This is a genomic window from Paenibacillus sp. JT31N11 (assembly GCF_056269285.1).
In genome coordinates, this window is record NZ_JBWDNQ010000006.1 from 115,344 (window position 1) to 230,686 (window position 115,343).

Here is a 115,343-nt window from a genome sequence, read left to right on the forward strand (position 1 = left end):
ACAATGGGACCGGCTTGCAATACCGATGAGCTTCTGGAAGAGATGATTCAAGCGGGCATGAACGTTGCCAGGCTGAATTTGGCGCATGGCGAGCTGAACGATCACCGCGAACGTATTGAGAGAGTGCGCTCGGTTGCCCGGAAATTGAATATGCCGATCGCCACGATGCTGGATATCAAAGGACCGGAAATCCGCACAGGCTTGCTGCAGGAGCCTTCCTATCTGCTGAAGACCGGAGAAACGCTGACCTTGACGACAGAACAGATCACCGGCACGGACAAACGGATCTCCGTCTCGTATGATTTGACGCAGGATGTGACGCCGGGCTCGCGCATTATGATTGACGATGGTCTGATTGAGCTGCGGGTTGTCTCCGTTGAAGGCTCCGATGTCGAATGCGTCATCAAGAATGGCGGCATCATCAAATCCCGCAAAGGCGTCAACTTGCCGGGTATCCGCACAAGTCTGCCGGGCGTAACGGAACGTGACAAGCTGCATATCCGGTTCGGCGTTGAAATGAATGTGGAAATGATCGCCATGTCCTTCGTGCGCCGCGCCGAGGATGTTCTTGAGGTGAAGCGGATGCTGGCAGAGCAGGGCGCCGGACATATTCAGATCGTCTCCAAAATCGAAAACCAGGAAGGGCTTGAGGAGCTGCAGGCTATTATCGAGGCTTCCGACGGGATTATGGTGGCGCGCGGCGATCTGGGCGTGGAGATTCCGCTCGAGGATGTTCCGGTTGCCCAGAAGCTGATGATCAGCGCTTGCAACAAAGCGGGCAAGTTTGTCATTACGGCGACGCAAATGCTGGAATCCATGCAAAGCCAACCGCGTCCGACACGCGCTGAGGCTTGCGACGTAGCCAATGCGGTATGGGACGGAACCGATGCGGTGATGCTCTCCGGGGAGACGGCTTCAGGCATTTATCCGGTGGAAGCGGTGCGTACGATGGCCGCGATTGCCTTCAAGGCGGAGCAGTCTGCAGCCGCCTATTCAAAGAAAGATTTGATTGAAGCTTAGCTTATCGTTTAAAGTGGATAGAGGACAGGGAATGCACATGCGTGAATTCTTTGCGATCGACTCCATGTTAGGCGGGATTAAGGTATGCATGTATTAACGATTGATCACATTGCCAAAAGCTATGGTGAGAAAATATTGTTTGATGATGTGTCGTTTGGCGTTGAGACAGGCGACAAGATCGGGATTATCGGTGTGAACGGCACCGGCAAGTCGACTTTTCTGAATGTTGTTGCAGGAATAGAGCCCCCTGATTCGGGCTCTATTCTTGTTGCCGGCGGGGCTACTGTGCAGATGCTCTCGCAAAACCCGGTATTCGATCCGGAGCTTACCGTGCTGGAGCATGTGTTGAGCGGCGATTCGGAGCAGATGCGCGCCGTCCGCGCTTCGATCCAGGCGCTTCATGCGCTGGAGCAGATGCCCGGAGACAGCGGCCTGCAGGAGCAGCTGGTACGGGCCAACCAGCGGATGGATGAGCTGGATGCATGGACGCTGGAGAGCGAAGCGAAGACTGCGCTGACGAAGCTTGGCATTGCGAGGTTCGATGTGCGGCTAGGCACCTTGTCCGGCGGTCAGCGCAAACGCGTCGCCATGGCGGCCGCTCTTGTGCAGCCTGCCGATGTGCTGCTGCTGGATGAGCCGACCAACCACATTGACAACGAATCCGTTGCCTGGCTGGAGGGCATGCTTCAGAAGCGCAAGGGCGCTCTCTTGATGATTACCCATGACCGGTATTTCCTTGACCGTGTCAGCAACCGGACGCTGGAGCTGGACCGGGGCAAGGCGTACTTCTACACGGCCAATTACAGCCAATTTCTGGAGCTGAAGCTCGACCGCGAGGAGCGGGAGGCGGCGACGGAATCCAAACGGAAAAATCTGCTGCGCAATGAGCTGGCATGGATGCGCCGGGGTGCCAAGGCCCGCTCGACCAAGCAGCAGGCGCGTATTCAGCGCTTCGAAGCACTGCAGGATGCTGCGCCGGAGAAAGCGAATGGCAAGCTTGAGGTGTCCGTCGCGTCCTCGCGGCTGGGCAAGAAAATTATCGAGCTGGAGAAGCTGAACAAATCGTTCGAAGGCAGGACAGTGATTCGCGACTTCAGTTATATTGCCGTTCCGGAGGACCGGGTGGGAATTGTGGGCCGCAACGGGCTCGGCAAATCGACGCTGCTGAAGCTGATTGCCGGCAAGCTTGAGCCGGATAGCGGAGAGGTATCGCTGGGAGCCACGGTTCGGCTCGGCGTATTCTCGCAGGAGCGGGAGGAGATGAACGATCAGCTGCGCGTCATCGAGTATATCCGCGAAAGCGCGGAACGCGTGACGACAGGGGATGGTTCAACCGTAAGCGCGTCGCAGATGCTGGAGCGGTTTCTCTTTCCTCCCACCCAGCAGTGGACGCCGATCGCCAAGCTCTCGGGCGGAGAGAAGCGGAGGCTGCAGCTGCTGCGCGTGCTGATGGAAGCGCCCAATGTGCTGCTGCTTGATGAGCCGACCAATGATCTGGATATCAGTACTTTAACCGTGCTGGAGGATTATCTGGATGACTTTCCCGGTGTTGTGTTCGTGGTCTCCCATGACCGGTATTTCCTGGACCGCACCGTCGACCGCATCTTTGCCTTTGAGGGTGACGGCGTCATTACCCAGCATGTCGGCAATTTCTCCGATTACGAGCAGGTCGCAGCGGCGGCTGGCGGAACGGGGACTGGCCGCAGCGGCGGAGTATCCGCAGAGGGAAGCGCAAGACGCGGCAGCGATTCGGATGGAGAGGACGCGAAGAGCGTCGGGCAGCCGGTGCCTGACAAGGGCGGCAGCCCGGCAAGTGAATCCTCCCAGGAGGGAGGTTCCGGACGGCCGCTCAAGATGTCGTTCAAGGAGCAGCGGGAATTCGAAACAATCGACGGGGATATCGCGAAAGCGGAGCTGGAGCTGGAAGCTACAACGGACAAGATGGAAGCGGCATCCAGCGATTCGGCCCAGCTGCAGCTGCTGATTGCCCAGCGGCAGGAGCTGGAAGCCAAGCTGGAGCACTTGATGGATCGTTGGACATATTTGAATGAGCTGGATGAGCGGATCGCGCAGAGCAAGAAAAAATAAACCCAAAAGGTTTATTGGAGTATATGCCGTTAACGATAAAAAAACTTGCTTCGATATTTCTATCGGGGCAAGTTTTTTTTGTTTGGAACTTATTGTCCTATATTCTGCGAGTTCTGCACATGTACGATTTGCTCCGTAAGGACCCCGGACCGGGACAGTCGCTGCTGATCACCGCCATGCCCGAAGGCTGCTTGCTCGCTGCCCGTTTGTCCGAGGTTAGTGTGAGCATGCTTCCTGCCGATCAGGAGCGCCCGACCGCTCAATGATCGTTAAGGTGATAAATCATTCACATCATTTCATTTGTTTGTTCCCAAGGGGTATGGTCAAAAAGTAGTCAATATGCTTGTACAGCCGGGAGACAAGATCAAGCTTGTCCTCATATTCCAGCCACTCCCCTATGGCGACACGCAATGAAGCCATATAGATGGCCACCAGGAAGCGCATCTCATTGCGGTCTGCCGCAGGTTCGAGGCGGGAGCAAAGCGCGTCACAGATGGCAGGCTCTGTTTCCAGCAGGGCATAAAGAAACAAGGATGCGATCGACGGGGTCTGCATTGCGATCTGATATCGGATTAAAAGACCGGAACGCTGCTGCTGATACCGGCTGGCCAGAAAGCCAAAGAGCTCCCGCAGCGCATTATGCGGCGATGCCGTTGACTCAACGTGATAGAGGGAGCGGATACCATCACGCTGTATTGTACGAATGAGCCCGGAGAGAATCTCCTCTTTGGACGCAAAATAGCGAAAGAAGGTGCGTGGAGACATCGTGACCGCATCGGCAATATCCTGGATAGAGGTTTGTTCGTAACCCTTTTGCTGAAAGAGCCGGAGTGCTGCTTCTTCAATTGCTGCCTGAGCCTGACGCTTCTTACGCTCCCGCAAGCCCGCTTGCTGTGTTTCCTCGTATTGTAAAGATTCTATGTTATCCATATCATTTCTTCCTTCATTGACATTTGTCACTCAGTGACATTATACTTTGTGCAGAGGCAATTGACAATGTAAGAAAGTGAAAACGCTGTATTGATTCCGCCGTTGAGGTTGTTTCTGGACGGGCTGCGTGGTTCTCTATCTTGAATTCGGCATCCAGACATGTGACTTTGAAAGCTCAATCCCCGTTTTTTTTTAAAAGCAAAGGGTTCTTGAGAAAGGATGGTTATCATGAATAATTCGGATCAAAGCGTATCCAAAAAGGCAGCACTCAGCCTGTTTAGCGGTGAAAGCGATGAAAACCCGTTTTCGGTATTCGCGCAGATGCGGGCTATGGGACCCATTATTTCTATCCCGTTTCCGATGGGTGGAACCGACCGCCAAGCCTGGATGGTCACGCGTATGGAAGAGGCGGCGCAGATACTCAAGGATCATGCCCGCTTTACTGTAGATGCGAGCACCATCGACGGCCACAGCGACATCAGGCAATCAATTGGCGTCAATGCGGATCCATCCGCTCCCCCTACCTTTTTTACAGGAAAATCCATGCTCTCTGTCGATGAACCCGATCACCGCCGGCTGCGCAGGTTGGTGTCCAGAGTCTTCACGCCCAAATATATGGAAAGCTTGCGCCCTCGCGTACAGGAGATTGCTGACGAATTGCTTGATCGGGTGCAGGCTCAAGGCGAGATGGACCTCGTCAAGGACTATGCCTATCCATTGCCGATCAACGTCATTTCCGACATGCTCGGGGTACCTGAAGCAGACCGGGAACAGATCCATGCCTGGTCCGCGACGATCGCGCACGGCCTGGGCCTCGGAAGGAGAGAGCCGGGGGTCGAGGAGCAAATGCGCGCCTTCGGCGAATATACCGCGCAGCTTGTGGCCGACAAGCGCCGCCATCCTGATGGTCACTTGATCAGCCAGTTGGTCGCGATCGAAGAGGAGGGGGATCGGCTCAGCGAAGCAGAACTGATCTCGATGATCACCTTATTGATCTTTGCCGGCCACGAGACAACCTCGAACCTGATCGCAACAGGCACCTTCACGTTGCTGGATCATCCCGAGCAGCTGGAGAAGCTCAAAGCCAACCTCAGTCTGGTTCCTTCGGCCGTCGAAGAACTGCTGCGCTTCAATGGGCCTGCCACCATCGCGGGACCGCGTTACGCCACTGAAGATATCGAGTTCGCCGGGCAGCAGATCAAGAAGGGTGATGTCGTCATTCCCGTTTTGAAATCAGCGAACCGGGATGAGCACCAGTTTACGCAGTCGGAGGATCTGGATATTACGCGCACCATCAATCGTCATCTCGCCTTTGGACAAGGCATCCATATGTGTTTGGGGGCGCCGCTGGCCCGCTTGGAGGGAGATATTGCGTTTACCACCCTGCTGAAGCGGATGCCTGACCTGCGGCTCAATATCTCTCGAGAAAGTGTGGTCTGGAGCTTCACGCTGAGCTCGCAGGGGTTAGCCACCCTTCCTGTCGCTTTTTAGCGGAGGAAGAAGGGGAAGTGCCGCAGCAGCGGAGCCGTTTCTGAACGTTCATAAAAGGCAAATCATGAGAAAGCGCCTGTCTCCCCGGTTCTGGAGATCGGGCGCTTCATTTATTTATAACGCAGAATGCAATTAATATTGGTCGGAGTACCGCTTATATTTAATAAGGCGGGACTTCATAGCTCCGCTGCTCAATCCCCCGTGGCGGTTCTGTGTAATCTTGTATAAATGCTCAAACCGGACTCATTGGAGAACCGCGGTTTGAGCATTTGATGTTCTATGGCAGAAAAAAGGTCTATTGGCTTATGCTCATCGCCTGCTTCCAATAATCGGCGACGCTAGCGGAGTCGGTGGTTTGGCCGAATACCATATTAATCATATCTAGCGTATTCTGATGGGCGGCCGGACTTGATCCGGCGCAGGCGTCGGAGACGAGGGTTATGTTGTAATCCATCATGAAGCCGTCTCTTGCCGTCGATTCCACGCAGACGTTCGTCAGAACGCCGGTCAGGACAATGGATTTACGCCCAAGGGAGCGCAGAATCAGATCCAGATTGGTGCCGATGAAGGCGCTGAAGCGGTGCTTCTCCACAATGTAGTCGCCTTTCTGCGGCTGAAGCTTGTAAAACTCCGTTCCCCACGTGTCCTTGACGACAATGGAGCCTCCGGGAAACTTGTTGGACCATGCTTCGGAAATCGTGCTCTCATTAAGCGTCATCATGACGAAAATCACGGGTACAGAGGCTTCGCGCGCCTGATCGATCAGCGCGTTAATCGAGGGCACAGTGGCCTGGAAGGCCTTGATGTCCCCGGTCCCCATCTTCGCGGAAGCGCCCTCCTCATGGCAGAAATCATTCTGCATATCAATAATGACCAAAGCGGTATCCTGTGGATTCAAGTAATGTTTCATAGTGAATCACTCCTTTTTATAGTTTCTCATGTGAGGAAATTGGATGCTGACCAGCCAAATAAAAGCATATCCGCTTTCTTATTTCATAATCATGTAATAGAATATGACATATAGTTCTCGGAATTATCAGACTTCCACTTATGATAACGAAGGGATGTGAGGAATGATGGATATGGAAGGCCTGCATTCATTCATTGTCGTTGCCCGTGAGAAAAGCATTTCCAAAGCGGCTCAGCTGCTGCATGTGACCCAGCCCACATTGAGCGCCCGTCTGCGCAAGCTGGAGGACGGTCTTGGCGTCACTTTGCTGGAGCGCAACTGGGACGGCATCCGCCTGACGAAGGAGGGGCGCTTCTTCCTGGCTTACTCCGTTCAGCTGTTTCAGGAGCTGGAGGAAGCTTCGGCTCTGCTTCGCAAGCAGGAGAACAGGGAGCTGGAGGGCCCCTTCGAAGCGGTCACGGATGCCAGGAGGCTGAGGATCGGCGTCGAGTCCTTCTTCCATCCCGCTTTCATGTCTCCGATCATCGAAGGGATTCAGCAGATTGCGCCGGAGATCGAATGCAAGTTTATTCATAAGCATTCCGAAGTGCTGCAGCATCTGCTGGATTGCGGAAGCCTTGATATTTGCATCCATACGCCGACGGACAGCTTTGCCCGTCAGGACTCTCTTTTTGTGATGAGAGATAAAGTGGTCGTGCTTACGCCCAAGGAGAATTATCCGGTCATCGCGCCCGACTTGAGCAATCTGCCGCTGCTGCGCAGCATGCCGTTCGTACTGTTCGAGAATTCGCCCTTGCTGAGTTACCATGAGATGACAGAGCGCATGCTGATCAGTATGTTTGGCGGCGTTCCGGAGCGTTTCCATATCGTCAATGATGTGGGGGCGGCGCTGGATATTGTCATAAGCGGCTTCGGGCACACCTTCCTGCCGGCGACCAGCATCGCGCATTTGATCGGAAAACCGCTCCCCTTCAATATGGTTCTGGTCGAATACGATTTCGTCAATCTGCCGGTTCTGGTCACCTACTCCGCTTCCCCCACATCCGCACATCCCACCGAACAAATCGCCCGTCGCATTCACAGCAGCCTGGTCGAACGCGTCAGCTGCTTGTTCCCCAATGCCTATCAGATAAAGGGATGACGGCGCTTAATCCCTGGAATAGCGCTCTGCCTTCCAGGTGGGGGGCAGGAGCGGCTCGATGCCGGTCAGATCCAGCTCCTTCAATCGCTTTATCTGCGAGGCGAAGGCGTCGATAGCCGAATCCTCCTTGGTGGTCTGAATATCAACGGTTGTTTCCAGGGCTTCCGTGCCGGAAGTCTTTTTTTGTTCTGTCATGGTTTTTATCCTCCTTATGAATGGAATGCTGCTGTCCGTATCAGGAAAGCTCGGGATGACGGCTGTGCCAGGGCGTATTTTGCTCGTACACATAGCCTGCGGCGAGTACGCCGGCATCATCGAAGGGCTTGCCGATGATCTGCATATTGATAGGCAATCCTTCGCTGGAGAAACCGCATGGCATGGACAGGCTCGGGAGTCCGGTGAGATTGGTGGGAGCGGTGAGCCTGGCAAGTCTCATTCCTCCCGCAATATCATCCGCACGCGGTGCAGTGAGGGGAGTGGCAGGGGTTAGCAGCACATCCACTTTGCTAAAGGCATTCAGAAAATCCTGCACGATCAGATGGCGGGCGCGCTGTCCCTGCAGATAGGTGGATGCGGGAAGATTGCGTCCTCTCTCCAGCATAAGCCGGACATCCGTGCCGTAATCCTCTATGCGCGAATCCATCCATTGTTCGTGGATGGCTGTAATTTCCCCTAACAGAACAGCGGATAAGGCGGAGGCCGCGTACTCGATTTTCGGCAGCTCCACATCGATGATTTCTGCGCCAAGCTCCTTGTAAGTGGCGATAGCGGCGTGAAGCGCGGCTTCCACTTCCGGGTCCAGCTCTTCGTAATAGTAGGTAGCAGGGATGCCGATCTTTAGGCCCTTAAGCGAGGGGAGCAAGGAATCGGCATAGCGTGGAACGGGGATATCCACGGTGGATTCATCCTTGGGATCGAACCCGGCCATCGCCTCCAGACACAGGGCGGCATCCTTGACGCTGCGGGTTAACGGGCCTGCATGGTCAAGCGACCAGGCCATCGGAAAGATGCCGTAACGGCTGACCCGGCCATAGGTCGGCTTCATCCCGACGACTCCGCAGCAGGCCGCCGGTATCCGGATGGAACCGCCCGTATCCGAACCCGTTCCCATATAGGCGAGTCCTGCCGCAACAGCCGCACCGGAGCCGCCGCTTGAGCCTCCTGGCACGCGCTCGAGATCCCACGGATTTTTGCATGGGCCAAAATGCGGACTTTGCGTCGTTGCGCCAGAGGCGAATTCATGGGTTTGAACCTTGCCCAGCAGAATGGTGCCCGCTTCATGCAGCTTGGCAACGGTCGTGGCATCATAATCCGGGACAAAGTCCCTCAAGATCTTGGAGCTGGCTGTGGTGCGGATATCCTTCGTATAATAAAGATCCTTGTGTACAATCGGAATGCCGTGAAGCGGTCCCTTGTATCCGCCGTTCATAATGTCGTTCTCGGCTTGACGGGCTTCATCCATTGCGAGCTCGGCGGTTAAGGTGACGAAGGCATTCAGCTGCGGATTGAGCTGTTCGATCCGCTGGAGCAGCTGCTCCGTAATCTCCACGGGAGAGACTGCGCGCGTGCGGATCTGATCGCCAAGCTCGTGGATGGTGGAGAAGGAGAGCTGAGGGTTGATGGTTTTCATTTCTTACTTCCTCCTTGACTTGGATTGTCATAAAACATAACGCAAAGAACATTTTGATAGATAAGAAGAAACGGCTTCGCCGTCCTTTGGCGGCAAAGTTAGCTTCTTCCCTCACAAAATATCAGAAAAGGACAACGAATTTTGCACTTTCTGATAGTTCAAAAAGACTGTTCAAGGCGTGATGATGTTTTATTGGTAAGAAATATAACACAGAATTCTTTGAAAACGACGGGAAGGAGGGTATAGAATGTTTTGATAGCCTGTTAGGATAATTTTTGTGTTAGTATTTATGACATCAAGAGTTCCGCACCTAATCGCAAGGAGGGAGCACATATGTCAGAGATGCTGAAAATGAGCCAATTGGTTACGGAATTTTCCATTCGGGGTAACAAGGTGGCTGCTGTCAGAGGCGTGTCATTAGAGGTACGGAAGGGCAGGACGCTTGTTGTTCTTGGGGAATCGGGATCGGGGAAAAGCGTGATGCTTCGTTCGATTCTTGGCCTCAAGCCGTCGGGGGCTGCGATATCGGGCTCCATCAAGCTGGGTGATGAAGAGCTTCTGACCAAATCGCAGAAGGAAATGAACCGCATTCGCGGCAACCGGATCTCCATGATTTTCCAGGATGCCTTGTCGGCTCTGGACCCGCTGTACCGGGTAGGCGACCAGATAGCAGAGACTCTTCTTACGCATCAATCCATCAAAAAGGATGAAGCCAGACGGCAGGTCGTCGAGCTGCTCGGAAAAGTGGGAATCCCTTCGCCGGAGGAGAGAATGCGGGCTTTCCCGCATGAAATGAGTGGAGGCATGCGGCAGAGAGCCGTCATCGCTATGGCGCTCGCCTGCAAGCCGGATTTGCTGCTTGCGGACGAACCGACTACGGCTCTTGATGTGACGATACAGGCGCAAATCCTCCGGCTGTTCAAAGAGATCCAGGCGGAATATGGTATGTCGGTCGTACTTGTCACTCACGATATCGGGGTAGCGGCTGAAATGGCGGATGATATTGCGGTGATGTACGGAGGCAGAATTGTGGAGTACGGCAGAGCCCGCCAGATTCTCTCGGCTCCGGCACATCCCTACACGGTCGGGCTTATCGCTGCGACACCGAGACGGGGCCAGCAGGGCAAGCTTTCGACTATTCCGGGGCAGCCGCCGCTGATTACCGCCATGCCTGAAGGCTGCTCGTTCGCGGACCGCTGCCCGCTTGCCCGAAGCTCATGCCGTGAGCAAGCCCCTTCGTTTACTTACTACGGCGAAGCCCATGGCGCTGCATGCTTCCTGCTGGATCAGGAGCAGCCGATCGCTCAATAATCGATAAGGTGATGAGAATAGGGTTGCTGGAGCTAAAATAGACAGAATAATCAGAAAATAAAGAGGCGCAAGAAGCGCCAAATCATGGAGGGGTTATGAGATGAGAAGCATACTGGGATTTATGTCGGCACGAAAATTAGCAGGATTTCTCCTGATTGCTGCAATGGTGATGATCACCGCATGCGGGGATGGCGGCAGTGGAGGAAGCAATGCCGCTGCAAGCGGCGGAACCGACTCGGGCTCCGGATCATCCAAGGAGCAGACGCTCATCATCGGCATGTCAGCGGCCAATATTCCGGTTCCCGACACGTACCCGACGGAGGGCTACGAGGGTATGCGGTTTGTCGGCTATCAATTATATGATGCGCTGGTCAATTGGGATCTGAAGCAGGGCGATAAACCGGCCGAGCTGGTTCCCGGGCTTGCGGAATCATGGGAAACCTCAACAACGGACCCCACGATGTGGACCTTTCATCTCCGCCAGAATGTGACCTTCCATAATGGAACTCCTTTTAACGCGGATGCGCTCATCTTTGCTTTTGACCGGATTATGAATCCGAAATCGGAATATTACAACGCACAGCTGGCAGGAACCAGCGCCAGCGCATTCCGGTATATCGAATCGTACACCAAGGTTGATGACAGTACGGTCACGATCAAGACCAAGGGGCCTTACAGCTTCCTGCTGTATGACCTGTCCGGTTTATTGATCGGCAGTCCCGATGCCATTAAGAAAAGCGGAGCCGACTATGTCAATCACCCTGTGGGTACCGGCCCGTTCAAGTTTGACAGCATGAAGCAGGGACAGGAGCTGACCATGGTCAAGAATGAGAACTACTGGAACGGCGCGCCGAAGCTGGATAAAATCGTGCTTCGTCCGATCAGCGATCCGTCTGCCCGTCTGGCGGCTCTGCAATCCGGCGAGGTCGATTGGGCGGAAGTGCCGCCGACCGAATCCATTGAGCTGCTGAAGAGCTCGGGCTTCCAGGTATTGACGAATCCTTACCCGCATATCTGGCCGTATGTGCTCAATCTGCAGGATGGTCCATGGAAAGAGAAGCTGGTCCGCCAGGCGGCCAACTATGCGATCGACCGTGACGGCTTAAGTACGGCTCTGCTCGGTGGCGCAGCGGCTCCGGCTACACAGCCGATGTATAAAGGCCATGCCTGGTTCAGCGATAAAGGCGAGCCCTACACCTACGATCCGGAGAAAGCCAAACAGCTTTTGGCGGAAGCGGGTTATCCGGACGGCTTCACGACGACCTTCGTCGTTCCCACCAGCGGATCAGGGAATATGTGGCCGATGCAGATGAATGAATATATTCAGAAGAATCTCAAGGATGTCGGCATCAACGTCAAGCTCGAATCGATTGAATGGCAGACGCTGCTAACGCAATTCCTGTCCGGGTTTCCCAAGGATAAAGAGGTGGGAGCTTACAATATCTCGCTTCCGACGATCTCGCCATCCTTCTATTCTCAGTTTTTCGCAACGTCTTCGATCTTTCCGAACGGGATCAATCTGGGCGGCTACTCCAACCCTGCTTACGACGAATTAATCAACAAAGCGACTGCGAGCTTCGATCCCGCGGAGCAAACGGCCCTGCTTAACCAGGCTTCCGCCATCATTGCCGACGACGCGCCCTGGATCTTTGTGGTCCATGACATGAACCTTCGCGCATTGGCGCCGAAAGTGAAAGGCTTTGTGCAGCCGCAATCCTGGTTCGCCGATTTGACCACGATTTCCATTGAATAGATAAGGGGGCACGCGCCATGGGTTCATTCATCTCGAAAAGACTGCTGCTCATGATTCCGACACTGCTTGGCGTTTCCGTCGTCGTCTTCCTGATGCTCAAAATTGTTCCGGGAGATCCCGTCAATTCCATCCTTCCGCCGGACGCCTCCGAAGCGGAGCGCGCGGTCATCAGAGCCGAGCTCGGCCTCGATAAATCGATTGCCATTCAGTATGTGGATTGGCTGGGACGTATTCTGCAGGGCAATCTGGGCGACTCCATTGTCAGAAGGCTGCCGGTGACGGATCTGCTCCTGCCGGCACTGAAGAATACATTGATTCTCGCCCTTGCATCAGCAGTCATATCCTTCATTATTTCATTGGCAATCGGTGTCTTCAGCGCCTATTATCCCAAATCCAGGCTCGCTTCCATCGTGAATGGACTCAGCCTTGCGGGTATCGGACTGCCGAATTTCTGGGCCGGGCTGATCCTGATCGGAGTCTTCTCCGTCACGCTGGGGTGGCTGCCCTCCTCGGGGATGACCTCCGTTGGGCAGGGAGGGGCGGCGGACCTGTTTCGCCACCTCATTCTTCCGACCATTGCAACGGTATTGTCGACAGTCGGCGTCATGACCAGAATGATACGGAGCACAGTATCCGGTCTGCTGCAGCAGGATTTTGTGTTTGCCCTGCAGGCCAAGGGAAGCGGCTCGCTGACAGTGCTGCGCCATGTTCTCCGCAATGGCATGCCGACCATTCTTAACGTAACGGGACTTCAGTTTGGTTATCTGCTCGGCGGTTCCGTGCTGGTAGAGACGGTATTCTCCTGGCCGGGCGTCGGTCAGGTTATCTATCAGGCGATCGGGCAGCGCGACTTCCCGGTTGTGCAGGCTGGCGTATTGATCATCGCGATTGCATTCGTCATGATCAATATGATCGTGGACGCCATTCATGCGACGATGGATCCCCGTGTTCGTCAGGTGTAAGCAAACTCAAGGCCTATGCTTCCGAAGTGGGTTTTCAGCTTATAGGACTATGAAGCAGCGCTAAAAACTAAGCCTATACTTCCGAAGCGAATATTTGCTTACCAGGGAGCAGTTACAAGAAGCAGCGCAAAATCTCTTAAGGAGGCGGTAACAATGTCCACCAATGTTCAGACGGTACGTGATGCGGTATTGGTGCCGGGTGCGAGCCGGGAACCTTCCCGGCTTGCCAATATATGGCGTGCTTTCACGAAGAGGAAAGTGGCCGTTGGTGCGCTGGTGCTGCTTATGATCATTATTCTCGCCTGTCTGCTGGCGCCCGTTGTTTCTCCCTATGATCCCGTTAACGGAAATGTCCAGGACCGTCTGCTCAAGGTTGGCTCTGCCGGACACTTGTTGGGTACGGATGAACAGGGGCGGGATCTGCTGTCCCGGATCCTGTATGGCGGAAGGCTCAGCCTGTTATCCGGGATTCTGCCTGTGATTCTCGCAGTCGTAATCGGAGGCGGGCTTGGAGTTATCGCCGGTTATTTTGGTAGGTGGATCAATACGATTATTATGCGCTCGCTGGATATCGTATTTTCATTCCCCGCGATTCTGCTGGCCATCGGGATATCCGCAGCGCTTGGGCCGGGAATTAGCAATATTATCATTTCCGCGACGGTCGTCTTTATTCCGCCGATCGCCCGGATTGCCGAAAGCGCAGTGAAGGAGGTCCGCAAGGAGGAGTTTATCGAAGCGGCCCAATCCAGCGGAGCCGGTAATCTGCTCATTATCCGCTCGCATATTTTAAGCAATATATTCAGCAAAGTCTTCGTATTCAGCACATCGCAGATCGGTGTATGCCTCATGCTGGCTTCGGGCCTTAGCTTCCTGGGACTGGGCGTTTCGCCGCCAACCCCGGAGTGGGGCTTCATGCTCAATAATTTGAAGCAGCTGATCTTTATCAACCCGCTTGTCACCGTCGTGCCCGGGATTTTCATTTTCCTTACCTCACTGTCGCTCAATCTGGTATCGGATGCGCTCAGTGACGCACTAGAAATCAAGCGATAAACGGAGGGATCGGTATGGAGCATATACTTGAGGTTAATGAACTGGGCAAAACTTTCCCGATCCGCAATTTCTTCGGGCGTACGAAGGGCGGCGTGTCTGCCTTGGACCGGGTATCCTTCAAGCTGGGCGAACGGGGAACGCTGGGCATCGTCGGCGAATCCGGATGCGGCAAATCCACGCTTGCCCGTCTGCTGATGCGGTTGATCGAACCGGACCAGGGTGAAGTGAAATATCGCGAGCAGAACATTCTGGATCTGAAGGGCCTTCCGCTCAAAAATATGCGCCAGCGCATCCAGATGGTGTTCCAGAATCCTTATTCCTCGATTAATCCGCAAATGCCGGTGATCGATAACATTGCTTTCCCGCTGTGGGCGAGCGGTGAGAGCAAAGCGGCTTCCCGGGCGAAGGCCCATCATTTTATGGAATCGGTCGGCTTGTCCCGTACGCATGCAGGGCGGCTTCCGGCCAGTCTCAGCGGCGGACAGAGGCAGCGTGTAGCGATTGCCCGCGCGCTCATTCTGGCCCCGGATATCGTCATTGCCGATGAAGCGGTCTCCGCCTTGGACAAATCCGTTCAGGCTCAGGTGCTGAATCTGTTCCAGGATTTGAAGCAGGACCTGTCGCTGTCGATGATCTTCATATCTCATGACCTGCATGTGGTCGAGTATATGAGCGATGAAGTCATGGTCATGTATCTCGGGCGTGTGGTGGAGAAAGGGCCAACCTCGCAGATTTTCGGCCGTGCCGCCCACCCGTATACCCAGGCGCTGCTTGCCTCTGCCCCCTCTCTGGAAACGGCGTTTGAGCATCACAAAGGAAACGGGGAACCAGTGCTGAAAGGGGAGCTGCCAAGTCCCTTGAATCCGCCATCCGGCTGTCGGTTTCGTACGCGCTGCCCGTTGGCGACGGATCGCTGCGCAGTAGAGACACCGGTTCTGCAGGAGGTATCGCCCGGGCATGAAGCGGCTTGTCTGCTGCTTCAGGAGAGTATGCCGGCTTAATAGAGGTATCACGTTTTCTCATAAACTCAAATATGGAAGGGTTGGATGAACAATGGGGTATGAAAATATCGTTACGGTCGCAAGTGTGAACTTTAATGCGGAATGGGGCAATAAAGCAGGCAATCTGGAGCGGATCAAAGGGTATATTCAGGCGGCGGCAGACCGCGGGGCGAAGATCGTCCTGTTTCCCGAGACGGCGCTTACCGGGTACGATGTGAAGGGCGATTCCATCGAGATGCAGATTGGAATCGCGGAGACTATTCCCGGACCAGCCTCAGACGGGTTGGCAGCATTGACGAAATCGCTTGGCCTCTATGTTGTACTCGGTATGATAGAGAAGGATGCGGAAGATCCTGCCCTTATCTACAATTCCGCCCTGGTATTGGGTCCTGAGGGAGTGATCGGCTCCTACCGCAAAATTCATCCGGCCGGCAAAGAGTCGATGTGGGCGAAGAAAGGCAGCGAGCCGCTGATGTTCGATACGCCATGGGGTCCGGTGGGTGTGGGCATATGCTATGATTCCTACTGTTTCCCCGAGCTCACCCGGCATTATTCGGCGCTCGGCTCGCGGCTCTATCTGAATCCGACAGCAGTCTCGGAGATAGAGGGCTGGCAGGAATTCTATTATACGACACTGAAATCGCGGGTGATCGAGAACGCAACCTTCCTCGTCAGCTCCAATCTGGTCGGACCGGATCTGGACAGACTGAAATTTCCCGGAGGCAGCATGATCATCGGCCCATCTGTGAATATGCTGTCCACCCGATACTATGCAGAGCCGGTTGAGCAGCACGAAGAACTGCTGGTGGCAACGCTTGATCTGTCCCTCGCCGACAAAGCGCGCAAGCTGCTGACACTGTTCAACGACAATCCGATTACGGGCCTGCCGGACTGGAGACCGGATATTTATGTGAGAATGCTGGAGGAAATCAAGCGCCACAAAAAATGGGGAGGGAAGGAAGAGGCGCAGCCGGAGCCGGCTCTGAGCGTACATTAAAGAGTAAGAATGAAAAAGCGCCCGTCTCCCCGATTTCGGGAAACAGGCGCTTCATTCCTATATATAATAGAAGAAAGTTTTTTTGGTCTTTGCATGGCTTGTATTCCATAAGGTGAAGAAGCTTTCTTCTCGCCATAATCGGGTAATAGCGCTTCTTCTTATTGTTAAGAAGAACAAGGAGATCAAGCCTTCTTCGCGAAGGGCTGAAAGGTTTAACGGCCGTTGAAAGCCTTCAGCATCCACAGATGCTTTTCCAGCGATTTATGAACGGCAAGCAGCATATCGGCTGTCGTTTCGTCGCCTTTTTTCTCGGCTTCCTCCATGCCTTCCTTCAGCTCGCCGGCGACTACGGTAAAGTCATCAATGAGTGAATCGACCATCTGGGTCGCTTCTTCTTTGCCGGTAGCCTCCTTTACGCTGGAGAGCTTCAGATGTTCCGTCATCGTAGCTACAGGTTTGCCCTCCAACGCCAACAGGCGCTCGGCAAAATCATCCACGACCAATGTCGCTTCCTCGTAAAGCTCCTGGAATTTCACGTGCAAGGTGAAGAACTGGTTGCCCTTCACATACCAGTGGAAATTATGCAGCTTCACATAAAGAACGCTCCAGGTGGAAATTTGCTTGTTTAAAATATCATGCAGCTTCGTCATTGAAAACACGCTCCTTAAAAGTTGATTTCTCTTATCTATTTGATGAACCTCCGGCCTTGCCGGAAAATTATCAACGCTTATGTTAAGGGGCATTATGCTAAAGCTGCTCAGTCTCCGAAGGCGATTTCCTGTGTAACGAGCTCCAGATCCGAGCTCATTAAAGCTGCATCCGCATCTTCCAGGAACCGTTCGGCATCCAGCGCAGCCATACATCCGCTGCCCGCGGCGGTAATGGCTTGGCGGTAATGGCGGTCCTGAACATCCCCGCAGGCGAATACGCCCGGCAGATTGGTTTTCGACGTTCCTGGCTGAACTACGATATAGCCTTGATCATCGGTCGTGACCTGCCCGCCCAGAAAAGCGGTGTTCGGCGTATGGCCAATCGCTACAAATACGCCGTCTGCTTCAAGCAGCACGTCTTCACCGGTTGCATTATCATGAACGCGAAGGCCGCTCAGCCCCTGATCCCCAGCAACTACCTCCTGCGGAGTTACATTCAGGCTCCATACAATTTTATCATTGGCTCTGGCCCGGTCCTGCATGATTTTCGAAGCGCGAAGCTCGTCGCGTCTGTGAACCAGTCTGACCTCGGATGCGAATCGGGTCAGGAAGGAAGCTTCCTCCATAGCGGAATCGCCGCCGCCGACAACAATAATTTTTTTGCCGCGGAAGAAAAATCCGTCACAAGTCGCACAGGTGCTGACTCCTCGGCCAACGTTGTCGCGTTCCCCGGGCACTCCCATATATTTTGCCGAAGCGCCGGTGGAAATAACCACAGATTTCGTAAAAATTTCACTGCCGTTCTCCAGCTTCAATTTATAGGGTCTCTCGGAGAGATTCGCCTCATCCACCCAGCCGGTCTGAAAACGGGCCCCGAAGCGCTGCGCCTGTTTGCGCATATTGGACATCAGCTCGGAACCGAGGATGCCGTCCTGGAAACCGGGATAATTCTCGACCTCAGTAGTTGTCGTCAGCTGTCCCCCCGGCTGCGGTCCTTCCAGAACCAACGGGCTGAAGCCGGCGCGTGCAAGATAGATGGCAGCCGTTAATCCGGCTGGCCCGGTACCTACTATTGTGATGTTTTCCATATCGTTTCTCTCCTCTCATTAACCAAGCCGATTCACCTTGAACCATATCGATAATTATTTCTACATTAAAATTATTATAAATAAGGAAAGTTGTCAATAGCAATTTGAAATAATGAAAAACACGCAATTTGCAGGCGGTCATTTCCAGCTCTTGTGAGATGGAGGAATGCCGTCAGCGCTGCGTGTTTAGGGTTGTTATGGCCTTGTTTCATGGATCTCGTGCATCAAATATAGCTGGCCGGCTTGCGGTCTGGCACTGCAAGAAGGCAGGCATTTTCTGCCGCTGGGGCAGTCGAGTTCCTGGTGGTTGGGCACTATCAGTCTGCAATCAGCTTCACATAATATTCGCGTGAGCGGGGCCCGTCGAATTCGCAGAAATAAATCCCCTGCCATCTGCCCAGAAGCAGCCGGCCCTCCGCGATAATGACCGTTTGCGAGGTGCCGGTCGTCATGGCTTTCAGATGGGAGGCGGTATTGCCTTCGGCATGCCGGTATTTCGGGTGCTCCCACGGGTACACCTCATCCAGACGCATCAGCACATCATGCTTCACATCGGGATCGGCATTCTCCTGAATCGTAATTCCGGCGGTCGTATGCGGGCAATAAATGACGGCGAGGCCGGATTTTATCCCTTTTTGACTGACAATGGCTGTGATTTCGCGGGTAATATCCATCATCTCATCGTGCCGGGACGTGCGCAGCGATCGGGTAATCAGCATAATTAGTCCTCCTTTATACGAGTAATACGCGGAAGTATCCATCGTTTTCAAGTGTGTCATGAGGCAGAAAGGATGTCAAACCGGGACCTGATGCCTATTTTACCATGGTGCGATTGTCCGAATGGGAGTATTATGGAAGTAGTATAAATAACGCTTATGGGGGATATGAAAATGATGATGGGAAAACGCGTACGCAAGGCCATTATTCCGGCGGGGGGACTGGGTACCCGGTTTCTGCCCGCTACCAAGGCACAGCCTAAGGAAATGCTGCCGCTTATTGATAAGCCTGCCATACAATATATTGTAGAGGAAGCAGTCGCCTCCGGAATCGAGAGCATCATGATTGTGACGGGCCGCAACAAACGGGCGATTGAAGACCATTTTGACAAGTCGGTGGAGCTGGAGGCTGAGCTTGAGGCGCACGGCAAAGCCGAAATGCTGGATCTGGTGAGAGGCATCTCGCATATGGCGGATATCTGTTACACACGCCAGCGCGAGCCGCTCGGACTCGGACATGCCGTATTATGTGCGCGCAGCTTTGTGGGGGACGAGCCCTTTGCGGTGCTGCTCGGGGATGACATTCTGCTGTCGGAGCCGCCTTGCCTGAAGCAAATGATCGATGTTTACGAAACGAACGGTTCCTCAGTCGTGGCCGTTATGGAAGTGCCGTGGGACCAGACGCATAAGTACGGTATTGTCGAGCTGGACCGTGAAGCGGAGCAGGGCCGTATCAGGGGACTCGTGGAAAAACCGCTGCCCGGCGAAGCGCCGTCCAATCTTGCAGTAGTTGGCCGATATATCCTTGATCCGGCAATCTTCGCGCTGCTGGAGAGGGCCGAACCCGGCAAAGGCGGCGAGATTCAGCTCACCGACAGCCTGCAGCGTCTGAACTGGGAATCGCCGCTCACCGCATTCCGCTTCCAGGGCCGGAGACATGACGTCGGCGATAAGCTGGGATTTGTACAGGCTACGATTGATATGGCATTGGAAAGAGAAGATCTCTCGGAAGAGGTAAGGGCATTTATGATCGAGCGCCTTGGGACAGGTGTACGCTAAGCGAGGTTTATAATTAATGAAGTAAATAATGAACTGCTTTAAAAGAAGATTATCTGCGGGCAGGCGGAAAGCAGTCTGCCGAAGTGCCAGTCGATCGACCTTGTAACCTGCAACTAACATAAGAACGATTCCGCATGCGCAGCCTGACTTACTCGCCCCGCCGTAAGCAGATTCTCTCCTTGCCAGCATGTGGACCCAACACCGTCATAACGTCTTGAGACGTATGATGCTTTGGGTCGACAAAGTAAAGGAACGCTTTAGTTCAAGCCGTTTGCCCAGGGCACGATCCTTGGCAGACGGCTTTTTTGTATTTCTTTAGCTGCCAGGCTGGAGACAACTGGAAATTGAATCAGACCCGCCCGCTCCTCCAGGCGCTGAAGGCGCGTTTTACTGCGATCATTGAGATCCAGAACAACAGCAAAGCGAGCACAGGATGAAGCGCGGCCAGCTCGGGAATCCGGTCTCCCATATGAGCCGTTAGGTACTGCATGATGATCAGAATGACCATTCCAAATCCCAAAAACCGGATGGCGCGGCCGGTTGGGCCAATAAAGGTTAATACCAGCATAGCCAGTGGGATCATTTCGAAATAGTGAACGAACGACCGGTGATCCTGCCAATGCGACGAATTGACGAATGAAGCCATTCCTGCCAGGAATACCTGCATGACGACACATACGGCGAAGACCGCTGCAAGCAAAAACAGCGCCAGCCGGATATAACTTGCTCCCGTTTGCTTGGCCTTGATCTCGGCGTCAGTCTGATTCTCCATGTCAGCCTGGTTTGTGGGCATCGTCCATACCTCCCTTATGTTGTATATCTCAATTCTATATATCTGTGATCCATATGTTAGGGATAATCCGGTTTGTTGTCAAAACAATCTTGCAGGCTGAAAATAATGGGGCAACCCGGCGAGTATGTACGTACAAGTTAAGCGCATGATATAATATGAAGCATACAAGCTGAATGCAGGAATCGAGGTGCAGCGTGAAGGAACAGCTTCCGCCCAAGTATATGCAACTAAAGGAAGAGATTTTGACCTGGATCACGGCGGAACAATTCAAGCCGCATGACAAGCTTCCTTCGGAGAACGAGATTGCCGCAACATTCAGCCTGAGCCGCCAGACTGTGAGGCAGGCGCTTGGGGAACTGGAAGCGGAGGGCTGGCTTTATCGCTCACAGGGAAAAGGAACATTCGTAGCTGACGCGGCTTCTGCGGCTGCTGGCAAGCATCCGGCCCAGCAGGGGCTGACCATCGGATTGATGACGACGCATATCTCCGATTATATATTCCCGACGATTGTACGCGGGGTGGAATCGGCGCTTCGCCTGCATGGGGCCAGGCTGCTGCTGGCCAGCACGGACAATGAGAAGAACAAGGAACGGGAGAGTCTGGAATCCATGCTGCAGCAGCAGCCAAGCGGACTGATCATCGAGCCGACCAAGAGTGCGGAGGGAAACCCTAATCTCGACTATTATCTGTCGCTGGAATCCAGAGGAATTCCGTTTGTTATGCTTAACGAGCGATACAGCGATCTGGATGCGCCGTGTCTGAAGGTTGACGACGAGCTTGGCGGATTCCGCGCGGCAGAGCACTTGATCAGGCTCAGACACCGGCGGATTGCCGGATTTTTTAAGACCGACGATTTTCAGGGGATCTACCGGATGCGCGGTTTCCTGCGTGCTCTGCGCGAGCATCATCTGACGGTGCGTTCCGAGCACCTTATCCGGTATACTACCGAGGAGAAGCTGATCAGGCCTGCTGCGGAGCTGTCGGCGCTGCTTGGCCAGGCAGCCGGGGAGCGTCCGACGGCGATTGTTTGCTATAACGACGAGCTGGCTGTGAAGCTGCTTGATGTGGTGCGGGGAAAGGGCTTGACGGTGCCGGAGGATCTATCCATGGTGGGATTTGATGATGCCACACTGGCTACAGCAACGGAAGTGAAGCTGACAACACTGGAGCATCCCAAGACACGAATGGGTGAGGATGCCGTGAAGCTGCTTATTCGTCTGTTGGGACAAGGCCGCAGCCGCAAGCCGGAGGCGGATATTGTATATGAACCGCGCTTGATTGTAAGGGAGTCTACCGCCCCGGCCGGAGAAGAAGTAAAAAATTAATCGTGACACACTTGTACGTACAAGTTATAATAATAGCGAATGAAACACCATTATATTTGGCACCATATTTTCGGGTATTTGAATAAATAGCCAAGCTGCCGCAGCGACTATGGATGAATGCGGCGAAAGGAGAACTATTTTATGCTGGATGCTTTAAAACAAGCCGTATGGGAAGCCAATATGGAGCTGCCCCAGTATGGCCTTGTCACCTTTACCTGGGGGAATGTAAGCGGCATTGACCGGGAGAGAGGTCTTGTGGCCATCAAGCCGAGCGGTGTTCCTTATGATGAGCTGAAGCCTGAGCAAATCGTCATAGTGGACCTGGAAGGGAATGTTGTCGAAGGGAATCTTCGGCCCTCTTCGGATACGCCGACGCATGTCGCTTTGTATCGCGCTTTTGATGGCATTGGAGGGATCGTGCATACCCATTCTCCATGGGCCACGAGCTGGGCGCAGGCCGGACGGCCGATTCCCGCGCTTGGAACGACGCATGCGGATTATTTTTACGGTGAAATCCCTTGTACACGTCCAATGACAGAAGCCGAAATTCAAGGCGCTTATGAGCTGGAGACAGGCAACGTCATTATTGAGACCTTCACTCAAGGCGGCATCGATCCCAATCAGGTGCCGGCTGCGCTCGTATACAGCCATGCGCCCTTCTGCTGGGGGAAGGATCCGCATAATGCGGTGCATAATGCGGTTGTCGTCGAGGAAGCGGCCAAGATGGCACTGCATACCTTCCAATTAAATCCGAATATACAGCCAATGGATCAACATTTGCTGGATCGCCACTACTTGCGCAAGCACGGTAAAAATGCTTATTATGGACAAAAGTAATCGTTTACAAGGACTACATTTCAAAGGGGGATCCCTGAATCATGAGCAGCAAATATGCAATTGGCGTGGACTATGGAACGGAATCCGGCCGCGCGGTATTGGTGCGTCTGAGCGATGGTGCGGAAATCGCCGAGCATGTGACGCCCTACCGTCACAACGTTATTGATGAGAAATTGCCGGAGTCTGGTCTCAAGCTGGAGCATGACTGGGCGCTGCAGCATCCGGCCGACTATATTGAGGTGCTGACGACGTCGGTGCCTGCCGTTATGAAGGAATCCGGTATTGCGGCAAGCGAGGTCATCGGTCTTGGCATCGACTTTACCGCATGTACCATGCTGCCGATCGATGGGGCGGGGCAGCCGCTCTGCTTCAATGAGGCGTACAAAGCCAATCCGCACAGCTGGGTGAAGCTGTGGAAGCATCATGCGGCACAGGATGAGGCGAACCTCATTAATGAAATCGCGGCAAGCCGCGGCGAGTCGTTCCTCCCCCGTTACGGCGGCAAAATATCCTCCGAATGGATGCTGGCCAAGTCATGGCAGATTCTGAACGAAGCTCCGGAGATGTATGAGGCTGCGGATAAATTCGTGGAAGCAACCGACTGGGTTGTCGGCCAGATGACGGGAAACATTGTGCGCAACAGCTGCACGGCCGGATACAAGTCCATTTGGCACAAGCGGGATGGATATCCAAGCAGCGAGTTCTATAAAGCGCTTGATCCAAGGCTGGAAAATCTTGCGGATACGAAGCTCCGCGGCGATGTTCTGCCGCTTGGCTCCAAAGCGGGCGAGTTGACGGCGGATATGGCTGCGCGCATGGGCCTAACCGCAGGTATCGCAATTGCGGTCGGCAATGTCGATGCGCATGCTGCGGTTCCCGCAGTAGGTGTTGTCACCCCCGGCAAGCTGGTAATGGCCATGGGGACCTCGATCTGTCATATGCTGCTCGGCTCGGAAGAGAAGCAGGTTGAAGGCATGTGCGGCGTTGTCGAGGATGGCATCATTCCGGGCTATTACGGTTATGAAGCCGGTCAATCGGCCGTTGGCGATATTTTCGCCTGGTATGTGGATGAAGCGGTTCCGGCCTATGCCGTTGAGGCAGCCAAGCAGGAAGGCATCAGCATCCATGAGTGGCTGGAAAAGAAAGCGTCAGAGCTCAATGTCGGCGAATCCGGCGTGCTCGCGCTCGACTGGTGGAACGGCAATCGTTCCGTGCTTGTCGATACGGATCTGACCGGGATGATGGTTGGTCTTACCCTGCTGACCAAGCCTTATGAAGTCTATCGCGCGCTGCTGGAAGCGACTGCTTTCGGCACTCGTAAAATCGTGGAGGCCTTCCACAGCAACGGTGTGGCTGTGGATGAGCTGTACGCCTGCGGGGGCCTCCCGCAAAAGAACCGTCTGCTTATGCAAATCTACGCAGATGTGACCAACCGCGAGATCAAAATCGCGGCCTCCCGGCAGACGCCCGCGCTGGGGGCGGCCATGTTCGGCGCTGTGGCGGCCGGTGCGGAAGCAGGCGGCTACGACAATGTTGTCGACGCGGCGGCCGCAATGGCCCGCGTGAGGGAGGAGACGTTCAAGCCGATTCCAGCTAACGTCGCGGTATATGACAAGCTGTACGCGGAGTACAATCAGCTTCACGACTACTTCGGCCGTGGCGCCAATGATGTGATGAAACGGCTAAAGGCCATTAAAGAAGAAGCCAGCGCCCACTAAGCGCTGGGAGAAAATAGAAGGCCCGATCAGGCGTCAATGGTGACGCTGTAATCGGGCCTTCTTCATTTAAATACAAGAAAGTTTAAAATTCTACACTTTTCTTAAAGGTGAAGTTAGTCTTTTGCTTCGCCGTCAACGGGACGGCGAAGCCAATTCTTGATGGCATCTCATAAGGCATGATCAACGCAGGATATTTGAAGTAATGAGACCAATCAATCATCCTTCGTCTTGTTTAAAGGTCATCTTCTGAATCGTCGGTGATGAGATCATAATTATTTTCCAGCTGCAAATTGTAAGGCAATGCAGTCCCCGTATCCTGGATGCTCCTCGGTATCACTGCGCCAGCACCTGTCAGAATGAGCTCGAGTCCGACTGTATCCCCTGACTGTATGGGCAGATAGAGCTGGGATTCCGCAATCAGTCGTCCATTCAGACGCAGAATCGTTCCAATATCTCCAGCTATAGCTACGCCGCTGACATAGATGATCTGGCCAAAGTTATTGAAACGAACAACACCTGTTCCGGCCAGAGCCTGATAAACAGTCATCCCCGGAAAATGGCGCACGGTATAGGCCTGAGTAACCTGCGGAAAGAAACGTCCTCCATTAATGACCACTGTCACGAAACCAGGGAATATTGGTGGCCCGGGAATCGGGATAGGGATAGGGATCGGAATTGGCCACGGACCCGGCGGAAACGGTCCTGGTCCAGGTGGAAACGGTCCTGGTCCAGGAGGGAATGGACCAGGCGGGAACGGTCCCGGTCCGGGTGGAAATGGACCTGGTCCCGGCGGGAATGGCCCCGGTCCAGGTGGAAACGGTCCCGGAGGAAACGGCCCAGGCCCCGGCGGGAATGGTCCTGGGCCGGGTGGAAACGGCCCAGGGCCCGGTGGGAATAGTCCCGGTCCGGGTTGCAGGCCGCCACCGGGGCTACCCATCATTCCACGCGGTCCGCCGCCACAACCGCAATCCCGGCCTGCCGGAGCAGGGGGGATATAGGCGACACTATATCCATCCTGAACGTGGACGGGGGTGTAAAAGTTATACCACATGCATATTCGTCTCCTTCATCAGAGCGTATAGGTCGATATCATGATAAAGCTTATGCGGCAATCGCCTATTCGGTGAGAAGGAATTACAATCAGACTATAGAGCAGCTAAGCTTGAAAAGCATAAAAAAACAGGACGAAGGCAGATTTGCCTTCGTCCTGTTTTTAACTGTTCCAAAGCTTATTTCGCAGCTTCGTAACGTTTGCCAACTTCCGACCAGTTCACAACATTCCAGAACGCTGCGATATAATCAGGGCGTTTGTTTTGGTAGTTCAGATAGTAAGCATGCTCCCAAACATCAAGGCCAAGGAGCGGCGTATCGCCTTCCATGATCGGGCTGTCTTGGTTAGGCAAGCTGTACACTTTCAATTTGCCAGCTTTATCAGCTGCAAGCCAGGCCCAGCCGCTTCCGAAACGGGTTGTAGCTGCTTTAGCAAAATCCTCTTTGAATTTATCGAATCCGCCAAGCTCGCTTGCGATCGCTTCGGCAAGTGCTCCGCTTGGAGTGCCGCCAGCGTTTGGTCCAATGGTTTCCCAGAAGAGGGAGTGGTTAGCATGTCCGCCGCCATTGTTGCGAACGGCAGTGCGGATGGCTTCAGGTACACTGTTAAGATCAGCAATAAGGTCTTCGACCGATTTGCTTTGCAGATCAGGAGCGGACTCCAGAGCAGCATTCAAATTCGTTACATAAGCATTATGATGACGGTCGTGGTGGATCATCATCGTTGTTTCATCAATGTGGGGCTCCAGTGCGTTGTTCGGATACGGTAAAGCTGGTAGTTGATGTGCCATGTTCAAAAAACCTCCTATTATATGTAATGTCTCTATCCATTACCCATTATCCATCTTCTCTAATAATAAATCAACAAAAATGTTTAGAAAGTCTGTATTCATGGATATATTTGCATCAACTATAGGATGATCAATAATGAAATATCTATACATTCCGGATAACAAAAAAACGACCCCGAAGGATCGTTTTTAAGTCACTGGATTAGTTGTTGATAAAACCAGCGTTACCGAGCAAACGAATTACCATTGTAGCAGCTTCAGCACGGCTTGCGCTAGCGTCACCTACCACTTTCGTAGTAGTTTGGCCAAGAACAATACCGGATTTAACTGCTGCAGCGACTTCAGCTTTTGCCCAGCCGAGACTGCTTGCATCAGTGAAGGCAGCCAACGCAGCAGATGCTTCCGCATCAGTAAGCGTTACTTCCTTACCAGCATAACCAAGGGCGCGAACGACCATGGCCGACAGCTCTTTACGGGTGATGTTAGCGTTCGGGTTGAATTTACCTTTGTCATCACCTTGTACGATACCAGCTTCTGCAGCCGTAGCTACAACGCCAGCGTACCATTGGCTCGAACTTACGTCCGAGAATTTAGATGTGGTTCCAGTAGCATCAAGACCGAGTGAACGAACGATCAGAGCCGCAAACTCAGCGCGAGTAATGTTGCGTTTTGGTTCGAACTTGTTAGCGCCCGTACCTTCTACAACCAACTTCGCAGCAAGAGTTTCAATATCTTCTTTCGCCCAGTGGTTAGCGAGATCCGCGAAGGATACGTTATCCAGTTGGATGACAGTGTAGATACTTGTGCTGTTGCGGAGCAAAGTAGCGATTGTTTTGTCTCCCTCAGTTCCGAATGTAGCTGGGACGAAGCTCAGCTCTTTCGTATCCGGGTTATACACAACACCAGTTACTTTGTCGGAGTCAACAGAACCTATTACCGGAAGCGTACGTTTGAAGTAAACATCCAGTTTAGTGTACTGTTCCTCTTTACCGCCACCAACAGCAATGATTTTGAAATCAACTGGAGTTGCCAGTGGTTTCGCATCAATTCCGTATACAGCATCAGATACCGCTTTAGCTGCGTCGCCAGTAAGCTTCTTAAGTTCTACTTTGATATCCAGAGCGCTCAGTTCAATCCCAAGGGATTTTGCCTTCTCTTCCAGTTTCAGAGCAGCGATCGGCAGGGTGATGGACGTGCCATCTTCCAGTTTGATCGTAAGAGTTTCACCTTTGATCAATGCATCAGCAGGAATTGTTACTACATCGGAAGTTGATGTAATAGTAGGGTTCTTATCGGTTGCAAAGAGATTAGTCAGTTGCGCACCATTTACATTACCATTGCTATCAACAATGCCACCACTTGGGAATCCAGGGAATCCACCACCACCATAATACGGATTATAGTATACGGCTTGAGTTACATTGTGGTAGTTCAAGTAGAAGTAGGTAGAGTAAGTTACAGAAGGTACATCGAAGTCGATATCATAACGGCCATTGCTTGCGTATGTAGCGTAAACCACATCGACAACCGTTTTATTATCTTCTCCATATACATAAACAGGAATTGTTTTACCTGTTGTGTATACACTATCCGTAACATAAACTTGACCTTTAACATTAGTCGTTCCAGTCAATGAAGTAGGAACACCCTCGAACGAGTTAGCAAAAGCAAGTACAGGCACTAACGCTGACACGATCATCAATGAAGCGATAAGAGCTGAAATTTTGCTTGCGAAAATCTTTTTCATTTTTTGTTTTCACCTCCTTTCATTGAAAAGGTGGGTAACCTATCGGAGAACAATTATATATCATGATTGATAGGAAAGATAGCATCATTTTTGGAAAAAGTATTTAGTTAGTATTTAAATATAAGTGAAATACTGGGTTATGATATCAAGTTATTTATTGGCTGTCAATAAGCTGCTGTACAGCTGTCTTTTCATTTTCGTCAGATTCTATCAATTTGTTTAGTAATTCCTCATCATTCTGGCCTATTGCATGCAATGAGGCGAGGTAAAATCTAACATTAATACGTATCGTTTCGTTGCTCAAATCTCCAGCAATATCTTCTTTCAAAAGGTTATACGCATCTTCATAGCTTTTGTTGCGGTAAAAAATTTGACCAATTGCTTGTCGGATTAAAGGAGTAACGGTAAAGTCGTGTCCTTGCAGTTGTCCCGCGGGAAGAGACTTGAGATGTTCGATATGATCAAGCACCTCTTTATACAAATCCAGGGAGTGATTCCAGTTGATATTTGAGTCCTCTGAATCGGCTGCCCCCTGCTGCTGGCCAGCTATAAAATACTCCATAATACCAGCTTCGTAGAAGTTCATATCCCAAGGGGATTTAGAAATAGCTTCATCGAGCACTTGAAGAACCTTTGCAGAATCACCAACATTTTTGTAGTACTTATACTCCTCTAACAATAACGAACGATTATAAGGGGCAAAAGGTTTCAGTTGATCCATCAATCTTTTGAATTCCTGCCGATAAGCGGGATCCTGGGAAGAATTAAAAGCTTGATCCATCCAGTTCATTTTTCTTAATGTATATTCAGGATTATCGGGAGCAATGGAAATAGCGTGATCAATGGTTGGCAGCAATTCATTGAGTGGTTTCTTTTCTTCAATGGCCATGGTCAAAGCACGTTGATAACTAAGATTGGCGTCGTACTCTCTGTACACCATAGTGAAAAGCACGATAGCCAATAAAGAAATGGAAATGGGATAAATAATGCGCCACTTCATATCTTTATAATTTTCAAATGCCGGAATAAGAAGTTCTTTATGCAAAGGTGCAAGCATACAGCCCAGGCAAAGGAATACCAGTACAGATAAATAGCCGTAGCTCATATCAAAATCAACAATACTATGTGCCAGTATAGATAAAGAAATGATAAAGAATAGAAGATTGGTGCCTCTTAGTTCCGGATTTCGAAGGTAAGCTCTAATAAATAGATAATAGACCCAAATAATAAAGCCAAAAAGGATTACAACCCCGATCCAGCCAATTTCAATCAAGGTCTGGAAAAAAAAGCTGTGTTCCTGATTACTGCTGTATGGATTATTCTGGTACTTTTCATAAAGTGCGGACCAGGCGCCACCACCTGCACCTATAAGAGGATGATCTGCGGATATTTTCAATGCGTCTCTATAGAAGGTCTCGCGTTCCAGAACGCTATGCTGTTCGAGATTGATGCTTTCGATTCGGTCGGCAATACTTTGGGGTAAGATACTTCTTACTCCACTGCTGGAGAATACTAATACCGCTGCTAATGCTCCAACTACAATGAAAAGGATTGGAACGGCAAAAAATGACCATTTGGTTTGTCCGAATTTAATTGTTCTGGTATCTAACAAGTGGGAGAGTTTGTGGTGAAAAAAGGAGATAAGTAACATAAGAACTACAGATACACCCAAAAGCAGACCCCAACCCTCGAGAGGAATGGAATTCCATAAAGATAATGTTTTACCGGATTGGGATGCCGGATCCAACAGCTTGGAGATTTTATCAGCTGCTACTGTAATCTTACTCAGAATGGCGAAAGATGAAACAATGGCCAGAAACATGTATATTAAGAAAGATAATTGTTTGCCAATCTTCATGAAGGGAAGAATAATCAGGACCAATATAGGAATGAAGACAAGTGCTGCTCTCGAATAAGTTAACATGAGTGAAATCCAGATGGGAACCAGCATAAAGCTATGAATGGCACGCCAATACCATTGTTTTGTATGCGTTGCTGAGAATAAAGCACCTAGAAAAATAGCAACAAGGAATGCCGCATAGGAATTAGAATATTGAAAAACTGAAGTCAGCCGGTAACCATTATCTGCAAGCCATAAAGCATTGTTGAAATAGGTTTGGCCGAACAAGTTCATGAATCCAAAAATAACGATAGCATAAGAGGATATTTGAATAGATAACTCAACTATTCCTTGATGAAGTTTACTTGAGGCAATGTATAAGCCAATTATGAAAAAGGCGGCATACATAAACTCGAGCTGCAGCATTATTTTGGCATTATAAGAGGATGCTGCATTAATGGATGATATTAAATACATGATCGGAAGAAGCATTACAGTAATGGACAGAATAGATCTGTAGTCATTCAACTGCCACGTTCGCAAGTAGCGAATTCCAACAATCACCAAAAGAATAAAAGCGTAAATCATGGATTCTAGCAGCGGGCCTTCGAAGGTTAACTGAAATCCATTAAATAATGCGATTTGAAAGGGGAAGATGAAGAGAAACAAACATGTGCCAATTAATATTGTCCATTGAAGTAATGAAATGTCGGAGTTAAGATTTTTGTTGGATTTTGACGTGCCTTTCTTTTCCATTGTGCTGCTCCTTTGTGTAGACATGCTGGATTCTTTACTAATGCAGATCTTATTTTATCAAATCGTAATATGTAAATCTACTTGAGGCAGTAAATGATTGGAATACCTCATATATAGAAGAACTTTTTTACAGAATTGAAGTCTATATAAACTGGACTGACAAGAAGTTGAAATTACTGTCTTTAAGTTGCCATTTTAGGATAGTGTATACTTATTACAATTCTGATCATTCTTTGGTAAGATAGCAATAGAAATTTGGCGAAATATCGGAGGATATAGGGATTAATGAAAATAAGGAAAGCAATTATACCCGCGGCGGGCTTAGGTACTCGCTTCTTACCTGCCACAAAAGCGATGCCTAAAGAAATGCTGCCTATCGTTGACAAACCTACTATTCAATACATTGTTGAAGAGGCAATTGCTTCTGGTATTGAAGATATCATTATAGTTACTGGAAAAGGGAAACGGGCGATTGAAGATCATTTCGATAGTAGTTTTGAGTTAGAATATAGTCTCCGTGAGAAAGGCAAGTTAGATTTGCTCAATGAGGTTCAAAAATCATCCACTATGGCAGATATTCATTATATTCGACAAAAAGAACCAAAGGGCCTAGGTCATGCTGTGTGGTGTGCTCGTAAATTTATCGGTAACGAGCCTTTTGCGGTGTTACTCGGAGACGATATTGTTCAAGCAGAAAAACCCTGTTTGAAACAGCTCATTGAGATTTACGATCAAACTGGAAATGCGGTAATAGGAGTTCAGGCTGTTCCTGAACAAGAAGTATCACGTTATGGCATTGTAAATATTGGTTCGAAGGAAGGTAAAGTGTATAAGGTAGCCGGATTAGTTGAGAAACCCAGTGTGAGTAGAGCACCTACAAACTTAGCAATAATGGGAAGATATATTTTAAAACCTGAAATCTTTGAGCTGTTAGCCCAGCAAAAAGAGGGAAGTGGCGGAGAAATTCAGCTAACTGATGCTATTAATGCACTTAATGTTCTACAACCAGTATTAGCATATGAATTTGATGGGGTCCGTTACGATATTGGTGAAAAAATGGGATATATTAAATCTATAATTGAAATGGCTTTAGTTAGGGACGAGTTGAAGGATGAACTTTACTTTTATTTATCAAAATTGATTAAAGAAAAGGGAAGTGCAGTAAACCATGATAGGGCAAAAAGTGAACTTATTAAAGCAATTGGTGAAAAGGGACGTCAGCATCAGATATAAAGGTTCATATCTAGGGATTTTGTGGTCTTTCGTAATTCCGCTACTGATGATGGTTGTATACACATTTGTTTTTAGTGTGGTGTTTGAAGCGCGTTGGGACACGGAATCATCTAATAAATTAGAGTTTGCATTCATCATTTTTTCCGGCACAACAGTATTTAATTTTGTCTCAGAGGTGCTTAATAGATCGTCTGGAATTATAATTGGGAACGCTAATTATGTGAAGAAAGTAATTTTTCCTCTCGAAGTACTTCCTGTAACCATAGTGATCTCAGCATTAGTTCAAGCTGGAATAAGTCTTGTTGTATTATTTATAGGGCTTATCCTTTTTAATGGAGGTTTAGATTTTTCAGTTTTATATCTACCAATTGTACTCTTGCCAGTTATTTTGCTAAGTTTGGGAGTCAGTTGGTTTTTGGCATCAATCGGTACGTATATTCGTGATGTGGGTTATGTGGTAAACGTATTAACAAGTGCACTAATGTTTTTAAGCCCAATTTTTTATCCAGTGTCATCTGTTCCTGCTTCCCTAAAAATTATTTATTATTTAAATCCACTTAGTTACACTGTCGAAGACATACGAAAGATTTTGCTTTGGAATCAAGCTCCGGATTTTGGTTTTCTCCTTATGGGAACTGTTATGGGAGTCATTGTTTCTCTAGCTGGATATTTTTGGTTTAAAAAAACACGTGGGGGGTTTGCAGATGTCTTATGAGCCGGCTATTGCCCTTCGAAATGTCAGTAAGGAATATCGGATATATAATAACCCCAAAGATCGTTTAAAACAGTTTTTTTATCGAAATTCAAAAAAGTTTTATAAAGAGTTCTGGGCCCTACATGGTGTTTCATTTAATGTTGATAGTGGACGAACAATTGGAGTTATAGGTAAAAATGGATCCGGGAAAAGCACGCTATTACAAATAGTTACCCAAACGCTTCAACCATCTGCAGGGGAAGTGGTAATAAATGGTCGTATAGCAGCTCTCCTAGAGTTGGGGAGTGGGTTTAATCCGGAATATACTGGCAGAGAAAATGTTTACTTGAACGGAAGTATCATGGGCCTTAGTCAGAAGGAAATGGAAGAAAGATTTCCGCAAATTGAAGCATTTGCAGAAATTGGTGATTTTATTGATCAGCCTGTGAAATTTTACTCTTCAGGAATGTTTGTGCGATTAGCTTTTGCATGCGCCGTAAATGTGAATCCAGACATACTTATTATTGATGAAGCATTATCTGTGGGTGATATGCAATTTCAATTGAAGTGTATGGATAAGATGAAAGCTTTTAAAAAAGAAGGTAAGACTATATTATTTGTAAGTCATGATACGTATTCAATTAAAAATTTCTGCGATGAAGTAATCTGGATGAAAGATGGACAAATCTATATGCGCGGTGATGTACAACATGTCACAGATATGTATGAGGACTATATGAAAGGTGATAGTAATCCAACTGGAGCAGACTTGGAATCGACAACATCATCAGACCCAGATGCAGTTGTATCAATTAAGTCTATAAGCTTTGTTGATGAAAATGATAAATTACAGAAGAACTTTAAATTCGGAGAACCTTTTTCAGTACGAGTGAATTATATCCTTCACAAGTCGATTATTGGATTAGTGGGAGGGGTTGCAGTAATTGATAAGAGAGATACTTATATCTGTGGACTGAACACTAAATTGGACCAATTTGTACTTCCAAGCGAACCAGGGGAATATAGTCTTTATTGCAACTACAATAATTTGAATTTGCTTCCAGGAACATTTCATGTGGATGTAGGATTTTTTGAAAGCTCTGCCCTTGTTCGTCTTGACTATAAAACCAAAGCTAATTCTTTTACTATTAGTTCTGATAAGTACATTGCTGAGGGGATTTCACTTCTTCGACATGAATGGACATGTAAAGGGATGATATAAAATGAAGTATGATATTAAAGTTGATCTTTCTACAGGAACATCACATTCGTTGATATTAAATCGTATAAAGCCAAATACCAAGGTGCTTGAATTCGGTCCAGCATCCGGGTACATGACTCAATACATGCGTGATCAACTTAGATGCAGAGTAACCTGTGTGGAAATTAACGAGCAGGCGGCTACTATTGCCAAGAAATTTGCTGAACGGATGATTGTTGCAGACATTGACCAAATGGAGTGGTTTGACAAACTTTCTGGTGAGAGCTTTGACTATATCATTTTCGCAGATGTGCTAGAGCACCTTCGAAATCCAGTGGGTGTATTAAAAGCTGCCTCGTCCTTGCTTAATAAAACAGGTTCGTTTGCGATTTCCGTTCCGAACATTACTCATAATGCTATAACTATGGAGTTGCTTCAAGAAAGATTCGACTACCGAACGGATGGTCTATTGGATGAGACGCATATTCATTTCTTTTCACGTAAGCATCTATTAGAAGTCCTGGAATCGGCTAAGTTAATACCATCAGAATGGTTGGTAACACAAAGGAGACCAGAAACGACTGAATTCAAACAGGATTACCGCCGTTTCCCAATTGAACTTCAGAATTACCTGAGGTCAAAACCAGATGGACATGTCTATCAGTTTGTTGTGTTTGCTCAGCACGGCAGTCAGGATATGGTGAGGAACGAAACATTTGATTCAAACCATGAAAACTATTTGGATGCAGAATACTTACAAGTCTATTGGGGAGTAGAAGGGCTATTTTCTGAAATTCAGTCTGTACGAACTGCAGTCAAATCTTCCTCGTCCCGTGAGAGAAGTGTGTATAAAATAAACATTCCAGAGGGAGCCTATGGTAAAGTTAGAATTGATCTGGCTAGTACTATTGTTTCAGGTACAATAGATACAATTGAAATTTTTGATGGCATTGAAGGCCAAAAGAAAAGTATTTATAAATGGCATGGATCAGCTGAACCTCTTCCTTTCAAATTTAAAGACTTACTTACGGTTCATAATTCGAATTCTATTGAGTTCGTAAGTATCAGCAATGATCCTTTCATAGTACTTGAGAATTTTGAATTAAAAGAAGTCAGTGGTCCCTTTCTCCTCGAAATTGGTTTGGTTTTGGACGATAATATCTCAAGGGTTGTGTCATTTCTCCATCTCTTATTAATTGAGGAGAGAGAAGAAAAGGACCGGGTGATAATTGAACATAATTTAAATAACACAAAATTGAAAAATGAAGAAATTAAAATTCTAAATGAAAAGTTAGCTAGCCTTGAGCAAGAACGGGAGCAACTTGCTATTGACAATTCTAAATTAGCAGAAAAAGCGAAAAACTATGAACTTTTGTATGAGACTAAAAAATCAGAAGTAGAAATACAAAATCGGGTTGAGCAGCAGTTGAATGCAATTACACAAAGAGTCAATCGAAGAGGATTATTAGAGCGACTGTGGCATAGCTTGCGCAAAAACCAACCGTAATGAGAGGAATGGACATGATACAGTCTGACTTGATTGAAATCATTATACCGGTCTATAATGCTCCAGGAGAGCTGAAAGAGTGTGTTGAATCTATTCTTAAACATACTGATGATTTTCCGTATCAGCTCATAATTATTAACGACTGTAGTCCTGACCCTCAGGTTAATGAATACCTGCAAACATTAGATAAATATTCTCAAATTACTATTTTGCAGAATGAAGAAAATCTAGGGTTTGTTGGAACAGTAAATAAGGGGATGTCACTGGCAGAGCATGATGTGATTCTGTTGAATAGTGATACTATAGTAACCGAAGCTTGGTTATCGAAGCTGAGAGAAGCTGCATACTCACACCCTTCAGTTGCGACTGTAACACCCTTTACAAATAACGGAACCATATGCTCAATTCCCAATTTTTGCGAGGATAATGAATTGCCTGAAGGATTCACTATTGACACGTTTGCAGAATTTGTGGATAAAGTATCCGAGAGGACTTTCCCAGAGTTGCCGACTGCGGTCGGTTTTTGCATGTATATTAAACAGACTGTAATCTCAGAAATTGGTTTATTTGACGTTGAAACATTCGGTAAAGGGTACGCCGAAGAGAACGATTTTTGTTGTCGCGTCATGGAGCATGGATATAAAAATATATTGGCTGACCATGTTTTTATCTATCATAAGGGATCGATGTCGTTTCAAGGAGCAAAAGCAAAGCTGATTGAGGAAAATTTAAAAAAATTAAATAAAAGGTACCCATACTACGATCAAATGGTACATGATTTTATCCACACACACAATCCTTTACGTGTATTACATGATGCTATTAAATTACGATTGCCACAGTATAAAGATACAAACAACATGAAGGGGAATGTCTTGTTCTTGCTTCACAACTTCTTTGATCAGGCATATAATCATCCGATTGGTGGAACCGAGTATCATGTCAAGGATCTAACAGATCAGATGACAGATTATAATGTTTATATTTTAGTATCTGGTGGCAAGGAGCTCATATTAAAACATTACCAGTACGGAGAGGAAAAGGTTAGATATCGTTTCGGCTTATCAATGCCAGTAACCTTTACTCACTTTCATCATAAAGAGTATGCTGAGGTATTAGAACGGATACTCAATACATTTGAAATAGGAATAATTCACATTCATCATCTTATTAAGCATTCTTTTGATGTTCCCTATATCGCAAGTAAGTTGGGGATACCAGTTTATTTTACCCTTCATGATTTTTACTTATTCTGTCCAAGAATTAATTTACTGGATGAAAAGAATGAATTTTGTCTAGAGAAGAGGAGCCCTGAGAAATGCAATGCTTGTCTTAAGACTTCCCATCAATTTCACACAAACTTCTTGGAGAAGTGGAAGGAGCAGGTGGTAGGAATGATGGAGCAAGTCGACTTGTTTTTTGTTCCGTCAGCTTCCACTAGAGACATATTCATTCGCGACTTCCCGTCAATCGCGTCTAGGATCGAAGTGATAGAGCATGGATTCGACTGGGAATCAGGTTGGCAATCTACAGTCACTAAAACTGAACCTAATAATGGATCTTTAATAAAGGTAGGATTTTTAGGTGGTCTTTCTCCATCGAAAGGAAGTCAACATATTTATGAATTAATAAAATCTTATTCGACGGAACGGATTGAATGGCATTTAATTGGTGGCTTAGGAGACCAAAAGTTGAATTTACTACAACAGTCAAATGTAATTAAGCATGGGTCTTATAACCGAGAAAATCTGTCCGATATTCTTGACGGCATAAATTTGGATTTAATAGCTCTTTTATCACCATGGCCGGAAACATACTCATATACACTTTCAGAAGCTTGGAAGCACGGAATTCCAGTACTTGTGACGCCCATGGGTGCATTAAAAGACCGTGTAAATGCAGTCGGTGGCGGATGGGTTATTACAGGAACAGATCATCGAGCAATCAAGAGTTCAATGGACGAGTTATTAGATGATTTTCCGGCAAAGAAAAGGGAAGCATTGAATAGGTTAGCATCTTATTCTTTTATCTCAAAACGTGATATGTTAATCACTTATACAGCTCATTATGAGAATGCCAGAGAATCACAATCCAATTCTGTATTCGGAAAATCAGTTTTCAATAACAAGACTATAACCAGCGCCATTAGGTTTTTTGAACCCATCAAAAGGGCAGAGAACTCTGATTATAATAATTATACTCAACAACTAGAGCATGAATTGTTGGCTATAAAATCAACAGTAGGATATAAAGTATTGGAGCGATTGAGAAGGCGACATAATTGGATACTTAGGGCTGGCAAAAAGTTAATTTATCGTGTAGTAAGCTATCAGAAAAGATGAATGCTCACTCGAATAGGAATGAAGACATTGTTGTTGATCTTTTGATGGCTACCTACAATGGTGGGAAGTATTTGAGAGAACAGATTGAAAGTATATTAAAACAGGATCACAAAAATTTTAGATTAATCATTGCTGATGACGGTTCAACAGATCAGACGTTACCTATATTGGAGTATTACTCCAAAAAGGACCCTAGAGTCAGCTTTCAATGCAATAAAAAAAGATTGGGAGTTATTAAAAATTTCGAGCAACTTATGACAGTATCGAATGCAGAATTCTTTATGTTTAGTGATCAAGACGATGTATGGGCTCCAGAAAAAATCAGTGAATCATTATCTCAAATGATTAAAACGGGAGCCATGCTAGTCTATTCTGATCTATCAATAACAGATGACCAATTGAATATTAAATATTCATCCTATATGGCCCGGCATAGGATTAAGCCAGTCAGAGGTACACCCTGGAAAACACTTCTCGTCCAAAATATTGTGACAGGTTGCACTATTATGGGAAGGAATAGTCTAAAGGAGTTTGGGCTTCCTTTCCCAAGTGGCATAACAATGCATGACGCATGGTTAGCCATGGTTGCCGCTTCTTATGGAACTCTTGAGTACATCGATCGTCAATTAGTGTTATATAGGCAGCATTCTGATAATGTTGTAGGTGCTGCCAGTTCAATCGAACGTTTGAAAAAAAATTTGGGTAATTATTCAAAGTTCTTAGAACAGCGAAGATTATATTTTTTTGAAAAAACCGAAACTTTGGAAAGCTACTTAAATTCAATACATGACCAGCAGCATATTCAAGAAGGTATACGGTTTCTAATAGATTGTTATAAACACTATATAAATATTAAGTGGGTTGGTTTCCGAACTTTCGCTCTTCGACAAGTAATACGTTTTCCGAGTCAGGGAGTTGTTCGGAATTTGTGGTGGATATGTTACTTGCAATTTCCTTTTCTAAGTTATTGTTTAATTCGACTTAAGAAATTGAAAGATGGGATAATTTAATGAAGGAAAAACTATTAAACCTGATAAAAGGCAAATACTCAGCTATAGGAATGGTATTGCTCATCGTAATAGTTGCTTTATTTGTTTATCAACGCTTCATCTTTGGAAATATGCTTTACCTTTATAGTGATGTGGGTGCAGATACAATTAACTCGTATTGGCCCTATTTAAGCTTACTTGCCAGTAACATTAAAGATTTCTCTTTTTGGTCTTTTAATATGGGGATAGGCACAAGTATTCTATCGCTTGGTCTTTTTATCCAGGATATTTTTAATTGGCCTTTATTTTTAGCTGGCAAGAATGCAGTTGTTTATTTGTTACCTTATATGATGATAATCAAATTGGTGATATCAGGATTATTATTTTACCGCTATTTAATTCTAGTGAAGATCAAGAATGGTACGGCAGTTATATTCTCCTTGTATTTTTCGTTTAGCGGTTTTATGATTCTTTGGGGACAACATCCTCAATTTGCATCTACATTAGTTTTTTCGGCTTTTATTCTACTCGGATTTGAAAGATGGTTCAATCATTCCAAGTGGGGATTATTCTGCGTAGCTTTAACTGTTACAGCTTGCTTCAGTCTTTACTTTCTTTATATGATAGCAGTATATTTAATCTTTTATACGATATTCCGCTTCGTAGAGGAACATGGTTTAGCTATAGGGAATTTAATGAAATTCCTGGTTAAAACATTTGGTATATGTATTATTGCGTTTCTTTTAGGTGCTGTGGCCATTCTGCCGAATATTCAAATTCTACTGTCCAGCCCTAGGGTGGGAGGAAATATGGCTTCATCCCCACTATTCGGATTTGCTTCACCTGTAGAATATATTTCAATAATTCTACGGGCGTTTACAAGTGATTACTTAGGCACAGGAAATTCTTTTTTTGGTTATTTTAATTACTATGAATCCCCAAATTTGTACATGGGATTATTAACATTAGTATTGATGCCGTTAGCAGCTTTAGGACGTTCCTTCAAGCATAAAGTGTTATATATAGTTGCAATGGTAGTCTGCATACTAACTCTCATTTATCCTTATTTCTCTGTTATTATGAATGGCTTTAGCACAACAAGTTATAGATGGACTTTCGTTGTTACAATGTTTGCATTGTTAATGGCTGCAAAGGCTATGGATCAAATTGGATTGGGGATTGTAAAATCTCGATATTTTCTTATTATTACAATTGCTCTCATTGTTATTCAATTGGCTGCGATTTGGTACGGTAAAGAACAGCTTGTTTGGTCTAAAGAGAATATGAACTTCGTATTTAAAAAGTTTCTGATTATATCATGTTTTCTAATAGGATATGCAGTATTGATGTATTTTCGTCAAGCCACAAATAAGAGATTGTGGCTTAAAGCGATGACGTTAATGCTTGTTATCATAGAAGTAGCCTACATGGCCTATATCCCCGTAAATAAGCGAGCAATACCAGATGACAGCTTCGCTGTTCAACCAAATGGCTATTATGGGGACGAAGCTGCTATAGCTTACATTAAACAAAATGATTCTTCATTTTATCGTATTGAGAAAGAAAATTATAATGTCTTTTTAAACGATGCTGTGATGCAAAACTACAACGGCATTAAATCTTATAATTCACTTAATGAGTCCGGTTATCTGGATGCATTGAAAGAGTTAGATATCCCTCTTTTATTCGATCATCCAAATTTCATACCGGGGACAGACCGATCTACCTTCTTATCTTTTCTTGGAGTTAAATATTATATCTCCAGAAGTGGGGAGAGTCCTAAAGGGTTTATCAAGATACATCAATTGAACGGAATCAATATTTATAAAAATAAGTTCGCTCTTCCGCTAGGTAATTTATATGATAAATTTTTCTCTCTATCAGAAACAGAAAAATTAACTGGCATACAGAAAGAAGACTTACTTTTAAGTGCTGCTGTCCTAAGAGACAGTGACATTTCTAAAGTCAATGGTACTTTACATTATCAACAAAACACACATGAGGCGGAAGTTCAGTTTTCTACAGCTCAACTAGACTTAAAAGAAGCCAAGTTAGAAAATATTAAGTTAGGAACAATATCTAATGGTTTGACTGCCCTTACCGCCCTTACCACAGACCCGCAAATTGTTTTTCCTATTAGTAAAGCTATTCAATCAAATGAATTAAATCTTCATATAACAATAACAAGTGATGTAGACACTATGGGGCAAATATTCTGGGCAAAGGACGAGCCATTCTCTGAGAAGAAATCTACTGTTTTTGATGTAATTAAAGGCACACAAAAATATACTCTAAAACTCGGTGGAGTAGATCTCAATTCTTTACGAATTGATATATCAAATTTAATAGGGAACTATTCTGTAAGTAATATTAGTTTAGAATATACTGATGACGAGGTTCAATATGCAACTCGAATAAAGGAGCATCAATCTCCTGCTGTTAGTTGGTCAAGATTAGGGCAGGACAGACTTGAGGGTAAGATACACGCCTCAACTCCATCAATACTTTCTCTATCTATTCCGTTCAATACAGGTTGGAAGGTTGAAGTCGATGGTGCGAATGCAGAGTTGTTAAAAATCAATTATGGATTTTTAGGGATATTTATGGATAAAGGCGACCATTCAATAAAGCTCAAATATACTCCTCCATTCTTTCGAGTTGGTTTATGGATTTCATTACTAACTATATTAATATTATTATTGAGATATGTGGTTGTGCATCGTACTATTTTCAGAAAAAAGAAAAGTGTTCCAAACTGATTGTGATTTTATGGGCCTGCCCATACTCCCCCTTTTCAGAGTTATTCAGTTACTTGATTAGCCTAGCAGGAGAAGGAACAAAATCTCAGATGAGATATTTTTCGGTTGGAATGAGAAAGCAATAGGGGGAAGCTTGAACAGAACTTTATAAAGTAACAGTGTTGGACGATATAAATTTTTGTTTATACCCTGTGGTAAATTAATAAAGGCTACTATAAATTCATAATGGAGGAGGGCAAATTTATGGACCTATCGATTATTATTCCTGTGTATAATAGCCGAGATGGGCTTGAAGAACTTCAACGACGTTTAATAGAAGTTTTAGATGATCATAGGAATAATCAGCTTGAATATGAAGTAATACTTATTGATGATCATAGCCATGATGGAAGTTTTGAGATTATGAAGGATTTAAATCAAAGAGATGCTAGATTTAAAATCATTCGTTTAATGAGAAATTTTGGTCAGCATAATGCTATCATGTGTGGTTTTAATCATGCGAAAGGTAACTATGTTATAACAATGGATGATGATCTACAGAATCCACCAGAGGAAATTCCGAATCTTATTCTCGAAATTAAAAAAGGGTATGACGCAGTAATTGGTAGACCAATTGTCAAGAAACATGCTGCTTATCGTAACTTAGGGAGCTATTTAATCGGTAAGTGTTATGAAACTATATTTAATAAACCAACGGATCTAAAGATGTCAAGTTTTCGGATTCTGTGTAGGCCGTTAGTTGAATCTATAACCACATCTAAAGGGCCTAATCCAATGATTGATGCATTAATACTAAGTCATACTACAAATATAATAAATTTGGATGTTCAACATGACGAGAGAATGCATGGAGTTTCCAATTACTCATTAAAAAAAAGCTACAAACTAGCTATGAACTTACTAATGAATTATTCTACAATACCTCTTCAATTTATTAGTATCAATGGATTTGCTTTTGCTGCAGTGGGGTTATTAATTGCAGTATATGTGGTGATTGCAAAGTTATTTGGCTGGATTCATGAAGTGGGGTGGGCAAGCATTATTGCATTAATTAGTGTTTTTTCTGGATTGATCCTTATTTCATTTGGAGTGGTTGGAGAATATTTAATCCGAATTATCGGTGAAGTTTCACATTCTCGACAGTATACAATTAAAGAATCTTCTTTTCATAATGATAAGTCCGAAATCTAGTTGAAAGAGATAGATAAAATATTTTTCTATTCGTCAATATGGGAGTGGTTTGTTTGAATGAAATAATTGAAACACCGTGGGACAGCAGAGTATTTGGTTTTCAAACATTTGAGATCAAGCAGCTAACTGAAGGTGTTCTTTCTTCTCTAAATGAAACTAGTGGCCATTTCACTGTAAAGATCAATCCAATTGATTCAAAGGAGTTACTTCACAGGTATGGTTTTTATTACTGTGACACTCTTTTTGAGCCATTTTGCAATATGAATTCATTTAAGCCGGTTAATAATCCTCTTATTTCATTGGAAATTACCAATAGAATAGAAGACATAGTTGATATGTGTTACGACACATTTACTTATGATCGTTTTCATAGAGATTTTACTATTAACAACGAGAAAGCAGATCAACGATATGTTAATTGGCTCGCTGATCTATGTAGTGCGGGAAAAGTTTATACTCTTGCTTATGATGGTGAGACAGCAGGATTTTTTGCTACAAAAGATGATAAAATTCTTTTGCATGCGTTATCTCCAAAATATCGCGGAATTGGTTTGGCTAAATTCTTTTGGAGTGAGGCTTGCCGTACAATGTTTGCACTTGACTATCCGGAGATTTCAAGTTCAATATCTGCAGCAAACTTAGCTATATTAAATGTATATTCTTCTTTAGGTTTTTCTTTCCGCAATCCAGTAGATATTTATCACAAATATAATCAAGAGTAATAATTTAAATGTTAAAATGAGGTGACCATAAGATGGAATCGACCAAATATCATATCTATGTTATGGTGTTTTGAGTAATGTACAAAGTTATTCATAAAGGAGATGAACAATTTAATAGGATCATGGGATACCTCTATATTTTAGGAACTATTCTATTTACTGTATATGGTCAGTTGATAATGAAATGGAGAATTTCTTCTTATGGCAGTCTGCCAAACGGTGGAGCAGACAAATTAATATTTCTTTTCAAATTGATTTTAGATCCCTTTATCTTGTCTGGCTTCATAGCTGCATTTGTGGCTTCAATATTTTGGATGGCTGCTATGACTAAATTTAATATCAGTTTTGCCTATCCTTTTATGAGTTTATCATTTGTTCTTGTTTTTATTCTTTCTATTTTTTTGTTCAAAGAACCGGTATCAGCGTATAAGGTAGTTGGACTAACCTTCGTTGTAGTCGGAATAATTATATCGAGTAGGTCGATGACATGATTCCATTTAATAAACCCGCAATCACTGGAAAAGAAATGCAGTACATTCAGGAAGCAATATCAGGTGACAAGCTTTCTGGAGATGGGACGTTCACAAAACGTTGCCATCAATGGTTTGAAGAGAATTTCTCAGCTGAGAAGGCTTTGCTTACTACTTCATGTACTCACGCGCTTGAAATGTCTGCAATATTGGCGGATATTCAGGAGGGAGATGAAGTCATTATGCCTTCGTATACCTTTGTTTCCACAGCCAATGCCTTTGTTCTTCGTGGTGCAAGGATAGTTTTTGTTGATATCCGCCCCGACACATTAAATATCGATGAAAAATTAATAGAAGCTGCTGTTACTGACCGCACCCGAGCAATCGTACCTGTACATTATGCTGGTGTAGCTTGCGAAATGGATGTAATCATGGGTATAGCCAGCAAATATGATTTGATAGTCATTGAAGATGCAGCACAGGGCGTAATGAGTACTTACAAAGGGCAGGCTCTCGGAACTATTGGCCACTTTGGTTGTTATAGTTTCCATGAAACTAAAAATTATAACTGTGGTGAAGGCGGAGCTCTAATTATTAATGACAGTAGATTTTTCGATCGAGCTGAAATTATTCGTGAAAAGGGGACAAACCGATCCAGGTTCTTCAGAGGTCAAGTAGATAAGTATTCATGGGTAGACCTTGGGTCATCTTATCTGCCAAGTGAGCTTAATGCAGCTTTTTTATACGCACAGTTGGAGCAAGCAGAAGAAATCAATGCATACAGAATAGATTGCTGGAAGGCATATTATGAACAATTAATTCCGTTAGAAAGACAAGGACTGCTCGAACTTCCGTTTGTTCCTGAACATTGTGCACATAATGCTCATATGTTTTATGTCAAGACGGCGGGGCTGGCAGAGAGAACGGCTCTTATCGAATTTCTAAAAGAAAAAGGAATCTATTCTGTGTTTCACTACGTACCCCTGCACAGCGCGGAAGCTGGACTCAGTTTTGGTTACATGGCAGGTGAAGATCGCTTTACTACTGTGGAGAGTGAGCGACTGGTTAGACTTCCATTGTTCTACGGTTTGAAGTTAGAGGAGATTGAACAAATCACCTCTGCAATTCACTTTTACTACCAGAATAGTACTATAGGGGTGAAGAAATGAAAGGCATTATCCTAGCAGGCGGTACAGGCTCACGCCTCTTCCCCTTAACCAAAGTAACCAACAAACACTTACTCCCAGTGGGCAAATATCCAATGATATTCCACTCCATCGCGAAGCTCAAAGAAGCAGGAGTACAGGACATCCTTATCGTGACTGGCAAAGACCACATGGGTGACGTCGTCAATCTTCTCGGAAGCGGGCATGAATTCGGTTTATTTTTCACCTACAAAGTCCAGGACGAAGCTGGAGGTATTGCACAAGCATTAGGTCTGGCAGAGCAATTCGTCAATGGTGACCAAATGGTCGTTATCTTGGGTGACAATGTTTTTGATGATAGCATCGCATCCTTTGCCGATAATTTTCGTCAACAAAACAAAGGGGCCAAGATCCTCATTCAAGAGGTTCATGATCCGCAGCGCTATGGTGTGGCAGAATTGGACGGGGACAGAATTGTCTCCATTGAAGAAAAGCCGCAGAAACCTAAAAGCAGCTACGCCGTAACGGGAATATATATGTATGATAGCCGTGTGTTTGAAATCGTTCGGACGTTGAAGCCTTCCGGACGGGGAGAACTGGAAATCACCGATGTCAATAATGCCTATATTGAAAGCAATGAGCTTTCTTATGACATATTACAAGGCTGGTGGACGGATGCTGGAACGCATGCCTCACTGACCAAAGCCAATGAATTGGCAAAGGATATCGTATTCGGCGAAGAATTCGGCAAGCTTAAATTGTAAAAAGCAGGTGTGACTCAAATGAAAATCATAGAAACCAAGCTACCTGGTGTGAAGCTGATTGATCCGGCAGTTTTCGGTGATCACCGGGGCTTTTTCACGGAAAGCTACAATGAAGCCACTTTCCATTCCAACGGTATATTGCATGCTTTCGTGCAAGACAACCACTCACTATCCGTTGAGACAGGCGTGCTGCGGGGACTTCACTATCAGCTCAATCCAAAAGCCCAAACCAAGCTTGTACGCGTAACTGCTGGCGCCATCTATGATGTTATCGTAGATATTCGCAAGAATTCACCAACCTTTGGGCAGTGGCAGGGATTTATCCTCAGCGCAGCTAATAAACGCCAGCTCCTTGTTCCTCAAGGCTTCGCTCATGGATTTTGCACGATTGTTCCCAATAGTGAAGTACAGTATAAGGTGGATGCTTTGTATTCTCCCGAGCATGACCGCGGCATCGCATGGAATGATCCGGCACTTGGAATCGATTGGCCGACATCAACACCGATCTTATCCGAGAAAGATACGAAGCATCCGTTGCTGGCTGATGCCGAGATGAATTTTGTTTATGAAGGGTGAGTTATAACGTCATGAAACTGTTAATCACCGGCGGTGCCGGCTTTATTGGAAGCAACTTTGTGCTTTATATGGCCAAGAATTATCCCGGCTATACGATCATTAATGTTGATACCCTGACTTATGCGGGTAACCTGGAAAATCTTCGTTCGGTCGAGCAGCACCCGAACTACCGCTTCGTCAAAGCGGATATCGCGGATCGCGCAGCGCTGGAGCCCCTGTTTGCAGAGGGGCTTGATGTTGTCGTGAATTTTGCCGCGGAATCTCATGTGGACCGCAGTATTTTGGAACCCGAGATTTTCGTCCGCACGAATATTATGGGAACCCAGACCTTGCTCGATCTGGCGAAGAAGTATAACATCACCAAGTTTGTTCAGGTGTCCACCGATGAGGTGTACGGCACACTAGGCGACACAGGTCTCTTCACGGAGGAGACGCCTCTAGCTGCGAACAGCCCATACTCTGCCAGCAAAGCAGGCGCGGATCTTCTTGTTCGCGCTTATCACGAAACATTCGGCATGAATGTCAATATTACGCGCTGCTCTAACAATTACGGGCCGTATCAATTCCCGGAGAAGCTTATTCCGCTGATGATTCAGAATGCTCTCAATGACAAACCGCTCCCCGTGTACGGCGATGGTCTGAATGTCCGTGACTGGCTGTATGTGGAGGACCACTGCAGCGCGATTGACCTGGTGCTGCATAATGGACGTCCAGGAGAGGTCTATAATGTCGGCGGCAATAATGAGCGCAATAATCTGCAGGTGGTCAGAACGATTCTGGCCGAGCTGGGCAAGCCGGAATCGCTTATCACTTATGTTACGGACCGCCTTGGCCACGACCGGCGTTATGCGATCGATGCCGACAAAATCCGCAATGAGCTGGGCTGGAAGCCGAAATACGACTACGAGAACGGCATCAAGGAAACAGTTCGCTGGTATTTGGATCACAGCGACTGGATGGAGCAAATTCTCTCCGGTGCCTACCAGGATTATTTCAAAACGCAGTACGGCGACCGCCTGGGGACAAAGTCATGACAACAGCGCCGAACCTGAAGATTCTTGTCACCGGCGCTAATGGTCAATTGGGCGCAGAGCTCGTTCATCTCTCTGCAGAAGGCTTCACCATTCAAGGCTATGGCCGTGATGTGCTTGACATCACGAGCCTTGCGCAGTGCCGGGAGGTGCTGGCCCAATTCCAACCGGATGCTGTTATCCACTGCGCCGCTTATACTGCCGTTGACAAGGCCGAGTCCGAACCGGACGAGGCCTTTCGCGTGAATGCGGCCGGAACGCGGAATTTGGCCATTGCATCCAGAGAAATCGGAGCCAAGCTGTGCTACATCAGCACCGACTATGTGTTTGACGGCACAAGCACGATTCCTTACAATGAAATCGACAACACGAACCCTCGTACGGTTTACGGCAAGTCGAAGCTTGCCGGCGAGCAGGCGGTCACGTCTTTGCATGACCGCTATTTTATCGTCCGTACCTCATGGGTGTACGGCAAATACGGCAATAATTTTGTGAAAACGATGCTGAAGCTTGGCAGTGAGAAGGACCAGCTGAAGGTGGTGCACGACCAGATCGGCTCGCCTACGTATACGCTCGATCTGGCACATTTTCTGCTGGAGCTTGTCCGGACGGAATGCTACGGCATTTATCATGCCTCCAATACAGGCGTCTGCTCCTGGTTCGATTTCGCTGCGGCGATCTTCGAGGAGAGCGGCTCCGCCATCAAGCTTGAGCCCTGCACGACAGAAGATTTCCCGCGTCCCGCACCCAGACCTGCCTTCTCTGTGATGGACCATTCATCCATTCGGGTGAACGGTCTGACTGACCTGCGGCCTTGGCGGGAGGCGTTAATTCATTTTCTAAAGGATGATCAGTAATGAGCCCAGCTGCGGCGACTGCCAGTGTATGCATCGTAACCTATAACAGTGCTTCCGATATCCAGCGATGCATTCAAGCTGTCCTGCAGCAGTCGCATCCGGTCGCAGGAATTGTCGTGGTTGATAATGCCTCAACCGACAATACCTGCGACATTGTTCGCGGTTTCCATGAATCGACAGTCAGGCTTGTCGCCAACCGTGATAATGTCGGATTCGCTGCCGGCCAGAATCAGGCCATCAGGCAGACGGATTCCGATTATGTGCTTGTGCTGAATCCTGACGTGGAGCTCGGAACGGACTACATAGCCTGCATTGTGGAATTTATGGAGCAGCACCCTGAGGTTGGCAGCGTTACAGGCCAGCTGGTGCTGGCGGCCCGTCCGGACGTCATGGACAGCGCCGGTCTCGACATGGGCGGCACGCGCAGAGCCTGGGATCTCGGCGGCGGGGAACCGGCTGCGCAGTGGGAGGAGTCCCGTTATATTTTTGGGGTATCCGGTGCGGCTTCGGTTTACCGGCGTCGGATGGTGGAGGATATCAGCATGGACGGGCAGTTCTATGACGAGTCCTATTTTGCTTACAAGGAAGACGTTGACGTGGCATGGCGGGCCCAACTGCTGGGCTGGAAGTCGTATTATCTGGCGGAGGCCAAAGCGCTTCATGAGCGGGGCTGGAAGTATGAGGGACGCCGCAGCCGCAAGCAGATCCCGCTGTTTCTCAGACGCCATTCGTATCAGAACCGGATATTTACCATCATTAAGAATGAACCTGCGGGCTGGAAAATGTTTCTGTCGATTCCCCGATTAATCGGTCTTGAATTCGTTCAAGTCGGGTATATATTACTGTTGGAGCAGGGCTTATTGCGGTGCTGGGCGACAATTCTCCGCCGCATGCCGGAGCTGCTCAGGCAGCGGAGCGCTCTCTGGCGCCGAATTGCTGAAAGAAAAGGTAAAACCTAACAAATTTCAAGGTTGGTTCCCTCTCGTTTTTTTGATACAATACTGGTAGATTCGTCATTCGAATACTAGATAGTAAGGACTGAGAGACTTATGATCCGACAGAACCAACGATTTCTGACTCAAATATATGTACTCGCGGATCTCTTGTGCACGCTGATTATGTTCTTGGCCGCATACTGGCTGAAGTTCAACAGCGGGCTCCTGTCGCATTATAATAATCTCCCACTCAAAAGCTATCTCCTCTGGGGCACCATCTATTCATTCGCCGCCATTCTTGTTGGCTTTTATGTGCGTTTCTACGCGCCGCGGCGCCGCAAGAGCTTCTCCTACGACATTCTCAAAATCTTCCAGGTACATGGCTTAAGCTTCCTTGGCCTGCTCAGCTTGCTGTTTATTGCCAAAGAAGTTCATATATCGCGTGAGTTTCTGGCCATCTTCATCGCTGCCAATATTATGGGCATGATCATTTACCGCTATGCCGTGAAGAGCATTCTGACCCGTCTCCGCCGCAAAGGGTTCAACAGACGTTATGTGCTCATTCTCGGCGCAGGCTCGGTGGGGCGCAGCTTCTACGACAGCTTGAAGCAGCATCCTGAGCTCGGCTATGAGGCGATCGGCTTCCTGGATGATTTCCAGACTGAGCATGCAGCCGAGCACAACGGGCTGAAGCCCATTATCGGAACTACAGACCAGCTGGATGAAATGCTGAATAAGTTTATGATCGATGAGGTCATCATTGCGCTGCCGCTCAAGGCCCATAAGAAATATGCGACGATTATCGATCAATGCGAGAAAACGGGCGTCAAGACGCTCATTATTCCCGATTTCTTCGATATGCTCCCGGCGCGTCCCTTCTTCGACAATTTTGCGGGTATCCCGCTCATTAATGTTCGCGACATTCCGCTGGATGAGCTGAGCAACCGGCTTCTGAAGCGGGCGTTCGATATTGTGTTTTCCCTGTTTGCCATCACAATCGTCTCACCGATCATGCTCATGGTATATATCGGCATTAAACTGACATCACCCGGGCCTGTCCTGTTCAAGCAGGAGCGGATGGGGCTGGATCGGCGCACATTCAATATGTACAAGTTCCGCTCCATGCATATCTCGGACCCCGGCACCTCGGATACGCAGTGGACGGTGGAAAATGATCCGCGCCGGACACGCTTCGGCAGCTTTATCCGCAGAACGAGTCTGGACGAGCTTCCGCAGTTCTTCAATGTGCTTGTCGGACATATGAGTGTCGTCGGTCCAAGGCCGGAACGCCCTTTCTTCGTGGAGCAGTTCAAAGAGGAAATTCCGAAATATATGGTGAAGCACCATATTCGTCCCGGCATTACCGGCTGGGCGCAAACCAACGGTTTGCGCGGCGATACATCCATTCAGGACCGTATTATGCATGATCTGTTCTACATCGAGAACTGGACCTTTTTCTTCGACCTCAAAATCATCGTGAAGACGATAACGAAAGGTCTTGTTAATAAAAATGCATACTGACAGAGCAGTGATGACATCAGGCGGACCCCGTGTGTCCGTTATTATTCCAACCTACAACGCCGGACCCGCTTTTGACGGGCTCCTTGGCCTGCTGCAGAGCCAGACGCTCAAACCCCATGAAATTATCGTGGTTGATTCCTCGTCGTCTGACGGGACGGCTGAGAGAGCGAGGCGGGCAGGGGCTCGTGTATTTACCATCCTCCAAAGCGAATTCGACCATGGAGGAACCCGAAACTACGCAGTGAGTCTGGCGGCAGGCGATATATATGTGTTCATGACACAGGACGCGCTTCCGGATAATGAATACTTGCTGCAGGAGCTTGTGAGACCGTTTCAGGACGAGAAGATATCCTGTGTCTATGCAAGGCAGCTAGCAAGGCCGGAGGCGAATGTGCTGGAACGGCTGTCCCGCGGATTTAATTATCCGGAGCAGTCTTCCACCAAGGATAAGACGGATATCCCCCGCTTGGGAATCAAGACATTCTTCTGCTCCAATGTGTGCGCAGCCATCCGCAAGGACGTATTCATGGAGGTTGGCCGATTTCCGGAGCCGGTTATTTTTAACGAGGATCTTTTCTTCGCGGCAAAATGCATTCTCCAGGGTTACACGGTTGCTTACGCAGCTGAGGCCCGGGTCGTGCATTCCCATGATTATACGCTCATTCAGCAGTTCAGGCGTTTCTTCGACAATGGCGTATCCATGCGCAATAACGACTGGGTCTTCCAGTACTCGGCCGTGGGCAAAGAGGGCTCGCGTCTCGTACGCACACAGCTGAGCGAGCTGCACCGGCAGCGCAAATGGCACTGGATGCCGCGCTTGTTCGCTGAATCGGCAGCCAAGCTCATGGGCTACCAGCTGGGCAAGCGTTACCGCAGCCTGCCAAACGGACTTTGTGTCAAATTCAGCATGCACCGCAAAATATGGAACAAGCTGAACGCCGAAGGCGGAGTCAAGGGCAAAGGGATGTCCGTGTAATCAGAGGCAAGCGTTAGGTAAAGCTCTAATCCTTCAATAATCGACAGGCTCTGGATACAATCTGGAGCTTTTTGCTTGTGTCCAAGACCCTTTGGGCAGCAACATCAAAATATATATAGTACAATGATCAAAATAATCTTCGACATCAAAAAAGGGTGAAACTTGCTTCTTTTTGATAAAAACGCTTACTATAAAGCGCTTACATGAGAAAAACAAAGATTTTATGAACTTTTTAAGGTTTTTTTAACTTTTTAGAAGGAATTCGCATGATTTTGTCGTATTATTAACTTTACCTAAATTTTTTTATACTGCGTATAGAGGGGTTTTAGTTATGGACGTTCGTACTTTCCAATTGTCAGACTATCGACCTGTCACCCAATTGCTCGAAACGGTTTTATCGGCAGAATGCTACGAATTGACCATGGAGGCTTTTGGCCGGCAGCTGTCGTGGGACAGCGAGCTAGTGCTTGTAGCTTTGGTGAACGATGTTGTTGCGGGTATCGTAATTGGCACAATCGATAATAATAAGGGTTATTACTACCGTATCGCCGTTCATCCGGATTACCAGCGTCAAGGTATTGGCAAGTCGTTGATTCGCGGGCTTCAGCTGCGTTTTGAGAAGAAGAATGTAACTAAGATCTTGATATCGGCGGACGAGCATAACGAGCCGATTTTGTCGCTTTATGAGTCGCTGGGCTATGCGGCATCGGATTTCTTCCGGTCGTTTCAGAAGCTTAGCATCGTCGCAGGATAACTCTTACGCCCTATTTGAATACATTGTCATCATGGACAAGCATATCTCGAACGTCATTGATTTTGGCGGCGAGATATGCTTTTCTTAACTTATTAAGCAGATTCAGGCAGCGATTCATTCAGACTTCCACGGGAGAGTTCGCATATGGACAATTATCGCCCAAGTGTGATCAAAAGCTTCAAGCATAACGGCCGGCTGCATCGGATGTGGCTGGAAAATTCCCTGCTTCCGGATCAGCTGACGGCACCTGAACATGCAGCAGAATCCATGTATATTCTGATTAACCGGCAGACGCCTATTCAGGAGGCGGATGGCGGGATGTGGACGAGCCGCGTGCCGGCTGTTTCGTTCTTTATCCCCGGACAGTGGTATAATATTGTTGCTCTCTTGGAGAACGAGGGGATTCGTTATTATTGCAATGTGGCCTCGCCGCCTTATTTTCAGGATGATGTGCTGACCTATATTGATTATGACCTGGATGTGATTGTCGCGCAGGATGGATCAGTTCATGTTGTGGATGTCGAGGAATATGAACTTCATAAGGCGATGTATCATTATTCGAAGGAAGTTGACCGAAAAGTACAAGAGGGGCTTCATGGTCTGCTGGCCCGGGTGGAATCCGGGAAGGAACCGTTCAACAACAATCAAGTCGCCGCTTATTTCGAGACATGGAATAAACAGACGGGCGAGGTGTAGCAGCAGTATGGACAATTATTCGGATTCAATGCAAGAAACAGAGCCTGGCTCTATCGGTCCCCGCAAACGCTCCCATTCCCCATCGAGGAACAAGGCGCAGTCAGGAAGGCCCGACAAACCGGAGAAACCCTCCAGAGAACATACGAGCTGGGGCAAGGAATTATGGGATTGGGCCCGTACGCTGATCGTCGCGGTTGCGATCGTACTGCTGTTTCATTTCTTTGTGTTCAACCTGTCCACGGTAGAAGGTCATTCAATGGAACCGACGCTTTACGAGAAGGAATGGCTGTTCGTGAACAAGTATTCCTACCGCTTTGGATCTCCTCATCTGGGAGATGTGATCATTTTGAAGGATCCTTCCGCGGGAGCGGACAAGAAAGAGTTTCTGGTCAAGCGGATTGTGGGAGTGCCGGGAGATAAGATAGAAATTCGCTCAGGTCAGCTGTACCGCAACGGGGAGCTGGTGGTGGAGCGGTTTACGGACACGGCGATTGAGGATATCGATTATGGACCCTTTGTGGTGGAGAATGACCGTTATTTTGTCATGGGAGATAATCGTCATGCGCGTGCAAGCAGAGACAGCCGCTCATTCGGTACCGTGCCTGCTTCGATGATTCGCGGGCGGGCGGATTATATTCTGTGGCCGATTACCAAGCTGAATACGCTGTAAAGAAGCTGCTGTTTGAAAATAGTGCAAGCTGGAAGGAGGCTATCGCAGTGGACAATGTGACATCCTGGGAGAAGCTGAAGCATGAATTGAAAGCTGCGGCGGCCGGCCTTGGAATTGATAAAATCGGGATCGCCTCGGCGGATCCCTTCGTTGAATTGAAGCAGCGGCTGATCCGCCACCGTGAGCTGGGTTACGAGTCGGGCTTCGAGGAGCCGGATCTGGACAAAAGAACGCAGCCCTCGCTGCTGCTCGAGAATCCGCAGTCGATTATTGCAATCGCGGTGGCCTATCCGTCGAAGCTGAAGAATCCCCCGAAATCCGAGCCGGGAGCGCGGCGCGGGATCATGTCGCGTTCCGCCTGGGGCGAGGATTATCATAAGGTGCTGCGCGACAGAATGCGCAAGCTTGAGGATTGGCTGCGGGAGCGCGTGCCTTCCTTGCGGGCGGAGAGCATGGTTGATACCGGCGCGCTCTCGGATCGGGCGGTCGCCGAGCGTGCCGGCATCGGCTGGAGCGCCAAGAACTGCTCTGTTATTACACCGGAATGGGGCTCATGGGTATACCTGGGCGAAATGATCACGAATTTGCCGCTTCCGCCGGATGAACCCGTTGCAGAGAGCTGCGGCGACTGCACCGCCTGCATGGATGCATGCCCGACGGACGCGCTGGTGGCGCCCGGGCAGCTGAATGCACAGCGGTGTATTTCATTTGTGACGCAGACCAAGGGGCTTGTCACGGACGAGCTCATGCGCAAGATCGGCAATCGTCTCTATGGCTGCGATACCTGCCAGACGGTTTGTCCCAAAAACAGGGGCAAAAACTGGACCCATCAGCCGGAGCTGCAGCCGGATCTTGAGAAGGCCAAGCCCCTGCTTGTCCCGCTGCTGACGATGGGCAACCGCGAATTCAAGGAGGCTTACAGCCAGACGTCCTCGGCCTGGCGCGGCAGAAAACCGATCCAGCGCAACGCGGTAATCGCGCTGGGCAATTTCAAGGATCCGAGCGGGGTGCAGCCCTTGGCGAATGTGCTGCGAAGCGATCCGCGGTTCGAGCTGCGGGCGACTGCGGCCTGGTCGCTGGGCCGAATTGGCGGCGCGGCGGCGCGTGATGCGCTTGAGCAGGCATTGAAGCTTGAGCGGGAGGAGGCCGTTCTGGAAGCCATATCCGCCGCACTGGCGGCCGGCAGCCCCGGCAATCGGGATGCCGCCCAGGAAGCGTCAGGAGCGCCTGGAGAGGATGACGGATTGGTCAAGCGTAAATAATGCTTTTCATGGTTTTGAGGCTTCAGAGGGGCTTCTAAGGGCTTGTGACAGCATGGCGTGCCAAAGGGAGGTTCGAAATCCGTCATCCTGGCAGCGGTCATGCAGCATGCTGGAATTTGCGCGATTTTGCTTAAATATAAACAGAAAGCGGCTGTCAACCGATATATGTTTTGATTGCAGCTGGCATGCCATAAGCCATACCCGGCATGGCCAAAGTCTGCAAATCCATAACGGCAACAAAACATAAGGAGGGACTTTAGAGGATGAGCGAGACCATCTATTGGACCGAATTGAAGTCGCCTGTAGGGCCGCTTGTGCTGCTGGCAACCGATGCCGGGCTGTGCCGCATTGAATTCGGCGATTTTGCCCTGCGGGAAGAGAAGCTGCGCAATTGGACGCGGACCTGGTTTACGGGCGGTGCGTAGTGGGTGCAGGTGAAGCCGAATGAGCACATCATGATCAGCGAGGCTGCCGGGCAGTTGGAGCGTTATTTTGCAGGGGGACTGGAAGCGTTCACCGTCAAGCTGGACATGCGGGGGACTCCTTTTCAAACGAAGGTGTGGCAGGCACTGCTGGATGTTCCTTACGGGGAAAGCCGGTCGTACAAGCATATCGCGGAAGCCATTGGACAGCCGAATGCGGTCCGGGCAGTCGGCGGGGCCAACAATCGCAATCCCGTTCCGCTGATCGTCCCCTGTCACCGTATTATAGGGGCAGGCGGGGCCCTGGTAGGCTATGGAGGCGGACTGGATACGAAAACCTACTTGCTTGCGCTTGAACGGCAGAAGGAAGGCGGGGGAGCCTCATGAGATACATTGATATGGAATCCGTTGAGCCAGGCCATCTGCTGGGAAAGACGATTTATGCGACGAATGGAACGATTCTGCTGTCGGCAGGAGTCCAGATTACGGTATTTATGATCAGCACGTTGAAACGAATCGGGGTTACGAATTTATATATTACGGATCCGAGGCTGCAGGATATTGAGATCGAGGAAGAGCTGCTCTCGGAGGAGACCAAGCGGACGCTGATCCGCACCATGTCGGAAACGATGGATTCGATCCGTTCAGGCAAGGATTTCAACTCGCGTTCGGTCAGCCTCTCGGTGGAGGATATGCTCGAGGACGTGCTTCGCAACAAAGACGTGCTTATCCATCTCAATGATATCCGCACGCGTGATAATGCTGCCTTCGTCCATGCGATGAATGTCTGCATGATTTCCGCTCTGCTCGGCATTCATATGAATCTGAACCAGATCCAGCAGAAGGAGCTCGCCATCGGCGCGCTGCTGCATGATCTTGGCAAACCGCTCGAAGAGTCCGAGTTCGAGTTTGAACCCGCAGATGATGAAGCCGCGAAGAATAAGAAGATGGCCATGCATCACACATGGAGAGGCTTCCAGCTGCTCAAGGCCAGACGTGAGTTCAGCCTGCTGATTGCCCATGTTGCGCTGCAGCATCATGAGCATATCGACGGCAGCGGAGAGCCAAGAGGCCTTGCCGGCGAGCAGATTCATCTCTATTCGCGGATTGTTGCCGTGGCCAACGCCTACGACAACCTGCTGCAGGAGTTTGATAACGGCAAAAGGATGCTTCCGCACGTAGCCTGCGAGCGGCTGCTGGCGATGTCGGGAAAAGAGCTCGACCATGCGGTCGTCGTCCAGTTCATGCGCGTGGTCTCGATCTATCCCAACGGGGTGTCGGTTCGGCTGTCCACCAGGGAAGCCGGGGTAGTGGTCGGCCAGCATCGCGGACTGCCGGGTCGGCCGGTTGTGCGGCTGCTGGAGCGCGAGGGCGACGATTCCATCGGCAGCCGGGAGATCGATTTGGCGAAGGAAAACACGGTGTTCATCGAGCAGGTAATGGGTTGATTTTATTGTCGAATCCGGGGTTTGCGGTAGGCACCCGTACATGCTATGATAGGTTGCAATATGTACATTCATAACGATCAGATAAAGGTTGGGTGAGAGACGGGCATGTGGAATATTATTATTCCGATTGTAACGCTCCTCTTGGGAGCGGTTGGCGGATTTTTTATCGGTGTCTTCTATCTGCGCAAGCAGCTTGAGAAGATGCAGAACGATCCAGAAATGCTGCAGAAGATGGCCAAGCAAATGGGTTATAATATGAACAAATCGCAGCTGCAAAAAGCACAGAGCATGATGAAAAATCAACGTCCGGGCGGCGGACGCCGATAATCAGCGCGTCGCTTGCAGAAGAAGGGGGACGAACAAGGATGGCGGGCAAGAAAGACTACGTCAATTCTGTCGTTTCGGATAACCGTGAACAGATTGAATATCATATCAAGCAAATATTAAGTCTCATCGGTGAGGATATCGACCGCGAGGGACTGCTGGAAACGCCTGCGCGCGTAACCCGCATGTACGAGGAAATTTTCGCAGGCTACGAAGTTGATCCGCGGGAAGTGCTCGGGGTCACCTTCGATGAGCAGCACGAAGAGCTGGTAATTGTAAAAGATATCGTATATTACAGCCAGTGCGAGCATCATATGGCTCCGTTCTTCGGAAAAGCCCATATCGGCTATATCCCGAGCGGGAAGATTGCCGGTCTGAGCAAGCTGGCGCGGCTGGTCGATGCCGTCACGCGTCGCCTGCAGGTGCAGGAGCGCATTACCTCGCAGATCGCCAACATCATGGAGGAAGTTCTGCAGCCCCATGGCGTTATGGTGGTCGTGGAGGGCGAGCATCTGTGCATGTGCGCGCGCGGGGTCAAGAAGACCGGCAGCAATACGGTAACCTCGGCCGTGCGGGGTGAATTCCGTACGAGCGCAGCACTGCGTTCGGAGTTCCTGTCGCTGCTGAAGCAGTCATAGGACGAGGCTGCTGATTGTACCCTACGCAGTAAAGCTTTTTGATTCTTGAGAAAAGATTGCCATTCCCTCTCATTCAAAACAGGGAACCGGCAATCTTTTTTCAGCTTTTGGAACTCCACTGCATTGGCATGCTTAGTACGGCTCCCAGACCAGTTTCCTGGCCTCGGAGAAACGGCCGCTGACGTAGGGCCAATTGACGACCTCCCACCAGTTCCGGATATAATCCGGCCGCTTGTTCTGATGCTTGAGATAATAGGCATGCTCCCAAACATCGAGGGGCAGCAGGGGCACGACATCCCATTGGGATAAATTTTGATGCTTCTCTGCGGTCAGAATTTCCAGTCTCCGGCTGCGCGGACTCCATACCAGAATTGCCCATCCGCCGCCTTCAACCTTCTCCGCTGCTGCGCTGAATTGTCTCTTGAAGGCGTCATGGCTGCCGAAGTCCTTCTGGATTTGCTGAGCCAGTGTACCGGTAGGCTCCCCTCCTCCTCTGGGCGACATGACGGGCCAGAATAAAGTATGAAGATAGTGCCCCGCCCCATGGAAGGCGAGCTCCCGCTCCCAATGCTTAACCAAGTCAAAGTTATTCGTTTTCCTGGCTGTCTCCAGTTCCTTCTCCGCTTGATTAAGTCCATCCACATAGCTCTTGTGATGGATATCGTGATGAATCCGCATCGTAGCCGTATCGATATGCGGCTCCAGCGCATCATACGCATAAGGAAGCGGGGGAAGCGTATGGCCGCCGATAGGGACAGATGAAGCCGCGCGGCGGCTGCCGAATTCAGGCAAATGCACCTGCCCGGGCTCCCCATCCCCGCCCGAATGCTGTGTGGGCACGGAGACGTCGAACTCTTCCTCGAGTTGCTTTTCTTCATAATCATGAAGTTTGACGATTTCTTCTATCCCGTTATCCTCTGCCGTCTTACTGGATGGACCGGGCTGCCGCTCCTCAATCTGCTCATCGCGGGGATGAAGCAGCGACTCCAGAACACATAGAAAATAGTCCGACTCGCGGATAATATGGCGGATGACGATCCCTGCGAACGGGCTTGAAGCTGCTGCCGCGCTGTCCTCCAGCATCTTGGTCAGCTGTGCGACGAATTTCCGCGACTGCAGGGCGGATACCTTCAGCAATTCCTCACTGCTCTTGACCAGATCAAGCGGAATGTCCTCGGGGTTTGCCAGCGCGGCCATGAGCAGCTTCTCCGCCATTTGCTCCGTACGGGCAAATATGGGCTCCCACGCCTGAAGCAGCTGGACATAGGCCGGTTCCAGGTGAGGAATAATCTCCCGGATAACGGCGGTATGCTCCTTCTCCTGCGTTTTCCAGAACTGAATCTCCTCCAGCACTCTCAAGGGCATATAGCCTCTATAAACAAACAGCACAGACTTCAGCCTCCCTATTCTTCACGAATTGCTAAAAGCAAAAATGCCGCTTATTTTTCACACAAAAACCTGTCTCTCCTGGCGCATCCAGTGAGCGGCATTACGGTGGCAGCCAGCGCACGGTGTGGCGTCGCGTGACGGTGGCAAACACCGTGTGGTGTGGCGTCGCGTGACGGTGGCAGCCAGCGTGTGGTGTGGCTGTCGCGTGACGGTGGCAGCCAGAGGCGGTGTGGTGTCGCATGATGCGGTCATCAACCGCTTCCGGCAGGAATGGGTCTGCTCTGCGGCATAAAGGAAGAGCCGTCCGGCAATCCGGACGGCTCTTTATCCTCTTACATCCGATGGCATCCATAATCTAGATGTATTCGGATCAGGCTCTTCCTATGTCGCACTCGCCGTCAAGGTCGGCTGATTGCTCTTCCAGTCCGCATCCACCTGGCTGAGGAACAAGGCGGCACGCTGAATATATTCTTTCGGACGTGTCTGGAATAACAGCTCATGCTTGCCCCCTTGGACGACCCACTCCCTGGATAACGGGTTCAACTGGCTGGATGCGATATGCTCGGCGGTGGCAATCGGCGCTTTGACGTCGTCGGTGCCGTGCATAATAAAGGTCGGAATCGTATAAGAGGTTTGCATAACCTGCTGGGCAGGGATCTGGTTAAAGCTGGTTCCCGTCCAGAATGGCAGCATCAGCTGAACAAGCGGCAGGGATGGAAAACGCGGCAGATCCAGATACTGCCTGACATTGTTGAACAAGGATTCCGGACTCGGCAGAAACAGACTGTCGAGTATCAGGGCGTCGATATCATCGGATGCGTCGGTTTGCAGCGCTGCCTGAAGGGCGGTACCGGCTCCCATGGAGAAGCCCCAAACGACCACCTGCTCTGCCCCCTGGCTGCGGGCATATTGGACAGCTGCGAGCAGCTGCTGCGCTTCTTCGACTCCGCCCGTGGCCGGAGACCGGTCAGCTTCGGAAGCATAACCGTAATCGAACATCAGGACGTTGTAATGCAAACGGTGCAGCAGAGCGGCGAGATCATACATCGGGACCCAGGTCTCTTCGCGATTGGCCCCGTAACCGTGGCTGAATACAACGGTCCGGTCAGAGGCAGCTGGAGCGGCTGCAGCTAGCGCGGCTTGATCATCTCCGCCTGCTGCTGCGGTGATTGTTTTAGCCGGCAGCAAAGCGGCTGCGTCAGCAGCGATATACCAGCCATGAACGGTGGTGCGGCCGCTTTTGCTGGGAAAGACGGCATCTGTATAATCAAGGCCTTTGGCGATTTTGGGATTAGAGGTCAGAGGTGCGACATAAGGATGAGCGACGATCCAGGCCACATAGCCGTGAAAAGCAATAAGCGTGACAAACAGCAGCGCCATAAATGCGGAAACGACAGCAATCGCGGCATGTCTGCGGCGCGTCCTGCCGATCGTCCTGCCGGGAGGCTTGAGAGAATGCCCGGGGGAAGGGAGAAAGCCTTGCGGCGTAAAGCCTGCAGGCAGCATCGGAGTGACGGATGTGCTCATGATGGAATCCCCCTTAGGATGGAAAAATATGAAAACGCTTTATAGTCCTATATTCCTATGATAGATGTGGGGACAACGGCCTGTCAATGGATATACGCGTATTGTTATCAACTTGTAATCTACCTGTAAACTGAAATGAAATTATCTCCATCCGCTTTTACTAATGCCGGGTCATGAGTTATACTGGTTGTAACTTAGTTTCATTGAATGAAACTGATGTAGAAGGTGGGATCACATGTCCGAGGATGGAAAATCAACCGTTCGCGCTGTTGAGCGCGCGCTCGATATATTGCTGTGCTTTACCGCCAAGAGTGAATGGCCGATGACGGAGATCGCGGACAGTGTCGGCCTGCATAAAAGCACGGTCCACCGGATGCTGGCGACGCTGGAGGACAAAGGATTTGTCATTCGCGATCCCGCTTCCGAGCGCTACAGGCTGGGGCTTCGCATCTGGGAGCTATCCGCCAATATGTCCGGCACGGACGATCCGGCTGTGCTTGGACTGGCTGAGATGGAACGTCTGCGCGATATGCTTGGCGAGACCATCAGCCTTTATTTGCGCGACGGGAATGAGCGGATCCGCATACAAGCCGTTCAGAGCAGCCAGGCAGTGCGCAGAGTCGCTCCTGTAGGCGTCCGTCTGCCACTCTATGTGGGAGCATCCAGCAAGGTGCTTATTGCCTTCGAGGAGCCGCAAAAACAGGAGGAGCTGCTCCACGACGAATCATGGCCTGCCTATTTCGACAAGGCGCAATTCCGCAAGCAGATTGAGGAGATAAGAGGGCTGGGCTACGCTACAAGTGTTGAAGAGCGGGAACAGGGCGCTGCGGCAGTCTCTTCCCCGATCTTCAACCGGGCGGGAAAGCTGGTCGCCGCCTTGTCCGTCTCCGGCCCCGCGAACCGGCTGACGCCGGAGAAGATGCGCGAGCAGGCTTCAGCTATTATTGAAGCGGCCAACCATATTGGAGCCATGCTGAAGTAATGCCTTGGCGGGCTATGAATGCAGTTAATGTTTAGCTATGTAAAACAGCATTGCAGCCCGACTATGTGTCGAAGCAGCCCCGCTGTTTTTTTGACTTTAGATCCGTGTTTGATCCGCTTGCTTGCCGATATTTCAAAAAAACGGTCCCGCTCCATACAGGAGGGGACCGTCTGTCTACACATCAGCCAATATCCGGCTCAATATTATTGATTGGCAATCATTTGGCGCAGAACGGCTTGCAGAATACCGCCGTTGCGGTAGTAATCCACGTCCACCATGGAATCCAGACGAACGATCGCCGGGAATTCGAATGTGGTGCCGTCTTCGCGGGTGACGACGACATGAGCTTCCTGACCGGGCTTCACGTCATTGTTAAGACCGATAATATCAAAGGTCTCGCGGCCCGTGATCCCAAGCGTGCTCCAGCCATGTCCTGCCTGGAACTGCAGCGGCAGTACGCCCATTCCGACGAGGTTGGAACGGTGAATCCGCTCGAAGCTCTCGGCGATAACGGCTTTTACGCCAAGCAGCATGGTGCCTTTGGCTGCCCAGTCGCGCGAGCTGCCCGTTCCATACTCTTTACCGGCGATAACGACCAGGTTTTTATTTTTCTTCTGATACAGCATCGAAGCGTCATAGATCGACATTACTTCGTCTGTCGGCAGGTAAGTGGTCACGCCGCCCTCAGTGCCTGGAGCAACCTGGTTGCGGATACGGATGTTGGCGAACGTACCGCGCATCATAACTTCATGGTTGCCGCGGCGCGAGCCGTACGAGTTGAAATCGATTTTGTCGACGCCATGCTTGATCAGGTATTCGCCTGCAGGGCTGTCGGCTTTAATGTTGCCGGCTGGCGAGATGTGGTCGGTCGTTACCGAGTCGCTGAGCAGGGCAAGCACACTTGCGCCTTTGATCTCGCTGATATCATCGATATCGGGACCCAGGTTCTCGAAGAACGGCGGGTTTTGAATATAAGTGGACTTGTCGTCCCACTCGTAGCTCTCGCCCTGCGGCACATCGATTTGATTCCAGCGTTCGTTTTGCGTGAAGACATTGGCATATTTCTCGCGGAAGGATTCAGGGCTCATCGCAACACCGATCGCGTCGGAGATTTCTTTGGATGATGGCCAGATATCCTTGAGATATACAGGCTGGTTTTTGCCGTCATAACCGATTGGATCGTTAGCCAGATCGATATTGACGGTACCGGCAATCGCGTACGCCACAACAAGCGGCGGGGATGCCAGGTAGTTGGCTTTGACCTGGGCATGAACGCGGCCTTCAAAGTTACGGTTACCGGAAAGCACGGCAGCTACGGTCATATCGTTATCCGTGATTGCCGAACTTACTTCATCAGGCAGCGGGCCGGAGTTGCCGATACAGGTTGCGCAGCCGTAGCCTGCAACGTAGAAGCCCAGCTTTTCAAGCGGCTTGAGCAGGTTGGCCTTCTCCAGATAATCGGTAACGACCAGCGAGCCCGGCGTAAGAGAAGTCTTGACGTAAGCAGGACGTTTAAGGCCAAGCTCAACCGCTTTTTTGGCCACAAGTCCGGCAGCCATCATAACGCTTGGATTGGACGTGTTTGTACAGCTGGTGATGGCGGCGATAACGACAGCGCCTGTTCCCATTTTGCTGACAGAACCGTTCGCATGCTTCACTTCAATCATTTCTTCAATCTTGTTGTCTGACAGTCCATAGCCGCCCTTGTCGATCGGAGTGCGGATAATGCCATTGAACTCTTCTTTCATCGCTGTCAGCTCGACGCGGTCCTGAGGACGCTTCGGACCTGCAAGCGACGGTACGATCGTTGACAAGTCCAGCTCCACGATATCGGAGAAAACCGGCTCCGGCGTATCGTCGGTGCGGAACATGTTTTGTGCTTTATAGTAAGCTTCGACAAGCGCGATCTGCTCTTCTGTACGTCCGGTGTTGCGCAGGAAGCGCAGCGTTTCGGAGTCTACCGGGAAGAAGCCGATGGTTGCGCCATATTCGGGAGCCATGTTGGCAACAGTCGCACGGTCTTCCAGTCCGATGTTGGAGAGGCCGGGACCGAAGAATTCAACAAATTTGCCGACAACGCCTTTTTTGCGGAGTACCTGCGTAACGGTCAGCGCCAGGTCAGTCGCTGTAGCGCCTTCCGACAGGCTGCCCGTCAAGCGGAAGCCGATTACCTCAGGCATTACAAAATAAAGCGGTTGACCCAGCATGCCGGCTTCCGCCTCGATGCCGCCTACGCCCCAGCCAACAACGCCAAGTCCGTTGATCATCGTCGTATGGGAATCCGTTCCAACCAATGAATCCGGGTAGACAACGGTTTCGCCGTCTTTTGTTTTGGTTGCGGCAACCGATGCCAGATACTCCAGGTTTACCTGGTGAACGATACCCGTTCCCGGCGGTACGGCGCGGAAATTATCGAAAGCGGTTTGCGCCCAGCGGAGGAAACGGTAACGCTCTTCGTTGCGCTCAAACTCAATGTTCATATTGTACTCAAGCGACTCGGGACTGCCGAATGCGTCAACCATAACGGAGTGGTCGATAACGAGATCGACCGGCACGAGCGGGTTGATTTGCTTCGGATCGCCGCCTGATTTCTTGACGGTGTCGCGCATGGCGGCAAGGTCAACGACAACCGGTACGCCGGTGAAATCCTGGAGTACGATACGGGCAGGAATGAAAGGAATCTCTTTGTCCTCGCGGCCATCGGCCCAGTTTGCCAGTTGCTTGACATGCTCAGACGTAATGGCGTGGCCGTCAAACTGCCGAACCGCTGCTTCCAGCAGTACTTTAATGGAGAAAGGCAGTTTGGAAATATTGCCTAATCCTTGGTCTTCAAGACCCTGCAGGCGGTAATAAACATAAGGTTTACCTCCGACTTCAAGCGACTCGCGGACAGAGTAATCGTTCTTTGATGTCATTTACGTTTGACGCCTCCTTGTACAATTGGGTAAAAAATAAATGGTTCGATGCTGTTTGTGGAGTGCAGCAATTTCCCCCTCAAAAATATCAAAGAAAAATGGCATGAAGATAACCATGTGATATTTTGAAAATGGTTTTCTTGTTTCACCCTGTAAAACACGATTTCAAAAATCGCTGCTTTTCTTAAGTATAACGTTTTTCGTAAATATAAGAAAGTATAAATTCGCCCTATACTTTGCTTATATCTCAAAAAGGAAGAAACTAACTTTGCATCCAACAGGTGGAACCCGTCATTTCCTCATATCCATTTGGAAATTACAGTCCCCTCAATCAGTCGGAATTGATCTGCTGAGCGTTTTCTGCATCAGGTTGTTTTCTCTTCCTCACATGAATTTGCCGTTGGTCTCATATAATGAACCAACTTTGTCAGGCACAAAAACTGCAGGGAGGGAATAGTGATGCCTCAAGCGAGAACGCGGACCGGAGTTAGAAAACGCAAAGGGGTGCAAACGTCAAGCAGGCCCGCAGTACGCAGCAGCCGGGGGACCGCCAGGGCGAAGGAGGCGACCGGCCTCAAGGATCCGGAGCCAAGCGGGTGGAAAGCTTGCGTGCACCATTATGTTCAATTGGTTAACCAGGCCGAGATTGACCGCTTTACGCCGGAATCGGAAGGTATCGTGACCGATGCGGACCATCTGTCCCGCTATCAGCGCAAGCTTTCACGACTTCGCGAGCAGGAGCTGCTGCGCGGCGTTCTGCCTCTGCGCAGCGAGACGAGCGCGGAGCTGCTGCGGATCAGTGAATCGGAATCTCTGGCAGAGGCGACGGCCCTGATCGAGCTGAAGATCAAGCGGACGATGCAGCAGCTTGGCCGCACCTATACGGAGGACAGGCGGGAGCGTGAGCGCCTGTGGCTGTCGCTGGACGGCGAGAGCTACCGGATTAACCGTGTGGAGCCGCTCGTCATGGAACGGCGTCCCAGATATAGTATGTCCGATTCCTTCGCTTCACAGCTGTCTGCCGAGCAGCAAGTTGAAATGGAAGATAAGCCGATATCCATACCTTTTATAAATTATGATGTTTTATCGCGTTTCAAACATGGCCGCGCTGGAATTCGTTACCGCCGGGACTTGGCCGCTGCCTATGCGGATCGGTGGTGGAATGAAGGCAATCCGGCTTATGAAACCTTCGATGTCAATTGTACGAATTATGTATCCCAATGCCTCTTTGCAGGCCACGCGCCTATGAACTATACTGGTAAAAGGGATTCGGGCTGGTGGTATCGGGAGAGAAGCGCAGGGCGCGAAATGTGGAGCTACAGCTGGGCCGTTGCCGGTGCGCTGCAGCTGTTCCTGTCGGGCTCCCGCCAAAGCGGCCTCCGGGCGACGGTCGTGGATTCAGCCGATCAGCTGGATCTGGGCGATGTCATTATTTATGATTGGAGCGGAGACAACCGCTTTCAGCACAGCACCATCGTGACCGCTTTCGACGCGGCGGGCATGCCGCTTGTCAATGCCAACACTGTGCCAAGCCGCCACCGCTATTGGGATTACAAAGATTCTTATGCGTGGACCGAACGTACCAAGTATCGCTTTTTTCATATTGCCGATGAATTTTAAACATTATTCCTGTAAGGATGCATGTCAGATGCATGATTATATCCTGATGTGGGAAATTATTCGTAACCGGAGGATTAGCCATGGGGAAGAAAGTGCGCGTCGGACTCGTTTACGGGGGCCGATCGGGCGAACATGAGGTATCGCTGCAGACTGCGCTTGCAGTCATGAAAGCTTTTGATTACAGCCGTTACGAAATTATTCCTTTCTATATTACAAAAGAAGGCAAGTGGCGCGCAGGACAGACGCTTCTGGCGCCGCCTGATGAACTGGAGCCGCTCCGGCTTGTTGGCGCTCAAGCTGCCTCCGGAACGGACGCGCTTATGCCGGTTTTCAACGCGTTGTCGGCGGAAACCGCCGCTGCCCTGGATACTGTTCCTGCTGAGGCTGGTCCGGCTCTCGATGTTGTTTTTCCTTTGCTGCACGGCACCTTCGGAGAGGACGGTACGATACAGGGCCTTCTGGAAATGGCGGGTATCCCCTATGTGGGAGCGGGCGTATTGGCTTCGGCAGTCGGCATGGACAAGATCACGATGAAGAAAATTTTTGCCCAGGACGGCCTGCCGCAGTGTGTGTACCGGTATTTTAACCGTACCCAGTGGGAGAAGGATCACGGTTTTTTTATTATGGAGATCGAGGTTGCGCTGGGCTATCCCTGCTTCATCAAGCCGGCTAATCTGGGATCGAGCGTAGGCATCTCCAAGGCCCGCAACCGCGAGGAATTGATCACGGCGATCAATTATGCGCTGCGGTTTGACCGCAAAGTGATTGTGGAGGAATTTGTCGACGCCCGGGAGATTGAGGTCAGTGTGCTCGGCAATGACGAGCCGCGTGCTTCCGTGGTGGGCGAAATCACGTCTTCCAGTGAATTTTATGATTATAAAGCCAAATATATCGACGGCAAATCGATGATGCATATTCCGGCCAATATTCCGGCGGAAACAGCGGAAGCCGTCCGCGAAATGGCCATCCGCGCTTTCTTGTCGATTGACGGCTCAGGCCTTGCGCGCGCCGATTTCTTCCTGCGCAAAAGCGACGGCAAGCTTTTCATCAACGAGGTCAATACCATGCCGGGCTTTACGCCCTACAGCATGTATCCTCTGATGTGGAAGGAGAGCGGCGTCTCCTACACGGATCTGCTGGACACATTGATTGGACTTGCGCTTGCCCGCCACACGGAGAAGCAGCGTATCGAGTATGGGGGAGGAGACCCGGTCTGATACAGGACCGGAGTCTGTTTCTTCGATGATTGTTGTCAAGACTTGGTTGATTGTTGTCAAGCCTTGCTCCTGAGGACAAGAAATACGCCACAATATAATTGCTGGAGGAAATCATATGGGGTTCGAAACGGAGTTTAATTCGGTCTGCAAGTTCAAGAATGACAATGAGCTGAACGAGCTGCTTGAATACGGCCGCAGCAAAATAGTCAAGAACGGATTTCGCGTTTATCCTACCGGACAGAAGGTTATTGCATATACGCCCAATAATGAAGCGATTGCGATTGTCCGCATTCTGGTGTCGATCGCGGAGATTAATTTTCAGGGCGAGGAGATTACGCAGGTTGAAATGGAGCTTATCCGAAAGCTGACAGAGGAGGAGGCGCGCGTGCAAACCGCCCTTGCCTATGAAATGTTCTTCGGAGAGCCTGTATGATTGTCCGCTTTGGCTTTGTCGCGATGAGTCTGCAGCTTGAGAATGCTTCGCCGTCCCGCACCATGACCTACACCAGCTTCTCAAAGCTGCCGGATCGTGAAGCAGCTCTGCGCAGACTGGAGCGCATCGCCGAAGAAAATCTGCATAATACGCTGCGTTTGCTGCGCCATTGTCATGCCCATGATATCAAGGTTTACCGCATGTCCTCCAAGCTCATTCCGCTGGCTACGCATGAGGAGCTTCAGGACTGGTCGCCATGGCCGGCGCTTGCAGAAGGCTTCGCCGCTGTCGGCGCGTTCGTGAAGGACAAGGGGATGCGCGTATCCTTCCATCCCGACCATTTCTGCGTCCTGAGCACGCCGCGTCCCGAGGTGCTCGTAAAGTCCGAAGAGGACTTGCGCTACCACCTGCATATGCTAGAAGCGATGGGACTGGACGAGAAGGTAAAATGCAATATACACGTAGGCGGAGCATACGGGGACAAGCCTTCATCAGCTGAGCGTTTTGTCCGCCAGTTCGGGCAGCTGCCTTGGAGGATCAGGAACCGGATCACGCTTGAGAATGACGACAAGACGTTTACCGTCCGGGAGACGCTGGACGCGGCCGAAGCTGTCGGCGTTCCGATGGTGCTTGATATTCATCATCACGCTGTCAATGACGGGAACGAGAGCAACGCATCGCTTGTCGGCGAGCTGTGGCCGCGCATTTTACGGACATGGGGTGGCGTTCTTCCTGATGCGGACTCTGAGCCTGAAGAAGTCTCTGACGCAGAGCGAGCCATTCTTATACCTGGCGGACAACCATCAAGACCGCTTCCGCCGAAGCTCCACGTATCCAGTTCCAAGAGCGAGCGGGACCCGCGCGGTCATGCCGACTATGTGGAGCCGGCTCCGCTCCTGCGGTTTTTGCAGGAAACGGCTGGTTCGACTGATATATTGGATGTGATGCTGGAGGCCAAGGGCAAGGATCTGGCTTTGTTCAGGCTGATGGAGGATTTGCGCCAGCTGGCACAGGACGAACAGGGCATACGGATCATCGATGGAGCAAGCATTGAAGTGAACTGATTCAACTGCAGTCCGGTATTGCCCGTGAATATAGCATAAGCTCTCCGGACAACCGCCCGGGGGGCTTTATTGCCTTATGGGAGGGCAAGGGAGTCTTGCATGCGAGGAATCGGGGTAAAATATAGATGTCATTAAGTATCAGGCGAGGTGACCGGCGTGTTTGAGATTGTCCTTCTCCTCCTTCTGGGTCTGATCGCCGCAATGTTCGGAAGCATTGTCGGTTTGGGCGGGGGAATTATCATCGTTCCAACCCTGGTTCTTCTTGGGCCGCAGCTGACCGGGTCTCCAATCGGCCATACAACGGCTGTGGGCACCTCGCTGTGCGCGTTAATTGTGACAGCGCTTGCTTCCACACTTTCATACGCCAAGAAGAAAAGAGTGGATTTCCGCAGCGCGTGGCTGCTGTTCGTAACGAGCGGGCCTGCCGCTATGGTCGGCTCGGCTCTTACCGGTTATCTGAAGGATGGCAGCTTCCAGCTCGTATTTGGAATCTTTATGCTGTTAATGGCCGCTCTGCTGGTTGCCAGGGATTATATCAGGCCGATCACGCGAAAGTGGCCTGTGGAGCGGCTCTATACCGATCAGGACGGGGTCGGGCATGTCTATGGTTATGCCGTAGGGCCAGCCCTGGTCATCGGATTTTTTGTCGGACTCATTTCAGGCTTGTTCGGCATCGGCGGGGGTTCGTTATTTGTTCCGGTGATGGTGCTCCTGTTCCGGTTTCCGCCCCATCTTGCCACGGCTACCTCGATGTTCGTGATCTTCCTCTCCTCTGCATTGGGCAGCAGCGTACATATATGGCTGGGCGAAGTAGACTGGCGCATTGTGCTGGCGCTTGTTCCCGGGGCATGGATGGGCGGCAAGTTCGGCGCTTACGTTGCAACCCGGATAAGCGGCAGAGGGCTTATGTGGCTCCTTCGCATTACGCTGGGCCTTCTGGCTGTTGAATTAATTATTGAAGGAGCAGCGAAATTATAGACGGTTTCCTGCAAGAACTGGGCGAAACTTTGAAGATATGGTAACGTATACTAATAAGCATATAGCAACTCATAGGAAAGTAGTGTGATAGAACCGTGAGTGACGAGAGCAACAATACACCTGCAATAGGGGGCAAAAACTTTACCGTAGTGGCAATCAATTGCGCGGCTAAAGCGGGTGAATGGATCAGAACCAAACTTGGAAATCATACAAGCTTGTCTTTAAAATACTCCCCTACCGATCTAGTAACTGAAGTGGATAAGGGTTCTGAGATGATGATCCGCAACCTGGTACAGACGCATTTTCCACATCATTCCTTTCTTGGTGAAGAAGGCGTGGAGCCGGGGCCGGAGGCCTCTGCGAAAGCGCTCAATAATGTGCGTGACGCCGAGTATTTATGGGTGGTCGATCCAATCGACGGGACGACGAACTTCGTGCACGGCTTCCCTTTCTTCTCTGTGTCGATCGCTCTGGCGCACAAGGGAGAGGTCATTGTAGGCGTCGTGTATGATCCCATGCGGGATGAATTATTCGTAGCCGAGAAAGGCAAAGGCGCCTATGTACATGGCAAGCCTATGCAGGTAGGCACGGAAAGCCAGCTTGGCGAGAGCCTCCTGGCTACAGGTTTCCCGGCCGATCAGCAGTACGCGCTGCCGCTCAATATGAAGGGGCTGCAGGCGCTTGCGCCGCAGGTGCGCAATATCCGCTCCGGCGGCTCGGCGGCATTGCATATGGCGTATGTGGCATGCGGACGGCTCAGCGGCTTTTGGGAAATCGGTTTGAATTCCTGGGATCTGGCAGCGGGTTCGCTCCTTGTCTCTGAATCCGGAGGGCAAGTCACCGACATGTTGGGCAGCCCCTATGAACTGGGAGTGCGTAATGTTGTCGCGACTAATGGAGCGATTCATGGGCAGCTTGTAGACGAGCTTAAGAAAGTGGAAGCTGCAGGCTAGATCAGGAAGAGAAGCTGTCATATGTCTGCTGATGTGCAGAGCAACAGGGCTTCTCTGAACGGATATGCAGCGATATTGAGAGAATTGGTTTTGCAACAGCATAATAAAATTGTAAAAGGCGTATTCCTGCCATGGTCAAGATGACTTGGGGAATACGTCTTTTTTCCCGTGCTTTTGGAAATGCTCCTTGCATGAAATTTGAATATCTGTTATATTCGATGTATAACAGACAATCAAGATAATACAGTCATCAACAGATTGAGGCAGGGTCAGGAGAGGCAGGTGAATCATCATGTTTATGGAGTTGGATTTGCAATCGGAGTCGCCGATTTACACGCAAATTGCCGAGCAGCTTATTGAGGGCATCGCCAAGGGCGATTTGAAGCCGGGAGATGCGCTCCCGTCAGTCCGCAGTCTGGCAGCAGACCTGGACATTAATTTGCATACCGTTAATAAAGCTTACCAGACCTTGAAGCAGGAGGGCTTTCTCCAGGTCCACCGCAAAAAGGGGGTCGTCGTACAGCCTGGTGAAATGCCTGGCGTGACCGCCGGGTTCAAGGATAAAGTGCAAAGACAGCTCCGCGCATTGTCCGCTGAAGGAATCGTCAGGGGCATGGCTGAGGAGGAATTTCTGAGGCTCTGCCAGGATGCTTTCAACCGGAAGAATACGAAGGAAGGGGAGTAGGAGCGTATGGATCCGACATGGGGGATTTGGCTTTTTTCGATTGTAATGTATGTCATGATGGGGATTGTGTTTATGCTGGTGCCATTGATAAGCACACGCGTTTTGTTGTTCGGTGTTTTTGTTCCCGAGCCTATGCGGGATGACGAGGCCGTAACAGCTGTGCGCAAAAGCTACATCCGAATGTCTGTGTTCATTATGGTATGCGCTGCAGCTGCAGGCGGCTTGATGGGCTGGTGGATGAAGGGGATGTCCGAAGCCGTATTGCTCAGCGCCACACTGGTTCAAGTCATCGGATTCGTCCTGTCTCTCGCGGCCAGTCATCGCAGGGCGATTCGCATCAAGCTGGAAAAGGGGTGGGAGCCGCCGCAGAGCACCAAGCGGGTCGCCAATTTGAATTTTCGGAAAGGACCTCTAACGATCCGTGATCGCTGGTATCTCGTTCATCTGCTGCTCATCATCATTTCAGTGATTGGCGCCGCTGTTCAATGGGACAGCATTCCCGATATCTTAACCACTCATTATAATGCCAGCTTTGAAGCGGACGGCTTCTCTGAGAAAAGCTTCAGCTCCGTGTTTATGATGAATATTACCCAACTCCTGCTGATCGGAATATTTCTATTTGTGAATTTTGTCATCCGTGCGGCCAAACAACAGCTGGATCCAGCCAAACCGGATGAATCCATGATCAAGCAGCAGAAGTTTCGCCGCATCAACTCGATATTTCTTTATTTTCTCTCCCTGTTCATTGTGGCGTTGTTCAGTTATATTCAGGCGACGATACTCTATGGCTGGTCTGCTGATCTGCTCATGCTGACATCGCTGTTTCTGCCTCTTATTCTGATCGGATGTTCCATTGGATTAATCATTTATTTGAGGAGTAAAGGCATCGATCAGGTCTTAGCTGCCGGGGTAAGCGACGACAGTCACTGGAAGGGCGGCTTCTTTTATCATAATCCGGAGGATCCATCCTTTATCGTGAATAAGCGGTACGGGATGGGGTGGACGTTCAACATGGCGCATCCGGTCAGTTGGGTTGTTCTTGGAGGTATACTGCTGATTCTGCTTGTTATCGTGCTGATCACTTCCATATTGGACACTTGACTTGATGGTACTGGAGCTGTGAGCATGCTATGCCTGCAGATGTATCAGTAGTCAAAGCTCCCGGCGTTCTTGTTGACATGAAGCTTTAGAGGAATTCAGAACAGCAGCAGTATTATATGTGAAACCGCGTAAAAGGCCGTCCAGCTGTGGACGGCCTTTGGCGCTTCTATGCATAGGATGATGAAACGGGAGTAAGGATAACGTTAAACCGCTGCGCCGGATGAAATTAATCCTGGCCCATCGTCTGGAACGCGACCCGGGCAGCAGCCAGGGTCTGGTCAATATCCGCTTCGGTATGCGCGGTAGTGAGGAACCAGGCTTCATATTTGGAAGGCGCCAGACATATTCCCTGCTCCAGCATCAGCCGGAAGAACCGTGCGAACCGCTCGCCGTCGGCAAGCTGGGCCTGTTCATAATTCGTCACGGGATTTGTGCAGAAATGAGTCGAAAATGAGCCTCGGATGCGGTTGATCGTAAGGGGAATACCCTGATCATCCGCCAACTGCTGCAGTCCTGTGCTGAGCTTGAGGGCGAGAGTGCTCATTTGTTCGTAAACGCCGGGAGTCTGAAGCACTTCCAGACAGGCGATACCTGCCGAGATCGAGGCCGGGTTGCCGGCCATCGTGCCCGCTTGATAGGCAGGCCCGAGCGGCGCAACCTGGGCCATCACGTCCTTGCGCCCGCCGTAAGCGCCGATTGGCAGACCTCCGCCGATGATTTTGCCCAGTGCGGTAAGGTCGGGCTCAATCGCCTGCCGATCGGGAAAAGCCTCATAGGTCTGGGCGCTGCCGTAGTGGAAGCGGAAGCCGCTGATGACCTCATCGTAGATGACCAGAGCGCCGACTTCGCGCGTCATCCGGCATAATTGCTCCAGGAAGCCAGGAGCGGGCATGACCATGCCGAAATTGCCGACGATAGGTTCTACCATCACAGCGGCCACATCCTCGCCCCAACGCTCCAGAGCCTGGTGAAGTCCATCCGGATCGTTGAAAGGAACCGTAATGACTTCACTGGCAATGCTGGGCGGAATGCCGGCGCTGTCGGGAATTCCGAGCGTGGAGGGACCGGAGCCGGCAGCCACAAGCACCAGATCGGAATGGCCATGATAGCAGCCCGCGAATTTGATTATTTTATTGCGCTTTGTATAAGCGCGGGCAACGCGGATTGTCGTCATCACCGCTTCTGTGCCCGAATTGACAAAACGGACCTTGTCCATCGAGGGAATGGCGGTCTTCAGCATCCTGGCAAGTTGAATTTCCAGCTCAGTCGGCGTACCGTACAGGGTCCCGTTCTTCGCCGCACGGATAATGGCATCCGTAATATGAGGATGGGCGTGACCGGTAATAATGGGGCCGTAAGCGCAAAGATAATCAATATACCGATTGCCGTCAACATCCCAGAAATAAGCGCCTTGTGCGCGTTCCATAAAAACAGGGGCACCGCCGCCGACCGCCTTGAACGAGCGCGAAGGGCTGTTCACACCTCCGACGATATGCTCCAGCGCCTCGGTGTAGAGCGCCTCCGAACGGGTATGATTCAAAGACATGTTGTTGCCTCCTGTCGAATTTACTTTATTATGTACTTCTCCGGAATCGGCTTTCGCTTATCCGCCGGATAACAAAACAAAAGGGCGATCCGCTCGCGAATTCACCCTTTTGTTTATGATGTTACCGGTTATTCGTTCGTTTTGGTGCTTGAGTCGGTATTGGAGCTTGAACTTGTACTGCCTGTATTCGTGCTTGAACCGGTATTGCCTGAACTGGAAGTATTTGCGCTTGCTCCGCCTGCATTGCCGGTACCGGTAGTTGTTGTATCCGGTGGTGTTGAATCCTCCGCTAGGATTTCCTGCACGTATGTCAGGAGCTCTTCATCATCGCGGATAGAGAGCACCGAAGCGCCTGAGACTTTGCGGTCACCGATGTTATCCATCGGGGGAACCTGCGCTTGGCCGGCCAGCTGCGTCTTCACTCCGAGCTGGGCAAGCTTGAGCATATCGGAAATATCCAGATTCGTTTCGATATAAGGATTGACGCTCTCAAGAATTTGTTTCATTTTCAACAAATTCCAACCGTTCTTGAGCTTGTCTGCAACAGTATCCAGAAAATTGCGCTGCCGCTCTGTCCGTGTGAAATCGCTCATCGCATCATGGCGGAAGCGCACATACATAAGCGCATGCTCGCCGTCCAGATGCTGAAATCCTTTTTTGAGATGGATGTCATAGCGGTTGCCGTCGGCATTATCGACATAGTTCATGTTCTTCTCAACGTCAAAATCAATTCCGCCGATGGCGTCGATCAACGATTTGAAGCCTTCGAAATCTGTATACACATAATATTGAATATCAAGTCCGAGCATACCGCCGATCGTCTTCATGGCCAGATTCGGTCCTCCGAGCGCAAGCGCGGTATTGATCCGGCCCTCGCCATGACCTTCAATCGGCACATACGTATCGCGCAAAACGGAGAACAAATGAGCTTTCTTCGTTACCGGATCGATAGATGCGACCAGCATGGAATCGGATCGTGCCGCTTCATTCTTCTCCAGCCCGCGGTTGTCGCCGCCCATGAGCAGAATGTTGACGCGCTCCGTTCCTTCCCATTCAACCGGTTTTTCTTCTTCTTTCACTTCAAACTGTCCGAAACGGGATTCTTCTTTTGGTTTTTGCAGGGTGTCCAGTTGATTATATATACCATATCCTTGATATGCTGCGTAGGCGCCAACGCCTCCCACGACAACAAACAGGATGGACAAGACGATAATAAGCGGTTTTAGCCATGGTCTTTTCTTGTTTGATTTCACCCGCGGCATCCTTTTTTGTTCCCCTCCTTGGTATGATTCACGTTTGTTTTTGGAATTGTCTGCATGGATTAACGAATGATGAAAGGTACTGGTGATTACTTCTTGATTGAAAGAAGAACTTACGTGAAGCTGTTCTTCATCATAAAATTATAAAATGTTTTGACATGCAGAAGCAAGTTTTATCTTGTATTTGGTGTGTATTGGTCGTTAAAAAACCCTCTTAATACAATAAAATGTCGAAAATAAAGCTGAAACGGCTCATTTCGGCCAGCCTTGTTAGATGGAATGAAAATTTTACTATACGGTTTCAGTACTCATAAAGGAAAATTATAGAAACCAAAGATTAGCTTTGTTTAAGAAATCTTTGTAAAGGACCCCGAGAAACCCCGTGAAAAACGCCGCAATGGAGAAAAAAGGAGGACTTTCCTGCTTGAACTCGCCTGGCTGACGGCGTATAAATAGATAGAGAAATCGAAAAAAAACGAACATTTCCCAGGAAATGTCGAAGAGAAAAGAGGAAGCTTCCGCAATGCTAGCGATTGATGTCAAAGATTTGCGCAAGCAGTTCAGTGTCCAGAAAAACCGCGAAGGACTCGGCGGGGCGCTGAAGGATCTGTTTAAGCGTGAATATAATGAAATTACAGCTGTAAAGGATATTTCCTTCCAAATACCTCAAGGTGAAATATGCGGTTATATTGGAGAGAACGGGGCCGGTAAATCAACAACCATCAAGATGCTGACCGGCATCCTCGTTCCTACCTCCGGACATATTCAGGTTAACGGCTTCGTCCCGTTCAAAGACCGTGAGAAATTTGTGAATGGAATCGGAGTCGTGTTCGGTCAAAGAAGCCAGCTATGGTGGGATATCGGAGTTATTGAGTCCTTCCAGCTGCTGCGCAAAGTATACCGTGTTCCGGAGGAGGAATTCCGCAAGCGTCTGAATGAACTGGTGGAGCGGCTGCAGCTCGGGGATCTGCTGAACCGGCCCGTACGCAAGCTCAGTCTCGGTCAGCGGATGCGCTGCGAGCTGGTTGCGTCGCTGCTTCATAATCCTTCCATTCTATTCCTGGACGAGCCCACTATCGGGCTGGATATTGTCGTAAAAACTGAAATCCGGGATTTCCTGAAGAAAATCAACCGGGAGCAGGGGACGACCATTCTTCTCACCACGCATGACCTTCAGGATATCGAAGCGCTCTGCACAAGGGTTATTATGCTGGATGATGGCAGAATCATCTACGACGGCGGCCTGGATGAGCTGAAGTCGCGCTGGAGCAAAGGGCGTGAAATTCAATTCCAGTTCGGCGAACAGCCGGATATCCGTGTGCTGAAGCAGCAAACGGAAGGCTTAAGCGGAGTGAGCTGGTCCATCGACAATGAAGTAACGGCGACAATGTTCCTGCCTCATGAAATCAATGTTTCCGATGCGCTCTCGCGTGTTGTCGGAGGAGTCGCAGACATCCGCGATATCAAAATCATGGAGACCAATACAGACGAGATTGTCCGTGAAATTTATAAATCCGGCTCGGCTTCGCAGGAGACGGCGGATAAGCTCAGCCAATATATGGGGGAACGGACACCGGAAAGCTCTGACGGGACAGCCGCTCCAATAACAAAGGACAGCAGCAGCGAGAAGGAGCCGGTACATCATGGGTAGCGCATATCTGGATCTGATCCGGATCCGTTTCCTGATGATGCTCGCTTATCGCGTTAACTATTACAGCGGTATTGTTATTTATGCCATTAATATCGGAGCTTATTATTTTCTTTGGGAAGCGATCTTTGGCGATCAGAAGGTGCTTGGCGGATTTACGCTTGGGCAGATGACCACCTATGTGGCCGTCTCCTGGATGGCCAGAGCGTTCTACTTCAATAATCTGGATACGGAGATAGCCAACGAAATCCGGGACGGCAGCGTGGCGATCCAGTTTATCCGGCCTTATAATTATTTGATCGTAAAGCTGATGCAGGGCTTCGGGGAAGGGATTTTCCGCCTGCTGCTGTTCATGGTTCCGGGGCTTGCGATAGCCTGCCTGCTGTTCCCGGTCAAGCTGCCTACGGATCCCGGCGTATGGGCGCTTTACTTTGTCATGCTGGTGCTCAGCTTTCTGATCAACACCCAGATTAATATGCTGACGGGGCTGTTTGCTTTTTTTGTGGAAAATAATCAAGGGATGCTGCGGATGAAGCGCGTCCTGGTTGACCTGTTCTCAGGCGTTGTAGTACCGATCTCGTTCTTTCCCGGGTGGCTTGCCGTGACAATGAAATGGCTGCCCTTCCAGGCGATTACCTACCTGCCGAGCTCGGTATTTACCGGCAGGGTTGCGGGCTTCGAGGCGATCCGGGTGCTGGGCGTCCAAATAATCTGGTTTCTCGTGCTGATCATCCCGATCGCATGGGTATGGCGGCAGGCGCGTTACCGGCTGTTCGTTCAAGGAGGTTAAGGCGCAATGCGATTCTATTGGTCATTATGCGCGGAATACATGAAGAATTATGTCAAGACCAGACTGACTTACCGGATGGACTTCTGGGTCGAGGTGCTTTCGGATTTATTGTTCCAGGGCGTGAACCTGATCTTCATTCTCGTCGTGTTTCAGCATACCGCATCGCTGGGCGGCTGGTCGGAAGCCGAGGTGGTGTTCGTCTATGGCTTCTTCATGGTGCCATCGGGCATCTTCGGGATTTTCTTTAATCTATGGGGCTTCAGCGAGCGTTATATAGTCAAGGGCGAGATGGACCGCATATTGACCCGTCCAGCCCATAACCTGTATCAGGTACTGCTGGAAAATATGGACCCTCCATCCCTGTTCGGCTCCATTGTCGGCGCGGTCATTATGGCAATAAGCTGGTCGCAGCTGGGCCTTCCGTTCGAGCTGCTCGATGCGCTCATGTTGGTGGTCTTCACGCTGGGCGCTGTATTTATTTACGCCGGTCTGTATATTGCGCTGACCGCCATTTCCTTCTTCTCGGATGCGCCGACGGGTATTTTGCCGCTTATGTACAATATCCAGAACTATGGACGGTATCCCGTCAACATTTATAATAAAACCATCCGTTTTCTCCTGACGTGGCTGCTGCCCTTTGCCTTCGTCGGTGTCATCCCGGCTTCTTATTTTCTCGACCGCAAGGAAGACGGGCTGTCCACGCTGTCGCTGCTGACGCCGGTGATGGGAATTGTCGTACTGACAATTGGGCTCATGGTCTGGAACTACGGAGTCAAGCGCTACCGCGGGGCGGGCTCTTAGGCTGAGCCTGACCTGGATGTTATAAGGAAATCAAACGGGGAAGGGAGAGAAGCGAACAATGCCGGCAAAAAAAGCAAAGGCGCGCATTGGAAAACCGGCACCGGATTTCTCTCTGGAGACCGTTGGCGGGCGCCGGGTGAAGCTGAGCGATTATCTCGGTCAGAAGGTGGTGCTATTCTTTTATCCAAAGGATATGACTCCGGCGTGTACACAGGAATCCTGCGATTTTCGCGATAATTATGCCGGATTTGGCGAGAGCGGGACGGCTGTGCTCGGGATCAGTCTGGATACGGCAGAGCGGCATGAGCGCTTCGCAGCCAAATACGAGCTGCCTTTCGAGCTGCTTGCCGATACCGAGCATGAGGTCTGCGAGCTGTACGGTGTCTGGCAGCTGAAGAAGCTGTATGGCAAAGAATATATGGGTTTGGTCCGGTCGACCTTCCTGATTGACGAAAAGGGCAAGCTGGTCCGTGAATGGCGCAATATTCGGGTTAAAGGGCATGTGCAGCAGGTGCTGGAAGCGGCGCAAAGCCTTTAACCGGTGCAGGCAGGCATGCCAGGTGCGAAGTTTATATGGGAAGGTTAAGAAATGCCGTATTGCCGGTGAGGGCAATACGGCATTTTCTGTTTTTGCAAACTATTTGTGCCGGTAATAAATTGAGTGGGGATCCGGCGCAAGCAAAGCCAAAAGACGGCTCCAGTGAGGAAAAACCTGCTTACACTCATGCCAGCCTCGGTTCCGAGCGCTGTAGGCGGGAAAAACCTTACTGCGTGGCTGGTCCGGGGCCAGCCAAGCCCTAATGACGGTACCAGTGAGGAAAAACCCGCTTACATGCAGGCCAGCCTCGATTCCGATCGCTGTAGGCGGGAAAAACCTCACTGCGTGGCCGGTCCGGGGCCAGCCAGTCCCTGACCTCTATAAAATGTGGAGCCACTTGTGCAAGCCGCCAAAGCGGACGAGAGCTTTTTTAACTGTACAGATTATCCGGCCATGACGGTACTATGAGCTCCATTGAGCTCCATTCATCCTTGGCAGCAGTACTGAGCTAGTGTACATGTGATCTGCCGCTTGCGGCATAGACTTCCTGCTTGCGGAGAAGCAGAGCAAGCGGCACCAGTGAGGTAAGAAAGAAGCAGCACGCAAGAACCGGAAGGACCGAAAACTCCATAATGGAAGCCCCATTAACGGTCTGCCAACCTATGGCGCCTAATCCAAGTATAAAACCGATACCCGTGATATGGATCAATCTTCTGCGTTTCTGGCTGTTAAGGGATGAGCGTTCCGTCAACCATGCAACCAGGGGTACAGCCTGCAGCGCATGGAAGCCGAGGCCGTGCAGCCAGATAATATTGCCGCTCATCCCGACGAATCGGCTTTGATTGACTGAAATCCAGATACCGGCCGCAAAAGAGAGCAGGACGGCAATCATCGCATATCGGATTCCCAGCACCAGCTCAGGACGAAGTCCGGAGGCTTTCCTGCGGAAATATTGAATGCCCAGGAACAGATAGAACAAAACAAGCAGCAGGGCAACGAAAGCAAAGCCGGAACCGACCGCGACATCAAAGCTCGAACCGCCCTCTACGAATCTCGGATTGACGCCGCGGAAGTTTTGGATCGTTTCCGCCCCGTATGAATAAAGCCCAAGCGCGATATAAAACCAACGGAAGAAAGCTCTCCCTCGCGTCCCCATTCCGGATAACGGACTGATAGCGGCTGTCGACAGCAAGAATAATCCCAGCGCCGCATCGAAGGAAATGGCTTTGGAGACATCCCCATTCGGGGCTACAGGACCTCCGTACAGCAGAACCCATACCGCACATACCCCTGCAAGCACAAAACCCAGCAGCCCGGTAAGCACCAGCCATTTCTCTCCTTCAAAAAATCTTGCTCCCGTACCCGTTCTTGCCGTTGTTTGTTTCACTCCTTAAACACCCTTCCTTCTTATAAAATTGTTACTCTTATCTTATAAGGAGGGGTGGTCTTGACGTGATAGGCGTAAGGATGAAATCCATGCGGTCTCCGGTATGATTTTATGCTCTGTCTACAGACTTAGTAAGGCCAGTCCTCAAGGGTGCTTATTTTCAGTAGCCGATAACAACTGGAGTATCGTACAAACCCCGATTGGTCAGGCTGGAGCTTCTCGCAAACTATGAGACTAAACAGGAGAGGATGTGGAAATGCTAGCTGATAGACAGGTCGCGAGGGAAAGCGATGAAAGGATTGTGATGCACAGTGATTCCGAATCAAACGGCAAATGAGCTGGAATCTTCGGTTTTTCAAAATCATGGGGAGCCTGAAGGCTGGCCGGAAGCGTCCAGCGGACTGTTGAAGCTGATGATTGCCAGAATCAACAGTGTTTTTGTAGGCAAAAACGAAGTTGTCGTTCAAGTGATGGCAGCGCTGCTCGCCGGGGGTCACGTGCTGCTGGAGGATGTGCCGGGCGTTGGCAAAACGCTGCTGGTGAAGGCGCTGGCCCGTGTGATGGGCGGGGATTTCCGCCGCATTCAATTCACCTCCGATATGATGCCGGCAGATGTAGTGGGAGGCATGGTGTGGGACGGGAAGCGCGGAGAGCTGGTGTTCAGGAAGGGACCGCTTATGGCGAATGTTGTCCTTGCCGATGAGATCAACCGTACTCCGCCGCGTACCCAATCCGCGCTGCTTGAGGCGATGGAGGAACGGAGCGTAACAGCCGATGGAGAGACCATGCGGCTGCCAAAACCGTTCATGCTGCTGGCGACCCAGAACCCGCTTGGCGACGACGGGACTTATCCGCTGCCGGAGGCGCAGCTGGACCGTTTCATGATGCGGCTGTCGGTTGGCTATCCGTCCGCGGAGGATGAACTGTTCATGCTGGAGTCCGGCGAGGGTCGGCTGCAAGCCGAAGAGCTGCGCCCGGTTATTATTCCGGAGGAATGGCTGCGCATGCAGAAGGATGCCCAGTCGGTGCATGTACACTCGGCTCTGCTGACCTATGTTGTAATGATCATCCATGCCACGCGCTGTGCGCCGGAGCTGCTGCTTGGAGCAAGTCCGCGGGCCACCCGCGACTGGGTTCGCGCCGCACGGGCGACCGCTTATGTGGCGGGACGCCGTTTTGTCGTGCCGGATGACATGAAGGCGACGGTCGAGTCCGTTCTGGCACACCGGCTCATTGTTAGGGATGAGTCGCTTGCGCAAGGGCATTCCGCAGCCGCTGTGCTCAGACGGATTCTGGAGGAGACCCCCATACCGGCTCCAACCTCGGATGGCGGCCGAACCCGATGATCCGGTCCGGGGACAGGTTTGGAGGATTGAACTCCAATCTTCAGGCAACGAGCAGCACAAGGGGGATTGGCGGGATAGCCGAACAAGCGGCGGGAAGAGGGGCCAATCCCTTGGCCGAGGCCCCGACTACTGTGAAACAGTTGGGAACCAAGCCGCGCAGCCGCCATCTTGCACGGCTTATGCTCGTTATGCTGGTTATTGTCTGCCTGCTTGCTTTGCAATCGCGGGGAGGTGCTGTGGAGTGGCTGCTGACCGCAGTTGTTTGTGCTGCCGCCGTTTGGTGCCTCATCATCCCTTATGCGGCTATAGGCAGCATTCAGATTGTACGGACCATCAAGGAGAAGGGAACTCTCTCCGATGGGGGAACGATACAGGTCGAAGTGAACGTCAAGACGACAAGGCCGCTTCCGTTAATGTGGATTTCGGTACATGAAGAGCTTGAGAATAATTCCGCTTCCAATGGCGACGGCCGCGCATCGCTCCAGCGGCGGACACTGGAAATTCCCTGGCTGCGGCGCAGCCATTCTTTTTCATATTCCGTGAGCGGGCTGCACAGGGGAGAATGGCGTTTTCGTCCGGTGCAGATCAGCGCAGGCGATTTGCTTGGAATAAGCATACGGAGCTTCACGATCCCTGCACAGGGAAGCGTAACGGTAGGAGCGGAAGCCCCGCTGGGAGAGAAGCTGGAAGGCTTGCCTGCTTCTATGGAGGGGCGCAGCCGGGCCTATGAACGCCGTCCCATCGACGCGACGGGCATGACTGCCAAATTCGCCCGCCGCCGATCGGGGGCAGGCTCCCAGTCTCGCGGGTATATCCCTGGTGATCCGCTTTGGCGCATTGATTGGCGGGCGATGGCCAGAGGGCTTGGCATGCAAACCCGGCTGCATGACAATGATGCGCCCAGCGATATCATTGTTGTGCTGGATGGGAATTTGAGCTCGTATGGCGGAGACGGGCGCTTGTTTGACGCCAACTGCGGGCGGGCGGCCCAGGTGATACGCCGCGCATTCTCGGCAGGAAGCGGTATAACGCTCCTGATGACGGGCCATGAAGAGGCGGTTCTCCATGTTCATGCCCTGGATCACAGGAGCCTGCAGGCTGCAGAGGAACGGCTTCTAAGATTGCAGCCGTCCGGCCGTCAACCGTTTTTCGACCAGCTTGGGAATATCATTGCCCGCCTCCCGCACGGCTCAGCTGTTATCTGTTTGACAACGGCGCACAACGGCGGCAAAAGGGCTGTCCGCGGTACAGCACTGACGGCAGGCGCTGTACAGGGAACAGGCAAGAGTGCCCACGTACAGGCAGCAGGTGGTTCCGGTTATATGGCGCATGCTTCAAGCGAAGCTTCTATGAATGGCGGCGAGCCGGAGAGCAGCGACAAGGCAGCCTATGCCGCCCGTTTGGCCGCAGCCCGCCGGGGGAAGCTGTATATGCTGCTGGCATGCGCGGGGGATGCTGCAGATAGCGAACGGCTGTATATGGAGGAACTGATTAAGCGTGGCTGCCGGGCGGTGCTGCTCCCGCTTCCCGCTGCTTACCGGAGGCAGCCTGAAATTTTGGAAGGGGGAGACGGCTATGCCAGTGTCCGTATCTGATACACCGGCCCGAGACAATAAAGATATGCTGGCCATCGAGAAGGAAAGCGGATTTTTTGCCAGCTTCCCGCGCCGTTTTATAACGAGTCTGCTGCTGTTCGGACTCCTGTCGGAGTGGCTGTTGCCCCTGGAGCAGTTAAAGGCTTATACCGAGCTTTACCGGATTTATCCCGTTATTGCGGCGATCGGCTGTTATTTGGCGATCGGCCTTTTTGTGCCTCCGCTGTGGGTTTCGCTGACGCTGAGCAGCCTTGTATGCCTTACAACGGTATTGGTGCTGTTCGGTGTCCAAACTCCTTCGTTGACCGATGCTTTTGTGCAGCTTGTCGAGGCGCTGAGAGCTGACGCTCTGGGGCTGCTGCAAGGAAATCTGCAGCTAAGCGGGGAGACGCGCACCCTGCTGTTGGTTGCCGGACTTGGCATGATGGCCGCCGCAATCCAATCTCTGGTATGGCTTCGTCAATGGGGGATCGGTCTCGCCGTGCTGACTGCCGCTTATCTGGTGGCCCTATCCGCATTTCTCGGCATGGATGTGCTGCCTGGTCTGATTCGTACCTGCCTGGAAGGATTGGTGCTGGGCATGCTGCTGACCCTGCCGCGCGTGGAGAGAACCCTTGGACCGATCGATGCCTACAAAGGGCGCGGCGGACTTCTGGCGGGATGGCCGTCAGGCTGGTGGAGCGCGGCTGCCTGGGCAGCTGTGCTGCTGATGGCAGGCGGATTATGGGCGGCGCAGGGAGCGGAGTCTTCAGGCGAGCAGGCGCCTTGGGCAGAGCAGGCAGTCGAATGGGGAACCAGCCGGTTGAACGGTGAACATTCGCAAGGGGCAATGAGCGGCCAAATTCCCGGAGACCTGCAGACAGGCGCGGATTGGGGCGGTGGCGCGCTGACCGGCTACGGCTTCGATGACCGCTCCCTGGGCGCGCCGATTTCCCCGGATGACACTATATTGTTTAAGGTGCTCACCCCGCAGCCGACTTATTTGCGTGGAGAGAGCAAGGATACCTACGACGGACAGGGGTGGATTCAAAGCAAACAGCGTCTGGAGCTGCGGGCAGTCGCCGGCGGCGGCTTGATTGCCGGGGATGGCGGCGCTGTTCATGTGGCCAGCCTCTCCGCCGGTTCAACCGCCAGAGAAGCCGGGCAGGAGGGGGACTTGCTCCGCCAGACCGTCACGGCCGTTTATCCCGCGGAGGGCTGGCCGCTGTTCAGTGCAGGGGCGGACGCCAAAGTATTGTCGCTGCAGCTGGCTGCTGCCCATGGTGATGCCGACGTCTTGGGCTATCGGGCCGATACGGCAACCGGAGCTTTATACCCGGAGACGGCCAGCCAGCGTATCTATCAATATACAGTGGAAACCACACTGCCGGATTTGCAGGCCCTATCGTCTGAAGCGGATAAGCCCGGGCTGCTGGATCCGGAAGATATTGTACGCGACTATACCCGGCTGCCCTTATCCCTGCCGCCGCGTGTCGGCCAGCTCGCAGGAAACATTGCAGGCGCAACCGATGGCGGAAGGTATGAAATTGCAAAGGCTGTCGAAAGCTATTTGCGCAGCCATTATGCGTATACGCTCAAGGATACGGCGATTCCCCGAAAAGGGGAGGATTTCGTCGATCAGTTCCTGTTTGAGCAGAAGCAGGGGTACTGTGTCCATTTTGCCACGGCCATGACCGTGCTTCTCCGCACACAGGGCATCCCGGCCCGTTATGTGAAGGGATTTGCGGCGTCCGGGGAGACGGAATCGGATGCCGGTCAGGCAGAGGGGCGGCAGAGCGGAGGGCAAGAGGCCGGTAGTGGGAACGCGGGAGCGGCAAGGCTGCAAAGCTACAACGTGCGTGCAAGCGACGCTCACGCCTGGGTAGAGGTGTTTTTCCCGGGCGCCGGCTGGGTGGCTTTTGAGCCGACGCCGGGTTTTGCGGCGCCGATTGGCGAAGCCGGCGGAGGAGCATCGGCTGATTCGGCCGATGCTGCCCGGCAGGGGCTTGCCGCTCAGGCGGGCGATGCCGCCGCAGCGGGAAGTGCCGCAGGCGCGCCGGGCCGCGTTATGCGCGCGGCAGCTCAGCTGCAGGCGGCCGCGGTGCGGGCCGCCGATGCCGCTCTGCTCGAGGCGGATGCCCTCGCGCAAGCGGTTCGCGGCGCAGCGGCGGCCAGGCCATGGGCCGTGGCCGCGCTGGCCGCAGGCGCCACAGCCGCCGCCGTGCTGCTGGCGGCGGCGTGGCGCAGGAGCGAACGCCATGCGTTCGCCACAGCGCTGCACAAGTATGGCAGCGCTCTAGCAGCGGGCCGGCGCACAGCGGCCCGCGCGTATTTCCTCGCGCTCGCGGACGCGTGCTGGCGTGAGCTGCAGGCTGGCTGCGGCGCCCGGGGAACCGGCCGCACGGCGCGTGAATATACGGCGGCGCTGAACCTGCCGCCGGACACCGCACGGCTGATCGCCGACTTCGTCCGTTGGGACGAAGAAGCCCGCTACGGCGACGACTTGCGCGAGCCGCCGTCCGTGGCGCAGCTTCAGCTGCTGATTAGCGCGCTGCAGCCGGGCACGATCGGCAAAGCCGTGCAATCGCAGCAGGCCTTGCAGCGGAGACTGGCAGCCAAATAACTCTCGGCACCTCGCACGGCTCCCCGCGCGGGGTGTGACGGTGCATGATGGTTATCAACCTCACGCCCGCCCAGCTGCCCTTTTCTTTCGCGGCGGAAGCTTTTTAGGATACGAAGAAACAGCCTGGGCGTTCAAGCGCCCAGGCTTTATTTGAAGTTTCGCAGCGTATTGAAATCCCGCCACGCGCATCACCCGTCAATCTTCTGCCGGAGGCTGGCGGCAACCGCCGTCCCTTTATTTTGCCTGAAGCATTTCGTGAACAGTATGCCCTGACAGGCATTCCCTCCCCGATTCTGGACGGCGCTCAACAATCGCCTTTACTATGCCTTGACTGTCCCAAACGACGTTATATATAATGATCACATTGATTTCTAGTATATGCTTCCGAAGCGGGATTGTTTGGCTCGCAGGATCAGATATCCGAAGTATAGCAAAAAATCCTGAGGAGGCACGGCATGGACAAGCCAAATGAAATGATTATCGTCCTTGATTTCGGGGGACAGTACAACCAATTAATCGCAAGACGTATCCGGGATCTGGGCGTATACAGCGAACTGCTCCCTTATAACACGCCGGTGGAGCGGATCCGCGAACTGCAGCCGAAAGGCATCGTGTTCTCGGGAGGACCGGCAAGTGTCTATGAGGAGAAATCGCCGCTTGTAGATCCCGCTATTTATGATCTGGGTCTGCCGATCTTCGGCATCTGCTACGGCATGCAGCTTATGTCCCACCAATTGAACGGCAAAGTCGAACGGGCTGGCAAACGGGAATACGGCAAGGCCGATGTGGACTTCGTTATGGATGCCACGCTTGTACAAGGACTGGAAGGCCGTCAAACCGTCTGGATGAGCCATGGCGATCATGTCGTGGAACTGCCGGAAGGCTTCCGCGTCGATGCCAGCACGGACCATGCGCCAATCGCTGCGATGAGTCATGCCGAGCGCAAGCTGTTCGCCGTTCAGTTCCATCCGGAGGTTCGCCACTCCGTTTACGGCAATGAAATGATCCGTAATTTCCTTTATAATGTATGCGGCTGTGAAGGCACCTGGAGCATGGAAACCTTCATTGACGATACAATCCGCGATATCCGCGCCCAGGTTGGCACCGGCAAGGTGCTGTGCGCGTTATCGGGCGGCGTTGATTCTTCGGTTGTGGCGATTCTGCTGCACAAGGCGATCGGCGACCAGCTCACCTGCATGTTCATTGATCACGGTCTGCTGCGCAAAGGCGAAGCGGACAGCGTCATGGAGACCTTCGTCGGCAAATTCGACATGAAGGTGGTCAAAATCGACGCCCGCGACCGTTTCCTCGGCAAGCTGGCCGGCGTTGACGATCCGGAGCGCAAGCGCAAAATCATCGGCAACGAGTTCATCTATGTGTTCCAGGAAGAATCCGATAAATTCGAGAATTTCGAATTTCTTGCCCAAGGCACGCTTTATACCGATATTGTGGAGAGCGGCACGGCAACGGCGCAAACAATCAAATCGCATCACAATGTCGGCGGGCTGCCGGAGGATATCAAATTCAAGCTGGTCGAGCCGCTCAAAGCGCTGTTCAAGGACGAAGTGCGCAAGGTCGGCGAGGAATGCGGACTGCCGGATGCTATCGTATGGCGCCAGCCGTTCCCGGGTCCCGGACTTGCCATCCGTGTGCTGGGCGAAGTGACGGAAGAGAAGCTGACGATCGTCCGTGAATCCGACGCCATCCTGCGCGATGAAATTGCCAAAGCGGGCCTTGACCGCGAGATCTGGCAGTACTTCACAGCGCTGCCGAATATGAAAAGCGTTGGCGTTATGGGCGATGCGCGCACCTATTCGTATACGGTCGGCATTCGCGCCGTTACCTCCATCGACGGAATGACGGCGGACTGGGCGCGCATTCCCTGGGATGTGCTGGAGAAAATTTCGGTCCGGATTGTCAATGAGGTGGACAACGTCAACCGCATTGTCTATGACATTACATCGAAGCCGCCGGCGACGATCGAGTGGGAATAAATTTCAAGAGCCTGGACTCCTCCATTGAGGGATTCCAGGCTCTTTTTAACAATCGAGACTTCAGCCAATCCTCTATGAAACTATTTATTTTTTTAATTGACAGTTTTGCAGCAACGTCCTTAAAATGATGTATAGTCATGTTTCACATTGACAATTGCACAACTTTTCGTATAATCCCAGGAATCGGCCTGGGAGTCGTTTGCGGGATCACCGTAAATGATCTGCTACGAAAAGCTGGAAGAAGGAAAGTGTGGTAACGGTCCGCCATGCGCCTGTCATGCTGTCTCATGGATAGCAGCAGTCCTGATTCCTGTTTTGCCCGGAACCTGGGGAAGATGCTGACTTATAGGCATATATTTCTCAGGTTTCTTGTTGTTCTGTACACATGTTTTGGGGAGGTTAAAAAATGGATGGTTTCTTTCGACTGAAGGAAAACGGAACAAATGTACGGACAGAGATTATGGCAGGCCTCACCACTTTCATGACGATGGCTTATATTCTGGCTGTAAACCCGAGCATTCTTGGCGGAACGGGGCTAAGCGTATATTCCGTATTCCTTGCCACTGCGCTCGCGGGCGGTATTTTTACCATTGCAATGGGCTTGTTCGTCAATTTTCCGGTCGCGCTTGCGCCGGGGATGGGACTCAACGCTTATTTTGCAACGACTGTACTGGCTTCACAAGCCACAAATTCACCGATTTCTCCGGAAATGGCCCTTACGGCCGTATTTATCTCGGGTATCATCTTTCTGATACTGACGCTCACGCAAATCCGCCAAATGCTGATCACCGCTGTTCCGGACAGCCTGAAGCATGCGATTACGGTCGGAATCGGATTGTTCATCACGATTATCGGGCTCAAGAACAGCGGGCTGCTCACAATCGGCGTGGAAAATACGGCAACGGACATTCCGAAAGCCCAATTCACCGATGTACTTAGCTTTGAGACGGTTATTCATATGGGCAGCCTGGAGAATCCGACCGTTTACTTGACGCTGGCAGGACTTGCCCTGATAGCCGTATTGATGGTGCTTCGCGTACCGGGAGCGATACTGTGGGGCATTTTGGCAACAACAGTCATTGCGATTATCACTGGCGATGTGAAAGTAAGTGCAGCGCTCGAAGGGCAAACATGGGCGCCGAGATTCGGCGAGCTGAATTTCTGGGATTTTGATTTCGAGGGCGTATGGCAAACGGGATTGATCTCTGTTATTGCGACCTTTACGTTCGTTGAATTGTTTGATACCTTTGGTACGCTGGTTGGCACGGCCAACCGTGCCGGTATTATGAAAGACTCTGTAGAGGGCAAGAAAAGGGTCGGTAAAGCGATGTTCGTCGACGCAGTTGGCGTAAGCGGCGGAGCGATGCTTGGAACGAGCACGGTCACAGCTTTCGTGGAGAGCTCCGCAGGTATTGCCCAGGGCGGGCGGACAGGCCTGACAGCCGTTACGACGGGTGCAGGCTTTCTGGTTGCTTTGTTCCTGTGGCCGATTATCGCGCTCATACCGGGCTCGGCAACGGCCGCTGCGCTGATTATTGTCGGGGTGCTGATGGTGCAGTCGGTGAAGGAAATCGACTTTAAGGATATGGTTTATGCCATCCCGGCGTTCCTGACCATTGCAATGATGCCGTTCACCTACAATATCGCCAACGGCGTTTCGTTCGGTATCGTCACCTATGTCCTGCTGGCGACTGTGGCTAATTTGTCGGGCAAAAGCGATGTTAAATACAAGATTCATTGGCTGATGTGGGTTTTGGCGGTTCTTATTATTGCCAGATATGCCTTTATTGGAAGCGCGGGCTAGATCAGCGCGATATGCCGGGTACTGCCAACCAAGAGAAGACAGCCCTGGACCGGTGCTGTCTTCTATTTGGAGTCTCTTTTATCACGATCGTGCACATGGTTCGTAATTAAGCAGACTGGTTTAGTCATGTTAGAAAATGTACAGGGAATATATGGGAATCGTGGTATAAACACGAACTATTTTATTAAAATGAAGATTAATGTTCGTCTTTCTGCGTTGACAATCTGACATGGGATTGTTACACTAGAAGAGGTTTGAAAGTGGTTTGTCGATTATTGCTGATGCCTCGTATATCCTTGGGAATATGGCCTGAGAGTACCTACCCGAAGACCGTTAATTTTCGGACTATGAGCTCATGAAACAAAAGAAGCAGGTTGCCGCCTATCAGGGGCAGCCTGATGTTGTCTTTATCCAGTCCAATCCGGTTTGTAGCGCCTGCTTGCAGGACGCCATGCTGCCGGAATCATGAGACGAGATAAAGCTTCTTGGTTCCATGGTTGTTCATGTCCCGAAGCCTTCCTCCAAAATTGGAACAGGTGCTGAGGGGCTTTTTTTCTTCTTTCAGGCAGCTTTAAGGCAAGGACAAGGATAACGGAACAACATTTTATATAAAAGGTGGTTATCAATCGCATGTCAGCGAAGGTAGGCGTCATAATGGGCAGCAAGTCCGATTGGGAGACAATGAAACTAGCCTGTGACGTTCTGGATGAGCTTCAAATCGCTTACGAGAAAAAGGTTGTATCGGCGCATCGCACGCCGGATCTCATGTTTGAATACGCGGAAACCGCCGCATCCCGGGGACTTAAAGTCATTATTGCCGGAGCTGGCGGAGCTGCACATCTGCCCGGTATGGTCGCTGCCAAGACGATTCTTCCGGTTATTGGCGTGCCCGTCAAATCCTCGACCCTGAACGGTCTGGATTCCCTGCTGTCCATTGTGCAGATGCCTGGCGGCATACCCGTCGCCACCGTTGCCATTGGTAACGCAGGGGGGACGAATGCAGGACTTCTGGCAGCGCAAATGATCGGGGCGTTCGAGCCGGAAGTGCAAGCCCGCGTTCAGGCAAGGCGTGACCGGGTACAGCGCGAGGTAATGGAAAGCAGTGAGACGTTATGAGCGGTCAAGACAAGCAGGTCCCTATTCTTCAGCCGCTTGACCTGGAAGGTATCGAGGGCGGTCTCGGAAGCTGCGGCATAGACGGATGCGAGCCGGCGGAGAAGCAAGCTGTTGTTGATTCCCCGCCGGTGCAGGTCATTTTGCCCGGATCCACGATCGGCATTCTGGGCGGAGGCCAGCTGGGCCGGATGATGGCGCAGGCCGGCAGCGCGATGGGGTACCGGTTTGTCGCCCTCGATCCGACGCCTGATGCACCTTGCGGCCAGGTAGCTCAGCAGATTGTTGCCGCTTATGATGATCGTGAGGCGGCAGCGGAGCTTGCCCGGAGGGCCGATGTCATTACTTACGAATTTGAGAATGTCGATGCCGATGTGGCTGCGATGCTCATGGAGACCTCCTATGTGCCGCAGGGCAGCGGGCTGCTTTACACCACGCAGCATCGTCTTCGCGAGAAGCGGGCGATCGAAGCGGCCGGGGTGCGTGTCGCACCCTACAGCGAGATCCGCAGCGTGGATGAGCTTAGAGCGGCTGTGGACCAATTCGGTCTTCCCTGCGTGCTGAAGACGGCAACGGGCGGCTACGACGGCAAGGGCCAGTGGGTCATACGCAGCGAAGCGGAAATCGGCGAGGCATATGAGACGCTGAAGCTGGCAAGGACGGAGCTTGTTCTTGAGAAGTTTATCTCATTCGACAAAGAATTATCCGTCATCGCCGCAAGAAGCCCGCAGGGCGAAATCCGAACGTTCCCGATTTCGGAGAATGTTCATGTGGACAACATTTTGCATCTGTCGATCGTCCCTGCGAGAATCGATGAAGCTGTTCAGCAGAAGGCGCGGCAGCTGGCATCGCAGATTGCCGAAGGGCTCGGCGTTGTCGGACTGATCGCTGTGGAGCTTTTTGTTACCGGGGATGGGGAGCTGTTCGTTAATGAACTGGCTCCAAGGCCGCACAACAGCGGTCATTATACGATGGAGGCCTGCCGGACCTCGCAATTTGAGCAGCATGTCAGAGCGGTTTGCGGTTTGCCGCTCGGCGATACAGCGCTGCTGACTCCTGTGGTCATGGTCAATGTGCTTGGTGAGCATATACAGCCGCTTGTCGGGCGTATGGCTGAGCATGATGCTGCCGCTGAGCGGCTGAACGTCGCACCGAAGGTTCATTTGTATGGAAAGCATGAAGCCAAGCATAAACGGAAGATGGGACATGTCAACGTATTGGCGGATGACGTCGATACGGCACTTGCCTGGATCGCCGAAACAAACATTTGGAGGGTTTAAAATTCATGTTAGAACGTTACAGCAGACCGGAAATGAGAGCCATTTGGACCGAAGAGAACAAATTTAAAGCCTGGCTGGAAGTTGAGCTTTGCGCTTGCGAGGCCTGGGTTGAGCTTGGTGTCATTCCACGCGGTGATGTAGAGGCGCTTCGCAAGGGAGCAAGCTTCAGCATCGACCGGATCAACGAGATTGAGCTGGAGACACGGCATGATGTCATCGCCTTCACCCGCGCCGTATCTGAGACGGTCGGTCCGGAGCGCAAATGGGTTCATTACGGTCTGACCTCCACGGATGTGGTTGACACGGCGCTTGGCTACCTGCTGCTTCAGGCAAATGAAATTCTGGAGCGTGACATTACGAACTTCATTGAAATCCTCCACGGACAAGCGGTGGCATATAAAGATACCCCGATGATGGGGCGTACGCACGGCGTTCATGCCGAGCCGACCACATTTGGTCTTAAGGTAGCGCTTTGGTACGAGGAAATGAAACGGAACCTGGAGCGCTTTCGCCATGCGGCGAATGGCGTGCAGTTCGGCAAAATCTCCGGTGCGGTTGGAACGTATGCAAATATCGATCCTTTCGTAGAAGAATTTACCTGCCGCAAGCTTGGCATCTCGCCGGCGCCGATCTCGACCCAGACGCTGCAGCGCGACCGTCATGCGGAATATATGGCGACACTGGCGCTCATCGCCACATCGCTTGATAAATTCGCCACCGAGATCCGCGCTCTGCAGAAGAGTGAGATCCGCGAAGTGGAAGAGGCTTTTGCCAAGGGGCAAAAGGGTTCCTCGGCCATGCCGCATAAACGCAATCCGATCGGCTGCGAGAATATTTCCGGTCTGGCCCGCGTGATCCGCGGCCATATGATTTCCGCGTACGAGAACGTTACGCTGTGGCATGAACGCGATATCAGCCACTCCTCCGTCGAACGGGTGATCCTGCCCGATGCGACGATGCTGCTCAATTATATGCTGAACCGTCTTGGCAACATCATCAAGAACCTGACCGTATTCCCTGAGAATATGAAACGCAATATGCAGCGCACATACGGCGTGCCTTTCTCCGGCCGCGTGATGACGAAGCTGATCGACAGCGGCTTCAGTCGCGAGCAAGCCTACGACACCGTGCAGCCCCGCGCCATGCAGGCATGGGAAGAACAGCGTCAGTTCCGCGAAATTATCGAATCCACTCCGGAAATTACGGCGGTTCTGGGGCCTGAGGATATCGACGATGCCTTCAACCCGACCTGGCATCTGAAGCATGTGGACACCATTTTCAAAAGGCTTGAACTGATCTGATCCGGAGGCTTACCGCCGGATTAACACTGTTAACGGAGCTGCATAAACTTGCAGCTGATGGTGTGGTAACACAACGATAACGAGCTGCATAAGCCTGTGGCTAACGGTGCAAGCAGCGCAACGATTGCTGACAACCGAGCTGCTCAAATATGCAGCTAACGGTTGCAGCAACACAACATTTGCTGACAACCGAGCTGCCTGATTATGCAGCTAACGGTTGCAGCAGCAGCACAACAATTACTGACAACCGGGCTGCTCAAATATGCAGCTGACGGTTGCCAAGGAGAGATAACCAATGACATCACCTGCATTGTCAACGGCTTCAGATTACGTTAAAGCTCCGCTGGTCTATAAAGGGAAAGTGCGGGAGCTGTACGATCTGGGCGAGCATTTCCTGATCGTGGTAACGGATCGCATCAGCGCGTTCGACTATGTACTCGATCCGGCTGTTCCGGAGAAGGGCAATGTACTGAACCGCTTGTCGGCTTTCTGGTTTGAGGAAACGGCAGCCATCCAGCCCAATCATGTTGTACATACCGATGTTTACAAGCTAGGCGATATCGTGACCGAACCGGAGCTGCTGAAGAACCGGATTATGGTCACCCGCAAAGCGGAGCGCATCGATATGGAATGTGTGGTACGGGGCTATATCACCGGCGGTGGTTGGAGACAATATGTTCAAACATCCGCAATTAACGGAATCGAGCTCCGGGAAGGGCTGCGCAAGAATGAGCGGCTGGAGCAGCCTCTGTTCACGCCCGCCGCGAAGAACGACGTGGGCCATGACGAGGATATTCCTTTCGAGCGTATGCAGGAGCTGATAGGCGCAGATCTTGCTGTCGAGCTTCGCGACCGCAGCATCCGGTTGTATGAATTCGTCCGGGCCTATTGCGAAGAGCGGAGCATTATTCTTGCAGATTGCAAGTTTGAATTTGGTCTTATTGATGGTCAGATCATTCTGATCGACGAAATTTTCACACCGGACTCTTCCCGTTTCTGGGCAAAAGAAAATTATGAGTACGATATCGAAATCGACAGCATGGACAAGGAACCGGTCCGCAAGTATTTGCTTGATTCGGACTGGGACAAGGAAAGCCGGCCCGACCCGCTTCCGCTGCATGTCGTTGAAGAAACAACACGCCGTTATCTTGACATTTATCAGCGCCTGACCGGCTCTTCTCTATAAAATCAACAAGATTAAAGCTTTATAAGCTAAAGTCATACAACATAACCCGCGGGGCAAGCAAAGATGTCCCGCACCCCTAATCCTGCGAACGTCATACAGCCGGCGATGCGGATAAAACGTGATCAGCAACAGAGAATTCAGGAGGCGAACCATCGACATGAAAGCAAAGGTTTACGTGACCATCAAGCAAAACGTACTGGATCCGCAAGGAAGCGCCGTTCAAGGCGCGCTTCACTCCATGGGCTTTGAAGAAGTAGCCAAGGTGCGAATCGGCAAGTATTTGGAGTTTGATCTGGATACAACCGATCGCGCACAGGCGGAGGCCCGTTTGAAGGAAATGTGCGAGAAGCTGCTGGCCAACACGGTAGTCGAAGATTACCGCTTTGAATTGGAGGGATAAACGATGAAGTTTGCGGTACTCGTTTTTCCGGGATCGAATTGCGACATTGACTGCTTCAAGGCGGTTGAGGACACAATCGGCGAACAGGTTGAATATGTTTGGCACACCGCGACGGATCTATCCAGCTTCGACGCCATCCTCGTTCCCGGCGGGTTCTCTTATGGCGACTATCTGCGCTGCGGCGCGATCGCGACATTTGCCCCTGTCATGAATGAAGTGAAAAAGGCGGCCGAAGCCGGCAAGTTCGTTCTGGGCATCTGCAACGGATTCCAAATCCTGACGGAAGCGGGCCTCCTTCCCGGAGCGCTGCTTCGCAACACGGGCATGAAATTCCGCTGCCACTCCACACTGCTGGAAGTGGTGAACAACGAAACCTCATTTACAAATCAATATGCCAAAGGCGAGATGATTGACATTCCGATCGCTCATGGCGAAGGCAACTACTACTGTGATGAAGCGACGCTTGCACAGCTGAAAGCCAATAATCAAATCGTATTCCGCTACAAAGCGGGTGCGAATCCGAACGGCTCCACAGAAGATATTGCCGGGGTCAGCAATGTCCGCGGAAATGTCGTCGGCATGATGCCGCATCCGGAGCGCGCTGTGGACCAGCTGCTGGGATCGGAAGACGGCAAACGGATGTTTACATCGATTTTGAACGCATGGAGGGAACAGCATGGCGCAGCAGTTAACAGCTAAGGAACCGACGGCGGAGCAAATCGCAGAGCAGCGGATTTATACGCAATTCGGCGTGACGGACGAGGAATACGGATTGATCTGCGGCTTTCTTGAGCGCAAACCCAACTATACCGAAATTGGCGTATTCAGCGTCATGTGGTCCGAGCACTGCTCCTATAAGAACTCCAAGCCGATTCTGAAGAAGTTCCCGATTACCGGACCGCGCGTCCTGATGGGACCGGGAGAAGGGGCGGGAATCGTCGATATTGGCGACAATCAAGCGGTTGTGTTCAAGATCGAATCGCATAACCATCCTTCTGCGGTTGAGCCTTATCAAGGTGCGGCGACTGGTGTTGGCGGCATTATCCGCGACATTTTCTCCATGGGAGCCCGTCCTGTCGCGCTGCTGAACAGCCTGCGTTTTGGGAAGCTTACGAATCCGCGGGCAAAATATTTGTTCGAGCATGTAGTCAGCGGCATCGCGGGCTACGGCAACTGTATCGGCATTCCGACAGTCGGCGGCGAAGTGGTCTTCGACGAAAGCTATGAAGGCAATCCGCTCGTAAACGCGATGTGCGTGGGCCTGATCGATCATGATAAAATCCAGCGCGGCGTCGCCAAGGGCGTAGGCAACCCGGTATTTTACGTAGGCCCGGCCACCGGCCGCGACGGCATTCACGGCGCTACCTTCGCTTCCGTTGAATTGTCCGAGGAATCCGAGGAGAAACGCACAGCGGTTCAGGTCGGCGATCCGTTCATGGAGAAGCTGGTTATGGAAGCAACGCTGGAACTGATCGACTCTGGCATTGTTCTCGGCATTCAGGACATGGGCGCGGCAGGGCTGACCTGCTCCAGCGCGGAGATGGCATCCAAAGCCGGCAATGGCCTGGAGCTGTATCTCGATGAAGTGCCGCAGCGTGAAACAGGCATGACCCCTTACGAAATGATGCTCTCGGAATCCCAGGAGCGGATGCTGTTCGTCGTCGAGCCGCAGCATGAAGCGCAGGCGAGAGAGATTTTCGAGCGTTGGGGCATTATTTGCGCCAAGGTCGGCAAAGTAACCGATGATGGACGTCTCCGCTTGTTCCATCAAGGGCAGGAAGTTGCAGACATGCCGGTTACGGCACTTGTCGACGAATGTCCGGTGTACAACAAGCCTTCCAAGGAGCCTGCTTATTACGGGGAGAACGCGTCAGTGGACACCACTGCCTATCCGGAAGTGACGGATTTGACGGATGCGCTGAAACAAGTATTGGCTTCTCCGACTGTAGCAAGCAAGGAATGGGTATATAATCAATATGACTACATGGTTCGTACGAGCACAGCCGTTCAGCCAGGATCTGATGCAGCTGTTGTCACTATCCGCGGTACCCGCAAAGGGCTTGCGATGACAACAGACTGCAACGGACGTTATGTTTACCTTGATCCTGAGGTTGGCGGGCAGATTGCCGTTGCGGAAGCGGCGCGCAATATCGTGTGCTCCGGTGCCGAACCGCTGGCCATTACCGATAATCTGAATTTCGGCAATCCCGAGAAGCCGGAAGTGTTCTGGCAAATCGAGAAGGCGGCCGACGGGATTTCCGAAGCCTGCCGGATTCTGGATACGCCTGTCATTGGCGGCAACGTCAGCTTGTACAACGAGAATGCCAAAGGCGCGATTTATCCAACCCCGGTTATCGGGATGGTCGGCCTGGTGCATGATATTGATCATATTACGACACAGGGCTTCAAGCATGCGGGCGATGTAGTCGTCTTGCTTGGCGAGACGAAGAATGAGCTGGGCGGCAGCGAGCTGCAGTACGTTCTTCACGGCAAAGCCGAAGGACGTCCGCCGCAGATTGACCTGGCTGTAGAGAAGAAGCTGCAGGGCGCTGTGCTTGGCGCGATTCAGCAGGGACTTGTGGCTTCGGCCCATGACCTCGCTGAGGGCGGTCTTGCCGTGGCGCTGGCGGAATCCTGCATCAGCGGCAAGCTGGGAGCAGAAGTGAACATCACGACGGATCTTCGTGCCGACGCTGCTTTATTCAGTGAAACACAATCACGTATCCTGCTTTCTGCAAGTGCGGAGCAAGTGGCTAAGCTGACGGATTACCTGACAGAGCAAGGCGTACCAAACGCAATTATCGGCGTTGTCCGCGATAGCGGGCTGACCCTTAACATCAATGGCAAACCGGGCGTCAACGCACCGGTTGAGCAACTGGAGAAGGTCTGGAAGGATGCGATTCCATGTCTGATGAAGTAATGCAGCTTTCTAAGCTGTGGGCAGGCTCTCATTACAATGAGGGTATAGGACGGGACGACATTTTTGATAAATTGCGCGAGGAGTGCGGCGTGTTCGGGGCTTTCAATATCCCTCATGCCTCTTCTCTTGGTTATTACGGGCTTCATGCCCTGCAGCACCGTGGCGAAGAAAGTGCCGGAATGTGTTCCGTGGATTCCAGGAACGGCGGAAACTTCAACTACCACCGCGGTATGGGACTGGTCAAGGAAGTATTCAACCAGGAGCGCCTGGATGCGCTGCCTGGAGACCGTGTGATCGGGCATGTCCGTTATTCGACATCGGGCGCCAGCAAGCTGGCGAATGCCCAGCCGCTCATCTTCAAGTATCGTGATGGCGATCTCGCTATTGCGACGAACGGCAATATCGTGAATGCCCCTTCGATTCGCGAGGAATTGGAACGTCAGGGCTCGATTTTCCAGACGACCAGCGATACGGAAGTTATCGCCCATCTGATCGCCCGCTCCAACAAGGATTTTGTATCAGCCGCTAAGGATGCTCTGCAGCGTATAATCGGCGGATTTGCTTTTCTTATTATGACCAACGGCAAGCTTCTGGTCGCATCCGATCCGCATGGGCTGCGTCCGCTCGTTATGGGCAAGCTTGGCGAAGGGTATGTGTTTGCTTCCGAGACCTGCGCATTGGAAACCTGCGGAGCCGTCTACGAGCGTGACGTACAGCCCGGCGAGCTGATCATCCTGGACAGCGACGGCATTCGTCTGGACCGTTTCGAGAAGCTGGAGCGCCGCGCGACCTGCGCGATGGAATATATTTATTTTGCCCGGCCCGATAGCGACATTAATGGCATTAATCTTCACTCGGCCCGCAAACGGATGGGGCAGAAGCTTGCTCTGGAATCCTTTGTCGATGCGGATATCGTTACGGGGGTCCCGGACTCCAGTATTTCCGCTGCTATTGGCTATGCCGAGCAGACGGGTATTCCTTATGAGCTGGGCCTGATCAAGAACAAATACACCGGCCGTACGTTTATACAGCCATCCCAGGAGCTTCGCGAGAAGGGCGTCAAGATGAAGCTGTCTGCCGTCCGCAAGGTGGTGGAGGGCAAGCGTGTGGTCATGATCGACGATTCCATCGTGCGCGGCACCACCTCCCTGCGTATCGTCAACATGCTGCGCGAAGCGGGAGCGACCGAGGTGCATGTGCGGATCACATCGCCTCCGTTTATGAATCCCTGCTACTACGGCATCGATACGCCGGACCGGAAAGAGCTGATTGCCTCCCAGAAATCTGTTGAGGAAATCCGGCAGGCGATTAATGCGGATTCCATCACCTTTCTCAGCCATGATGGCTTTATTGACGCAGTAGGCGGGAATGATGGGGAATACAATCGCGGCATGTGCATGGCTTGCTTCGACAATGATTATCCGACTCCGGTTGATCCGAAATCGGAAAAAAGCTGCAGCTGCTAGAAATCCATCCGGTGGACAAGAGCCAGTGAATGGTGCAGCTGTAACATGATTCGTATTTATGTCATTTTATTATAAATAGAATTAACCCTTTGCGGGATTAATTGACTAAGCGTAGGGAGTGACCCTGGTGGCAGAAGCTTACAAAGAAGCCGGCGTTGACATCGCGGCAGGTAACGAAGCGGTCGAACGGATGAAGAAGCATGTGAAAAAAACGTTCCGCCCGGAGGTACTGACCGAGCTCGGCGGCTTCGGAGGTCTGTTCGGACTGAATAAAGACAAGTACGAGGAACCGGTGCTGGTCTCGGGAACCGACGGTGTCGGCACCAAGCTGAAAATCGCCTTTGCCATGGACAAGCACGATACGATCGGTATTGATGCAGTCGCAATGTGCGTCAACGATATTGTGGTTCAAGGTGCGGAGCCCTTGTTCTTCCTGGACTATCTGGCTTGCGGCAAAGTAGAGCCGGAGAAGATCGAAGCGATCATCAAAGGAATCTCCGATGGCTGCCTGCAGTCCGGCTGTGCTCTGATCGGTGGCGAAACCGCGGAGATGCCCGGCATGTACCAGGGCGATGAATATGATATCGCCGGCTTCACGGTAGGGATCGTCGATAAGAAGAATATTATCGACGGGTCGACAATCGCCGCAGGCGACGTGGTGATTGGCCTGGCATCCAGCGGCATTCACAGCAATGGCTTCTCTCTGGTTCGCAGGCTGCTGCTGGAGAAGAGCGGATATTCGCTTGACCAGACACTGCCTGAGCTGGATGGCCAGAAGCTGGGCGATGTTATTTTGGAGCCGACGCGCATCTATGTGAAATCAGCGCTTGAGCTGATCAAACGCGTGAAGGTTAAAGGCATGGCCCATATTACCGGCGGAGGCTTTATCGAGAATATTCCGCGGGTTCTGCCGCAGGGTGTTAATGTGGAAGTGGAATACGGTTCATGGCCGATTCAGCCGATTTTCCAGCTGATGCAGGAGAAAGGCACTATCACGAATCGCGATATGTTTACTACGTTCAACATGGGCGTCGGGATGATTGTTGTCGTCCCTTCCGAGCAGGCTGAAGAAGCGCTGCAGGCGGCGAATGAGCTGGGCGAGAAGGCTTACCGGATTGGACGTGTTACGGAAGGAAGCCGCATCGTAACCTTCACAGGAGCGGATGTCTAATGGCGGAATTACGCATGGCCGTATTTGCATCGGGGCAGGGGACGAACTTCCAGGCGCTTGCAGATGCGGCCAAACAAGGACGGCTCGAGGGCGCAAGCCTCGAGCTTCTTGTATGTGACAAGCCGCTCTCCCCCGTGGTGGAGCGTGCACGGCGGGCAGGCATTGATCTGCTTTTGTTTCAACCCAAGGAATATTCCTCGCGTGAAGCTTACGAGCAGGAAATACTTGAGGAGCTTCAGCGGCGCGGAATCGAGCTCATTGTGCTTGCCGGCTATATGCGGATTATTACCCCCGTACTGGTTGAGCCCTATTATGGGCGGATGATTAATGTGCATCCGGCGCTGCTGCCGGCTTTTCCCGGTGTGAACGGGATTCGCCAGGCGCTTGACTATGGGGTGAAGGTGACGGGCGTCACCGTCCACTATGTGGACGGCGGCATGGACAGCGGGCCGATTATTGCACAGCGGGCTGTGGAGGTGCAGGACGGCGATACGGAAGCAACGCTTGCCCCGCGAATTCACGCGGAGGAGCAAGAGCTGCTCCCCTGGGTTGTAGGACGCATTGCAGCGGGCGCAGTCACCCTTGACGGAAGACATGTTGCAATAAAAGGCATGCATGCGGCAGCAGGAACCGAAGAGAAGCAGAGATAGCGGACCAGGGCAGCAATAACGGTTAATTCAAGCGATCTCTCCAGGCGCATGTCCCGGAAGAGCATGACGGTGGTCGAGCGTGAACTGCTTGGACTTGGACATGCCGCAATATTTCCGTGTTCAGCAACATATCAATCATGACGCTCACGCACCAAAGCGGGCTGGAGCTCCCTTACTTGCTTTAAATATCGTAAAATCCGGCAACCGACATCCAAACCTTTATTCATTTTTATTACCAGTCGCAGTAATCATTTAGCTTGAACCGGATATGAGCTTCGCACTCATGCAGATGCTGCTCTGGCCAGATTCGCATTCTGCTTGAATGACAATAAAACTTTTGGGAGGGTACCCTTTTGGCTATTCGCAGGGCATTGATCAGTGTATCGGATAAAACGGGCATTGTTGAGTTTTCGCGGGCACTTGCGGGACTTGGCGTACAAATTATTTCAACAGGCGGGACAGCAAGTCTCCTGGAGAAGGAAGGCGTCCCGGTTGTCGGTATTTCCGACGTGACGGGTTTTCCGGAAATTCTCGACGGACGGGTAAAAACGCTTCATCCGGCTGTGCACAGCGGACTGCTTGCCGTTCGCGATGATGAAGAGCATCAGCAGGCGATGAAAAACCTCGGTTTGGATTATATTGATATGGTCGTGGTCAATCTGTATCCGTTCGCGGCTACGATTGCCAAACCGGATGTTTCGTATGAGGATGCCATTGAGAATATCGATATCGGCGGCCCGACTATGCTTCGTTCGGCTGCTAAGAATCACGCTTTTGTGACGGTTGTCGTAGATGCCGGCGATTATGCCGGAGTGCTGGAGGAAATACAAGCGGGCGGCGATACAAGCCTTGACACACGCAAACGCCTGGCGGCAAAAGTATTCCGCCACACGGGTGCTTATGATGCGCTGATCGGCGATTACCTCTCCAAGCTGGGCGGCGACCCGCTTCCTGAGCGCTACACGGTCACCTACGAGAAGGTTCAGGATCTCCGCTACGGGGAGAACCCTCATCAGCAGGCTGCTTTCTACCGGAAGCCGTTGGCGGCTGAAGGCAATATCACAACAGCCCGGCAGCTGCACGGCAAGGAGCTGTCCTACAACAACATCAACGATGCCAATGCGGCGCTTGCCATTGTGAAGGAATTCAATGAGCCGGCTGTCGTAGCGGTCAAGCATATGAATCCATGCGGCGTGGGTATCGGAGCGGACATCCATGAAGCCTACCAAAAAGCCTATGCGGCCGATCCTACCTCGATCTTCGGCGGAATCGTCGCGGCGAACCGTACAATCGGGCTGGAAACCGCGCAGCTGCTCAGCGAGATTTTTCTGGAAATCATTATCGCTCCGGACTTTACGCCCGAGGCGCTGGATGTTCTGACGAAGAAGAAGAACATTCGCCTCATGAAGCTTGGCGAGCTGCAGGCTGCTGCAGAGCGCAAGCCGGAATGGCTCGTGACCAGCGTAGACGGCGGTATGCTCGTACAGGAGAGCGACGTTCACAGCTTATCGCTGGACGATCTGAAAGTCGTGACCAACCGCAAGCCGACCGATGAAGAGCTGAAGCAGCTGCTGTTTGGCTGGAAAGTGGTGAAGCATGTTAAATCCAATGCCATTCTGCTGGCGGCTGACAACATGACCGTCGGTGTTGGCGCAGGCCAGATGAACCGTGTCGGCGCAGCGCGTATTGCTATTGAGCAGGCAGGGGAGAAGGCCCAGGGTGCAGTGCTTGCATCGGATGCTTTTTTCCCGATGGGCGATACAGTCGAATTGGCAGCTCAAGCCGGAATCACGGCCATCATTCAACCAGGCGGTTCGATCAAGGATGAGGAATCCATTGCGGCAGCCAATGCCAACAATATTGCGATGGTGCTGACGGGCGTTCGTCATTTCAAGCATTAAAACTTGGGGATTGGTTATCGTTTTAAACTTTGGGGAGGGTTTCCTTTGCGGATTATGGTCATCGGCGGAGGCGGGCGTGAGCACGCCATCGTCTGGGCGCTGAATAAAAGCGATAAAGTGAAGAAAATCTACTGCGCTCCGGGCAATGCCGGAATTGCGGAGCTTGCGGAGTGCGTGCCGATTGCGGTTAACCGGTTCGCCGATCTGATCCAGTTCGCATGCGATAATGAGGTCGATCTGGTCGTTGTTGGACCGGACGATCCGCTTGCCGACGGTATTGTGGACGCATTCGAGGAGCAGAACATTCCCATCTACGGTCCGCGCAGGAATGCCGCGGCTATTGAAGGCAGCAAAATTTTCATGAAGAATCTGCTCAAGAAATACAGCATTCCAACAGCCAAATACGAGACATTCACGGATCATGAATCAGCGCTTGCCTATCTTCGCGGGCAAACGGCACCGATTGTGATCAAGGCGGATGGCCTTGCAGCGGGCAAGGGCGTAACGGTGGCGTATACGATTGCGGAAGCTGAGCAGGCCCTGCACGACATGATGGTCGGCAAAGTGTTCGGCGAATCGGGCGGACGTGTCGTCATCGAGGAGTTTCTTGAAGGACAGGAAATGTCGATTCTGGCTTTTGTGGACGGCGAAATCGTGCGTGCCATGGTGCCGGCCCAGGACCACAAGCCGGTCTTCGATAACGACAAAGGCCCGAACACCGGAGGCATGGGGACGTATACGCCGCTGCCACATATCGATCCGGCGCTTGTGGAGGATGCAATCGAGAACATTATCAAGCCGACTGCCCAGGCAATGGTCAGCGAAGGCTGCCCGTTCCGCGGCGTATTATTCGCCGGCCTGATGATCACCAAGGACGGCGTGAAAACGATCGAGTTCAATGCGCGTATGGGCGATCCCGAGACACAGGTTGTTCTGCCGCGGCTGGAAACGGATCTGGTGGATATCATTCTGGCCTCGCTTAACGGCCGTCTGGATCAAATCGATATCACCTGGAGCGACGAAGCAGTCGTTTGTGTCATTGCCGCTTCGGAAGGCTACCCGGCTGCTTATCCAAGGGGACGCGTTATTACAGGCCTGGAAGCTGCCAAAGCGCAGGGAGCGCTTGTTTTCCACGCCGGCACATCCGAGCAGGACGGGGAAATCGTGACGAATGGCGGACGGGTGCTCGGCATCGTGGGACGCGGCAAGGATATTGCCGAAGCACGGGCCCGCGCTTATGAAGCGGTCTCGACCATCCATTTCGACGGAATGCACAGCCGCACGGATATTGGGGCTAAGGCGCTGAAGAACTAACAAATAGCACAGGAATTTTTATAAAGCATTCATTCATACGTTCAAAGCTATATGAGCTGCCTTGTGAAGATTGATCAATTTACGCCGCTTCCTTAAACAGGAGGCGGCGTTTTTTGTGCTTTATAGCTGGTTGGTTAACAGGAGAGCAAAGAGAAAGGAATTGAAGATGAGGGGGGTGAGACCCCTACTACTGTTATTGAAACTCCTTGCATGCACGTCGGCCATGGATATGTTATTGGCTTTGTTTAAGCGGGTAAAATTCTGCTGCGGCACGACAAAGTGTCAGCCAAGTCTAATCGGTGTCTCTAGTAAGGAAAGTCCTTGTTAGATGTACCCCAGCCACGAATACTGCCTCTGTATGCGGGATTTCCTCATTAGAGGAAATGAAGTGGCAATTTTGGCCATGTAATGCGGCTGCAAACCGGAAATTCCTTGTTATAGCGCTGGAAAGCGGGGATAAAGCGCTGTAAGCCGGAAAATCCTTACTAGAGTGCTGAAAAGGTGGACATAATGCTGTAATGGGAAAATCCTAATTAAGTGTTGAAAAGTGAGGATACAGCGCTGAAGGCTGGAAAATCCTTACTAGAGTGCTGAAAAGGTGGACATAATGCTGTAACGGGAAAATCCTAATTAAGTGTTGAAAAGTGAGGAGAAAGCGCTGTAAGCTGGAAAATCCTTACTAGAGTGCTGAAAAGGTGGACATAATGCTGTAACGGGAAAATCCTTATTAGAGTGCTGAAAAGTGGATTTTCTTATGGGACTATTGCCAAACTGCGGGTTTGACTCGGCTGCATCGCTGTTCCAATAAAGAGCCTTGATAGCTGAGCCAAGTCGCTCACCGATCAAGGCTCTTCTTCATCCCATCATCAGAATCTCCCGTACGTCCTGTTCCGTCAGCGTAGACAGCGCCTCCTGGCCAGGCTGGATCACTTCGTCGATGAGATTTTTCTTCTTCTGCTGCAGCTCGTACATCTTGTCCTCTACGGTGCCCTGCGTTACAAGGCGGATGACCTGGACCACATTCTTCTGCCCGATGCGATGGGCACGGTCCGCAGCCTGCTGCTCGACAGCGGGGTTCCACCAGAGATCGTACAGAATAACGGTATCGGCTCCGGTCAGGTTCAATCCGGTGCCTCCTGCTTTCAAGGAGATCAGGAACACATCCCGCTCTCCCTCATTGAAGCGGCTGCACAGCTCGACGCGGTCGGCTGCAGGCGTTTGTCCATCCAGATAGAAGAACGGCACCCCCTGGTAACCCAGTTCCCGCCCGATCAGGTCCAGCATTCGGGTGAACTGCGAGAAAATCAGCATCCGTTTACCGGAGCTGCGGCATTCCTCTATAATGTCGAGCAGCTGCTCGAACTTGGCAGAGCCTCCATCGTAGCCTTCAATGAACAGGGCGGGGTGGCAGCACAGCTGGCGAAGCCTTGTCAGGCCGGCCAGAATTCGGATCCGGTTCCTCTGGAAGCTGTCCTCGCTCAGATGCTTCAAGGTTTCCTGCTGCAGCTCAGCCAGATAGGCCGCATACAGCTTCTTCTGTTCGGGCAGCAGCCCGGAAGCCTGAACCGACTCAATCTTGTCCGGCAGCTCCTTCAGCACATCCGTCTTCAGCCGGCGCAGTATAAATGGCCTGACCCGCCTGGCAACCGCCTGCCGCGATAAGTCGTGGAATGCCCGCACACTTTGGAACAGCTCGGGAAACACCACATCGAAGATCGACCACAGCTCCTCGAGGGTATTCTCCACAGGGGTTCCGGTCAGCGCAAACCGGTACCGGGCTTGCAGCGCCTTCACCGCCTGCGCGGTTTGAGTCGCATGGTTCTTGAAGGTCTGCGCCTCATCCAGAATAAGCGTATGGAAGGGCAGCTTGATATACGTGTCAATATCCTGACGAAGGAGCGGGTAGGAGGTGATGAAAACATCCACCCGGGAATCATTTTTCAGAGCGGCAATCCGTTCGGTTCTGCTTCCGTCAGCAATCATGCAGCGGATCCCGGGAGCGAATTTCTTCAGCTCGTTCTGCCAATTATAGATCAGAGAGGCAGGGGATACGATGATCGCAGGCAGCTTCTGGCTGCGAATCTCAGGCAGAACGGAAACGAGAAAAGCGATGCTCTGCAGCGTCTTGCCCAGCCCCATGTCATCGGCCAGAATGCCGCCGAAATGATAATGGGCCAGCGTTTTCATCCATTGGTAGCCATATTTCTGATAATCCCGGAGCACAGGCTCCAGGCTTTCCGGCACAGGAAAATCCAGATTATCGGGATTTCGCATATTCTCCAGCAGCTTGCGGAAGGATTTTCCAAGCTTGACGGCTTGTCCATTTGTTTCGGCATCCATCATATGCAAGCCGCGGACAACCGGAAGACGAAACTGATTTCCCTTCAGATCCTCCCTGATGAGTCCGGTCTTGTTGATGAAGCGCCTGATTTCCTCGTATTCCGCACTCTCGAGGGGAAGCAGCGCTCCGCTTGGCAGCCGGTAATATTTGCGCTTCTCTTCGATTGCCTGAACCAGATTGCGGATGTCCGTTTCCGGAATTCCATCCATGTCGAAGGTAAACTCCAGCCAATCCGCCCTTTCATCCAGCTCGACTCTGATCTTCGGAGGGACATGTCCGGTGTGAAGCCTGGTCTTCACCGCTGTAGTCGCATAAACCTGCAGCAGCTTCTCCAGCAGCGGTATGACATGATAAAGGAATTCATATTCAGCTTCTTCATCATCCATAAAATAGCCGGCTTCCGTCCGGGCGAACGCGCTTTGCTCCATCAGCGACAGAATTTGTCCCTCCAGCTCTCCGTCCCGCATAAGAATGCGGCCTTCGCCGCGCTTCTCTCCGGTCCCTTCCAAGGCGTTGATCACAATATCCCCGTATTGAAATTCCAGTCCGGCAAGCAGGCGGTTCTTCACACGGTCCAGATACAGCCTTGCCTTGAGCGGGGTCTGCACAATACGCTCCGATACCGCCTGAGAGATGTGAACAGCGCCCAGCTTCATCAATCCGGGAATGACCTTCTCCATAAAAGGCTCCATCTGCTCCGGTAATATCTGCACATGCGGCTTCCCGGAGGTGCTGAGCATCTGCTTCAGATCGGACAGGCGTTTGCATTGATCGGCTGGGAGCCTCAGCATTCTGCCTTCCGAGAGCACAAGCCCATATGATTCCATGACGATCAATGGATCCAGCCCCTGGATATCCAGTTGAAAGCCGCCATCCTCCCCCTCATAGAACCCGAATTCAAGGGGAAGCGCCTCATTGGATATGCCAACCCCGTCTACGATCTGACCGTCCTGCTGAAACCGCACAGACGGAGCTGCTGCCAGCAAGGGATGCAGGGTTTCCCAGGAGACAGGAGGGATGAGCAGGGTACGGTCGCCGCCTGTGGGGTTGCCACGGGCGGAGTAGGCGCCGGATGATTCCCGATACAGCCTTTCATGATTCAAAATATGGATCAGCTGCCCAAGGACGGCATCATGCTCAGGCTGGAAGCAGTGAAGCTGCGGATCATAGGTAAAATGCCGGGAGAACCTATACGGTTCCTTCCGGTCAACGCGATCCAGGAAATCTCTTATGTCTGGTACGATATACAGCCGTTTGGGACCGACCTTCATCTCCAGGCCGAGCATATGCTTGTCATAGCCGTAAGCGGAGGGCTTGCAGACAAACTCGGCCTCGAGAACGGTACGGTTATTGAAAAGAGGTCTTGAAGTACGGACAGGCCGCAGCGTCCTGTCTCCGAACAGCCCCAGCATGCCGTTTACGAGCTTGGCGTCTGCTGCGGAACGGGATGCCGAACCGTCATGCCGTTGTACAAGATGACCGGATTCGCGGGGGAAGGCATCTGCAGGCTGCAAAGCCGCTGACGCCTGCGCAGATATGCGGCCATCCTGCTGCAGATCATGGAGATGGAGCAGCACGGCTGCGATATGCTTGCAATATTTATCATAGGAAGGAAGAGCAGGGCAGCTGCAGGTCGCATGCACTTCGCCGCCGCCATCGATCTGGACGCTGACCTGGCAGCTGCTATTGTCCTTGACGATGGCCTCATAGACAGGAATCCCGGGATCGAAATCCTGAAGCATAACTTTGCCGGAACGGTAATAGGCTTTTCCTCTATCGTAAGAGATCTGGCCGCACAACAATTTAATGACCCTGTGGGTCAGCGAAATGCTCATGGCCTTCTGATCCTTTCTTCTGTGTGAACTGTGATTGGTTATCAAGGGCGTACAGCCTTTATGATACCAGATTTCGCACATCTGTGCGGGGAGGAAGGACCCGCAGGGTGATCAGGACAGGATAGCCCTCCTCATGGAAGAGAATACTTCCTAATAAAAATCTTATTTTGGACAGAACTGTATTAATCTCTCCCTTTTTTAATTGGATACAGAGCGCTATGATGAAGGGATGTGGATGGACAAGCAGCAGACGCGGAAGGGGGGCGCCAATGGGACTCAGAAGAGGATATCGCAACTACGTCAGCAATAATTTGTTCGTGAAAATGATCCTGATCTTCTCCGCAATAGCGGTTCTTACTATCATGACGCTCTCTTATTTTACGTTCTATTTTATCTCCCGCTCGATTGTGCAAAGCGAGCTTACGAATCAGAAGAACGCGATGGAACGGGTCGACCGTTATATCGCGGCCAAGCATGATTCGGTTCAGCTGATGGTTCAGAATATTTACAGGGATCAGCAGCTTTCAGATAATATGACCTACCTGCTCAAGCATTCCTTTCAAGAGTATGTGAACCGCCGCCTGGATCAGTTTATGGGCAGTCAGAACAGCTCGACCGACGGCATTGCCTACTTGAAGAATATGATTGAGGACGATCAGGATATGGAAAATTTATTGCTGTACAGCACGGAGAAGCAGTTTCTCTATGTACAAAGCCAGCGCAATACGTCCCGGCTGATCACAACGAATCCTTCGAGGTCCTTCATCCCCGATGCGATGGCGCTCCAGAACGGAAACATCTCGGTGCCCAATGAATGGGTGCGCAAAACCATCAATCAACCGGACACGAGGCTGTATTCGGTTCAGAGCTCCATTAACGATCTCGGCACATTGAAGGCGGTCGGGCAATTAATCGTGTATTTCAATTCCGACAGCATCCTGCAATCGATCTCGGGCTACGAGAAGGATTTTCACGGTTATATTCTCGTTCTGGCATCGGAGGGCGGCGTTATTTTCGACTCGTCGGGCAACTATTACGGGACCACCTATCCTTATGCGGACAAGCTCAATTCACTGAATATCTCAGGCGAGCTGGAGCAGGATTCTTATATCTCCACGCTGACGCCAAACAATCTGGGTTATGTTGTGGTAGGCGTGGCTCCCAAGCAGGAGGTGGCGGAGTCCTACAGGACGCTCCGCAATCTGATTCTGTTTGTCAGCGCGGCGTGCATTCTCGTTGCGGTCATCGTTCCTTCGCTCGTTGTGATTAATTTCGCCAAGCGCACAAACCGGATCATCCGCTCCATGCGCAAGGTTGAAACCGGCGATACGTCGGTGCGAATCCAGGACACCAAAGAGGATGAGCTCGGACAGATCTCGCGCAGCTTCGATCAAATGCTGGAGGAGCTGACGCGTCATATCGACCGTGTCTATAAAGCGGAAATCAAGCAGAAGCATACGGAGCTTACGGCGATGCAGGCCCGCATCAATCCCCATTTTCTCTACAATACGCTGGAGGTCATCCGGATGAGGGCCATCTCGCAGGGCGTGACGGATGTGAGCGAAATGATTTACAGCCTGGCTGTGCTGTTCAAGAGCTTCGTACAGCAGCAGACCGTGGTCACGCTTCAGGAGGAGATGGAGAACTGCCGCCGTTATCTGGAGCTGTTCCGCATCCGCTACAAGGACAAGTTCAGCTACACGATTGCGTATGAACCGGAGCTTGGCAGCCGGAAAATGATCAAAATGTCGCTGCAGCCCATAGTCGAGAATTATATTGTTCACGGCATCCGCGCGGATGATACGGATAATGTGCTGGCTGTGCGCGCAGAGGAGCGGGAAGGCATTATCCATATTGAAATTACGGATAACGGGACCGGCATTGCGCCGGACAAGCTGGAGCGCATCCGCAGCTCGTTCCTGCTCCCGGAGGACGACGAAACAAGCGGATCGCTGGGGCTTAGAAGCGTATACGAACGGTTGAAGCTGGTGTATGCGGACGAATGCGGGGTTGAGCTTGCAAGCACGCCCGGCAAGGGCACAACGGTGAAAATCTGGTTTCCAAACACATCAGAGGGGGAAAGCTGATATGTATAAGGCATTTCTGGTCGATGACGAGCCGTTTATTCTGGATGGTTTGTACGATGCGGTGGACTGGTCCTCGTATGGCCTCGAGCTCACCGGCCGGGCAGAGAACGGGAAGCAGGCGCTGGAGCGGATGAAGGAGGTTCCGGTGGATATTCTGATCACCGATATCACCATGCCGGTAATGAACGGCCTTGAGCTGATTTCCGCCGCGCGGCAGCTGTATCCGGAGCTTCGGATCATTATCCTGAGCGGCTATAACGAGTTTGATTATTTAAAGCAGGGCATGAGGCTGGGCATTGAGAATTATCTGCTTAAGCCCATTAATTTTACAGAGTTGACGGAGACCCTGCAGAACACGGTGGAGAAGTTGAACGCCTCTGCTTCGCAATCCCTGATTCCCGCTTTCACCGATGATGAGATCGGTATCCTGAGGGATAATATTCTATACCGCTGGATGACCGGCCAGATTGCGCCAGCCGAGCTTGCGGAGCGGGCGAGACTCCTCGGCATCGTCTTTGAATGGCCTTATCTGCTGGCGTCGATCGTCAGGCCCGACGATGAGGATGAGCAGATGGTGCTTGAGTTGAGGCGCGAGATCAAGCATCGGGTGGCTGCGGACCGCGCCACCGTTTGTTTTACCAATCTGGAAGGGGATATTGTCATTGTTTTTATGGGCGACAGTCCGGAGGCCTGCAAGCTAGCGGCCCTTGATCTTCTGACCAGGCTGCGCGATGAGCTGGGTGAATCCTACCGGTCGCGGATTTCGCTCGGCACCGTGAAGCGCATGGGGGAGGAGCAGCGGCAGAGCTACGAGCAGGCGCGGCGGGCGCAGGAATATTTTCTGATGCTTGGCCGGACGGACATCGCTGAATATGAAACGCTTATTCCGGACCGCGATGCGCAGCTGACGCAAATTCCCGTCGATTGGTCCGATCTCGGCAAGCTGATGGTGGCCAAGGACAAGGAGAATCTGTTTACCCGGATCGAGGAGGAGTTCCAGCAGGCGCAGAAGCAGGAGGGCGTTACTCCCGCGCTGCTGCGCAGTCTGGCCATCGAGATGATGCTGCGGCTGAAGATGGAGCTGAACGATTTGAAATCGGCGCAGGCTATGGTCAGCGGACTGTATAAGGATGTGTTCGGAAAAGCGTCCCTTGCTTCTGACGTGGCGGAGCTGGTCTCGCTCGTACAGGAAGCGGCGGGGATGATGATCGATATTCTGGGACAGGATGACAGAAGTCCGATTGTCAAACAGGTCCTGAACCATATTCATGAGTTCTATATGGAGGAAATGTCCCTGAAATCGCTGGGGCGCAAATATAACATTCATCCGGGCTACCTTGGCAAGCTGTTCAATAAGGAAACCAACGAAACCTTCACGGATTATATCAATAAATACCGGGTCCAGAAAGCGAAGGAAATGCTCAAGGAAACCAATCTGAAGGTGCATGAAATCGCCCGCGGCGTCGGATATTGGGAAACGGGTTATTTTCACAAGCAGTTCAAGAAATATGTGGGAATCTCGCCGACGGATTATAAAGGGCTTATTTGACGGCCTTTCAGTTGAAGGAAGAATGATCCTTCACCGTCGTTTGCGACCGGTGCAGGATCATTCTTTCTTAAGAGGAGAAAAGTCCTTCTTTGTTTATTTTGAACACGATATGTCTAGTTTAAGCTCTATTTGTAACGGTTTTCATAAGTTAATGTAAAGAAGAGCCTAAGAGGCATGAAAGAAGCAATCATCAAACGGGAGGGTTAACAAAAATGACAAGAACAAAAAAAAGCGTTGGTCTGGCGCTTGCGCTGATGCTGGTTGTTGCTATGGTCCTGAGCGGCTGCGGCAGCAAGAACAATAACGGCAATACAGCAGCAAATAACGGCGGCAGCACGAACGACAGCACCGCCGGAAATAGCGGCGGCAGCACGGAAGAACCGGTAAACCTGGTCTGGTATACGATCGGTGCTCCGCAAAAAGACATGGACAAGGTTATGGCTGAGGTCAGCAAATATACAGCTGAGAAAATCGGCGTCACTGTAACGATGAAAATGATCGATTTTGGCGACTATGACCAGAAGATGAAGGTCCTTACCGCATCTGGTTCGCCAATGGATATCCTTTTCTCCTGCTCATGGGCCTTTGATTATGTGCAGAATGCCCGCAAAGGCGCTTTCGCACCGATTGACGAGCTGCTGACGCAGTACGGTCAAGGTATTGTGGATGAGCTTGATCCGGCCTTCCTGGAAGGCTCCAAGGTCGATGGCCATAACTACGGCGTTCCGGCCAACAAAGAGCTGCCTACTCAAGAAGTATGGCGTTTCAACAAAAACCTGGTCGACAAATACAACCTGGACATTTCAAACGTGAATACGCTTGAAAGTCTGGAACCGCTGCTCAAAACAATCAAGGAAAAAGAGCCGCAGGTTGCACCGTTCGCGGTCAACAAGGATCATGTTCCAGTTGTACCTTATGACTATATTATCCAAAACCTGCCGATGGCGGTAAAACTGGATACAACGGATTTCAAAATCGTCGATGTGCTTGAAACACCTGAAATGAAGCAAGCACTGGAAACGATGCACAAATACTATACAGCCGGCTACATCTCTCCGGAAGCGGCAACGATCAGCTCGACAGATGACCTGACGAAATCAGGCAAATGGTTCCTGGACCGCGCGTCTTCCCAGCCTTTTGCCGACATTCTCTGGTCGCAAAGCTATGGCTATCCGGTTGTTTCCAAACCGGCTAACGATTCCGTTATTTACAACTGGTCGGTAATGGGTTCCATGCAAGCAATCTCGGCGAACTCCAAACACCCGGACAAAGCGATGCAGTTCCTGAACCTGCTTAACACCGATCCTGTACTGCGCAACATGGTGGATTCCGGTATCGAAGGCGTACATTACAAAAAAATCGATGATACGCACATGGAAAACCTGCCTGACGCCAAAAACTACGATATGCCTACTTTTGCACTGGGCAATATCATGCTGACTTACCTGAGCGCCGCAGATCCTGCTGACAAATGGGAGCAATTCAAAGCCTATAACGATGCCGGCAAAGCTGCTCCGACGCTCGGCTTCAACTTCGACAGCTCCAAGGTGGTCAATGAACTGGCTGCCATTCAGAACGTGAAAGGCGAATTCTGGCCGGCACTGATGACCGGAACCGCTGATCCGGATAAATACCTGCCGCAGGCAATCGAGAAATTCAAAGCGGCCGGACTGGACAAAATCATTGCTGAGGCCCAGTCCCAACTCGACGCATGGAGAGCAACGCAAAAATAAAGCTTTATGAATCAGGAGGGGGCGGATGCATGCGTCCGCCCCTCCTTTTGTTACCGGATAAGGAGGGATAGAATGAGCACGCTTGGGAGAGTTCTGAAGGATATTGCCAAAAATAGAGCGATGCTGTTCATGGTGCTTCCGGGCACGGTATGGTTTTTCTTTTTCTCCTACTTGCCCATGGCCGGCACCATTATCGCATTCAAGGAATACCGCTTTACACAGGAAGGTTTTCTGGCCAGCATCCTGCAGAGCAAGTGGGTGGGCCTCGATAACTTCAAATTTCTGTTCAGCACCGAGGATGCTTACGTCATAACGCGCAATACCGTGCTTTATAATGTAGCCTTTATTATTCTGGGCCTGATATTCTCAGTGGGTCTGGCCATCATTCTGGTGGAAATCGTCAATAAACGCTTGTCCAAAATTTATCAAACGGCTATTTTCATGCCTTATTTTCTGTCCTGGGTTATTGTCGGCTACTTCGTGTTCAGCTTTCTGAGCGCGGACAAAGGGCTCCTGAACCAGATTCTGGGCTACTTTGGCATGAATCCGATCAATTGGTATGCGGAACCTCACAAATGGCCTTACCTGCTTGTTATTATCAACTTGTGGAAAACCATCGGCTACAGCAGCGTTGTTTATTTGGCAGCCATCATCGGGATCGACAAATCCCTGTATGAAGCGGCCATGATCGACGGTGCAAGCAAGTGGAATCAGATCCGGCATATTACGATTCCGATGCTTACGCCGCTTATGACCATCTTGACCCTGCTTGCAATCGGACGCATCTTCTATGCGGACTTTGGTCTGTTCTACCAGGTTACGCGCGATTCAGGCATGCTTTATTCAACGACGAATGTTATCGATACCTATGTGTATCGTGGACTTAAAACGACCGGAGAGATCGGCATGAGCACGGCGGCTGGCTTGTACCAATCGGCAATCGGCTTCATCCTGGTGATCTCATCCAACTGGATCGTACGCAAATTCAACAAAGACAACGCCTTATTCTAATCAGAAAGGAGAAGCGGTCATGTCGAAGACTCGAAGCAAGTCCCGCGATTTCCAGCGGTTGTCTCCCCCAGCCAATGTGGTGTTCAACATTATCGCCGCGTTGTTCGCTTTTGCCTGTGTATTTCCTTTT

General features: G+C 51.0%; 95 protein-coding genes, 1 pseudogene and 2 riboswitches (2 of these 98 cut by a window edge). Of the genes and pseudogenes, 77 read left to right on the top strand and 19 right to left on the bottom strand.

The annotated features are described in order from the left end of the window. From pyk to AC0YNV_RS21245, 3 genes and pseudogenes are all read left to right on the top strand, one after another. Positions 1-1,008: pseudogene (gene pyk, locus AC0YNV_RS21235) on the top strand (pyruvate kinase); its annotated part reaches 24 nt to the left of the window's first position; the annotation flags it as partial. Between the two features lie 96 nt (positions 1,009-1,104). Continuing rightward, a complete protein-coding gene (locus AC0YNV_RS21240) occupies positions 1,105-3,108 on the top strand; it encodes an ABC-F family ATP-binding cassette domain-containing protein (protein ID WP_475769794.1) in 2,004 nt (667 codons plus the stop codon). A 119-nt stretch (positions 3,109-3,227) separates the two neighbouring features. Beyond that, complete coding sequence (locus tag AC0YNV_RS21245) at positions 3,228-3,374, top strand: hypothetical protein (protein WP_475769795.1); 147 nt, start codon at positions 3,228-3,230, stop codon at positions 3,372-3,374. 25 nt (positions 3,375-3,399) lie between these two features. Here the strand turns inward: AC0YNV_RS21245 and AC0YNV_RS21250 are convergent, their stop codons facing one another. Further along, positions 3,400-4,038: a TetR/AcrR family transcriptional regulator gene (locus tag AC0YNV_RS21250; protein ID WP_475769796.1), complete on the bottom strand. Its 639-nt coding sequence runs from the start codon at positions 4,036-4,038 to the stop codon at positions 3,400-3,402. Between the two features lie 228 nt (positions 4,039-4,266). Between AC0YNV_RS21250 and AC0YNV_RS21255 the strand changes: the two genes are divergently transcribed. After that, positions 4,267-5,529, top strand: coding sequence for a cytochrome P450 family protein (locus tag AC0YNV_RS21255; protein ID WP_475769797.1), 1,263 nt, complete (start codon positions 4,267-4,269; stop codon positions 5,527-5,529). A 295-nt stretch (positions 5,530-5,824) separates the two neighbouring features. Here AC0YNV_RS21255 and AC0YNV_RS21260 read toward each other — a convergent pair whose 3' ends face one another. After that, complete coding sequence (locus tag AC0YNV_RS21260) at positions 5,825-6,439, bottom strand: cysteine hydrolase family protein (RefSeq protein ID WP_475769798.1); 615 nt, start codon at positions 6,437-6,439, stop codon at positions 5,825-5,827. Positions 6,440-6,602: 163 nt separating this feature from the next. Here AC0YNV_RS21260 and AC0YNV_RS21265 point away from each other — a divergent pair, with 163 nt between their 5' ends. Beyond that, positions 6,603-7,580 carry a LysR family transcriptional regulator gene (locus AC0YNV_RS21265; protein ID WP_475769799.1) on the top strand — a complete coding sequence of 326 codons (978 nt, stop codon included), beginning with the start codon at positions 6,603-6,605 and terminating at the stop codon, positions 7,578-7,580. 6 nt (positions 7,581-7,586) lie between these two features. Here the strand turns inward: AC0YNV_RS21265 and AC0YNV_RS21270 are convergent, their stop codons facing one another. After that, complete coding sequence (locus tag AC0YNV_RS21270) at positions 7,587-7,775, bottom strand: hypothetical protein (protein WP_210042843.1); 189 nt, start codon at positions 7,773-7,775, stop codon at positions 7,587-7,589. 40 nt (positions 7,776-7,815) lie between these two features. Further along, complete coding sequence (locus tag AC0YNV_RS21275) at positions 7,816-9,210, bottom strand: amidase (RefSeq protein ID WP_475769800.1); 1,395 nt, start codon at positions 9,208-9,210, stop codon at positions 7,816-7,818. 333 nt (positions 9,211-9,543) lie between these two features. On the opposite strand from AC0YNV_RS21275, the gene AC0YNV_RS21280 reads away from it, so the two are divergent. From AC0YNV_RS21280 to AC0YNV_RS21305, 6 genes are all read left to right on the top strand, one after another. Then, complete coding sequence (locus AC0YNV_RS21280; protein ID WP_475769801.1) at positions 9,544-10,521, top strand: ABC transporter ATP-binding protein; 978 nt, start codon at positions 9,544-9,546, stop codon at positions 10,519-10,521. A 100-nt stretch (positions 10,522-10,621) separates the two neighbouring features. Next, the gene (locus tag AC0YNV_RS21285; RefSeq protein ID WP_475769802.1) at positions 10,622-12,274 is read left to right on the top strand and encodes an ABC transporter substrate-binding protein; all 1,653 of its coding nucleotides are present in this window, start codon (positions 10,622-10,624) and stop codon (positions 12,272-12,274) included. 17 nt (positions 12,275-12,291) lie between these two features. Further along, a complete protein-coding gene (locus AC0YNV_RS21290) occupies positions 12,292-13,236 on the top strand; it encodes an ABC transporter permease (RefSeq protein ID WP_475769803.1) in 945 nt (314 codons plus the stop codon). 153 nt (positions 13,237-13,389) lie between these two features. Beyond that, a complete protein-coding gene (locus AC0YNV_RS21295; protein ID WP_475769804.1) occupies positions 13,390-14,286 on the top strand; it encodes an ABC transporter permease in 897 nt (298 codons plus the stop codon). A 14-nt stretch (positions 14,287-14,300) separates the two neighbouring features. Next, positions 14,301-15,287 (top strand): ABC transporter ATP-binding protein, encoded by a 987-nt coding sequence (locus AC0YNV_RS21300; RefSeq protein ID WP_475769805.1) that lies wholly within the window; start codon positions 14,301-14,303, stop codon positions 15,285-15,287. A gap of 52 nt (positions 15,288-15,339) precedes the next feature. Beyond that, a complete protein-coding gene (locus AC0YNV_RS21305) occupies positions 15,340-16,284 on the top strand; it encodes a carbon-nitrogen hydrolase family protein (protein ID WP_475769806.1) in 945 nt (314 codons plus the stop codon). A 212-nt stretch (positions 16,285-16,496) separates the two neighbouring features. Here the strand turns inward: AC0YNV_RS21305 and AC0YNV_RS21310 are convergent, their stop codons facing one another. The 3 genes from AC0YNV_RS21310 to AC0YNV_RS21320 form a co-directional block, all read right to left on the bottom strand. Beyond that, entirely contained in the window at positions 16,497-16,934 is a 438-nt protein-coding gene (locus tag AC0YNV_RS21310; RefSeq protein WP_210042798.1) for a Dps family protein, read from the bottom strand. Positions 16,935-17,041: 107 nt separating this feature from the next. Beyond that, positions 17,042-18,022 (bottom strand): thioredoxin-disulfide reductase, encoded by a 981-nt coding sequence (gene trxB / locus AC0YNV_RS21315; protein WP_475769807.1) that lies wholly within the window; start codon positions 18,020-18,022, stop codon positions 17,042-17,044. Positions 18,023-18,339: 317 nt separating this feature from the next. Next, positions 18,340-18,741 carry a secondary thiamine-phosphate synthase enzyme YjbQ gene (locus tag AC0YNV_RS21320; protein ID WP_475769808.1) on the bottom strand — a complete coding sequence of 134 codons (402 nt, stop codon included), beginning with the start codon at positions 18,739-18,741 and terminating at the stop codon, positions 18,340-18,342. Positions 18,742-18,912: 171 nt separating this feature from the next. Between AC0YNV_RS21320 and galU (AC0YNV_RS21325) the strand changes: the two genes are divergently transcribed. Next, positions 18,913-19,797: a UTP--glucose-1-phosphate uridylyltransferase GalU gene (gene galU / locus AC0YNV_RS21325; RefSeq protein ID WP_475769809.1), complete on the top strand. Its 885-nt coding sequence runs from the start codon at positions 18,913-18,915 to the stop codon at positions 19,795-19,797. Between the two features lie 349 nt (positions 19,798-20,146). On the opposite strand, the gene AC0YNV_RS21330 is transcribed toward galU (AC0YNV_RS21325), so the two are convergent. Beyond that, positions 20,147-20,590 (bottom strand): DUF6220 domain-containing protein, encoded by a 444-nt coding sequence (locus tag AC0YNV_RS21330; RefSeq protein ID WP_475769810.1) that lies wholly within the window; start codon positions 20,588-20,590, stop codon positions 20,147-20,149. 194 nt (positions 20,591-20,784) lie between these two features. On the opposite strand from AC0YNV_RS21330, the gene AC0YNV_RS21335 reads away from it, so the two are divergent. From AC0YNV_RS21335 to AC0YNV_RS21345, 3 genes are all read left to right on the top strand, one after another. Next, complete coding sequence (locus AC0YNV_RS21335; RefSeq protein WP_475769811.1) at positions 20,785-21,915, top strand: substrate-binding domain-containing protein; 1,131 nt, start codon at positions 20,785-20,787, stop codon at positions 21,913-21,915. A gap of 141 nt (positions 21,916-22,056) precedes the next feature. Further along, positions 22,057-22,752: an L-ribulose-5-phosphate 4-epimerase gene (gene araD, locus AC0YNV_RS21340; RefSeq protein ID WP_475769812.1), complete on the top strand. Its 696-nt coding sequence runs from the start codon at positions 22,057-22,059 to the stop codon at positions 22,750-22,752. Positions 22,753-22,793: 41 nt separating this feature from the next. After that, positions 22,794-24,470 (top strand): ribulokinase, encoded by a 1,677-nt coding sequence (locus tag AC0YNV_RS21345; RefSeq protein ID WP_475769813.1) that lies wholly within the window; start codon positions 22,794-22,796, stop codon positions 24,468-24,470. 232 nt (positions 24,471-24,702) lie between these two features. Here the strand turns inward: AC0YNV_RS21345 and AC0YNV_RS21350 are convergent, their stop codons facing one another. The 4 genes from AC0YNV_RS21350 to AC0YNV_RS21365 form a co-directional block, all read right to left on the bottom strand. Beyond that, on the bottom strand, positions 24,703-25,086 hold the full coding sequence (locus AC0YNV_RS21350) for a hypothetical protein (RefSeq protein WP_475769814.1): 384 nt from the start codon (positions 25,084-25,086) through the stop codon (positions 24,703-24,705). A 613-nt stretch (positions 25,087-25,699) separates the two neighbouring features. Continuing rightward, positions 25,700-26,311 (bottom strand): superoxide dismutase, encoded by a 612-nt coding sequence (locus AC0YNV_RS21355; protein WP_475769815.1) that lies wholly within the window; start codon positions 26,309-26,311, stop codon positions 25,700-25,702. A gap of 202 nt (positions 26,312-26,513) precedes the next feature. After that, on the bottom strand, positions 26,514-28,058 hold the full coding sequence (locus AC0YNV_RS21360; RefSeq protein ID WP_475769816.1) for an S-layer homology domain-containing protein: 1,545 nt from the start codon (positions 28,056-28,058) through the stop codon (positions 26,514-26,516). A 154-nt stretch (positions 28,059-28,212) separates the two neighbouring features. Then, on the bottom strand, positions 28,213-30,654 hold the full coding sequence (locus tag AC0YNV_RS21365) for an O-antigen ligase family protein (protein ID WP_475769817.1): 2,442 nt from the start codon (positions 30,652-30,654) through the stop codon (positions 28,213-28,215). 285 nt (positions 30,655-30,939) lie between these two features. Between AC0YNV_RS21365 and galU (AC0YNV_RS21370) the strand changes: the two genes are divergently transcribed. The 27 genes from galU (AC0YNV_RS21370) (at position 30,940) to folE (ending at position 57,781) form a co-directional block, all read left to right on the top strand. Then, positions 30,940-31,887, top strand: coding sequence for a UTP--glucose-1-phosphate uridylyltransferase GalU (galU, locus tag AC0YNV_RS21370; protein WP_475769818.1), 948 nt, complete (start codon positions 30,940-30,942; stop codon positions 31,885-31,887). Further along, on the top strand, positions 31,823-32,602 hold the full coding sequence (locus AC0YNV_RS21375) for an ABC transporter permease (protein WP_475769819.1): 780 nt from the start codon (positions 31,823-31,825) through the stop codon (positions 32,600-32,602). The genes galU (AC0YNV_RS21370) and AC0YNV_RS21375 overlap by 65 nt, the downstream gene beginning before the upstream one ends. Beyond that, positions 32,592-33,803 (top strand): ABC transporter ATP-binding protein, encoded by a 1,212-nt coding sequence (locus tag AC0YNV_RS21380; RefSeq protein ID WP_475769820.1) that lies wholly within the window; start codon positions 32,592-32,594, stop codon positions 33,801-33,803. Before AC0YNV_RS21375 ends, AC0YNV_RS21380 begins: the two co-directional genes overlap by 11 nt. 1 nt (position 33,804) lies before the next feature. Beyond that, positions 33,805-35,289 carry a class I SAM-dependent methyltransferase gene (locus tag AC0YNV_RS21385; RefSeq protein WP_475769821.1) on the top strand — a complete coding sequence of 495 codons (1,485 nt, stop codon included), beginning with the start codon at positions 33,805-33,807 and terminating at the stop codon, positions 35,287-35,289. 14 nt (positions 35,290-35,303) lie between these two features. After that, positions 35,304-37,631, top strand: a complete 2,328-nt coding sequence (locus AC0YNV_RS21390; RefSeq protein WP_475769822.1) for a glycosyltransferase — start codon at positions 35,304-35,306, stop codon at positions 37,629-37,631. A gap of 44 nt (positions 37,632-37,675) precedes the next feature. Beyond that, on the top strand, positions 37,676-38,641 hold the full coding sequence (locus AC0YNV_RS21395) for a glycosyltransferase family 2 protein (protein ID WP_475770042.1): 966 nt from the start codon (positions 37,676-37,678) through the stop codon (positions 38,639-38,641). Continuing rightward, entirely contained in the window at positions 38,641-41,379 is a 2,739-nt protein-coding gene (locus AC0YNV_RS21400) for a YfhO family protein (protein WP_475769823.1), read from the top strand. Before AC0YNV_RS21395 ends, AC0YNV_RS21400 begins: the two co-directional genes overlap by 1 nt. Positions 41,380-41,622: 243 nt before the next feature. Next, on the top strand, positions 41,623-42,570 hold the full coding sequence (locus AC0YNV_RS21405) for a glycosyltransferase family 2 protein (RefSeq protein WP_475769824.1): 948 nt from the start codon (positions 41,623-41,625) through the stop codon (positions 42,568-42,570). A 53-nt stretch (positions 42,571-42,623) separates the two neighbouring features. After that, on the top strand, positions 42,624-43,292 hold the full coding sequence (locus AC0YNV_RS21410; protein ID WP_475769825.1) for a GNAT family N-acetyltransferase: 669 nt from the start codon (positions 42,624-42,626) through the stop codon (positions 43,290-43,292). Between the two features lie 77 nt (positions 43,293-43,369). Further along, a complete protein-coding gene (locus tag AC0YNV_RS21415) occupies positions 43,370-43,783 on the top strand; it encodes an EamA family transporter (RefSeq protein WP_475769826.1) in 414 nt (137 codons plus the stop codon). After that, complete coding sequence (rffA, locus tag AC0YNV_RS21420; protein ID WP_475769827.1) at positions 43,780-44,931, top strand: dTDP-4-amino-4,6-dideoxygalactose transaminase; 1,152 nt, start codon at positions 43,780-43,782, stop codon at positions 44,929-44,931. Before AC0YNV_RS21415 ends, rffA begins: the two co-directional genes overlap by 4 nt. Then, a complete protein-coding gene (locus tag AC0YNV_RS21425; RefSeq protein WP_475769828.1) occupies positions 44,928-45,671 on the top strand; it encodes a sugar phosphate nucleotidyltransferase in 744 nt (247 codons plus the stop codon). Before rffA ends, AC0YNV_RS21425 begins: the two co-directional genes overlap by 4 nt. Before the next feature lie 18 nt (positions 45,672-45,689). Beyond that, a complete protein-coding gene (gene rfbC, locus AC0YNV_RS21430; RefSeq protein WP_475769829.1) occupies positions 45,690-46,247 on the top strand; it encodes a dTDP-4-dehydrorhamnose 3,5-epimerase in 558 nt (185 codons plus the stop codon). 11 nt (positions 46,248-46,258) lie between these two features. Beyond that, a complete protein-coding gene (rfbB, locus tag AC0YNV_RS21435; RefSeq protein ID WP_475769830.1) occupies positions 46,259-47,281 on the top strand; it encodes a dTDP-glucose 4,6-dehydratase in 1,023 nt (340 codons plus the stop codon). Positions 47,282-47,295: 14 nt separating this feature from the next. Beyond that, a complete protein-coding gene (gene rfbD / locus AC0YNV_RS21440) occupies positions 47,296-48,135 on the top strand; it encodes a dTDP-4-dehydrorhamnose reductase (protein ID WP_475770043.1) in 840 nt (279 codons plus the stop codon). Beyond that, complete coding sequence (locus tag AC0YNV_RS21445) at positions 48,135-49,094, top strand: glycosyltransferase family 2 protein (RefSeq protein ID WP_475769831.1); 960 nt, start codon at positions 48,135-48,137, stop codon at positions 49,092-49,094. The genes rfbD and AC0YNV_RS21445 overlap by 1 nt, the downstream gene beginning before the upstream one ends. Before the next feature lie 90 nt (positions 49,095-49,184). Beyond that, a complete protein-coding gene (locus AC0YNV_RS21450) occupies positions 49,185-50,591 on the top strand; it encodes an undecaprenyl-phosphate glucose phosphotransferase (protein ID WP_475769832.1) in 1,407 nt (468 codons plus the stop codon). Between the two features lie 31 nt (positions 50,592-50,622). Next, the gene (locus AC0YNV_RS21455; protein WP_475769833.1) at positions 50,623-51,567 is read left to right on the top strand and encodes a glycosyltransferase family 2 protein; all 945 of its coding nucleotides are present in this window, start codon (positions 50,623-50,625) and stop codon (positions 51,565-51,567) included. A gap of 331 nt (positions 51,568-51,898) precedes the next feature. Continuing rightward, positions 51,899-52,321, top strand: coding sequence for a GNAT family N-acetyltransferase (locus AC0YNV_RS21460; protein WP_475769834.1), 423 nt, complete (start codon positions 51,899-51,901; stop codon positions 52,319-52,321). Positions 52,322-52,465: 144 nt separating this feature from the next. Next, on the top strand, positions 52,466-53,017 hold the full coding sequence (locus tag AC0YNV_RS21465; protein ID WP_475769835.1) for a DUF402 domain-containing protein: 552 nt from the start codon (positions 52,466-52,468) through the stop codon (positions 53,015-53,017). Positions 53,018-53,024: 7 nt separating this feature from the next. Next, positions 53,025-53,687, top strand: coding sequence for a signal peptidase I (gene lepB / locus AC0YNV_RS21470; protein WP_475769836.1), 663 nt, complete (start codon positions 53,025-53,027; stop codon positions 53,685-53,687). Between the two features lie 47 nt (positions 53,688-53,734). After that, positions 53,735-54,949, top strand: a complete 1,215-nt coding sequence (queG, locus tag AC0YNV_RS21475) for a tRNA epoxyqueuosine(34) reductase QueG (RefSeq protein WP_475769837.1) — start codon at positions 53,735-53,737, stop codon at positions 54,947-54,949. A gap of 263 nt (positions 54,950-55,212) precedes the next feature. Then, positions 55,213-55,374, top strand: coding sequence for a hypothetical protein (locus AC0YNV_RS21480; RefSeq protein ID WP_475769838.1), 162 nt, complete (start codon positions 55,213-55,215; stop codon positions 55,372-55,374). Positions 55,375-55,377: 3 nt separating this feature from the next. Next, positions 55,378-55,758 carry a methylated-DNA--[protein]-cysteine S-methyltransferase gene (locus tag AC0YNV_RS21485; RefSeq protein WP_475769839.1) on the top strand — a complete coding sequence of 127 codons (381 nt, stop codon included), beginning with the start codon at positions 55,378-55,380 and terminating at the stop codon, positions 55,756-55,758. Further along, positions 55,755-56,819 (top strand): HD-GYP domain-containing protein, encoded by a 1,065-nt coding sequence (locus AC0YNV_RS21490; protein WP_475769840.1) that lies wholly within the window; start codon positions 55,755-55,757, stop codon positions 56,817-56,819. Before AC0YNV_RS21485 ends, AC0YNV_RS21490 begins: the two co-directional genes overlap by 4 nt. Before the next feature lie 105 nt (positions 56,820-56,924). After that, positions 56,925-57,146 (top strand): YneF family protein, encoded by a 222-nt coding sequence (locus AC0YNV_RS21495; RefSeq protein WP_210042675.1) that lies wholly within the window; start codon positions 56,925-56,927, stop codon positions 57,144-57,146. Between the two features lie 38 nt (positions 57,147-57,184). Beyond that, positions 57,185-57,781 (top strand): GTP cyclohydrolase I FolE, encoded by a 597-nt coding sequence (folE, locus tag AC0YNV_RS21500; RefSeq protein WP_475769841.1) that lies wholly within the window; start codon positions 57,185-57,187, stop codon positions 57,779-57,781. Between the two features lie 132 nt (positions 57,782-57,913). Here folE and AC0YNV_RS21505 read toward each other — a convergent pair whose 3' ends face one another. Beyond that, a complete protein-coding gene (locus AC0YNV_RS21505; RefSeq protein ID WP_475769842.1) occupies positions 57,914-59,170 on the bottom strand; it encodes a Fe-Mn family superoxide dismutase in 1,257 nt (418 codons plus the stop codon). Positions 59,171-59,551: 381 nt separating this feature from the next. Beyond that, on the bottom strand, positions 59,552-60,697 hold the full coding sequence (locus AC0YNV_RS21510) for an alpha/beta hydrolase (protein WP_475769843.1): 1,146 nt from the start codon (positions 60,695-60,697) through the stop codon (positions 59,552-59,554). 235 nt (positions 60,698-60,932) lie between these two features. On the opposite strand from AC0YNV_RS21510, the gene AC0YNV_RS21515 reads away from it, so the two are divergent. Beyond that, entirely contained in the window at positions 60,933-61,679 is a 747-nt protein-coding gene (locus tag AC0YNV_RS21515) for an IclR family transcriptional regulator (protein WP_475769844.1), read from the top strand. 203 nt (positions 61,680-61,882) lie between these two features. On the opposite strand, the gene acnA is transcribed toward AC0YNV_RS21515, so the two are convergent. After that, positions 61,883-64,594, bottom strand: a complete 2,712-nt coding sequence (gene acnA / locus AC0YNV_RS21520; RefSeq protein ID WP_475769845.1) for an aconitate hydratase AcnA — start codon at positions 64,592-64,594, stop codon at positions 61,883-61,885. Between the two features lie 459 nt (positions 64,595-65,053). On the opposite strand from acnA, the gene AC0YNV_RS21525 reads away from it, so the two are divergent. The 8 genes from AC0YNV_RS21525 (at position 65,054) to AC0YNV_RS21560 (ending at position 72,645) form a co-directional block, all read left to right on the top strand. Then, the gene (locus AC0YNV_RS21525; RefSeq protein WP_475769846.1) at positions 65,054-66,214 is read left to right on the top strand and encodes an amidase domain-containing protein; all 1,161 of its coding nucleotides are present in this window, start codon (positions 65,054-65,056) and stop codon (positions 66,212-66,214) included. Positions 66,215-66,294: 80 nt separating this feature from the next. Beyond that, positions 66,295-67,431, top strand: coding sequence for a D-alanine--D-alanine ligase (locus AC0YNV_RS21530; RefSeq protein WP_475769847.1), 1,137 nt, complete (start codon positions 66,295-66,297; stop codon positions 67,429-67,431). A gap of 115 nt (positions 67,432-67,546) precedes the next feature. Beyond that, a complete protein-coding gene (locus AC0YNV_RS21535) occupies positions 67,547-67,864 on the top strand; it encodes a hypothetical protein (protein WP_475769848.1) in 318 nt (105 codons plus the stop codon). Further along, on the top strand, positions 67,861-68,928 hold the full coding sequence (uvsE, locus tag AC0YNV_RS21540; RefSeq protein ID WP_475769849.1) for a UV DNA damage repair endonuclease UvsE: 1,068 nt from the start codon (positions 67,861-67,863) through the stop codon (positions 68,926-68,928). The genes AC0YNV_RS21535 and uvsE overlap by 4 nt, the downstream gene beginning before the upstream one ends. Before the next feature lie 201 nt (positions 68,929-69,129). Further along, positions 69,130-69,906, top strand: coding sequence for a sulfite exporter TauE/SafE family protein (locus tag AC0YNV_RS21545; RefSeq protein WP_475770044.1), 777 nt, complete (start codon positions 69,130-69,132; stop codon positions 69,904-69,906). A 95-nt stretch (positions 69,907-70,001) separates the two neighbouring features. Continuing rightward, positions 70,002-70,859 carry an inositol monophosphatase family protein gene (locus AC0YNV_RS21550; RefSeq protein WP_475769850.1) on the top strand — a complete coding sequence of 286 codons (858 nt, stop codon included), beginning with the start codon at positions 70,002-70,004 and terminating at the stop codon, positions 70,857-70,859. 292 nt (positions 70,860-71,151) lie between these two features. Beyond that, a complete protein-coding gene (locus AC0YNV_RS21555) occupies positions 71,152-71,544 on the top strand; it encodes a GntR family transcriptional regulator (RefSeq protein WP_210042631.1) in 393 nt (130 codons plus the stop codon). Between the two features lie 6 nt (positions 71,545-71,550). Continuing rightward, entirely contained in the window at positions 71,551-72,645 is a 1,095-nt protein-coding gene (locus AC0YNV_RS21560; protein WP_475769851.1) for a DUF1648 domain-containing protein, read from the top strand. A gap of 226 nt (positions 72,646-72,871) precedes the next feature. On the opposite strand, the gene AC0YNV_RS21565 is transcribed toward AC0YNV_RS21560, so the two are convergent. Together AC0YNV_RS21565 and AC0YNV_RS21570 are read right to left on the bottom strand one after the other, a co-directional pair. Next, positions 72,872-74,191, bottom strand: coding sequence for a glutamate-1-semialdehyde 2,1-aminomutase (locus tag AC0YNV_RS21565; RefSeq protein WP_475769852.1), 1,320 nt, complete (start codon positions 74,189-74,191; stop codon positions 72,872-72,874). A gap of 128 nt (positions 74,192-74,319) precedes the next feature. Next, entirely contained in the window at positions 74,320-75,453 is a 1,134-nt protein-coding gene (locus AC0YNV_RS21570; RefSeq protein ID WP_475769853.1) for an LCP family protein, read from the bottom strand. A 520-nt stretch (positions 75,454-75,973) separates the two neighbouring features. On the opposite strand from AC0YNV_RS21570, the gene AC0YNV_RS21575 reads away from it, so the two are divergent. From AC0YNV_RS21575 to bcp, 4 genes are read left to right on the top strand one after another with little or no spacing between them, the layout of a single operon-like run. After that, on the top strand, positions 75,974-77,101 hold the full coding sequence (locus tag AC0YNV_RS21575; RefSeq protein ID WP_475769854.1) for an ABC transporter ATP-binding protein: 1,128 nt from the start codon (positions 75,974-75,976) through the stop codon (positions 77,099-77,101). After that, positions 77,094-77,888, top strand: coding sequence for an ABC transporter permease (locus AC0YNV_RS21580; RefSeq protein ID WP_475769855.1), 795 nt, complete (start codon positions 77,094-77,096; stop codon positions 77,886-77,888). Before AC0YNV_RS21575 ends, AC0YNV_RS21580 begins: the two co-directional genes overlap by 8 nt. A gap of 6 nt (positions 77,889-77,894) precedes the next feature. Beyond that, the gene (locus AC0YNV_RS21585; protein WP_210042600.1) at positions 77,895-78,689 is read left to right on the top strand and encodes an ABC transporter permease; all 795 of its coding nucleotides are present in this window, start codon (positions 77,895-77,897) and stop codon (positions 78,687-78,689) included. Between the two features lie 58 nt (positions 78,690-78,747). Beyond that, the gene (bcp, locus tag AC0YNV_RS21590; protein ID WP_475769856.1) at positions 78,748-79,227 is read left to right on the top strand and encodes a thioredoxin-dependent thiol peroxidase; all 480 of its coding nucleotides are present in this window, start codon (positions 78,748-78,750) and stop codon (positions 79,225-79,227) included. A gap of 508 nt (positions 79,228-79,735) precedes the next feature. Here bcp and AC0YNV_RS21595 read toward each other — a convergent pair. Then, on the bottom strand, positions 79,736-80,614 hold the full coding sequence (locus AC0YNV_RS21595) for a hypothetical protein (RefSeq protein WP_475769857.1): 879 nt from the start codon (positions 80,612-80,614) through the stop codon (positions 79,736-79,738). Between the two features lie 311 nt (positions 80,615-80,925). On the opposite strand from AC0YNV_RS21595, the gene AC0YNV_RS21600 reads away from it, so the two are divergent. From AC0YNV_RS21600 to purD, 17 genes are all read left to right on the top strand, one after another. Further along, complete coding sequence (locus tag AC0YNV_RS21600; protein WP_475769858.1) at positions 80,926-81,960, top strand: AAA family ATPase; 1,035 nt, start codon at positions 80,926-80,928, stop codon at positions 81,958-81,960. Further along, positions 81,957-83,555: a DUF58 domain-containing protein gene (locus AC0YNV_RS21605; protein WP_475769859.1), complete on the top strand. Its 1,599-nt coding sequence runs from the start codon at positions 81,957-81,959 to the stop codon at positions 83,553-83,555. Before AC0YNV_RS21600 ends, AC0YNV_RS21605 begins: the two co-directional genes overlap by 4 nt. Beyond that, entirely contained in the window at positions 83,536-86,157 is a 2,622-nt protein-coding gene (locus AC0YNV_RS21610) for a transglutaminase TgpA family protein (RefSeq protein ID WP_475769860.1), read from the top strand. Before AC0YNV_RS21605 ends, AC0YNV_RS21610 begins: the two co-directional genes overlap by 20 nt. Before the next feature lie 455 nt (positions 86,158-86,612). Further along, on the top strand, positions 86,613-88,151 hold the full coding sequence (guaA, locus tag AC0YNV_RS21615) for a glutamine-hydrolyzing GMP synthase (RefSeq protein WP_475769861.1): 1,539 nt from the start codon (positions 86,613-86,615) through the stop codon (positions 88,149-88,151). Between the two features lie 146 nt (positions 88,152-88,297). Next, positions 88,298-88,398: riboswitch (purine riboswitch) on the top strand. Positions 88,399-88,557: 159 nt separating this feature from the next. Then, a complete protein-coding gene (locus AC0YNV_RS21620; RefSeq protein WP_475769862.1) occupies positions 88,558-89,955 on the top strand; it encodes an NCS2 family permease in 1,398 nt (465 codons plus the stop codon). A gap of 266 nt (positions 89,956-90,221) precedes the next feature. Beyond that, positions 90,222-90,323: riboswitch (purine riboswitch) on the top strand. Between the two features lie 262 nt (positions 90,324-90,585). Further along, a complete protein-coding gene (gene purE, locus AC0YNV_RS21625) occupies positions 90,586-91,071 on the top strand; it encodes a 5-(carboxyamino)imidazole ribonucleotide mutase (protein WP_210042537.1) in 486 nt (161 codons plus the stop codon). Beyond that, positions 91,068-92,348: a 5-(carboxyamino)imidazole ribonucleotide synthase gene (gene purK, locus AC0YNV_RS21630; RefSeq protein WP_475769863.1), complete on the top strand. Its 1,281-nt coding sequence runs from the start codon at positions 91,068-91,070 to the stop codon at positions 92,346-92,348. Before purE ends, purK begins: the two co-directional genes overlap by 4 nt. Positions 92,349-92,353: 5 nt before the next feature. After that, the gene (gene purB, locus AC0YNV_RS21635) at positions 92,354-93,649 is read left to right on the top strand and encodes an adenylosuccinate lyase (RefSeq protein WP_475769864.1); all 1,296 of its coding nucleotides are present in this window, start codon (positions 92,354-92,356) and stop codon (positions 93,647-93,649) included. A gap of 295 nt (positions 93,650-93,944) precedes the next feature. After that, positions 93,945-94,835: a phosphoribosylaminoimidazolesuccinocarboxamide synthase gene (locus AC0YNV_RS21640; RefSeq protein WP_475769865.1), complete on the top strand. Its 891-nt coding sequence runs from the start codon at positions 93,945-93,947 to the stop codon at positions 94,833-94,835. A 157-nt stretch (positions 94,836-94,992) separates the two neighbouring features. Next, positions 94,993-95,235, top strand: coding sequence for a phosphoribosylformylglycinamidine synthase subunit PurS (gene purS / locus AC0YNV_RS21645; protein WP_210042497.1), 243 nt, complete (start codon positions 94,993-94,995; stop codon positions 95,233-95,235). 3 nt (positions 95,236-95,238) lie between these two features. After that, positions 95,239-95,934 carry a phosphoribosylformylglycinamidine synthase subunit PurQ gene (gene purQ, locus AC0YNV_RS21650; protein ID WP_475769866.1) on the top strand — a complete coding sequence of 232 codons (696 nt, stop codon included), beginning with the start codon at positions 95,239-95,241 and terminating at the stop codon, positions 95,932-95,934. After that, the gene (purL, locus tag AC0YNV_RS21655; RefSeq protein WP_475769867.1) at positions 95,912-98,155 is read left to right on the top strand and encodes a phosphoribosylformylglycinamidine synthase subunit PurL; all 2,244 of its coding nucleotides are present in this window, start codon (positions 95,912-95,914) and stop codon (positions 98,153-98,155) included. Before purQ ends, purL begins: the two co-directional genes overlap by 23 nt. Next, positions 98,140-99,621, top strand: a complete 1,482-nt coding sequence (gene purF, locus AC0YNV_RS21660; protein WP_475769868.1) for an amidophosphoribosyltransferase — start codon at positions 98,140-98,142, stop codon at positions 99,619-99,621. The genes purL and purF overlap by 16 nt, the downstream gene beginning before the upstream one ends. 127 nt (positions 99,622-99,748) lie before the next feature. Then, the gene (purM, locus tag AC0YNV_RS21665) at positions 99,749-100,792 is read left to right on the top strand and encodes a phosphoribosylformylglycinamidine cyclo-ligase (protein ID WP_475769869.1); all 1,044 of its coding nucleotides are present in this window, start codon (positions 99,749-99,751) and stop codon (positions 100,790-100,792) included. Next, the gene (gene purN, locus AC0YNV_RS21670; protein ID WP_475769870.1) at positions 100,792-101,442 is read left to right on the top strand and encodes a phosphoribosylglycinamide formyltransferase; all 651 of its coding nucleotides are present in this window, start codon (positions 100,792-100,794) and stop codon (positions 101,440-101,442) included. The genes purM and purN overlap by 1 nt, the downstream gene beginning before the upstream one ends. A gap of 353 nt (positions 101,443-101,795) precedes the next feature. Beyond that, entirely contained in the window at positions 101,796-103,343 is a 1,548-nt protein-coding gene (gene purH / locus AC0YNV_RS21675; RefSeq protein ID WP_475769871.1) for a bifunctional phosphoribosylaminoimidazolecarboxamide formyltransferase/IMP cyclohydrolase, read from the top strand. A gap of 45 nt (positions 103,344-103,388) precedes the next feature. Then, positions 103,389-104,657: a phosphoribosylamine--glycine ligase gene (gene purD / locus AC0YNV_RS21680; RefSeq protein ID WP_475769872.1), complete on the top strand. Its 1,269-nt coding sequence runs from the start codon at positions 103,389-103,391 to the stop codon at positions 104,655-104,657. A gap of 855 nt (positions 104,658-105,512) precedes the next feature. Here purD and AC0YNV_RS21685 read toward each other — a convergent pair. Next, a complete protein-coding gene (locus tag AC0YNV_RS21685; RefSeq protein ID WP_475769873.1) occupies positions 105,513-108,833 on the bottom strand; it encodes a DEAD/DEAH box helicase in 3,321 nt (1,106 codons plus the stop codon). Between the two features lie 269 nt (positions 108,834-109,102). Between AC0YNV_RS21685 and AC0YNV_RS21690 the strand changes: the two genes are divergently transcribed. From AC0YNV_RS21690 to AC0YNV_RS21710, 5 genes are all read left to right on the top strand, one after another. Continuing rightward, positions 109,103-110,920, top strand: coding sequence for a sensor histidine kinase (locus tag AC0YNV_RS21690; protein ID WP_475769874.1), 1,818 nt, complete (start codon positions 109,103-109,105; stop codon positions 110,918-110,920). Position 110,921: 1 nt separating this feature from the next. Continuing rightward, on the top strand, positions 110,922-112,469 hold the full coding sequence (locus AC0YNV_RS21695) for a response regulator (protein ID WP_475769875.1): 1,548 nt from the start codon (positions 110,922-110,924) through the stop codon (positions 112,467-112,469). A gap of 212 nt (positions 112,470-112,681) precedes the next feature. Further along, on the top strand, positions 112,682-114,202 hold the full coding sequence (locus AC0YNV_RS21700) for an ABC transporter substrate-binding protein (RefSeq protein WP_475769876.1): 1,521 nt from the start codon (positions 112,682-112,684) through the stop codon (positions 114,200-114,202). Positions 114,203-114,274: 72 nt separating this feature from the next. Continuing rightward, positions 114,275-115,213: an ABC transporter permease gene (locus AC0YNV_RS21705; protein WP_475769877.1), complete on the top strand. Its 939-nt coding sequence runs from the start codon at positions 114,275-114,277 to the stop codon at positions 115,211-115,213. 19 nt (positions 115,214-115,232) lie between these two features. Then, positions 115,233-115,343: the beginning of a carbohydrate ABC transporter permease gene (locus AC0YNV_RS21710; protein WP_475769878.1), read on the top strand. 801 nt of this gene lie beyond the right edge of the window; 111 of the gene's 912 nt are visible here — the first part of the coding sequence; its start codon is at positions 115,233-115,235; its stop codon lies beyond the right edge, outside the window.

Bases quoted from the DNA above. Each gene is read 5' to 3' on its own strand.
- acnA (WP_475769845.1), bottom strand. From the start codon at position 64,594: ATGACATCAAAGAACGATTACTCTGTCCGCGAGTCGCTTGAAGTCGGA.
- bcp (WP_475769856.1), top strand. From the start codon at position 78,748: ATGCCGGCAAAAAAAGCAAAGGCGCGCATTGGAAAACCGGCACCGGAT.
- purE (WP_210042537.1), top strand. From the start codon at position 90,586: ATGTCAGCGAAGGTAGGCGTCATAATGGGCAGCAAGTCCGATTGGGAG.
- AC0YNV_RS21545 (WP_475770044.1), top strand. From the start codon at position 69,130: ATGTTCGGAAGCATTGTCGGTTTGGGCGGGGGAATTATCATCGTTCCA.
- AC0YNV_RS21260 (WP_475769798.1), bottom strand. From the start codon at position 6,439: ATGAAACATTACTTGAATCCACAGGATACCGCTTTGGTCATTATTGAT.
- AC0YNV_RS21290 (WP_475769803.1), top strand. From the start codon at position 12,292: ATGGGTTCATTCATCTCGAAAAGACTGCTGCTCATGATTCCGACACTG.
- AC0YNV_RS21405 (WP_475769824.1), top strand. From the start codon at position 41,623: ATGGACCTATCGATTATTATTCCTGTGTATAATAGCCGAGATGGGCTT.
- AC0YNV_RS21620 (WP_475769862.1), top strand. From the start codon at position 88,558: ATGGATGGTTTCTTTCGACTGAAGGAAAACGGAACAAATGTACGGACA.
- AC0YNV_RS21255 (WP_475769797.1), top strand. From the start codon at position 4,267: ATGAATAATTCGGATCAAAGCGTATCCAAAAAGGCAGCACTCAGCCTG.
- AC0YNV_RS21355 (WP_475769815.1), bottom strand. From the start codon at position 26,311: ATGGCACATCAACTACCAGCTTTACCGTATCCGAACAACGCACTGGAG.
- purK (WP_475769863.1), top strand. From the start codon at position 91,068: ATGAGCGGTCAAGACAAGCAGGTCCCTATTCTTCAGCCGCTTGACCTG.
- galU (WP_475769809.1), top strand. From the start codon at position 18,913: ATGATGATGGGAAAACGCGTACGCAAGGCCATTATTCCGGCGGGGGGA.
- guaA (WP_475769861.1), top strand. From the start codon at position 86,613: ATGGACAAGCCAAATGAAATGATTATCGTCCTTGATTTCGGGGGACAG.
- AC0YNV_RS21610 (WP_475769860.1), top strand. From the start codon at position 83,536: ATGCCAGTGTCCGTATCTGATACACCGGCCCGAGACAATAAAGATATG.
- AC0YNV_RS21285 (WP_475769802.1), top strand. From the start codon at position 10,622: ATGAGAAGCATACTGGGATTTATGTCGGCACGAAAATTAGCAGGATTT.
- AC0YNV_RS21585 (WP_210042600.1), top strand. From the start codon at position 77,895: ATGCGATTCTATTGGTCATTATGCGCGGAATACATGAAGAATTATGTC.
- AC0YNV_RS21515 (WP_475769844.1), top strand. From the start codon at position 60,933: ATGTCCGAGGATGGAAAATCAACCGTTCGCGCTGTTGAGCGCGCGCTC.
- AC0YNV_RS21415 (WP_475769826.1), top strand. From the start codon at position 43,370: ATGTACAAAGTTATTCATAAAGGAGATGAACAATTTAATAGGATCATG.
- araD (WP_475769812.1), top strand. From the start codon at position 22,057: ATGCTGGATGCTTTAAAACAAGCCGTATGGGAAGCCAATATGGAGCTG.
- rfbB (WP_475769830.1), top strand. From the start codon at position 46,259: ATGAAACTGTTAATCACCGGCGGTGCCGGCTTTATTGGAAGCAACTTT.
- AC0YNV_RS21360 (WP_475769816.1), bottom strand. From the start codon at position 28,058: ATGAAAAAGATTTTCGCAAGCAAAATTTCAGCTCTTATCGCTTCATTG.
- AC0YNV_RS21535 (WP_475769848.1), top strand. From the start codon at position 67,547: ATGGGGTTCGAAACGGAGTTTAATTCGGTCTGCAAGTTCAAGAATGAC.
- purN (WP_475769870.1), top strand. From the start codon at position 100,792: ATGGCGGAATTACGCATGGCCGTATTTGCATCGGGGCAGGGGACGAAC.
- purL (WP_475769867.1), top strand. From the start codon at position 95,912: ATGGCGCAGCAGTTAACAGCTAAGGAACCGACGGCGGAGCAAATCGCA.
- AC0YNV_RS21380 (WP_475769820.1), top strand. From the start codon at position 32,592: ATGTCTTATGAGCCGGCTATTGCCCTTCGAAATGTCAGTAAGGAATAT.
- AC0YNV_RS21445 (WP_475769831.1), top strand. From the start codon at position 48,135: ATGAGCCCAGCTGCGGCGACTGCCAGTGTATGCATCGTAACCTATAAC.
- AC0YNV_RS21460 (WP_475769834.1), top strand. From the start codon at position 51,899: ATGGACGTTCGTACTTTCCAATTGTCAGACTATCGACCTGTCACCCAA.
- purQ (WP_475769866.1), top strand. From the start codon at position 95,239: ATGAAGTTTGCGGTACTCGTTTTTCCGGGATCGAATTGCGACATTGAC.
- purS (WP_210042497.1), top strand. From the start codon at position 94,993: ATGAAAGCAAAGGTTTACGTGACCATCAAGCAAAACGTACTGGATCCG.
- AC0YNV_RS21510 (WP_475769843.1), bottom strand. From the start codon at position 60,697: ATGAGCACATCCGTCACTCCGATGCTGCCTGCAGGCTTTACGCCGCAA.
- AC0YNV_RS21525 (WP_475769846.1), top strand. From the start codon at position 65,054: ATGCCTCAAGCGAGAACGCGGACCGGAGTTAGAAAACGCAAAGGGGTG.
- AC0YNV_RS21365 (WP_475769817.1), bottom strand. From the start codon at position 30,654: ATGGAAAAGAAAGGCACGTCAAAATCCAACAAAAATCTTAACTCCGAC.
- rfbC (WP_475769829.1), top strand. From the start codon at position 45,690: ATGAAAATCATAGAAACCAAGCTACCTGGTGTGAAGCTGATTGATCCG.
- AC0YNV_RS21690 (WP_475769874.1), top strand. From the start codon at position 109,103: ATGGGACTCAGAAGAGGATATCGCAACTACGTCAGCAATAATTTGTTC.
- folE (WP_475769841.1), top strand. From the start codon at position 57,185: ATGGCGGGCAAGAAAGACTACGTCAATTCTGTCGTTTCGGATAACCGT.
- AC0YNV_RS21300 (WP_475769805.1), top strand. From the start codon at position 14,301: ATGGAGCATATACTTGAGGTTAATGAACTGGGCAAAACTTTCCCGATC.
- AC0YNV_RS21330 (WP_475769810.1), bottom strand. From the start codon at position 20,590: ATGCCCACAAACCAGGCTGACATGGAGAATCAGACTGACGCCGAGATC.
- AC0YNV_RS21240 (WP_475769794.1), top strand. From the start codon at position 1,105: ATGCATGTATTAACGATTGATCACATTGCCAAAAGCTATGGTGAGAAA.
- AC0YNV_RS21580 (WP_475769855.1), top strand. From the start codon at position 77,094: ATGGGTAGCGCATATCTGGATCTGATCCGGATCCGTTTCCTGATGATG.
- lepB (WP_475769836.1), top strand. From the start codon at position 53,025: ATGGACAATTATTCGGATTCAATGCAAGAAACAGAGCCTGGCTCTATC.
- AC0YNV_RS21450 (WP_475769832.1), top strand. From the start codon at position 49,185: ATGATCCGACAGAACCAACGATTTCTGACTCAAATATATGTACTCGCG.
- AC0YNV_RS21605 (WP_475769859.1), top strand. From the start codon at position 81,957: ATGATCCGGTCCGGGGACAGGTTTGGAGGATTGAACTCCAATCTTCAG.
- AC0YNV_RS21275 (WP_475769800.1), bottom strand. From the start codon at position 9,210: ATGAAAACCATCAACCCTCAGCTCTCCTTCTCCACCATCCACGAGCTT.
- AC0YNV_RS21385 (WP_475769821.1), top strand. From the start codon at position 33,805: ATGAAGTATGATATTAAAGTTGATCTTTCTACAGGAACATCACATTCG.
- AC0YNV_RS21560 (WP_475769851.1), top strand. From the start codon at position 71,551: ATGGATCCGACATGGGGGATTTGGCTTTTTTCGATTGTAATGTATGTC.
- AC0YNV_RS21695 (WP_475769875.1), top strand. From the start codon at position 110,922: ATGTATAAGGCATTTCTGGTCGATGACGAGCCGTTTATTCTGGATGGT.
- AC0YNV_RS21320 (WP_475769808.1), bottom strand. From the start codon at position 18,741: ATGCTGATTACCCGATCGCTGCGCACGTCCCGGCACGATGAGATGATG.
- AC0YNV_RS21575 (WP_475769854.1), top strand. From the start codon at position 75,974: ATGCTAGCGATTGATGTCAAAGATTTGCGCAAGCAGTTCAGTGTCCAG.
- AC0YNV_RS21270 (WP_210042843.1), bottom strand. From the start codon at position 7,775: ATGACAGAACAAAAAAAGACTTCCGGCACGGAAGCCCTGGAAACAACC.
- AC0YNV_RS21465 (WP_475769835.1), top strand. From the start codon at position 52,466: ATGGACAATTATCGCCCAAGTGTGATCAAAAGCTTCAAGCATAACGGC.
- AC0YNV_RS21705 (WP_475769877.1), top strand. From the start codon at position 114,275: ATGAGCACGCTTGGGAGAGTTCTGAAGGATATTGCCAAAAATAGAGCG.
- AC0YNV_RS21495 (WP_210042675.1), top strand. From the start codon at position 56,925: ATGTGGAATATTATTATTCCGATTGTAACGCTCCTCTTGGGAGCGGTT.
- AC0YNV_RS21390 (WP_475769822.1), top strand. From the start codon at position 35,304: ATGATACAGTCTGACTTGATTGAAATCATTATACCGGTCTATAATGCT.
- AC0YNV_RS21480 (WP_475769838.1), top strand. From the start codon at position 55,213: ATGAGCGAGACCATCTATTGGACCGAATTGAAGTCGCCTGTAGGGCCG.
- AC0YNV_RS21570 (WP_475769853.1), bottom strand. From the start codon at position 75,453: ATGCCGCGGGTGAAATCAAACAAGAAAAGACCATGGCTAAAACCGCTT.
- AC0YNV_RS21555 (WP_210042631.1), top strand. From the start codon at position 71,152: ATGTTTATGGAGTTGGATTTGCAATCGGAGTCGCCGATTTACACGCAA.
- AC0YNV_RS21345 (WP_475769813.1), top strand. From the start codon at position 22,794: ATGAGCAGCAAATATGCAATTGGCGTGGACTATGGAACGGAATCCGGC.
- AC0YNV_RS21400 (WP_475769823.1), top strand. From the start codon at position 38,641: ATGAAGGAAAAACTATTAAACCTGATAAAAGGCAAATACTCAGCTATA.
- AC0YNV_RS21700 (WP_475769876.1), top strand. From the start codon at position 112,682: ATGACAAGAACAAAAAAAAGCGTTGGTCTGGCGCTTGCGCTGATGCTG.
- AC0YNV_RS21425 (WP_475769828.1), top strand. From the start codon at position 44,928: ATGAAAGGCATTATCCTAGCAGGCGGTACAGGCTCACGCCTCTTCCCC.
- AC0YNV_RS21640 (WP_475769865.1), top strand. From the start codon at position 93,945: ATGACATCACCTGCATTGTCAACGGCTTCAGATTACGTTAAAGCTCCG.
- purB (WP_475769864.1), top strand. From the start codon at position 92,354: ATGTTAGAACGTTACAGCAGACCGGAAATGAGAGCCATTTGGACCGAA.
- AC0YNV_RS21375 (WP_475769819.1), top strand. From the start codon at position 31,823: ATGATAGGGCAAAAAGTGAACTTATTAAAGCAATTGGTGAAAAGGGAC.
- galU (WP_475769818.1), top strand. From the start codon at position 30,940: ATGAAAATAAGGAAAGCAATTATACCCGCGGCGGGCTTAGGTACTCGC.
- AC0YNV_RS21305 (WP_475769806.1), top strand. From the start codon at position 15,340: ATGGGGTATGAAAATATCGTTACGGTCGCAAGTGTGAACTTTAATGCG.
- AC0YNV_RS21490 (WP_475769840.1), top strand. From the start codon at position 55,755: ATGAGATACATTGATATGGAATCCGTTGAGCCAGGCCATCTGCTGGGA.
- AC0YNV_RS21250 (WP_475769796.1), bottom strand. From the start codon at position 4,038: ATGGATAACATAGAATCTTTACAATACGAGGAAACACAGCAAGCGGGC.
- AC0YNV_RS21265 (WP_475769799.1), top strand. From the start codon at position 6,603: ATGATGGATATGGAAGGCCTGCATTCATTCATTGTCGTTGCCCGTGAG.
- AC0YNV_RS21310 (WP_210042798.1), bottom strand. From the start codon at position 16,934: ATGACGAAGCTGCATGATATTTTAAACAAGCAAATTTCCACCTGGAGC.
- AC0YNV_RS21685 (WP_475769873.1), bottom strand. From the start codon at position 108,833: ATGAGCATTTCGCTGACCCACAGGGTCATTAAATTGTTGTGCGGCCAG.
- AC0YNV_RS21295 (WP_475769804.1), top strand. From the start codon at position 13,390: ATGTCCACCAATGTTCAGACGGTACGTGATGCGGTATTGGTGCCGGGT.
- AC0YNV_RS21280 (WP_475769801.1), top strand. From the start codon at position 9,544: ATGTCAGAGATGCTGAAAATGAGCCAATTGGTTACGGAATTTTCCATT.
- AC0YNV_RS21395 (WP_475770042.1), top strand. From the start codon at position 37,676: ATGGCTACCTACAATGGTGGGAAGTATTTGAGAGAACAGATTGAAAGT.
- purF (WP_475769868.1), top strand. From the start codon at position 98,140: ATGTCTGATGAAGTAATGCAGCTTTCTAAGCTGTGGGCAGGCTCTCAT.
- trxB (WP_475769807.1), bottom strand. From the start codon at position 18,022: ATGGAAAACATCACAATAGTAGGTACCGGGCCAGCCGGATTAACGGCT.
- uvsE (WP_475769849.1), top strand. From the start codon at position 67,861: ATGATTGTCCGCTTTGGCTTTGTCGCGATGAGTCTGCAGCTTGAGAAT.
- AC0YNV_RS21245 (WP_475769795.1), top strand. From the start codon at position 3,228: ATGTACGATTTGCTCCGTAAGGACCCCGGACCGGGACAGTCGCTGCTG.
- AC0YNV_RS21565 (WP_475769852.1), bottom strand. From the start codon at position 74,191: ATGTCTTTGAATCATACCCGTTCGGAGGCGCTCTACACCGAGGCGCTG.
- rffA (WP_475769827.1), top strand. From the start codon at position 43,780: ATGATTCCATTTAATAAACCCGCAATCACTGGAAAAGAAATGCAGTAC.
- AC0YNV_RS21530 (WP_475769847.1), top strand. From the start codon at position 66,295: ATGGGGAAGAAAGTGCGCGTCGGACTCGTTTACGGGGGCCGATCGGGC.